This window comes from Streptomyces sp. NPDC040718 (assembly GCF_055593565.1).
On the sequence record NZ_JBVIXO010000006.1, the window covers coordinates 392620 to 503846 of the forward strand.

Genomic DNA, 111227 nt, shown 5'->3' on the forward strand with positions numbered 1-111227 from the left:
CGCCGCCGCTGCTGAACGGCCCGGCCGTGGTGCACCTGGTCAAGGACCCGGTGTCCGGGGCGGCGTTCGAGATCGGGCCGAAGGAGTACTTCCTGGTGTCGCGCCTCGACGGCTCGCGCAGCCTGGCGGAGATCGGCGAGTCGTACGGGCGGGCCTTCGGGCGCCGGCTGGGCGAACGGAACTGGCAGCAGCTGCTCGGGCTGCTCGGCACCCGGCGGCTGCTGGCGGGCGGCCCGGATCCGGAGGCACAGCGGGGTCCCGGGCCGCAGCGGACCGGGACACTGCTGCGCGGCACCCTGCGGCTGGTCGCCGACGCCGACGCCACGACCGCACGGCTGCACCGCGTCCTGCGGCCGGTCCTGCACCCGGCGGTGCTGGGCGCGCTGCTGCTCGTCCTCCTGGCCATGGAGGCGTGGCTCGCGGCATCGGCGGGCGTCCTGTCCGCCGATCTGTGGTGGCTGCTGACACGGCCGGCACCGCTGCTGGCCGTGGCCTCGCTGCTGTGGCTCAGCACGGCCCTGCACGAGTTCGCGCACGGGATCGCCGCCCGCCACGTGGGCGGCACCGTGGGCGAGATCGGGCTGCGCTGGCGGCTGCCGATGGTGATCATGTACTGCCGGGTCGACAACTACCGCTACCTGCCGCGCCGCCGCGACCAGCTGGCCGTGGCCGGCGCGGGCGCCTTCGCCAACCTGCTGTTCCTGCTGCCGTTCTGCGCCTGGTGGGCGGCGCTGCCCGCGGGCGACCCCACCGGCCGGGTGCTGGGCGCACTGCTGCTGCTCGGCAGCGGGCAGGCCCTGGTCAACCTCGTCCCGCTGCCGCCGCTCGACGGCTACACCCTGCTCGGGCACGCGCTGCGCGTGACCCGGCTGGCGCCCGCCAGCTCGGCGTACCTGCGGCTGCGGATGCGGGACAAGGCCGCGGCGGCCGCCTACCCGGTACGGGCCCGGCGGCTGTACCTCGGCTACGGGATCGGCTCGGCCGTGCTGGTCCTGCTCCTGGCCGGGTGCCTCGCGGCCGCCGTCGTGCTCGCCGCCGGCCCCTGAACCGTCTTCCGTCCCCCCACCCGATTCCGACACCGAGGGAACCGCAGCATGACTACTGACCGCACTCCGCCGCCCGACGCGCCCGTGGCCGTCGCCGTCCGGGAGGTCCGCAAGCGCTACGGCGGCCGCCAGGCCGTGGACGGGCTCTCCCTCGACGTGCGCCGCGGCGAGTTCTTCGGCCTGCTCGGCCCCAACGGGGCGGGCAAGACCACCTTCATCGAGATCGTCGAGGGCCTGCGCCAGGCCGACTCGGGCACCGTCGAGGTCCTGGGGCACAGCCCCTGGCCGCGCAACACGGCACTGCTGCCCCGGATCGGCGTACAGACGCAGGCCTCGGCGTTCTTCGTCCGGCAGACGGCGCGCGAACACCTCGCCACCGTCGCCGGGCTGTACCGCAAGGACGCGGCCGCCGCGGACCGTTCGCTGGCGCTGGTCGGGCTGACCGAGCAGCGCGACGTGCTCGTGGAGAACCTCTCCGGGGGCCAGAGGCAGCGGCTCGCCATCGCCTCCGCCCTGGTCCACGACCCCGAGCTGATCTTCCTCGACGAGCCGACCGCCGCGCTGGACCCGCAGGCCCGCCGCGACCTGTGGCAGGTGCTGCGCGCCCTCAAGGGCGAAGGCCGCACCATCGTCTACACCACCCACCACCTCGACGAGGCCGAGGCCCTGTGCGACCGGGTGGCCATCCTGGTCGACGGCCGCATCGCCGCGCTCGACTCCCCGCACCAGCTGATCACCGCCGCCGGCTCCCGGGCCAGGCTGCTGGTCCCCGAGGGGCGGATCGGCCGGGACGAGGCGGCAGCGCTGGAGGGCGTGGAGCGGGTCAGCGAACAGGGCGGCTCGCTGGTCCTGGAGACCTCGGTCCCCGGCAAGGTGCTCCAGGCCGTCGACGCGCTCACCGGGCTCGACGGGGTGATGACCCGTACGGCCACCCTGGAGGACGTCTACCTGGAGCTGACCGGCCGCACCGCGGCCGAAGCCCACTCCCCCGCACACACCCTGGAGTCCCGCGCATGAGCGCCTACACGGCACTGACCGCAGCCGGCTACCGGGCCCAGGTCCGGGACAAGGCCACGCTGTTCTTCACCTTCGCCTTCCCGCTGCTGTTCCTCGTGGTCTTCGGCCTGATCTTCAGCGGCCAGGACGTGGAGCAGAGCGGCCGCCCGTACATCTCGTACATCGCGCCCGGCGTGATGTCCTGGGGCGTCGCCAACGCCGCCGTCTTCGGGATCGCCTTCACCCTGATGCAGTGGCGCCGCGACGACCTGCTGCGGCTGATCCGGCTCAGCCCGACGCCGCTGACCACGGTGCTGGCCTCGCGCTACGTACTGGCCCTGGTGGTCGGCGTGGTGCAGGCGGCCGTGTTCGTCGCCGTCGCCATGCTGCCCGGGTTCGGGCTCGAACTGGACGGGCGCTGGCCGCTGGTGCTGCCCGCGCTGGTGCTCGGCATCACCGCCTTCATGGCCATCGGGGTGATCGTCGGCAACTACGCCAGGACGCCCGAGGCCGTCGCCGCCATCGCCAACTGCATGATGGTGCCGATGGCGTTCCTGTCGGGCTCCTTCCTGCCGCTCGACATGATGCCGTCCTGGCTGCGCACGGTCTCGCAGGTGCTGCCGCTGCGCTACCTCAACGACGCCGCCTCCGGGGCCCTCACCGGCTCCGGCTCCCTCGCCTCGATCGGCATCGGCTGCGCGGCCCTGGCCGGCTTCGCCCTCCTGTTCGGCGGGATCGGGCTGAAGACCTTCCGCTGGAGCAACCAGTCATGACCGGCACCGCAACGGAGACCGTGCGGGCGGCGGGTGCCCCCGACGGCACCGCGCTGGAAGCGGCCCGCCGGCAGCTGGACCGGGCCCTCGCCGCTGCCGCCGCCCCGGGTGCGGCGGCGCCGTACGTGGTCACGCTCGGGGTGCACGACGCCCTCGGGCCGCGGGCCGCCGACCCCTTCGCCGGGGTCCGCCCGGCCGCCACCGTCCACCTCGGTGCGCAGGCCGTGCTGCTGGGCCCCTGGGGCGGCGACGGCACCGCCCCCGCCTGCGGGCAGTGCCTCGCGATGCGCTGGCAGCGGCTGCGCAGCAAGAGCGAACGGGACGCGCTGGAGACCGGGACCGGGCCGCGCACCCCCGTCTCGGCGCGGTGGCCGCGGCTGTCGCCGTACGTCCTGGACGCGGCGGCGGCGCTGCACGCCGCCGTGGCCGGCGGCGAGGCGCGGGCCCCGGGCGCGGTGGCCGCCGACCGGGCCCTGCCGCAGGTGTCCCGGCTGGACCTGGAGACCCTCCAGGTGCGCACGTACCCGCTGGCCGCCGACCCGCTCTGCCCCGACTGCGGGCCGCGCGCCGAAGCCGCGCCGCGGCCCTTCGCCCCCGCCTCGCGGCCCAAGCCGGACCCGGGCGCGCAGCGGCTGCGGAAGGCGTCCTCGTACCCGGTGCCGCGGGAGGCACTGGCCAATCCGGTGACCGGGGTGCTCGGCGGGGGCACCTGGATCAACGTGACCTCTCCGACGACCGCTCCGGTCGCGGGCAGCGTCTTCATGCGCGGCTACGCGGGACTGACGGACGTCACCTGGAGCGGACAGGCCAACAGCTTCTCGGCCAGCCGGGACCTCGCCTTCCTGGAGGGGCTGGAGCGGTACGCGGGCACGCACCGGCGCACCGGCGGCGAAGCGCTCACCGCCTCCTACGCGGAGCTGGGCGAGCGGGCCCTGAACCCGGCGGAGTGCGGGTTCTACCCGCCCGAGACCTATCGGGACGACCCGCTCGTGTCGCCGTTCGACCCCGAGCGGCCCATCCCCTGGGTGTACGGGCATTCGCTGCGCGACGACCGGCCGGTGCTGGTGCCGGCCCGGCTGGCGTACTACAGCGCGGGGCTGGCGGCCGACAACTTCGTCTTCGAGTGCTCCAACGGCTGCGCCATCGGCGGCTGCCCGGAGGAGGCCCTGCTCGGCGCCCTGCTGGAGCTGATCGAGCGGGACGCGTTCCTGCTGGCCTGGTACGGCGGGCAGCGGCTGACGGAGATCGACCTGGACTCCGTACCGGGGCCGGCGGTGCGGATGATGGTGGACCGGGCGGCCCTCCAGGGGTACGACGTGCACGCCTTCGACAACCGCATCGACCTCGCGGTGCCCGTGGTGACGGGGCTGGCCGTGCGCCGCGACGGCGGGCCGGGGCTGTACTCCTTCGGGGCGGGCGCGGCGCTGGATCCGGCGTCGGCGGTGGAGGCGGCGCTGTCGGAGGTGCTCACCTACATCCCGCACCTGCCCCGGCAGGTGGCCGAACGGCAGGGCGAACTGGAGGCGATGACGCGGGACTTCGGGAAGGTCCTGCACCTGAAGGACCACGCCCAGCTGTACGGGCTGCCGGCGATGGCCCCGCACGCGCGGACCTACCGGGAGCCGCTCGGGGTGCGGTCGATGGCGGAGCTGTACGCGGGCTGGGAGGCCGGCGGGCGGCCGAGGACCGGCGACCTGCGGGACGACCTGCTGCTGTGCGTACGGGAGCTGACGGACGCCGGGCACGACGTGATCGTCGTCGACCAGACCACGCCGGAGCAGCGGCGGATGGGGCTGAGCACGGTGTGCGCGGTCGTGCCGGGGCTGCTGCCGATCGACTTCGGCTGGTCGCGCCAGCGGGCCCCGTACATGCCCCGGCTGCGGACGGCCGCGATGCGGGCGGGGCTGCGCGGGAGCCCGCTGACGGACGCGGAGGTCCGGCTGGTGCCGCATCCCTTCCCCTGACCGCGTCCGAGAGGGCCCCGGGGCTTCCCCGGGGCCCTCTCGGCGCGGCCGTGACGCCATGCCGGATGCCCCGGACCCCTTCCTGCGGGGTCCGGGGCATCCGGTGTCTGCGGCTGCGGCGCCGGGGTGTCAGGCGCTGCAGGAGGTGGTGCTGGTGGTCGAGGAACAGGTCGAGGTGGAGCTGCAGCTCGTGGAACCGGCGAGCACGACCTCGCTGGCGTCCGAGTAGTCCGAGATCTCGAAGGTCTCCGACTCCAGCTCGAGGATCTCGTCGGCGAGCGAGGCGAGCGGCGACTTCTCCATGGGACTCTCCTTCGTTGGGGGTGGGCCGGCCTCGTGTCGGCGTGGCCGGTTCGGGTGGTCCGGGTGGTCCGGGTGCGTCCTGTGGTCTCCGGCCCGTGTGTTCCGGCCGGTTCCCCCTGGCGCACTTCAAGGAGAACAAGTCGCGCCTTCACATCACCCGTTCATCTCCTGACACTCCTCTGACAGAAAGTGTCAGCGCCTTGACAGTCCCGCCCGGAGCCGGTGACCGAGCATGGTCGGCATGACCGCCTCCGCCACCGTGCTCACCGGACTCCCGCCGCTGCTGCGGCCGTTGACGACCCTGTACCTGGACCTGCACCGCCATCCCGAGCTCTCGGGCCGGGAGGAGCGCACTGCCGCCCGGTTCGCCGACTGGCTGGAGTCCGCCGGGTTCGAGACCGCGCGAGGGATCGGCGGGCACGGGGTGGCGGGGGTGCTGCGCCGGGGTGAGGGCCCGACGGTCATGCTGCGCGCCGAGCTGGACGCGCTGCCGGTGCGGGAGGCGACGGGGCTGCCGTACGCGAGCGAGGGCCCGGCGGCGCACGCCTGCGGGCACGACCTCCACCTCGCCGCGGCCGCCGGGACGGCCTCCCTGCTGGCGGGTGCCGGGCCCGGGGCATGGCGGGGCACGCTCGTGGTGGTGGGGCAGCCCGCGGAGGAGACCCTGGAGGGGGCGCGGGCGATGCTCGCCGACGGGCTGTACGAGCGCGTCGGCCGCCCGGACACGGTGCTCGCGCAGCACGCCGCCCCGCTGCCGGCCGGGATGGTCGCGCACGGGTACGGGCCGATGACCGCCGGGAGCGTGACGTTCCGGGTGGTGGTGCACGGGCGCGGAGGGCACGCGGGCGCCCCTCACCTGACCGTGGACCCGGTGGTGGCGGCGGCCCACGTGGTGGCCCGGCTGCAGACGGTGGTGGCCCGGGAGGCGGCGCCTTCGGAGCAGGTCGCGGTCACCGTGGGCCGGCTGTGGGCCGGCGAGCGGGCCAATGTCGTACCGGACCGGGCCGAGATGGGGATCACCGTACGGGCGGCCGGGGAGGCCGCGCTCGCCCGGGCGGCGGAGGCGGTCGAGCGGATCGTCCGCGCCGAGTGCGCCGCCTCGGGCTGTCCCCGGGAGCCGGAGGTCGTCCGCGAGGGCTCCTCGCCCGTCACCCACCCCGACCCGGCCACGACGGCCGCGGTGCGGGCGGCGCACACGGCGCGGCTGGGGGCGGAGCGGGTGGCGATGTGGCCGCCGTCCCTGGCCACGGAGGACTTCGGGCTGTTCGGCGACGCGGGTCTCCCGGTGCACGGCGCGCCGGGGGTGCGGCTCGCCTACTGGATGCTGGGGGTGATCGGGCCGGCCGCCTGGGCCGCGGCGCCCGGGGAGGGCGCGGCCGCGAAGCTGGCGGCCCTGCCCGCCAACCACGCCCCGGACTTCGCCCCGGACGTGCGCACGGCCCTGCCGGCGGGGGTGGAGGCGCTGGCGGCGGCGGCCCTGGCCTGCCTGGCGGCGCCGGCGGCCGGCGGGACGGCCGGGTGAACCGCGCACGTCCCGCCCGGCCCCGGAGGCGGATCAGAAGGGCCTGGTCGGCAGGTACTTGCCGTCGAGGGTGATGACGGCGCGCTCGCCGCCGTCGGGGTCGGCGACCTTCCGCACATCCAGCCTGAAGTTGATCGCGCTGATGATTCCGTCGCCGAACTGCTCGTGGACCAGGGCCTTGAGGGTGGTGCCGTAGACCTGGAGCATCTCGTGGAAGCGGTAGATGGTCGGGTCGGTGGGAACCGCGCCGGTTCCGGTGCCGCGCGTGGGGATGGTCCGGAGCCACATCGCGGCGTCGTCGTCCAGACCGAGGAGCTCGGCGACGGCCTGCGCGGCGGGCTCGGGCAGCGGGTGCTGGCCGAGGACGGCGGCGGTGACGAAGGCCACCGACAGGCCGGTGACGTCGGCGATCTGCTGCCAGGTGAGGTTCTTGCGGGTCTTGGCCTCTACCGCGTCTGCGGCGATCCGCTCGCGGACGGCGGGGGCGAACTGGGCGTGTGCCATGGGGAGTTCCTCCGGGTCGGTGGTGTCGGTGTCAGGCGGCGGGGGCGGGGGCGTCGAGTTCCTCGACGGATCCGGTGGGGATGTCGTAGACCCAGCCGCGCAGGACCAGGGCGCCCCGGGCGAGGCCGCGGGCCACCGAGGGGTGCGTGGCGAGGTTCGCCAGCTGGGCCCGTACGTTCTCCCGCACCAGGGAGTCCACTCCGCCGCCGGTCCCCGCCGCGCGGGCCAGCGAGGCGTCCGCGTGCCGGAGCCAGCCGGCGACGGCCGGGGCGGCGCTGAGGTCGTGGCGCTCGGCGAGGGCGGTCATCGCCCCGCAGCCGGAGTGCCCGCAGAGCACGATCTCGCCGACCCCGAGGACCGCCACGGCGTACTCGATGCCGGCGGCGACCGCGTCGGGGCCGGGCGTGTGGGCGGGGACCAGGTTGCCCGCGGTGCGGACGACGAACAGCTCGCCCGGCTCGCTCTGGGTGAACAGCTCCGGCACCACGCGGGCGTCGGAGCAGCCGATGAACAGCGTCGCGGGCCGATGGGTCCGGGCCAGGCGGGCGAACAGCTCCGCCTTGGCGGGGAAGACGTCGCGCCGGAAACGGCCGACGCCCTGGATGAGGTCGTGCACGGTCACTCCCGTTCTGGGATCCACCCCTGTGGGGCTGACGTGTTCCACCCTGCATGACCTGCACCCATAGTGTCCAAGAGTGGTCATCCATGAGACCCATCGATGCCATCTATAGTTGTCGCCATGGCTCTCGAACTGCGTCACCTGCGCTATCTGCTCGCGGTCGCCGAGCACCACAGCTTCACGCGCGCCGCGGAGGAGCTGCACATCTCCCAGCCCACCCTGTCGCAGCAGATCAAGCAGCTGGAGCGGACGGTGGGCGTGCTGCTGCTGGACCGGGGCGGGCGTACGGTGCGGCTCACCGACGCCGGGGAGGCGTACGCGCACCACGCGCGCCGCGCGCTGCGCGACCTGGCGGCCGCCGAGCGGGCCGTCCACGACGTCGGCGACCTCTCGCGCGGCCACCTGCGCCTGGCCCTGACCCCCACCTTCACGGCGTACCTGCTCGGCCCGCTGCTCGGCGCCCTCCACGAGGCGCACCCCGGCATCACGGTGGAGGTGCGGGAGATGACCCAGGACCGCATCGAGTCGGCGCTGCTGGCGGACGGCACCGACCTCGGGATCGCGTTCGGCGGACCGCACCCGCCGGGGATCGCGGCCACCGCGCTGTTCACCGAGACGCTCGGCCTGGTGGTGTCCTCGGGGCCGGGGGCCCCGGCGGGGCCGGTGCCGGCGGCCGGGCTGGCGGAACGTCCGCTGGCGCTGCTGAACGGGGACTTCGCGACCCGGCGGCACGTGGACGCGTACTGCGCGGCACAGGGGGTGCGGCCGCGCGTCGCGGTCGAGGCCGACTCCGTCCAGGCCCTGACGGAGCTGGTGCGGCGGACGGGGCTGGCCACCGTCCTGCCGGACGCCGTCGCCCGGGAGCAGCCCGGCCTGACCCGGATCCCCCTGGTCCCGGCCCCGCCCTCCCGCACGGTCACCCTGCTGCGCCGGGACACGGCCTACCAGAGCGCCGCCGCCCGCGCCTTCACGGAGCTGGCCCGGGAGTTCACGGCGGCGCGGGGCCCCGGCCCGGCGGAGCGGGGGGACTGAGCGTCCGTCGGGCCTAGCCGGCCACGGGCGAGGCGGTGGGTGTTCACCGGGTTCCTTCGACGGAGCAAACGGGCACCCCGTACACCATCGCAAAGTAAAGGTAAAGCCAAAAGGCGGCCCGGGGGCGCACGGCCCACCATGGACACATGAGCGTCCGACGGTACGAGCTGACGTTTCCCGGCGGCGACGGGACGGGCCAGGACACCGTGGTAGTGGAGCGCACCGAGGCGTCCGGCCCGGGAGGGCACCCGGTGTACGCCGACGCCACCGGCATCGTCCGCGCGGAGATCAGCGACCGGGACGAGGTCCGCATGCTCGCCTCCGGCGGCCGGCAGGCCCTCGCCCACCCCACCGGGGCGCGCCGGCTGCCCGAATCCTGACCGCCCCGCCGTGCGCCGACGGTGGGAACACGGCCCCCCGCCGCTCGCGCCTGCGCCCGTTCCGGCCGCCTTCCGTCCGATAGTCGCCAGGGTCACGACGAATCGGAGGAACGGGCGATGGACAGCGCAGGACTACCGCGCCGCAAGGCTCTGCTCGCGGGCGGCCTCGCGGCCGTCGCGGGCGCGCTCTCGGCGTGCACGGCCGCCGGCTCCCCGCAGGGCGCGGGTACGAAGGGACGGCCCGAGGCCGCCGCGCCGAACGCGGCGCCGACCACCCCGGACGCGGCCTTCGCCCGGCTGATGGAGGGCAACCAGCGCTGGGTGGACGGCTCGCTCCAGCACCCCGACCGGGACCCGACGAGACGTCAGCTGGTCGCCCAGAGCCAGGAGCCGTTCGGGGTGGTGCTCTCCTGCATCGACTCCCGGGTGCCGCCCGAACTGCTCTTCGACACCGGGCTCGGCGACCTGTACGTGCTGCGCACCGGCGGCCAGGCGGTCGGCCCGGTGGTCACCGGCTCCGTCGAGTTCGGGCCGGTGACCGGCGGCACCCCGCTGATCTTCGTGCTCGGGCACCAGCGCTGCGGCGCCATCGACGCCGCGTACAAGGCGATGCGCGACGGGAAGAACCTGCCGGGCGGCCTCCAGGCGGTCCAGCAGGCCCTGAAGCCGGCGTACGACCAGGTGGCCGAGGAGGGCGGCACCGGTGACCCGGTCGACCGGATGATCCGCGCCCAGATCAAGCTGACGGCGGACGACCTGCGCGCCAACGCCGATCTGGCCCCCATGGTCAAGAAGGGGTCGGTCGTGGTGGTCGGCGGCTACTACTCCCTCGACACCGGCAAGGTGGAGATCCTCACGGGCGCCCCCGCGGCGACACCGAGCCCTGCGGGCACCGGCGCCGCCACCCCCGGACCGTCCACGACCCCGGAACCCTCCGGCACCCCCGCCCCGATGGGCACCATGCCGATGGGAACGATGCCGATGGGCACCCCCTCCTGATTCCGCCGGGTACGCACGAGCTCCCCGCCGGGCCGCGGTGACGCGGCCCGGCGGGGGGCTCCGGGCAGGGCCCGCGGCCGGCGGCGGTCAGGCCGCCGCGGGCTCCGCGGGCGCGCTCGTGCCCGGCACCGGACGCGGACGCGGGTACACCGCCTCCTCCGGCAGCCTCGGCTCCAGCCGCAGTACGCCCAGGGCCGAGACCGTCGCGCCCGCCGCGAGGACCAGCCACATCGCCAGGGGCGACAGGGTGAGCAGGGCCGTCAGGACGGCAGGGGCCAGGGCGCTGGGGACCGCCCAGGAGAGCTGGTACACGGCCAGGTGCCGGCCCCGGGTCTCCTCGGGCGCCGCCTGCGCGCACAGGGCGGACGCCGTGGCGCCGTGCATCAGCTCGCCCGCGGTGAACAGGGCCGTCGCGGCGAAGATGCCGATCAGGATGACGGTCTTGTCCCCCACCGCGGCGAGTACGGCGAACGCCAGGAACGACGAGGCGAACACGGCCGCGCCCAGGGCCACCGCGCGGGAGCGGCGGTAGGCCACGAGGGCCCGGGTGACCGGGATCTGGAGCAGCGCGATCCCGACCGTGTTGACGGCGTACAGGACGCCCACCAGCGAGGTGGACGCGCCCAGGTCCTGGGTGACGTACGCCGGGAGGCCGATCGCGAGCACCGTGTAGCCGAACGCCGTCGGCACGTTGAGCAGGGTCAGGGCCAGGAAGGGCCGGTTGCGCGCCACCAGCCGGTAGCCGCCCTTGCGGGAGGTCCGGGCGGCCGGGGCGGCCGACTTCGCGATCGGGATCGAGCCGAAGCAGACGGCCGCGAGCAGGTACCCGGCGGCGGTACCGAACACGATCACGTAGTAGAACGCGTCGCTGCCGAGGGCCAGGACCCCGCCGGCGACCAGACCGCCCACGCCCAGACCGGCGTTGCGCAGGCTGCGCTGCGCGGCGAGCAGCTTGTCCCGCTCGGTGCCCTGGACGAACTCGGCGATGAACGACTGGATCGCGGGCGGGTACGAGGTGTCGCCGAGAGCGACCAGCAGGATCACGGCGAACATCGTGTAGCCGTTGTCCACCAGCGGGTACGTGCAGAAGCCCGCGGCCCGCAGCAGGTACCCGCCGGTGACGACGGCCTTGGCCCCGAACCGGTCGATGAGGACGCCCGCCGCCGGGTTGCTGACCAGGCCGATCACGGCGGCGGCCGTCATCAGGGTGCCCACCTGGGTGAGCGGCAGCCCCGTCACGTGGTGGAAGTAGAGCAGGGACAGGGGCAGGTACATGCCGGCGCCGGTGGCGTCGACGACCATGCCCAGCATGTACCGCGCCTTCGCCGACAGGCGGGCCCCGGTCACGACTCGTCGCCGATCACGCTGTGTTCGCGCACCCACTCGCCGAGCTCGCGCAGCCGGCGCTCGACCTCGGCGCGGGTCGGCCCGGTGCCCACGGCGGCCGCGAGGAAGTCCGAGGAGCCGGAGGCCGGGGCGATGACCTGGCCCTCCTCGGCGTAGAGCCAGAACCCGGCGAGCCAGTCGTGCCCGGGCACCGCCGGCAGCTCGCGCACCAGGCCGGGCCGCTTCATCATGAGCAGCTGCCCCGCCATGTGGCGCGGCTTCGGCAGTCCCGCGGAGTCACCGCCCCGGCGTACGGCGGGGTGGAGTTCGTGGCCCGCCTCGGCGCGCACGGCGTACCCGCCGAGGTGGACGCCGAACAGGCTGTGGAAGACCTCGCGGATCTTGGCGCCGCCGGGGCGGCAGGCGATCTCGCACATGACGAGCCGGTCGTCCGGGGTGTGGAAGACCTCCATGTGGAAGGTGTGGTCGCGCAGCCGGGATCCCTCGGGGGCCAGCGAGGCGAGGACCCGCTCGGCGAGGTCGAGCAGGCGCGGGGTGATCGGGTCGTCCTCGTCGAGGGTGAGGTCGATGCGCGGGCCCGGGTCGGAGGCGAAGGAGGACAGGTCGTACTGGTACTGCGAGGGCCAGGCCATCGCGACCCGGCCGTCGCGCACCACGCCGTCGACGTGGCACATGCGGCCGGGGACGAAGTCCTCCAGCAGGACGTCGTCGCGCTCGCCTTCGGCGTACACCTCCGTCAGGCACTCCTCGAAGGAGGCCTCGTCACGGAGGATGCGCAGGCCGACCGCGTTGAAGCCGCTGCGCTCCTTGAACACCACCGGGAAGCCCTCGGCCGCGGCGAACTCGCGGGCCTGGTCGGCGGTGCGGGCCTGGACCCAGGCCGCGACGTCGACGCCGGACGCCTGGGCGCGGGTCTTCATCAGGGCCTTGTCGCGGAACGGCACCACGTCGTCGTGCCAGGCGCCGCGCAGTCCGAAGCGCTCGCGCAGCCGCGCGGCGCGCAGCATGTCGGCCTCGTGCAGCGCGCTCACGCCGGTGATGCCGTGCTCGGCGATGAGTTCGACGGCGCGGGCGTCGACCTCCTCCGCGTCGAAGTCGTCGAAGATCTCCAGGCGGGTGTAGCCGAGGTCGCCGTCCGGCAGCTTCTCGCCCGCGAGTTCGATCTTGTCGCGGGCGGCGAGGACGACGATGTCACCGGTGTGGTCGGGCAGCCAGGAGCGGTACGGGAACGGCTCCAGCGGGTTGCGGTGCAGGATCAGCAGGTTCTCGCGCGGGGCGATCTCGGAAGGCTGCGCGAGGACGGTCTCCCCGTCCGGGCCGGCGAGGGTGATGCGGATGTGCTCGCGGATCACCCCGGCGCCGCGGCGGATCGCCGCCGAGGTGTCCTCGGCGGCGACGGCGATCAGGCCGAGCCGGTCCCAGTTGTCCTTCAGGACCCGCACCTCGTCGCCGGGCTTGGCGCTGGGGGTGACGGAGATGACGCCCTCGGCGGCGCGCGCCTCCTCGATCCCGGCGATGGACTCGACCCGGGTGCCGGGGGTGCCGATCAGGGCGCGGACGCTGGCGCCACCGTGCGCCTGCGGGCGGTCGGGGAGCTCCTCGACCAGGCCGAAGGGGGCGCCGACGGCGAGGGTGACCAGGTCGACGCCGAAGGCGCTGCGCACCAGTTCGGGGATGGAGTCGCCGCCGATCCGGTTGTGGCCCTCGATGACGCGCGGGCCCTTGGCGGTGAGGCGGACCTCGGTGTGGCAGACGCCGTCGCGCAGGCCCATCACGTCGAGGAACCCGCGTATGCCGGCGCGTATCGCCTCGTCGTCGGCGTCGGACAGCCTGGCCGGGACCGCGTGGCCGAGCTCGGCGAAGTGGCCGTCGGCGGTGAACTTCTCGGTGACGGTGACGATGACGTGGCGGCCGCCGAAGCTGAAGGACTCGACGCTGAACTCGGGTCCGTCCAGGAACTCCTCCATCAGGAAGTCCTTCAGGACGAACAGCGAGGAGACCCGGTCGGTGCGGGTGCCGGAGAGCCGGGTGACCTCGGCCCAGACCCGGTCGGCGTCCTCGGGCCCCTCGACGCGCATGACACCGATGCTCGCGGTGGCGTCGACGGGCTTGACGATGAAGGGGAAGCCGTACGAGGCCCCGAAGGCGTCCAGGTCCTCACGGGCCTTCAGGGACCGGGCGCCGACGGCGTGTTCCGGGTCGTGTTCGGCGACGTAGCGCCGCATGGCGGCCTTGTCCCGGATGCGGGCGGTGACCTCGTAGCCGGTCCCCCCGAGCCCGTACAGGTCGTTGATCCGGCCCGCGTTCTCCAGCCCCGGCTCGGTCAGGGAGACGGCCGCGGCGAAGCCGGGGCTCTCGTGCCAGGCCCGGACCAGGGGTTCGATCTGCTCCCACTCCGTGAAGTCCACGACCTCGACGGCCGCGGCGAGCCGGTTCTGCTCCTCGCTGACCTTGGTGGGGTGCTGGAGCAGCAGCACGCTCAGTCCCAGGTCGTGGGCCTTCCGCACGGTCTCGTCGGTCGCACCGACGAGCAGCAGGGTGCGCTCGGGGTTCATCAGCTCTCTTCTCCCCCTGCTGCCGCAGGGATTTCGGGCTCGTACTCGGGTGGGGACGGGGGGTGGGGTGGGGTGGAGCGGGATGGGGCGGGCGCCGGCTCACCCCCGGCCGGCGGTGTCCTCCTGCGGCCACCAGCTCAGGTAGCGTTCGCCGCTGTCGGGGAACACGGTCGCCACGACGGCGTCCGACAGGTCGTGGCGGCGGGCGAGTTCGAGGCAGCCGTACGCGGCGGCGCCCGCGGAGATCCCGACGAGGAGCCCGGAGCGGGCGGCGATGGCGCGCGTGGTGGCAGCCGCGTCGGCGTCCTGGACGGGGATCACCTCGTCGATGAGGTGGATGTCGGTGACGGGGCTGATGAAGCCGCCGTTGAGGCCGGGGATGGCGTGCGGGCCGGCCTGGCCGCCGGAGAGCAGCGCGGAGCCCGCCGGCTCGACGGCGACCACCTTCAGGTCGGGGTTGCGCTCGCGCAGGTAGCGGGCGGTGCCGGTGAGGGTGCCGCCGGTGCCGATCCCGCACACCAGGTAGTCGACGCGGCCGCCGGCGTCGTGCCAGATCTCGGGGCCGGTGGTCTCGTAGTGGGCGCGGACGTTGTCGGCGTTCTCGTGCTGGCGCGCGTACCAGGAGCCGGGCATGTCGGCGTGGAGCTTCTCGGCGTACTCGACGCAGGCGGCGAAGCCGAGGGTGTGGTCGGTGAACTCGACCTCGGCGCCCAGCATGCGCAGCGTCAGCACGCGTTCCCGGGAGGCGTTGGAGGGGAGCACGATCAGGCAGCGGTAGCCGCGGGCGGCGGCGAGGGCCGCCAGGGCGATTCCGGTGTTGCCGGAGGTGGACTCGATGACGGTGGCGCCTGGCTGGAGGGCTCCGGACTCCTCGGCGGCTCTCATCATGAAGAGGGCGGCCCGGTCCTTGACGCTGGACAACGGGTTGGCCGCTTCCAGTTTGGCGAGGACCCGGGCCGTTCCGGGCAGCCCGTCGAGCTGGAGCCGGAACAGCGGGGTGTTGCCGACGAGGTCCTCGAATGATGCCGCGATGCGGCGGGTGGTGCGCGCGTGGTTCACGTGCTACCCCTTTGGTGCTGGACGTGCGGTGGGTCTCTGCAAGGTAGCCAGACCCGGTAGCGCGCGATTGGTGCCCGGCTCGGGCCGGACTCGGGTACCGCTCGCGCGCCGCGTGCGTCCGTGCACCGGGCGGCTCACAGGGAGTTGAGGTCCACCGCCTCGGCCATCGCCCGGTAGCCCGCGTCGTTGAGGTGGAGGCGGTCGCCGAAGGCGAGTTCCGCTTTCAGCTTCTGCGGGTGTTCCGGGTCGGCGACCGCGCGGTCGAAGTCCACGACGCCGTCGTAGGACCCGCTGGTGCGGATCCAGGTGTTGACCTCGTTCCGTATGGCCTCCGCGCCCGGGTTCCAGTACTGGGCTTCGCCGTAGGGCGGAAGGGTGCCGCCGAGGATCCTGACACCGCGCCGGTGGGCCTCGCGGATCAGCTGCCGGTGGCCGGCGATGATCTCCTGCGCGGTCGCCCGGGGGCCGGCGGTGCAGCGGTCCTGGGGCATGTCGGGCTGGATGATGTCGTTGGTGCCCTGGAGGACGATCACGGTGCCGGTGTCCGGACGGCCGAGCGCGTCGCGGCGGAAGCGGTGCAGGGCGCTCTCCCCGAAGCAGGGCGAGTCTTGGAGGACCTTGTTCCCGGCGATTCCGGCGTTGAGGACGGCGCGCGGCCGGTCCTGTCCGGCGAGGCGGCCCGCGAGTGCGTCGGGGTAGCGGCGGTCGGTGCCGGGGGTCGCGCCGAAGCCGTCCGAGAGGGAGTCTCCGAAGGTGACGACCGTACGGCGGGCGGCGGCGTCCCGGGTGCCGTCCTTCACGTCGATCCCGGCCAGGTGGTACCACGACCAGCTCTGGTTGCCGGGGACCGTGAAGGCGTCGCCGGCGGTGTCGCGCAGGTGGTCGCCGTCGGCCCGGTAGGAGGTGCCCATGGCCACGTTGTGGAAGGTGGCGGGGCCGGTGGGGCCCTGGAACCAGAGGGTGACGGTGAGCTGTTCGAAGGCCTTGACGGGCAGGGCCACGGGGTCGCTGGCGAGCGTTCCGCCGGCCGGGACGGCCGCCGCGCCGGCGCCCCCGAACCGCAGGGTGCGTACGGATTCCGGCTGGACGGCGCCGCCGCCGGCGCTGCGGGCGACGGTCGCGCCGGTGATCCGCAGCGGGGTCTTCCCGTAGGCGTTGGTGAGCCGTACGCGGAGCTCCGAGCCCTCGGCGCCGGCCCGGACGACCTGGCGCACCGACTGGTTCCGGAAGCCCTCCTCGGACCAGTTGGGGAACCAGTCGGTGTGCGTGGGGGCCTGCGGCGAGGCACCCCAGGCGCTGTGCCAGGGGGTGGTGTGCGCCGCGGCGGGGGCGGCGGTGACGGTGGTGGTGCCGGCCACGGCCAGGAGGGCGGCGGCGAGCGGGACGGCGAGGGCTGTCGTGTGCGTGTTCACACCCCCCTGACCCGGCCCGCCCCGCGGTTGTGACGGGCGGGGCGGGTCCCGGCGTGTGGGGCCGGTCACACGGCGGGCGCGGCTCCTGCGGGGTCGAGCTCCCTGCGCCGCCGGGCGATGGAGTCGGGGTCCCATCCGGGGCGGGGCACGGAGGCCAGCAGCAGCCGGGTGTACGGGTGCCGGGGCGCCGTCAGCAGCTCCGCCACGGGCCGGTGTTCCATGGTCCGGCCCCGGTACATGACGAGGGCGTCGTCGCAGACGTAGCGGACGACCGCCAGGTCGTGGCTGACGAACACCAGGCCGATGCCGGTGTCGCGCCGGACGTCGGCGAGCAGGTTGAGCACCTGCGCCTGTACGGACACGTCCAGGGCGGAGACGGCCTCGTCGAGTACGAGTACGGCCGGCTCCACCGCCAGCGCCAGGGCGATGGCGGCGCGCTGGCGCTGGCCGCCGGAGAGCCGGCGGGGCAGGGCGGCGGCCTCGCGGTCGCCGAGGCCGACCTGGGCGAGCAGCTCCCGTACCCGGGCGGCGCGCGCCGCCGGTTCGCGGGAGCCGTGCAGTCTGAGCACCCGGTCGAGGGCGGCGCCGACGGGCAGCCGGGCGTCCAGGGAGAGGTAGGGGTCCTGGAAGACGATCTGGACGGCCTTGGCCCGGGCCAGCCGGGCCGCCCGGCCCCGGACGGACTCGGCGAGGGGGCTGCCCTGGACGAGGATCCGCCCGGCGTCGGGGCGTTCGAGGCCGACCAGCATCCGGGCGGTGGTGGTCTTGCCGGAACCGGACTCGCCGACGATGCCGAGGGCGCCGCCCGGCTCCAGCGCGAAGGACAGGCCGTCGACGGCGACGACCTCCGTCCCGCCGGTGCGGTACGTCTTGCGCAGCCCGGTGACTTCGAGCAGCGGGGTGGTCATCGGGCCTCCACGGGGGTGAGGGCGGCTTCGCCGATCCGGTGGCAGGCGGCGGCCGCGGCCGGGCCCCGTTCCCGCAGCGCCGGCGGGGACTGCTCGCAGCGGCCGGGGTCCACGAACCGGCAGCGGGGTGCGAAGGCGCAGCCGGGTGCGGCTTCGAGCAGGCCGAGGGGGGATCCGGGGACGGGGACGAGGCGCCGGGGCGGGGCGCCGTCGAGCGGCGGCGCGGAGCCGATCAGGCCGGCCGTGTAGGGGTGGCGGGGTGCGGTGAGGAGGTCGGCGGCGGGGGCGGTCTCGACGATGCGGCCCGCGTACATCACGTAGACGCGGTCTCCGACGGAGGCGGCGAGTTCGATGTCGTGGGTGATCAGGAGCAGGCCGAGGCCGCGTTCGCGCCGGAGCCGGCCCAGGAGGGCGAGGATCTCGGCCTGGGTGCTGACGTCGAGGGCGGTGGTGGGCTCGTCGCAGAGCAGCAGGCGGGGTTCGGCGGTGAGCGCGGCGGCGATCACGACGCGCTGGAGCATGCCGCCGGACAGTTCGTGCGGGTACTGGTCCAGGTGCCGGACCGGGTCCGGGAGGCCCACGGCGTCGAGGAGTTCGGCCGCCCGGGCGCGGGCCCGGGCCTTGGGCCAGGAGTGCACCAGGCGCAGGGACTCGGTGAGGAAGTCCCCCACGCGGCGGACGGGGTTGATGGCGGCCCTGGGGTCCTGGTAGATCATCGCGGCCTTGGCGGTGCGCACCTCGCGCAGGTCCTCCCGGTCGGCGCCGACCAGGTCGGTGCCGTCGACGGCGACCCGGCCCCGGACTTCGGCCCCCTGGGGGAACAGCCCGAGGGCGGCGCGGGCGGTGACGGACTTGCCGGAGCCGGATTCGCCGACGAGGACAACCGTTTCGCCGGGGTCCACGCCCAGGCTGATGCCGTCGAGGAGGGGGCGGGCCGTGCCCGGCAGGGTGATGCGCAGGTCTTCGTACCGGAGCAGTGTCATCGGGAGCCCCTTCCCGCGAGCCGGTCGCCGAGGTTCTCCCCGACGACGGTGAAGGCGACGACCACGACGACGACCGCCACGGCGGGGACGACGGCGGACAGCGGTTCGCCCTGGAGGACGGCGGCCTGGCCCTGGTTGATCATCGCTCCCCAGTCGGGGGTGGGCGGCTGGACGCCGAGGCCGAGGAAGGAGAGCGCGGCGAGGTCGAGGAGCGCGTACCCGAAGTTGACGGTGGACTGGGCGAGCAGGGTGGGGGCGATGTTGGGCAGCAGGGCGCGGACGGTGGTGAACAGGGCGGAGTGGCCCTGGACCCGGTAGGCGGCGATGTAGGGCCGGGCCTTCTCCTGGAGGGCGAGGCCGCGCACGAGGCGTGCCGTGTACGGCATGTAGGCGAGGGCCATGGCGATGACGGGGGCCGTCATCCCCTTGCCGAACAGGGCGACGGCGAGGATGGCCAGGAGCAGGGCCGGGAAGGCGAAGAGGATGTCGAGCACCCGGCCGGCGAGGCGGTCGGTCCGGCCGCCCCGCCAGGCGGTGAACAGGCCGACGGCCACGCCGAGGGCGGTGGAGGAGACGACCACGGCGAGCGGTCCGGCGAGGCTGGTGCGGGTGCCGGCGATCAGTGCGGACAGGGTGTCGTGGCCGCCCTGGCCGGTACCGAGCCAGTGGTCGGGGCCCGGGCCGAGCAGGGTGTCGCCGAGCCGGCCGAAGGTGGGGTCGTGGGGGGTGAGCCAGGGCGCGAGGAGTGCGACGAGCACGAACAGGGCGAGGAGCAGCGGGCAGGCCGCCCGCAGCGGGGCCTTCCTGAGGTTCACCGGGCGCTCCCCGCCGCGGCGGTCCGCGGGTCGATCAGCGGCTGGACGAGGTCGACGATCGCGTTGACCACGACGAACGCGGCCACGACGAGCAGCACGATGGCCTGGACGACCTGGAAGTCGAGCTGGTCCACGCACTGCACGAGCAGGGAGCCGATGCCGGACATCCCGAAGGCGGTCTCGACGATGGCGGTGCTGACCAGCATGCCGGAGACGAGCAGCGCGGAGACGGTGACGACGGGCCCGAGGGCGTTGCGCAGTACGTGGCGGCGGATGACGGCGGCGCGTGGGGTGCCCCGGCTGAGGGCGACTTCCACGTGTTCGCGGCGCAGTTCGTCGAGCATCGCCGAGCGGGTGACCCGGGTCACCAGGGCGGTGAAGGTCACGGACAGGGCGATGGCGGGCAGCAGGACGTGGTGGAGCCGGTCGAGCAGGCCGCTGCCGTTGCCGATGGTGGGGAACCAGCCGAGGCGGACGCCGAGCACGGAGCGCAGGAGCAGGGCGACGACGAAGGCGGGTGCGGCCGCCCCCACCGTGACCAGCAGCATCAGCGTCCGGTCGGTGCGGGTGCCGCGCCGCAGCGCCCCGAGGGCTCCGGCGGCGACGCCGACGGACGCGATCAGCAGCGCCGCGGTGGTGACGAGGAGGAGCGAGGAGGGCAGCCGGGACCACAGGAGGGTTCCGACGTCCTGGTGGAAGAGGTGGGAGCGGCCGAAGTCGCCCTGCAGGACCCCTTCGAGCCAGTTCCAGTACCGCAGCAGGAAGGGCTGGTCGAAGCCGTACTGGCGGCGGATCTCGGCGAGCTGTTCGGGGCTGGGGCTGCGGCCGCGTACGAGGAAGCTCGCCGGGTCGCCGGGGGCGAGGTAGAGGGAGGAGAACACCAGGAAGGAGGTGACCAGGAGGGTGGTGGCCATTCCCGCGAGCCGGCGCAGCACCCGGCCGGCCCGGGCGAGTGCCGCCGGGCGGGCCGCCGCGGCCGTCATCCTCTGGCTCCGATCTCGGCCGCCCACGGGTAGTAGAGGTAGGCGATGGACGGCTGCACGCCGGTGATGCGCTTGCCCAGGAAGACGCTCACGGGCTGGGTGTAGAGGGGCAGCCAGGGCAGTTCCCGCAGGGCGATGCGCTGGGCCTCGGCGTTGGCGGCGGCGTGCCCGGCGGGGTCCTGGGCGGCGCCGGCCCGTTCGACGGCGGCGTCGAAGCCGGGGTCGGACCAGCCGCCGTAGTTGCTGAAATTGCCGGTCTGGAGGGAGCCGTACATGTCCAGGGGGTCGGTGATGGAGGTGTACCAGAAGGTGAGGAAGAGGTCGATGCCCTCGCGGGCGGCGGGGTCGGTGAAGAGCGTGGAGTACTTCTCGGCTGAGAGGGTCTCGATCCTCGGCTTGAGTCCGATGGCGGTGGCGGCCTGGGCGACGGCCTGGGTGATGATCGTCGTCTGGGAGTCCACGGCGCTGGTGGCGAGGACGACCTCCTGCCCGGACACGCCCGCCTCGGCGGCGAGCGCCTTGGCCTTCGCGGGGTCGTAGGGGACCTTGGGCAGGTCCTTCAGGAGGGCCTCGCGGGTGGCGTCGGGGGCTGTGCTCCAGAGGTTGTCGGTGACCAGGGAGTGGGCGACCTCTCCGACTCCGCCCGCTCCGGCCTTGATGATGCCGGCGCGGTCGGTGGCCATCAGCAGGGCCTTGCGGACGCGGGCGTCGCCGAGGGGGCCCTTGAGGTCGGCGACGACCTCGTCGGCGACGGTGGTGTTGCGGCCGAAGTAGAGCGTGCCGGCCTGGCTGGAGCGCAGCTGTCCGTAGGCGCCGGCCGGGACCATCCAGCCGCCGTCGACCTCGCCGCTCTGGAAGGCGTTGACCCGGGTGGTGGGGTCGGCGAGGAAGACGAACTTCACCTCGCCCGACCTGGCCTTCAGCTCGGGGTTCCAGTAGCCGTCGAACCGCTTGAGGGTGAGGGACTGGCCGGAGGTCCAGGAGCCGAAGGAGAAGGGGCCGGTGCAGTTCACCCCGGTCCGCGGGTTCCCGTAGTCCTTGCCGGCCTTGGCGAGGGTGGCGGCGGACTCCACGGTGCCGGGGCCGGCGGCAAGGTACTGGTTGAAGGTGGAGTCGGGTTTGGCGAGGGTGACGGTCACCTCCATGTCCCCGGTCCGGTCGACGGACTTGACGTTGCGGAAGGTGGAGGCCCAGACGCTGGCGGTCCCCGGGTCGAGGTTGCGGCGCAGGGAGGCCACGACGTCGTCGGCGGTCAGGGGCGTGCCGTCGTGGAAGCGGACTCCGGGGCGGATCGTGTAGACCCAGGTGGTGGGGGTGGGGTTGGCGTACGAGGAGGCGAGGTTCGGAGAGGTCGTGAGGTCGGGGTTCCAGCGCAGCAGGCTCTCGCAGACGTTGGCGAGGATCTGGTTGGGCGGGAAGTCGAAGGAGTAGGCGTAGTCGATGCTGGTCGGCTCCGCGTACGTGGACCAGGTGAAGCTGTCCAGGTTCCCGGCGGCGGCGGGGGTCCGGTCGGTGAGCTCCGGGGTGCCGGGGGTCCCGGGGCGGGGGGCGGCGGTGCCGCTGCACGCGCCGGTGAGGAGTAGCGCGGCGGCCGTGAGGCCGGCGGCGAGGGTGTGCCGGGCGCGCCGGGCGCGTCCGCGGCCTGGGAGGGCGGCTCTCGTTCGGGGTGATGGCATCGTCTGCCTCCGTGAGGGGTGGGCGGGGGTCGGCCGGGGATTCTGCGGGGCGGGGTTCAGCCGGCGGCGGTGTGCACCGGTTCGCCGTCGACGTAGGTACGGATCACCCGTACGTCGCCGATCTCCCCGGCGGGCAGTGCGAAGGGGTCGCGGTCGAGTACGGCGAGGTCCGCGTACTTGCCCGGCTCGACGGTGCCGGTGACCTCGTCGAGGTGGTTCACCCAGGCGCTGCCGGCGGTGTAGGCGGTCAGGGCCTGGGAGAGGGTCAGGGCCTGCTCGGGGAAGAAGGGCTCGCGGACCTCGCCGGGGGCGGGGGCGTCGGCTTCGCCGGCGGGGACGGTGCGGTTGACGGCGACGTGGACGCCCCAGAGGGGGTTGGGGCTGCTGACCGACCAGTCGCTGCCGGCCACCAGGCGGGTGCCGGCGCGCTGGAGGTCGCCGAACGGGTACTGGAGGGCGGCACGCCGGGGTCCCAGGAAGGGGATGGTCAGCTCGTCCATCTGCGGCTCGTGGGCGGCCCACAGCGCCTGGATGTTCGCGGCGGCGCCCAGGCGGGCGAAGCGCCCGATGTCGTCGGGGTGGACGACCTGGAGGTGGGCGAGGTGGTGGCGGTTGTCGTTGGCGCCGTTGGCCGCGAGGGCGGCCTCCAGCGCGTCGAGGACCTCCCGGACGGCGCGGTCGCCGAGGGCGTGGAAGTGCAGCTGGAAGCCGGACCGGTCGAGGATCCGCACCGCTTCGGCGAGCAGGCCCGGCTCGACGAAGCTGAGCCCGGAGTTGGCGGTGGCGCAGCCGCAGCCGTCGAGGTAGGGCTCCAGCATGCCGGCCGTGAAGTTCTCGGCGATGCCGTCCTGCATGATCTTCACGCTGGTGGCGTTGAAGCGTCCGACGCGGCCCGTGCGGCGGCGCTCCTCGATCTCGGGGATCTGTTCCAGGCCGCGCTCGCGGTCCCACCACAGGGCTCCGACGACGCGGGCCTTCAGGGAGCCCTCTCGGGCGGCGCGCAGGTAGACGCCGTAGTTGTCGGGCTGGGCGGGGAAGGCGCCGATCATGGCGTCCTGCCAGGCGGTCACGCCGAGGGAGAAGAGGTGCCGCTGCGCTGCGAGCAGGCCGGCGTGCGCCTCTTCGGGGGTGGCGATGGGGACGTGGCGGGCGACCAGTTCCATGGCGCCCTCCTGGAGGGTGCCGGCCGGGGTGCCGTCGGGCTCGCGCTCGATCCGGCCGTCCGCCGGGTCGGGGGTGTCCCGGCCGACTCCGGCGCGTTCGAAGGCGCGGGTGTTGGCCCAGGCGCCGTGGCCGTCGCGGTTGGTCAGCAGGACGGGCCGGTCCGGGACCACCTCGTCGAGCATGGCCCGGGTGGGGGTGCCGCCGGGGAAGGCGTCCATGGACCAGCCGCCGCCGCGGATCCAGGCCGCCCCGGGGTGCTCGCGGGCGTAGGCGGCCACCACGGCCAGGTACTCACGGGCGGAGCGGGCCTCGCTCAGGTCGCAGCCGAGCATCTGGACCCCGGCCACGACCGGGTGGACGTGGGCGTCCTGGAAGCCGGGGAGCAGCAGGCCCCCGGCGAGGTCGACGACCTCGGTGGCGCGGTCCGCGAGGGGGCGTACGTCGCTCTCGTCGGCGACGGCGAGGATCTTCCCTCCCGCGACGGCGACGGCCGCCCGGACGGGGGCCCGGGAGGTCCCGGTGAAGACCTTCCCTCCCACGAAGACGGTGTCGGCCCGCTGACTGCTGCTGCCCATCGCGCATCCTCCGGCTCGGCGGGCGGGGCCCGCACGGCTTGCTGGTTGAGGAGGAGTGAACGGGAGCGCAACAGTGTTGTCAACGGTGTTGCGCCGACTGCGTGCCGGATCGATACACTGGCCGCACCATGCCGAAGCCACCCGACACCCCCGGCCGTTCCAAGCGGGCCGGCAGCCAGCTCACCCCCGAGGCGATCATCGACGCGAGCCTGCGCATCGCGGCGCGCGGGAGCGAGGACGCCTTCACGGTCCGCCGCCTCGGCGAGGAGCTCGGCGCCGACCCGACGGCGGTCTACCGCCACTTCCGCGACAAGGACGAGCTGCTGCTGTCCGTCGCCGACCGCACCCTCGGCGAGGCGCTCGCCGCCATCCCGGAAGGGCTCGGCTGGCAGGACCGGCTGCGGGCGCTGGCCGCCGGGTCGCTGGAGGTCGCCCTCAAGTACCCGGTGGTCGGCTCGACCATGGCCAGCCGGACCACCCGCCGGGCCAACGAGTTCCGGGTCGTCGAACTGATCCTCGGGGCGGTGCGGGAGGCCGGGCTGGAGGGGGCCGAGGCCGCGGCGCACTACCGGATGGTCGGCGACTCCATCCTCGCCTGGGTCGGCCAGCGCGCCGCCTACCTGCTGTTCCCGCCGGAGGTGCGGGAAGCGGACGAGGCCTCCTGGAGCCGCGAGTACCGGCTGGTCGACCCCGGCGGCTTCCCGAACATCACCCGGCTGAGCGGCGAACTCGCCGAGGTGACCGAGGAGGAGATCTTCCGGCTGCGGGTCGAGGCGCTGATCACCGCCATCGAGGAGCGGGCCCGCACGGCCAACGGAGCTTAGGCCGTTGTCAGTTGGTGTCGCTAGCCTGGACCGCATGGACGAGATCAACGGCGTGGAGGTCATCGCCTTCGCGGATGCCGGAGCCTTCGAGAGCTGGCTGGAGCGGCACCACGCCCGCGCCGAGGGCGTGTGGATCAAGGTGGCCAGGAAGAAGTCCGGCATCCCGTCGGTCACCGACGACGAGCTGGTGGACATCGGGCTCTGCTACGGCTGGATCTCCGGCCAGCGGCGTTCGCACGACGAGCGGCACTACCTCCAGAAGTACGTACCGCGCCGCCCGAGGATCGCAGGTCAACGTCGACAAGGTCGCGGCGCTGACGGCGGCCGGCCGGATGCGCGAACCGGGGCTCGCGGAGGTGCGCAGGGCGCAGGCCGACGGGCGGTGGGCGGCCGCGTACGCGTCCCAGCGCACGGCGGCGGTCCCGCCCGACCTGGCGGCCGCCCTGGAGGCGGACCCCCGGGCCCGGGCGGCGTTCGAGGCCCTCGACCGGAGCGCCCGCTACCAGCTGGCGCTGCCGCTGCTCCAGGCCCTGACCCCGGAGACCCGCCGGACCCGCCTCGACCGGGCCCTCGGCGCGCTGCGGCGCGCGGAGGAGCCCGGCCCCGGGCGGTGACGGTCCGTCAGCGGCGCAGGCCCGCCAGCTTGTCGGGGTTGACCTGGATGCGGATGTTGCGCATCAGGCCGCCCTCCAGGTCGTAGGTGAACGACCCGATCGGCTCGTCCCCGGCCAGGGCCAGGACGCCGAGCTCGCCGTTGATGAACGCCGGGACGACGGTGACCCCGGCCATGGCCGGCTTGGCCAGCACCCCGAGCAGGAAGCGGCCCACGTGGTCCGCGCCGTACAGCGGGCGGCGGGCGGCGGTGACCTTGCCGCCGCCGTCGGACCAGGCGGTGACGTCGGGGGCGAGCATCGCCAGGACGTCGTTCAGGTCTCCCCCGGAGCAGGCCTCCAGGAAGCGCCGCGTGATCCGCTCGCGCTCCGCGGTGCCGGAGTCGTAGCGGTGGCGGCGCTCCGCGACGTGCTTGCGGGCGCGGTGGGAGATCTGCCGGACCGAGGGCTCCGCGCGGTCCAGGAAGCCGGCGATCTCGGCGTGCGAGTAGCCGAAGACCTCGCGCAGCACGAACACGGCGCGCTCCACGGGGGCGAGCGTCTCCAGGACGACCAGCATCGCCGTGGAGACGCTCTCGGCGAGCTCCTGCTCCTGCGCCACGTCGGGCTCGGTGAGCAGGGGCTCCGGCAGCCAGGGCCCGACGTACTCCTCCCGCGTGGCGCGGGCGGAGGTGAGCCGGTTCAGGGACAGGTTGGTGACCGTGCGCACGAGGTACGCCTTGGGGTGGCGGACCTCCGAGCGGTCGGCCTTGTTCCAGGTCAGCCAGGCGTCCTGGACGATGTCCTCGGCGTCACTGACGGTCCCCAGCATGCGGTAGGCGGTGGCGAACAGCAGCCTTCGGTGTTCGTTGAAGGGGTCCGTTTCGGGTTCGGTCGTGATCACCGTTCGATTCTGCCGGGCGTGCGGCGGACCCCGCCACCCCTCCCCCGCCGGATGTCAGTTGGAGGTGCGCACCCGCTGGTCGTGGAGGTCCGGCCCACCGGCGGCTCGATCCCCACCGGTGATGCCGCGCATTCCCACGACGGCCACTGGCCCGTCGGTACGGATCACACAGGCCGGGGACTCCCTCAGCAGAACGGCGTCGTGACGGCCGAGTTCGGTGCGGGCGTCCGGGTGCCCCGGGCGGTGGAGGGCCGCCGGACCCTCCAGGGCCACGACCAGCAGGGTCTCGTCCGGCAGCGCGGCGAGGGCGAGTTCGCCCCGTACGACGGCGCTGCGGGCCCGGACCCGGTCCCGGTGGTACATCACGTTGAAGTTCACGACGGGGCCGCCCAGCAGCCGGCAGCCGGTCGTCAGGTCCCCGGGAAAGCGCCGGGGCGCGTACCGCTCGTCGACGAGCCGCCGTTCGCCGCCGACCATGAGGTCCATGCCCGCGCCCTCGGCCAGGGTGAGGATCCGGTCGACGCCGGGGAAGCACGAGAAGGGCCCGTCGGCCCCCACCTCGGCGAGGCTGACCCGCCACGCGAAGTCGTCCGTCCCGGCGCCCTCGGGCCAGGCCGCGATCTCGCGGGTGACCCCGCCGCCGTTCTTCCACGGTGCGGCCGTCCGGTCGGCGGCGCGCAGGATCCGGATCTCGGCGGGGCCGGGCATGGCGGTGTTTCCTTCCCTCGGGTCCGTACCGCTCGGGCCTGCGGTACGGACCCCGGCGGTGAGGGCTCCGAGCCTATCCGGGGGGTCTCAGCAGCCGCTGGTCCAGGTGTGGGAGCCGCCCTGGTCGTTGGCGCCCGCGTTGTGGCCGGCCTCCTGCCCGGGGCCCAGACGGAGCGTGACCCGGCCCGGCCGGGCGGAGGGCGGATCAGCGCAGGATGCCCGCCTGCCGGGCCGCGCGCAGCCAGGAGGGGAACTCCGACAGGAGGCGGTCGTACAGGTCCTGGTCCGAGACCTTGTCGATGTCGTCGACGGCGAAGAAGCCGACGTTGTCGACGCGCCGCCCGGGCATGGTGTCGAAGCGCTCCAGTACGCCGAAGCCGGCCCGGCCGAGTCCGACGAACTGCCAGAACACCGGCTCCTCCACGGCCGCGCGCAGCTCCCGCTCGATCTCGGCGTTGCGGTACACGCCGCCGTCGGAGAAGAACAGGACCAGGGTCGGGGCCGGCACCGGGTGGGAGCGTACGAAGTCCCGTACCTCGGCGATGACCTTCTGCTCCTCGTTCTGGAAGCCGACGTGCCGCATGTCGACCTGACCGGGGACCAGGCCCTTGGGCGGCTTCTTGCGGCCGAAGAGGCTCATCTGGCCGACGCGTACGTGCAGGCGCAGCCACTCGGGCAGGTCGCCGACGGCGAGGTCGGGCAGCCGGGCCGGGTTGGTGGCGAAGGTCCAGGCCTGCATCTCGCCGTCGTCGTCGAGCTGCACGGCGACGGCCACCATCCGCTCCACCACGCTCGCGACGGTGCCGCGCGCGTAGAGGGTGCTCATCGATCCGGAGGCGTCGAGGACGAGGACCACCCGGGCCGTGACCCCCTGGGCGCCGGCCTTGCTCAGGCTGACGGCGACCTGCTTCTTGCGCAGCGACAGGCGTCCCCGCATGTCCTCGGGGAGCCACTCCTCGCCCTTGACGAGCCGTACGACCGCCTCACCGGCGGCGGGCGCGGGGGCCGGGGCGGGCGCGGGGGCCGGGGCGGGCGCGGGGGCCGGCTCGGGGGCACGTACCGGGGCCCGGGCGGGCGGCGGGGCGTCGTCCACGGTGATGCCGTAGTCGGTCGCGAGTCCCGCGAGCCCGCTCGCGTACCCCTGGCCGACGGCCCGGAACTTCCACGCCCCGGCCCGCCGGTAGAGCTCGCCGCTCACGAAGGCGGTCTCCGGCCCGGCCTCCATGTCGAAGCGGGCCAGTTCGGCACCGGAGACGGCGTCGAGCAGGCACAGGTTCAGCCCCGGGACCCGGCCGAAGGTGCCGCCGTCGGCGGAGGCGCAGAGCACGACCCGCTCGATGTCCCCTTCCAGGGCGGCGAGGTCGACGTCGAGGGTGTCCGCGCCGGGCCGCTTGCCGAGATGGCGTACGGCTCCGGAGGCGTGGCGGGGCTGGTTGTAGAAGACGAAGTCCCCGTCGGAGCGGACCCGTCCGGTGCCGGCCAGGAGCAGCGCGGAGGCGTCCACGTCGGGCACTCCCGGCCCGGCGGACCAGCCGAGCACGGCTCTGACGGAGGTGGCGGCCACCGGGAGGTTGGCGCCTTTGCTCATTGTCGTCACGACGCACAGTCTGCCCGCTGGGCCCGTGCCCCGGGCCCGAATCGGCCCGAACGCACGGCGCCGGGGTCCGCACCCACTGGTGCGGACCCCGGCGCCGCGGGGAAGCCGGCCGGAGGCTCAGGCGGGCACGATGTTCTCGGCCTGCGGGCCCTTCTGGCCCTGGGTGACGTCGAAGTTCACCTTCTGGCCCTCCTGGAGCTCGCGGTAGCCCTGGGTGGCGATGTTCGAGTAGTGGGCGAACACGTCGGCGCCGCCGCCGTCCTGCTCGATGAAGCCGAAGCCCTTTTCCGCGTTGAACCACTTCACGGTGCCGGACGCCATATCGATTCTCCTTCGGGGCCGTACCCGGAACCGCACTGTGCGGACCCGGCGTCGCCGTGTTGATTGACCCCGTCCGAAGATCTCTGGGAATCACACCTGCAACTGCCAGGACCGTAGCACAGGGCCACTGCATAAATGCAGAGCGTTACGTCGATCGGGTGTACGGAAATCAGCCGCGGAACTCGGCCGTGCGGACGGGCGAGGCCTCGGCCAGGGCCCGGGTCACGGCCTCGACGCCGCCGCGCAGCCCGTAGACGGGGGTGTCGGGCTGCTGGCGCCAGGACTCGTCGAGGCCGCCCGCGTCGACGGTGTCGAATCCGAGCTCGTCGATGAGCGCGCGGACCGCCTTCTTGGCCTCCTCGTGGTCGCCGGCGACGGGGACGGCGATCCGCTCGGGGTGCCCGGCGGGCAGCGGCCGGTCGATGATGTCGGCCGCGTAGGTGCCGTTGAAGGCCTTGACCACCGGGTGCCCCAGATGGCGCTCGGTCCAGCGGCTCTCGGTCAGGCCCTCGTCCTCGACGCCGGCGATCCGGCCGTCGCGGTGCTTGGGGTAGTAGTTGCCGGTGTCGATGACGGCGAAGCCCTCGGCCGCCCCGTCGAAGAGCCCGGCGGGCAGGTCCGGGATGTTCTTGAAGGGGATGGTGACCACCACGATCTCGGCGCCGCGCGCCGCCTCGACGACGGTGACCGCGGCCGCCCCGGTCTCCTCGGCGAGGGCGGTCAGGGTCTGCGGCCCCCGGGAGTTCGCGACGGAGACCTGGTGTCCGAGCGAGGTGAGCCGGCGGGTGAGGTTGCCGCCGATGTTGCCGGCGCCGATGATGCCGATCTTCATGAGCCCTCCAGTGCGGAATCGGATGTCGCGTCCGTCGCAACCTCCGGCCGGGCCGCCGCATTCCGCCGCCGCGCGGACTCCGGGGACGGATCGCCCGTACGGGCGAAATCTCGCCATTTCCCGGACAAGTAGAACCGCCGGGCGGCCGGTGCCCGTCATCCAGGGCAGCCGGGAACCGTACCGGCACGTGATCCCGGGGAAAGGCACCGACCCATGTTCCAGCTCCCGACCAAGCGCGTCACGTCCATCGCCCTCGCCGCAACCGCGGGGGCGGCCGCCCTCTCCTTCGCCCTCGCCGCCGGCACCTCCGCCACCGCGGCCGCGCCGCCGTCCGTCTCCGGCAGCCCGGAGGGGGCGTTCACCCGGATCGCCGACTTCTACGGCTCGTACGTCGACGCGGTGTACGACGGGGACGGCGCGACGGCCGACCGGCTGCGCGCCTTCTACCTCTCCGAGCCCCTCCAGCGGGAGCTGAGGCAGTGGGAGGACGCCAACCACGCCGACGGGGTGCTGCGCGCGCAGAACGTACCGCTCAAGTGGAAGGTGACGTCGGTCGACAGCGGGATGGGCAAGACCAACGCCGCGGTCACCCTGACCTGGAGCGGCAACACCACCACCACGTTCCAGGTACAGGCCGACCTCGCGACCAGGAAGATCACCGCGATCCGGGACTGACCCCGGACACGCGTGTGGGGCCCGCCGGCGGCGGGCCCCACACGCGTCTCAGGCGCCGCTCGCGTCGAGCATCTCCCCGCGCTCCACGATCTTCACGCGCTCGCGGCCCTGCGGCTCGCCCAGCGCCTTCTCGGCGGCGTCCAGCTTGTACCAGCCGTCCCAGGTCGTGTAGCGGACCTGCCGCTCCGCGAGGAAGGCCTCGACCGCCTCCGGCTCGGGGGCGGCCGGGGTGAGCAGGCGCCCCTCGGCGTGGTCGGCCAGCAGGTTGGCGACCGTCTCGTTCGCGTCGCCCTTGGTGTGGCCGATCAGACCGATCGGGCCGCGCCGGATCCAGCCGGTGACGTACGTCGAGGCGAGGTGCTCGCCGTTCTCGATCACGCGGCCGCCCTCGTCCGGCACCGTGCCCGACTCCACGTCCCAGGGCAGCTTGGGCAGTTCGTCGGAGAGGTAGCCGACGGCCCGGTAGACGGACTGGACGTCCCAGGTGGTGAACCGGCCGGTGCCCTTGACGTTGCCGGTGCCGTCCAGCTCGGTGCGCTCGGTGCGCAGGCCGACGACCTTGCCGTCCTCGCCGAGGACCTCGGACGGGGACTCGAAGAAGTGCAGGAACAGCTTGTGGGGGCGGTCGCCGGTGTCGCGGATCGCCCAGTTCTCCAGGGTCTTGGCGACCATGTCGGTCTGCTTGTTCTTGCGCCGCTCGGCGATCGAGCCCTCGTCGTACTCGATGTCCTCGGGGTTGACGATGACCTCGATGTTGGGCGAGTGGTCGAGCTCGCGCAGCTCCATCGGGCTGAACTTCGCCTGGGCCGGGCCGCGGCGGCCGAAGACGTGGACCTCCAAGGCCTTGTTGGCCTTGAGGCCGTCGTAGACGTTCGGCGGGATCTCCGTCGGGAGCAGCTCGTCGGCGGTCTTGGCGAGGATGCGGGCGACGTCGAGGGCGACGTTGCCGACGCCGAGGACCGCGACCTTCTCGGCCTCCAGCGGCCAGGTGCGCGGTACGTCGGGGTGGCCGTCGTACCAGGAGACGAAGTCGGCCGCGCCGTAGGAGCCGTCGAGGTCCACGCCCGGGATGCTGAGCGCGCGGTCCGCGGTGGCGCCGGTGGAGAAGATGACGGCGTCGTAGAAGGCGTGCAGCTCGTCGAGCGAGATGTCGTTCGGGTAGTCCACGTTGCCGAAGAGGCGGACCTGCGGCTTGTCGAGCACCTGGTGCAGGGCGGTGATGATGCCCTTGATCCGCGGGTGGTCGGGGGCGACGCCGTAGCGGATCAGGCCGAAGGGCGCGGGCATCCGCTCGAAGAGGTCGATGGACACGCCGGGGTCGGCCGCAGCCTCGGACTTCAGCAGCGCGTCGGCCGCGTAAATACCGGCGGGACCGGTACCGACGATTGCTACCCGCAGAGAGCGAGGCATGACAGGGTTCCCTTCGACCGACAATCTGACTGATCAAGGAAACCCTAAACTAAGGCCTGCCTAACCCGGCACCCGCCCCCGGGTTATGGCCCCATAATCGGATCTTATGGCCTGCCAAAGTCCGGCTTTGGGGACGCTCAGCCCTCGTACTCGGTGAGGTCGATGCTGTGGAGGGTGAGCCGGGCCCCGGTCTCCGGGTCGGAGGCCTCTCCGTCGCTCTCCATGCCGAGCTTGCGGATCACGTTCCCGGACTCCTCGTTGCCGATCCGGTTGACGGCGACGACCCGGTCGAGGCCGCGGTCCTGGAGGGCGAACTCCAGGGTCGCCTGAGCCGCCTCGGAGGCGTAGCCCTGGCCCCAGAAGGCCCGGCCGAGGCGCCAGCTGATCTGCACCTGGTGGCGCGTCTCGGGCAGGTCGTCGGCGGCGGACAGCCCGACGGCGCCGATCAGCTCGCCGGAGGCGAGGAGCTCGACGGCGAACAGGCCGAAGCCCTCGTCGTCCCACTCTTCCTCCCAGGCCTCGATGGCCTCGGCGGTCTGCTCCAGGTCGAGCGCGGAGCCGTCGCCGATCCAGCGCATCACGTCCGGGTCTGCGTTGATCTCCGAAAGGGGGACGAGGTCGTCGTCGGTCCAGCGGCGGAGGAGGAGGCGGGGGGTGCGGATCTCGGTCATGCGCACATCCTGCCGAACGGGGTCCGACCAGGGGTAATCGGCCCCGCCCCGCACGGGCCGGGAGCCGCCCTCAGGGCACCGTGATGGCGTCGAGCTTCGCGCGCAGGTAGACGTGCGAGTCGACCGGCTCGTGGGCCACCCTGCCGACCGGGGCGGGCAGGGACTCGACCCGGGTGTGCGCGTCGCACTCGTAGAAGTAGACCAGCGAGATCAGCTCCTCGGCCGGGGCGTGCGCGGGCGGCGGCAGCACCCGGTGGCGGCCGGCCCGCCAGCGGTCGCCGGTCCAGCGGGCCAGCAGGTCGCCGATGTTGACGGTGAGGGCCCCCGGCTCCCAGGGGGCGTCCTGCCAGCCCCCTTCGTCGGTGTGGATCTGGAGGCCGCCCGCCCCCGGCTCGCGGTCCAGGACGGTCACCGTCCCGAAGTCGGTGTGCGGACCGATGCGGAACTGCCCGGGCAGCGGCTCGCCGGTCACCTCTGCGCCCGGGTACCAGTTGACGTTGAACCCCCAGGTGGGGTGGCCGGTGTGCCGGGTGAAGTGGTCCTCGGGCAGCGCCAGCGCCACCGCCAGCAGCTCCAGCAGTTCGTCCGAGAGGGCCCGCATCGCGGCCAGGTACTCGGCCACCAGCGGCCGCAGCCCCGGCACCTCGGCGGGCCAGGTGTTGGGGCGGAACCACTCGGCGTCCACCGAGGGAACCCCCGTCGGGTCCTCGGCCGCGCAGGACCAGGACTCCTTCAGGTCGGGCGGCGAGGCCGTCCCCTCCGCGTAGCTGTTGGCCTCCGCGCCGGGTCCGAGCCAGCCGCGCCCGCCGACGCTGACCGCGTACGGCTCCTTCGCCTCCGGCGGCAGCCTGAAGAACGCGCGGGCGGCCTCCCGGATCCGGGAGGGCAGCTCCGGATCCACCCCGTGTCCGGTGACCAGCAGGAAGCCGGCCGCCCGCAGCGCCTCGTCGACGCGGGCGGCGGTCCGGGCGCGGGCGGCGGGCTCGCCGGAGCGCCACGGCCCGAGGTCGATGACGGGAACCTGGGTACGGGGCATGGGACCTGCCTTCCGGGAAAGGGGGGCCGGGCGTACGGGGTCAGTCGGGCAGAGCGGTGCCGCAGCGGGAGCAGTAGCGCGCGGCGGCCTCGGTGGCCAGCCGGCCGCAGTCGGGGCAGACCCGGTGCAGCAGGCACGCCGTCTCCCCGCCCTCGGCGGCGCCGGCCGCCCGGCCGGGGGTGCCGATCCCGAGGCCGGGGCGCCGGGTGTGGACGGTGAGGTACGTCAGTCCCTGCGGACCGGCGGTCAGGGAGCGCCGGGCGCCGCGCGCGAGCCAGCAGGCGGTGTGCGGGCGCAGCCGGTGCGGGCCGTCCTCGGTGTCGATCCGGCCGCCGCCCTCCACGACGACGAGCAGGACGTCGAGGGCGGGCTCGGCGTGCTCCGCGATGGCCGCTCCGGGACGCAGCCGGACCAGGTTGGAGTCCAGGCCGCGCCCGGTTCCGGTCAGCCGCCACAGGGCGCCGGTCGCGTCGGCTGGGGCTTCGGCGATCAGCGCGTCGAGGTCCGTGAGGATCCCGGCGAGATGGGGGTGCGTCGTCATTGCTGGTCCTTCCCTGCCGCGAGCTCGTGCCTCCGCAGTCATACACGATCACGGCCGGCCGTTTCCGGCCGATCCGCTCTTTGTGCTCCGACTGCCTGCGGTTCCTCCCGCCGCACCCCGGCGGCCACCCCCGGATGCCCGGGCGATAGGGTCGTGTCCGGATTGCGCCGTCCTCACCCGGAACGGGCGCGAGGCCCGGCCGGCGGTCGATCACCGTCCAGGCACGGCCGCTCCTGCCTCCCCGCCCCGCCCGTACCGGAAGCCTGCCCCCGCATGCACCCCAGCACCACCGCCGCCAGTCCCGGAGCTCCGGCCCCCGCTCCCGTCCCCTCCCCGCGCAGGCGGCTGATCACCCCCCGGGCCCCCGCCCGGCCGAGCACGGCCGCCGCCGTCCACAGCGTCAGTGCCGCGACCACCGTGCTGCTGGGCCTCGTCGGGATCGGCGCGATGATCCACGAACCGGTCCTGATACCCCCGCTGGCCGCGAGCGCCGCACTGGTGCACAGCGCCCCCACCCTGCCGCTGGCCCAGCCGCGCGGGGTGGTCATCGGGCACCTGATCGGCGCGGCTGCCGGTTTCGCGGTCCTGGCCGTGGCGGGCAGCAGCGCCTGGGCCGCGGCCCTGGCGGCCGGGCTGACCCTGGCCCTGCTGACGCTGGCCCGCACCCCGCACTCCCCGGCGGTGGCCACCGCCGTGGTGATCGTGCTCCAGACCCCGGCGCCCGCCCGGTTCGTCCCGCTGCTCGTCGGGTCGGCCGTGCTGCTGGTCCTCACCGGTTACGCCGGTTCCCGCATCCGCCGCACCGCTCCGAGGTACCCCTCGTACTGGTGGTGACCCGCGGGCGCGCCTGCGGTGCGGTGAGGGGGCGCGGACGCTACTCCTTGTGGTGTGGAAATTTCTGCGAAGGACGTCTTCGGAGCCCCCTGCTGGGTGAGTCTGATGGCCCGCGACCTGGAGGCGTCCCAGCGCTTCTACGCGGCGGTCGTGGGGTGGAGCTTCCGCCGGGCCCGGCTGGGCTCGGCCTTCTCGGTGGCCGTGCTGGACGGCGTACCGGTCGCCGGGATCGGGGCGCTGGCCACGGACCTGGCGGTGGCGGTGGCCTGGACCCCGTACTTCGCGGTCGACGACGTGGACGTGGCGGCCTCCCGGATCCGCGAGCGCGTCGGCACGGTGGCCGTGGGCCCGGTCTCCTTCCCCGGGGGCGGGCGGGCCGCGCTGGTCGCCGACCCGGACGGCGCCGTCTTCGGGGTCTGGCAGGGGCCCGTCTCCTCGGGCTGGCGGGTGGGCGTGGGGCCGGCCCCGGCCTGGCTGGAGCTGCGGACCCGGAACGCCTTCGACGCCGCGCTGTTCTACGGCGAGGTGCTGGAGTGGGCCACGGGGCGCGAGGGGTGCTGCGAGGTCTCGTACGAGGAGGAGCGGGTCGTCCTGCGGCAGGGCGGGGAGCCGGTCGCCCGGCTGGACAGCGGCCCGGTGGAGCCGGGCGCCTACGCCCCGCACACCCGGCCCCGCTGGCACGTGCACTTCCGGGTGGCGGACCTGGACGCCGCCGTCGAGTCGGCCCTCGACCTCGGCGGGCGCACCGTGTCGGTGTTCACCTCGGACGGCGCCGAGCGCTCCATCCTGCTGCGGGACCCGGACGGCGCCCTGTTCACGCTCACGGAGCGGGTCGTCGCGCCCGGACCGGAGGACGGCGCGCGCTGACGGGTCCGCTCGCCGGTGCCCGGAGCCGCGGGGAGACTGGTGCTGTGGCCGGGAGGAGGTACGCCATGGACCCGGTGGCGGCACTGGACCGGATCGCGTTCCTGCTGGAGCGTGCGCAGGCACCGACCTACCGGGTGCGGGCCTTCCGTACGGCGGCGGCGGCCGTGGCCCACCTGGGCGAGCGGGAGACCGCCGAACGCGCCGCGGCCGGATCCCTGGAGGCGGTCAAGGGCATCGGCCCGAAGACCGCCAAGGTGGTGCGCGAGGCGGTGGCCGGCGGGATCCCCGAGTACCTGGGCGCCCTGGAGGAGGAGGCCGCGGCGATGCCGCAGGGCCCGCCCGCATCTCCCGCCGCCACCGCGCTGCGCGCCGCCCTGCGCGGGGACTGCCACCTGCACTCGGACTGGTCCGACGGCGGGAGCCCGATCGAGGCGATGGGGCGGGCCGCCGCCGGGCTGGGGCACGAGTGGGCGGTGCTGACGGACCATTCGCCGAGCCTGAAGGTCGCGCGGGGGCTGTCGCCGGAGCGGCTGCGCGAACAGCTGCGGGTGGTGGCGGAACTGAACGAGCAGTGGGCGCCGTTCCGGCTGCTCACCGGCATCGAGTGCGACATCCTCCTCGACGGCTCGCTCGACCAGGAGCCGGAGCTGCTGGAACGCCTCGACCTGGTGGTCGGGTCCGTCCACTCGAAGCTGCGGATGGAGTCGCCCGCCATGACGCGGCGGCTGCTCAAGGCCGTGCGCAACCCGTTGCTGGACGTCCTCGGGCACTGCACGGGGCGGCTGGTGACGGGCCGGACCCGCCCCGAGTCCGCGTTCGACGCCGAGGCGGTCTTCGCCGCGTGCGCGGATTCCGGCACGGCCGTGGAGATCAACAGCCGCCCCGAGCGCCTCGATCCGCCCCGGCGGCTGCTGCGGCTGGCCGTCGCGGCGGGCACCCTCTTCGCGGTCGACACCGACGCGCACGCCCCGGGCCAGCTGGACTGGCAGATCCTGGGCTGCGAACGGGCGGTGGAGTGCGGGGTGCCGGAGGAGAGGGTGGTCAACACCTGGACCGCCGACCGGCTGCTCGCCTGGACCGCGGCCTAGGTGTGTTGTCCGGACAGGCCGGTGCCCCGGCCGCGCGGTGTGCGGCCGGGGCACCGGTGGGTGGTCAGGGCGGGTCAGCCTCCCGTGCCGGCGGGCGGGCGGCGGTACTTCAGGCCAGGCCGGCCAGGACCGCACCGGCTCCGGCGCAGAGCACGACGGCGACCCCGGACCAGGCGTACGGGCCGCCGAGCGCGCCGTCGAGCGGGTCGAAGAACACCAGGCCGCCCACGATGTGCAGGGTGACCACGGCGAGCGAGGCCACCGCCGCCGTACGCCAGACCGCCGGGGTGTCGCGTACGGCCAGCAGGGCTCCGAGCGCCAGGCAGAGCAGGGACACCGCGAGCGGTGCCAGGGATTCGGGCGCCGGCGGCCGGGCCGGGTTGCCGGGGAGGTGGAGGACCCCGCACAGCAGCAGGGCGGCGGCGGTCGGCCAACGCAGTACGTGTCCCAGCGCGCCCGGCGCCGGGGCCGCGGCGGGCCGGGGCCGGTCCGTCTCGGCCGGCGCCCGGTCGGCCCCGGCCCGCTCCGGCGCGGCGACGGCCGCCGGCACCGGCGCGGCGGGGGCCCGCACCGGCTCCGCCGCGGGTGCCGCCGGCGGGTCCTGCGGCGGCGGGGGCAGGGCCGCCCGCGCGGGGGGCCGGTCCGTGCGGGGGGTGCCGTCGGGGCCGAGGATGCCGGCCAGCAGGGCCACGTCCTCGATGGGCCGGCCGACGGCCGCCGCCCGCAGGGTGATGTCGGCCTCGGCCTCCTCCAGGGGGTGCTCGCCCAGCAGGGCGACCATGTGGCGGACGTCGTCGACGGGCCGGGTGACGGCGGCGGCGCGGAGCGCGTCGTGCCCCGGGCTGTCGAGCCGGCCGCTCTCCTTCAGGAGGCTGACCAGCGCGGTGACTTCCTCGACGGGGCGGCAGGTGGCCGCCGTCTCCAGCAGGGTGCGGATCGGCTCGGGGTGCGGGTCGGGGCGGGTCTCGGGGCGGGGCCCGCGGTCCGGCTCGGCGGGGGCCGGGCCGGCGGACGGCAGGCCCGGGGCTGCGTCCGGGGCTGCGTCGGGGGTGGGGGGCACGGAGGTCGCGGGGCCGTCGGTGGGGTCCGGGGTGGCGGGGAGCCCGTCGCGGTCGCCGTTGTCCGTCGCCGCGAGGGTGCTGGGGTCATTCATGGAAAGCTCCGTTCGCCGACGCGCGGGTCTACACATCGCGCGCCGGTCATCGTGCGTCATGGGAATCGCACGCTTTGTTACATTCAGCGGCACCGGCCACGACTGCGCCATTCGGGGCGGGCAAACGGGGGGCTCCCCCGGCGTGTCCCCGCCCCGCGCCGGACACGCCGGGGCCGAGGGGGGCCCGGGGTGGCGGGGGCGCGCACAGTGGCCTGACCGACCCGTCGAGGAGGGACGCAGCCGTGCCGGATCCCCGTCTCGCCCGCAGCGGGCGCCTCCGGCGCGGGCTGCTGCCCGCGCTGGTCCTGCTCATGCTCTGCGCCGCCGGTTCGGGGCCGCCCGCCGCCGTGGCGATGGCCGGAGCCGGCGAGCGGCCGGTCGTACGGACCGCCGAGGGACCCGTACGGGGCCGCGCGCACGGGCCGTACGACACGTTCGAGGGAATCCCGTACGCGGCCGCGCCGACCGGGCCGCTGCGCTGGCGGCCGCCGCGGGCCGCGCCGCGGCGGGCGGGGGTCCTCGACGCCGGGGCGCCGGGGGCGCGCTGCGCTCAGCTGCCGGCGTTCGGGCCGGGCGGGCCGGGCGGCTCGGAGGACTGCCTGTTCCTGAACGTCACCGCCCCGGCGGGAGGGGGGCGGGCGCGGCCGGTGATGGTGTGGTTCCACGGCGGCGGCTTCCGCTTCGGCTCGGGGGACGAGTACCGGCCGGACCCGCTGGCGGTGGCGGGCGGGGCGGTGGTGGTCACGGTCAACTACCGGCTCGGCGTCTTCGGCTTCTTCGGCCACCCGGAGCTGGGCGGCGCACCGGACTTCGGGCTCGCCGACCAGCAGGCGGCGCTGCGCTGGGTACGGGCGAACGCGGCCGGCTTCGGGGGTGATCCGGGGCGGGTCACCGTCTTCGGCGAGTCGGCGGGCGGGCTCAGCGTCTGCGCCCACCTGGCCTCCCCCGCCTCGGCGGGCCTCTTCCACCGGGCGATCGTGCAGAGCGGCTCCTGCTCGACGACGATGCCGCCGTACGCCCTGCTGCCGGCGGTGGGGACCTACGAGCCCTTCGTGCCCGAGGAGCGCACGGTCGCGGCCGGCACGGCGGCGGCGGACGCCCTCGGATGCGGCGGCCGGCCGGCGGGCCGCGTACTGGACTGCCTGCGCGGGCTGGACACGGGCCGGCTGCTGACGGCGGAGCTGATGGAGCGGTTCTCGGGGGTCGCGTACGGCAACGCCCTGCTGCCGCTGGAGCCGGTCCGGGCGCTGGCGGCGGGGCGGTTCCACCGGGTGCCGGTGATGCAGGGCAGCAACCGCGACGAGATGCGGCTCTTCCTGTCGCAGGCTCTGACGGTGTATCCGGTGGACGGCGAGCAGGGTTACCGGGAGCGGCTGCGGAACTCGTTCGGCGCGGCGGCCCCCGCCGTGGCGGCGGCCTATCCGGCGGGTGCCTTCGCGACGCCCGCGCTGGCCTGGGCCGCGCTGCTCTCCGACGCCTCCTTCACCTGTCCGACGCTGCGGGACGGCCGGGCGCTGTCGCGGCACGTGCCGGTGTACGGCTACCTCTTCAGCGACGGCGGGGCGCCCAACTTCCTGGGGCTGCCCGAACTCGCGGGCTTCCCGTTCGGGGCGGCGCACGGCTTCGAACTGCCCTACCTGTTCACGACGGTCGGGCTGACGGAGCCGCAGCGGGCCCTGTCCGGGCGGATGACGGGCTACTGGACGCGTTTCGCCCGCACGGGGACACCGGATGCGCCGGGCGCCCCCGGCTGGCCCCGGTTCACGCCGGCGGCCCCCTCCGTGCTGGAGCTGGCTCCGGGCCCGGGAGGGATCCGCCCGGTCGATGCGGCGGCCGCGCACCACTGTGCCCTCTGGGACACCGTGACGTTCCCCAAGTCCCCTGCGCCGAAGGATGGTTCATGACGAGCGGGCTGCGCGAGGTGCTGCTGCCGCCGGTACGGGACGGCTCGCTGCCTGGGGCGGTGGCGCTGGTGGCGCGCGGGAACCGGGTCGAGGCCGAGGCGCTCGGCTCGGCCGGGGCGGACGGCGGCACTCCGATGGCCCCGGACTCCGTCTTCCGGATCGCTTCCCTCACCAAGCCGGTGGTCGCCGCGGCGGCGCTGGCCCTGGTCGACGACGGGCTGACGGCACTGGACGGCGAGGTCCGGCGCTGGCTGCCGGAGCTGGCGGCGCCGGTGGTCGTGCGCACCCCGGACGGGCCGGTGGACGACGTGGTCCCGGCGGCGCGGCCGGTCACGGTGGAGGACCTGCTGACCTTCCGGGCCGGGTACGGCTTCCCGTCGGACTTCTCGTACCCGGCGGTCAGGCTGCTGCTCGAGGAGCTGGGGCAGGGGCCGGCGCGGCCGCAGGAGGTCCCGGCGCCGGACGCGTGGCTGGCCGCGCTCTCCCGGATCCCGATGCTGCGCCAGCCGGGCGAGGCCTGGCTGTACAACACCTGCTCCGACATCCTGGGCGTGCTGGTCGCACGGGTTTCGGGGCGCGGCCTGCCCGAGTACCTGGCGGAGCGGATCCTCGGGCCGCTCGGCATGGCCGACACCGGCTTCCGGGTGCCCCGGGAGGCGCTGGGCCGGTTCACGTCCTGCTACCGCGCCGGGGCCGCCGGTGCTCCGCTCCGGCTGGTCGACGCCCCGGACGGGCAGTGGAGCCGGCCGCCGGCGTTCCCGTCCGGGGCGGGCGGGCTGGTCTCCACCGTCGGGGACCTGTACGCCTTCGGCCGGATGCTGCTCGCCGGAGGGCGGGCCGGCGACGGGCGGGCGGTGCTGTCGCCCGGGGCGGTCCGGCAGATGACCACCGACTGGCTGACGCCCGGTCAGCGGGCGGGAGCGGAACTGTTCCTGGAGGGCCAGGGCTGGGGTTTCGGCGGCTCCGTCGACGTGGAGCGGCGGGATCCGTGGAACGTGCCGGGCCGCTTCGGCTGGGTCGGTGGCACGGGCACGTCCTGGCACGTCGTCCCGGCCACCGGTGCCGTCTCCGTCCTGCTGACCCAGCTGGAGCTGGCCGGGCCCACCCCGCCGGCGGTGATGCGCGCCTTCTGGGGGTACGCGGCCTCGTTCTGAGGAGACCTCCGACGGGGCCCGGCCCGATCCACAAGACGCCCCCTAGAGCCGGACGTCCCAGGCCAGGGTGGAGGTCAGGGCGCGGGCGGTCTCGGGGTCGCGGACCGAAGGGGTGCGGTCCGTGACGCTCACCGACAGCCTGTGGCCGCGCAGGTCGAGCAGCCACAGCTCGGCCACCCGGACCTCGGTGCGTCCCGCGAGGCGCTTGAGTTCGCGGCCGTCGAGGTACCAGCGGACCTCCGGCTGCCGCCCGTCGGGCCCGTGGAGGGTGGGGACGGCGGCCCTGGCGGTGTGCCTCAGCCGCAGGGTGCGGTCGGTGGGGGTGAGCGGGGTGGCCAGGCGGGCGTGCCGGTGGAAGCCGGCGATCATCGCCTCGACCCCGGGGAGGTTGAAGGGCTTGCCGAGGACCCTCATCAGGGAGTTGTCGGTGGGCCGGTAGAGGCCGGTGACGTAGTAGCCGCCGCCCTCGTACGCGCCGACGGTGCCGCCGTCGGGGGAGGTCTCGCCGAGCCAGCGGTACCACTTGGCCCGCTCCGCCGCCATCCGGGTGGCGTCGAGGGTGGAGGTGTTGGTGTCGGCGGGCTCGGGGCCGGTGTACTTCTCGTAGCCGGGGACGCCCGGGTAGAAGTACTCGTCGGCGAGCTTGCCGAGCGAGTGGCCGGTCTCGTGGATGGCCACCTGCCCGGACTTGGGGTGGCCGGCGGAGGCGGTGGAGATGCCCTCGTAGCCGAGGGCCGCGCTGGGCTCGTTGTATCCCGCGCCGCCGTACTTGGCGCTGTTGGCCAGGACGATGACCAGGTCGGCGGCGGGCGCCTTCGCGACGTACGCGTCCACCTTGGGCTGGTCCACGCACAGCAGCCGCTCGATGGACTCGCACCAGAAGTAGGAGCCGAGCGCGGTGTCCCGGACGGTGTCCGGGCCCGGGTCGCCGGAGACCCCGGACTGCGCGGAGACCGCGTCCACGGTCCAGACGTTGAACAGGTCGCGGTAGGTGGTGTACGGCTCGACGGCGGTGACCTCGGCCCACTTGGCCCGGGCGTCGGAGTGGAAGCGGTCCAGTTCGCCCGCGGTGTAGCCGTCGCCGACGACGACCACGTCGAGCCGGTCCCCGGTGGAGCCGTTGTCGATCATCTTGGTGACCTGGCCGTCGGCGGCGCGCGCGGCCTCGGAGAGGCGGGGCGCGGCCTTGGCACGCCCCGCTGCCGGTACCAGGGCGTGGCCGGATCCGGCGTCGCCGCCGTGTTCCGGCCCGGGTATCTCGACCCGGACACCCGCCGGCCGGGGCGGGTCGGCGGCCGCGGGCGCGGTGGCGGCGGCCAGCAGCGCGGCGCACGCGCAGACCGCGGCGAGCGCCGTGCGCAGGGCCGGCCGGACGGTTCGCCTCATGAAGTCCTCCGTGGGGGAAAGGAGTCGAGCGGGACGTTAAGCGGTGGATTAAATCCGCTGAACAGGCTGCTTAAACTAGGCGGCGCGCCGGGTCGTGCGCAATGGTCGAATCCCCTTCGATACTGGGGAGTTGAGACATCCAGGGTGACAACAGGGGGAGTTCATGGACGAACCGGCCGAGATCGGACGCCGGGTGCAGCGACTGCGCGGCGAACGCGGTCTGACCCAGCGGCAGTTGGCGGAGCCCGCGTACACCCCGGCGTACGTGTCCACCCTGGAGGCGGGCAAGGTACGGCCCTCCGAGACCGCGCTGCGCTTCCTCGCCGGGCGGCTCGGCACCTCGTACGAGGAGCTCGCCACCGGGCGTCCGGCGCACTTGGCCACCGAGCTGCGGCTCGCCCTGACCGACGCCCAGCGCACCCTGGCCACCGGCTCCGCGCAGGAGGCGTCGGCGCACTTCCGGCGGCTGCTGGCCGAGGCCGAGCGGCTGGGCCTGGCCGACGAGCGGGCCGAGGCGCTGCTCGGGCTCGGCGACTGCGCGCTGGAGTCCGGGGAACTGGCCGGGGCCGCGGCGCACTTCGAGGCGGCGGAGCTGCTGCTGGCGGACGAGCCGCTGCCCCGCCGGGCCCGGCCGATCCGGGGCCGCGCGGTCGCCCACCTGCTGGCCGGGGAGCTGCGGTACGCCTGCTACCTGCTGGAGTCGGCGATCGACGCGCTGAACGCGGGCGGGCTCGGCGACCCGGAGGCCCTGGTGCTGCTGTACTCGGCGGTCATCGGCCCGTACATCGACATGGGCGCCCACGCCCGCGCCGCCCACGCGGCGGAGCTGGCGCTGGCACTGGCTCCGCAGGTCGGGGATCCGGCGCTGGTGGCGGGGATGCACCGGCAGGTGGCGCGGACCTTCCTGGCCGAGGGCCGGGTGGCCGATGCGGACGCCTCGCTCGCGAAGGCCCAGGCGGTCTACCGGCAGCTGCGGCTGCGGACCGATCTGGCGCACTGCCACTGGATGCGCGGCTACGTCCAGGCGCAGCACGGGGAACTGGGCGCGGCCGAGCGGGAGTTGCGGACCGCCCGGGAGATGCTGACGGCGCGGCGGGCGGCGCTGTTCACCGCGCAGGTGGAGGTGGAGCTGGCCGATGTGCTGCGGCGCCTGGGCCGGTACGAGGAGGCCGCCCAGCTGGTCTCGGGGCTGCTGGAGGAGGGTTCGGGGCCGGGCGCGGTGCACGCGGGCGGTGCGCACCGGCTGCTGGGGCTGATCGCGCAGGAGCGCGGGGACACCGAGGCGGCCGAGGAGCACTACGTACGGGCGCTGGCGCTGCTGGAGCGCAGCGGGGCGGGCGGGGACCTGGCCGACCTGTGCCGGCTGCTGGGAGACCTGCTGCGCCGGTCGGGGCGTACGGAGGCGGCGATGGACGCCTACCGAACCGGGCTCGGGTACCGGGCGGCGCCGGGCACGACCACCCTGGGCCCGGCTCCGGCGGCCCCGGCGCACCTGGCCCCGCTCCCGGCGCCGCCCCGCTGAGGGGGCCGCGCCGGGAGCGGGGGCCGGCGGGTCAGTGGTTCTCGGTGGGCTGGAGGTCGCGCGGGATCAGCGTCCAGGTGGTGGCCGCGGCGGCGACTGCCAGGGCTCCGGCCAACAGGAAGGCCGGGGTGATCGCCAGGGTGTAGGCGTGCGCGGCGGTCTCCAGGAGGGCCTGGCCGACCGCGCCGCCGAGCCGCTCGGCGGTGTGCGCCGCTTCGCCGACCGAGTCGCGTACGGCGCTCGCGGCGGGGCCGTCGAGGTCGAGCACCGGCAGGTTGCCCCGGTAGAGGGCGGCGGCGGTGCTGCCGAGGATGGCGACGCCCATCGCGGAGCCCAGTTCGTAGCAGGTCTCCTCGATGGCGGCCGCGCTGGAGACCTGGTCGGCCGGCGCTGCGGAGACCAGGGTGACGGAGGCCACCGTGGTCGCGACGCCGGCGCCCAGCCCCATCACGGTCAGGCCCGCCGCGAAGGCCGGGTAGCCGAGCTCGGTGAACTGCTGGACGGTCCAGGGCATCGCCATGCCGGCCGCGAGGACGACGAGTCCGGCGCCCAGTACGTGACGTATCGGGTAGCGGTGCATGAGCGCCGGCGCCACCATCGACGCGCAGATCAGCGCCAGCGGGGCGGGCAGCAGCCGCAGCCCGGCCTCCAGCGGGGTGTAGCCCTGGCCGTACTGGAACCACTGGGTGACGAGGAAGAGGATCGCGCCCATGCCGACCATCGGGAGGAAGATCGCGGTGGCGGCGACGCTGAAGGCGGGCTTGGCGAACAGCCGCACCTGGAGCAGCGGGTTGTCCAGGCGCAGCTGGCGGCGGACGAACACGGTGAGCGCGACGGCGGCGACGGCGAGCAGGGCCCAGGGCAGCGGGTCGGCGATGCCGCTCTTGCCGAGCTGCTTGATGCCGCCCGCGAGGGCGAGCATGCCGACGACGGACTGGGCGACGCCCCACCAGTCCCAGGCGCCGTCGCCGCGCGGGGCGCGCGATTCGGGGAGGTAGCGCAGGCCGGCCGCGACGATCAGGGCGGCGACGGGGAGGTTCAGGAGGAAGGCGGAGTGCCAGCCGTGGTCCTGGACGAGGAGGCCGCCGACGACGGGGCCGAAGGCCATGCCGCCGCCGAACACGGCGGCCCAGACGGCGAGGGCGAAGGCGCGCTCCCTGGCGTCGGTGAAGACGCTGCGCAGGATCGACAGGGTGGCGGGCATGATCGCCGCGCCGCCGACGCCGAGGAGGGCGCGGGCCGCGATCACGTGCCAGGCCTCGGTGGAGAACACGGCGATCAGCGAGGCGGCGGAGAAGATGCCGAAGCCCGCCATGAGCAGCCGCTTGCGACCCCATCGGTCGCCGAGGGCGCCGGCGGTGACGAGCAGTCCGGACAGGGCGAGGGCGTAGACGTCGATGATCCACAGCTGCTGCACGGCGCCGGGCTGGAGGTCGGCGACGAGCGAGGGGAAGGCCACGTTGAGGATCGTGGTGTCCATGGAGATGAGCAGGAGGCTGCCGGAGAGGATCGCGAGGACGATCCAGCGGCGGGGGTCCCGCGTGGGGGTGTGCATGGGATTCCGTTCGAGGGGGCGCCCGCGGCCGTGACGAGCAGGCATCTTGATGAGTCTCCGTCGCCTCGAATGATACAAAGATGTCTCACTCGAAGCAAAGCTGACTCATGCAGGGGTCGACTCGTCCAGGGGTCCGTCAGGGGATCGCGGGGATCCGCCCGCCTTCCGGGTTTCACCCGGCCGCCGTCGGGCACAAGCCCACTGCCGCCCCGCGCATTCGCGGGGCGGACCAGTTTCCGGGGGCTCGCTCAGTCCTCGCCCGCCGTGCGGGCGCGGGCCCCGGAGCGGGTGCGGGCCGCGGTGGGGGCGCGCTGCGGGTGGCGGCGCACGTACTCGTCCTCCAGCTCCTTCAGCCGCTGGGTGTGCGTGGCCAGCGCGTCGTCCGAGCCGTGCAGCAGTGTCTCGTGGCGCGTGCGGTGGATGGTCTCCAGCTCCTTGAGCAGCCGGCCGTCCTCCAGCTCCCGCGCCGCCGCACCGGCGGCGTGCTCTGCCATGGCAACCACCTCCACGTCCTACGGTAGACGCGCAGGGGGCGATCAGCCGTCCGGGCGGGGCTCCGGCTCGGGCTCCCGGTCCGGCCGCGGTTCGTCCCCCGGCTCGCCGGCCTCGGAGCGCAGGGCGCAGCGGACCGACCAGGCCACCGAGACCAGCGGGACGGCGACCACCGCGCCGACCACTCCCGCCGCGATGGCCCCCGCGATCACCGAGACCGCCACCACCAGCGGGTGCAGCCGCACGGCCCAGCTCATCACCAGGGGGTGCAGCAGGTGCCCCTCGATCTGCCCGATCACCACGATCAGCGCGATCACGACCGCCGCGATGACCGGCCCGCGCGCCGCCAGCGCCACCACCGCGGCGACCGCGAGGGCGACGGGGGATCCCACCAGGGGGACGAAGGCCGCGAAGAACTCCAGCAGGGCGAGCGGGAGGGCGAGCGGGACCCCGAGGAAGTACAGCGCCACCCCGACGAGCACCGCGTTTGTCGCCGCGACCAGCACGATCCCGTGCGTGTACCCGGTGAACGTACGCCAGGCCGCGATTCCGGCGAGGGCCGTGCGGCCGCGCGCCCGCTCGGGCAGCTGGGCGCAGAACCAGGCCCACTGGCGGCCGCCGCCGTGCAGGAAGAAGACCGAGGAGAACACCGCGAGCGCCAGTACGGTGAGCACCTGCACCACGTGGCCGGCTCCGCTCACCGCCGTGCTCAGCAGGGTCGAGCGGTGGGTGGAGAAGTACTCGCCGATCTTGGCCTGGAGGCCGGTGAGCGCCCCCGGGTCCAGCCGGAAGGGCGGCCGCTCCAGCCATTTCTCGATGCTGGCGAGGCCCTCGCGGAACTCCCGGACCAGGGTGGTGCTCTCCCCCGCCACCGCTTCGCCGACCAGCGCGAGGATTCCCAGCAGCAGGACGGTGCTCCCGATGAGGGTGACCGCGACGGCGGCGGGGCGGGGCAGGATCCGGGCCAGGCCGCGGGTGGGCGGCGACAGCAGGGCGGTGACGACGAGGCCGAGGAAGAGCGCCACGCCGATCTCGTGGAAGCGCCCGAGCAGCGAGAACACCGCGTAGACGGCGACGCCGACGACCAGCAGGCGCCATGCGTAGGCGGCGGCCGTACGCAGGAACGGGGACACCGGCGGCATGACCCATGGGTGCCACGGGCGGTGGCCGCTGCCACGCGCCGGGGGCCGATTTGACCCGTCCGGGGCGAAAATGCGTTGCCCGGGTGTCCGGCGGGCGCGCAGCATGGCCCCTCGTGAGCAAATCCCGTCTGTCCTCCGTACTGCCCGACCTGTCCCCCTGGCGTTCCGGCCGTGACTTCCGGCTGCTGTTCTTCCAGGGCACGGTCACCTTCTTCGGCTCCTTCATGGCGATGATCGCCCTGCCGCTCCAGATCAAGCACCTGACGGACTCGCCGCTGGCGGTCGGTGCCATGGGCGCGGTGGAGCTGGTCCCGCTGGTGGTCTGCGGGCTGTACGGCGGGGCGCTGGCCGACGCGGTGGACCGGCGGCGGCTGATCCTGCTGACGGAGGCGGGGCTCGGGGTGCTCGCGCTGGTGCTGCTGGTGAACTCGCTGCTGCCGGATCCGCTGCTGTGGCCGCTGTACGTGGTGGCGGCCGGGGTGTCGGCGCTGACGGGGCTCCAGCGTCCGGCGCTGGACTCGCTGATGGCGCGGATCGTGCCGCACGACCAGCTGAGCGCCGCCGCCGCGCTCAACGCGCTGCGCTACCAGTTCGGGGCGATCGCCGGTCCGGCGCTGGCCGGCGTGGTCGTGGCGTACGCCGGCTACGCGTCCGCGTACGCGGTGACCGTCGCGGGCTTCGCCGTCTCGGTGGTCCTGTGCGCGCGGCTCAGCCCGGCGCCGCCGGCCGGGGCCGCGGAGCGGCCCTCGCTGCGGGCCATCGCCGAGGGCGCCCGGTACGCGTGGAGCCGGCCGGTGCTGCTGGGCACGTACGCCGTCGACCTGGCGGCCATGTTCTTCGCGTTCCCGAACACGATCTTCCCGTTCCTGGCCGACGAGCTGGACGCCGTGTGGGCCCTGGGCCTGATGTACGCGGCGGGCGCGGTGGGCTCTCTGGTGCTGGGGCTGACCAGCGGCTGGGTGTCGGGGGTGCGCAAACACGGGCTGCTGGTGGTCTTCGGGGCCGCCGCCTGGGGCCTCGCGATCGCGGCGGCGGGCTGGTTCTCGAACATCTGGCTGGTGCTGCTCTGCCTCGCGGCGGCGGGCGCCGGCGACATGCTGAGCGCGCTCGGCCGGTCCACGATCTGGAACCAGACGATCCCGGAGGAGCTGCGGGGGCGGCTCGCGGGGATCGAGGTGCTCTCGTACAGCGTCGGGCCGCAGCTCGGACAGGTCCGGGCGGGCACCATGGCCGGCTGGACCGGGACGCGGCCGGCGTTCTGGAGCGGCGGGCTCGCGTGCGTGGCGTCCGTGGCCCTGCTGGCCGCGCTGCTGCCGAAGCTGGTCTCCTACGACGCGGACACCGACGAGGACGCGCTGCGTCGCAGGGCCGCCCGGGAGGCGCAGCCGCAGCCGGCGGACGCGAAGGCCTGACCCCGCCCTCCCCCGGGGCGCCCGAACGGCGGTCCTCACGGTGCGCGGCACGGCCGGGGCCGGGAGGGTGACGGCATGGGCGACTGGTGGTACCGCAACATCCAGGAGCCGGGGAAACTGCCCCTGCTCCTGGCACTGTCGGCGTTCGTCGTGACCTTCGCGGTGACCCGCGTCATCACCCGGATGATCCGGGCCGGCAAGGGGCCCTTCCGGAACGTCACCCCCGGCGGCCTGCACGTGCACCACTGCGTCCCCGGGGTGATCCTGATGACCGTCGGCGGCTTCACCGCGATCGCGGGCGGCCGGACGGGGTGGGGTTCCTGGGTGGCGGCCGTGCTGTTCGGGATGGGCACGGGCCTGGTCCTGGACGAGTTCGCGCTGATCCTGCACCTGAGCGACGTCTACTGGACCGAGGAGGGCACCCTCAGCATCGAGGTGGTGGTCATGACCTCCGCCCTGGCGGGGCTGCTGCTGTGCGGGTTCCTGCCGCTGGGCGTGGACGGCCTGACCGAGGACCAGCAGGCGAACCGTCTGTTCCTCGGCGCCACCGTGCTGTTCAACCTGCTGCTGACCGCCGTGGCGCTGTTCAAGGGCAAGCCCCGGCTCGCGGTGTTCGGGATGGTCGTCCCGATGATCGCCCTGTTCGCGGCGGTGCGGCTGGCCCGCCCGGCCTCGCCGTGGGCGCGCCGCTTCTACGGGCACCGCCCCAGGACCCGGGCCCGGACCATCAAGCGCGCCTACCGGCACGACCGGCGCTGGGGCGGGCTGGAGCGCCGCATCGGCTACCTGATCGGCGGCGCGCCCAGCCGGTAGCCGCCCGGCGGTCGGGCGCCCCGGGCGTCCGCGCTCACACGGAGGCGGGGACCCCGTCGAGCTCCCACGCGTGGCGCTTGAACTCCCGCTGGAAGTCGGCGTGGTCCTCCCACTGGCGGGCGATGCCGCGCAGCACGTCCCAGTGGTGCTCGACCGACTGGTCGATGACCTTGCGCAGGAGCGGCTCGGCGGTCTCCCGCGTCTCGATGAGCCCCTTGACGGCGGAGGCCTCCAGCACGCTGTTGCGCAGCGCGCGCAGGGCCCGGGAGGTGTCGTCCATCGCGAAGCCGCGCTCGCTGCCGGTCTCGGCGTCGAACAGGGGGGTCAGCCGGGCCTCGATGAACGCGGTGATCCGCTCGAAGTGCTGCACGTCCATCAGGTTTCTCCCGTTCGTTGCTGCTCAGAGGTGTTCAGGTGCAGGATACGAGGTCGCCGCGGAGGCGTTGGCAGACAGGCCTCAGGGGAGGGTGACGGCCAGCACGGGCGGGGCGGGGGACGTCCAGCGGTGGCCGCAGGGCTCGAAGACCAGGACGACCGGTTCGCCCGGGCGCTGGCGCCAGGAGATCCGCTCCGGCGCGTCCGCGCACCGCGGGCAGGCCGGCAGCGGGGAGGCCGGGCCCGGTTCGGTCCGGCACGTGGCCGCCGCGGCGCGTACCGGCGGCGCGGTGTGCGGATCACGCATGGGGGCTCCCTGGTCCGGCGGCTGTGCTCCTGGCACTGTGCCATGCGGGGAGCCCCCCGCGCACCGGCGGATCATCCAGTGTTCTGGCTGGTCAGGCGTGCGACTGCCAGGGGGATTCCGGGTGTCTGCGGGCACTTGGTGATCAAGCGCTCCTCCGCTCGGCCTCGACCAGCCCCGTCTCGTACGCGGCGATCACCGCTTGGGCCCGGTCCCGTACGCCCAGCTTCCCGAAGACGGCGGTGATGTGGTTCTTGACGGTCGAGACGCTGATCTCCAGCTCCTCGGCTATCGCGGCGTTGTCCAGGCCGCGGGCGAGCAGCCGCCAGATCTCCAGCTCGCGCGGGGTGAGTCCGTCGGGCGCCGCCGGGGCGGGCCGGGGCTCGCGCGGGGCGGTCCGTACGTAGGTGGAGATCAGCCGGGTCAGCAGCCTCGGCGCGACGGCGGCCTCGCCGGCGTGGACGGTGCGGACGGCCGCGATCAGCTCCTCCGGGGAGACGTCCTTGGGCAGGAAGCCGTAGGCGCCGGCGCGCAGGGCGGCGACCACGTACTCGTCCATGTCGAAGGTGCTCAGCGCGAGCACCCGGGACCCGGGCCGGACTTCGGCCAGCCGCGCGGTGGCGGCCACTCCGTCGAGCACCGGCATGCGGATGTCCATGACGACCACGTCGGGGCGCAGCTCCTGGGCGAGGGCCACGGCCTCGGCGCCGTCCGCGGCCTCGCCGACGACCTCGACGTGCGGGTCGGGGGCGAGGATCAGGGCCAGGCCCCGCCGTACCAGCGGCTGGTCGTCGGCGATCAGCACGCGGATCATCGGCGGTGTTCCTCTCGTTGCGGGTGGGGTTGGTGGTGCGCTTCGGGGGCTGCCGGTACGGGGAGCCGGACCGCGACCCGGAAGCCGCCCTCCTCGCGGGGTGCGGCCTCCAGGGCGCCGCCGTGCAGGGCGACGCGTTCCCGCATGCCGATCAGGCCGTACCCGCCGCCGCGGTACGGGCGCCGGGCGGAGCCGTCGGCGGGGCCCTCGTCGCAGACCTCCACGGCGATCTCGTCCGGACGGTACGTCAGCCTCACCCGGGCCGGGGCGTTCCCGGCGTGCTTGCGGGCGTTGGTCAGGGCTTCCTGGACGACCCGGAACACCGTCAGGCCGACGGTGGGCGGCAGCGGGCGGGCGGGGCCGCTCACGGTGAGTTCGGTGTCCATCCCGGCGGCCCGGGACTCCGTGACGATCCGTTCCAGGTCCCCGGCTCCGGGTTGCGGGGCCGGCACGGCGGTCTCCGGTTCCTCCCCGGCCCGCAGGACGTCGAGCAGCTGCCGCATCTCGCCGAGGGCCATCCGCCCGGAGTCCTCCAGGGTCACCAGGGCCTCGCGGGCGGCCCCGGGGTCGTGGGCGAGGTTGGCCCGGGCCCCGCCGGCCATGAGCTGCATGGTGGTGATGTGGTGGGCGACGATGTCGTGCAGCTCCCGCGCGATGCGGCGGCGTTCCTCGGCCACCGCCCGTTCGGCGAGCAGGGCCCGCTTGGCCTCGGTCTCCACCTGCCAGCGCCGGGCCACGAGGCCGGTGGTGACGACGAGCAGGGTCGCGGCCGTGTTGGCGAGGAGGCCGTAGCCGGGGTCGAGGAGCCGGCCGCCCTGTCCCAGGCTGGTCATCGGCGGTGTCACCAGGGCTGCGCACACCACCGCGGGCGTCCGGCAGGCCACGGCGACCGAGTACAGGGCGACGGCCGGGGTGAGTCCGAAGTGCGGGGAGACCGACGTGGCCAGGTTCACCACCGCACCGAGGACCAGTACGACCGCGAGCGTCACGACGGGGTGGCGGCGCCGGGCCAGCAGGGCCAGGGCGGAGGCCAGTACGAGGAACGCGGCGGTGACCCCCAGCGGAGCGCCCTCGAACTGGGTGTCGAGGGCGAAGCCCGTGAGGTCCACGGCCGCCGCGCCGACCGCCACCAGTGCGTCGTTGCGCGTCCACGTCAGCCTCTCGGCACGCGTGCCCATTCCTCGGCCCTTTCCCCACGGACCGCCGTGGGGCCGCCCTCGTGGATCCATTCTCCCATCGGGCCGGGTGGCGGACACCGGCCGAGGGGACCGGCCCGGACCAGGACCAGGGTCCTGGTCGGGCCCTGGTCCCGGACCGTGGTCCCGGCGGCGGGATCCTCCTCCGCCAGGACGTTTTCCGCTCCGGCCGCTGATGGTCTGGATACCGGCCGGCCGCGAGGGCCGGAATCCGCACGGAAAGACCGGAGGAGAACAGTGATCCGCGCCCTGACGGGATGCTCGACCAGGAACCCGTGGAAGGTGATCGCCCTGTGGGCGGTGCTCGGCATCGGGCTGGCCATCCTCGGCCAGGTGTTCGTCTTCCGCGCCACCCAGCCCGGCAACGACGGCTTCCTGCCCGCCTCGTACGATTCGGCGGCCGCACTGCGGATCTCCGAGGAGAGCTTCGGGGCCCGGCCGGACTCCGACCCGCTGACGGTCCTGGTGGCCCGTACGGACGGGGCGGCGCTCACCGCTCCCGACGAGCGCCGGATCGAGGAGGTGTCGCAGCGGCTGGCCCGCCAGAAGGTCGTCATGCCGAAGCAGGAGGAGGATGCGCCCTTCATGGAGGACCACTCCCAGACGCCGAGGATCGGCGCGGGGATGACGGCTCCGGACCGGTCCTTCCGGCTGCTGTCGGTGGAGCTGAAGGGCAATCCGCAGGACCCCGGGGTGCAGAGCACCTACAAGGCGTTCCGCGAGCAGGCGCGGGCGGCGTTCGGCGGGGCGGGCCTGCGGACCGGGTTCACGGGCGGGCTGGCCGCCACGGTGGACACCGCCGACGCCGAGAAGACCCGGTCGACGGTGGTCGGCGCGGTGGTGATGGGGCTGATCGTGCTGCTCCACGTACTGGTCTTCCGCAGTGTGCTCGCGGCGCTGCTGCCGCTGCTCGCGATGGCGGTCATCGGGGGCGCGGCGGCCGGGAGCGTGATCATGGCGTCGATGGCGAGCGGCATCCGGCTGGCCCCCTCCACCCCCGGGCTGATCAACGTGGTGCTCATGGGCATCGGGATCGACTACTTCCTCTTCCTGCTGTTCCGCTTCCGCGAGCAGCTGCGCCGGCACCCCGGGCAGAGCGGGCGCGAGGCGGCCGCGGAGGTCGCGGGCCGGGTGGGCACGGCCGTCACTTCGGCGGCGCTGACGATCGTGGCCGCCTTCGCCACCCTCGGGATCGCCTCCTTCGGCCAGTTCCGGGTGCTGGGCCCGGCGATCGCGGTGTCGGTGCTGGTGATGCTGCTGGGCAGCCTGACCCTGATGCCGGCGCTGCTGGCCGTGACCGGCCGGAAGATGTTCTGGCCCTCGCGCGCCCTGAAGCACGAACCCCGTGAGGGCGTGGCGGGCCGGCTCGGCCGGCTGACCGCCCGGCGTCCGGTGGTGCTGGTACTCGCCTCGCTGGCGCTGCTCGGCGCGCTGACGGCGGGTGTGGCCGGGATCCGCATGGACTACGGGCAGTCCGGCGCGGGCGGCGAGCGGACCGCGGCGGTGGAGACGGCCGGGGAGATCTCCCGCGCCCTGCCCGCCGGGGTCTCGGACCCGACGAGCGTGCTCGTCGCCGCGAAGGACGGCGCTCCGCTCGGCGCGGAGCGGGTGGCCGGGCTGGCCGGGGCGCTCGCCCGGGTCCCCGGGGTGGGCGGCGTCGCGCCGACGGTGCTGAGCGAGGACGGGAAGGCGGCCCGGATCGACCTGCTGCTGAACGTCGAATCCGGCGGGCAGCAGGCCCGCGACCTGGTTTCCGGGCCGGTGCGGGAGACGGTCCGGGCGAACCTGCCGGCCGGGACCGAGGCCCATGTCGGCGGAACCGCCTCGGTGTTCGCGGACATCGCGGTGGCCGTGGACAAGGACCTGAAGGTCATCTTCCCGGTGGCGGCGGTACTGATCGCGGTGATCCTGCTGGTGCTGCTGCGGAGCGTGCTCGCGCCGCTGGTGCTGATGCTCGCGGTCGGGCTCGGCTTCGCGGCCACGCTGGGGGCCTCGGCCCTGGTCTTCCAGCACGGTCTGGGGCGGCCGGGCGTGGACTTCACGCTGCCGCTGGTGCTGTTCCTGTTCGTGGTGGCGCTGGGCACCGACTACAACATCCTGATCAGCGACCGGCTCCGGGAGGAGATGGAACGCCCGGGACCGGCCCGCGCCGCGGTGGCCCGCGCCGTACGGCACACCGCGCCGGCGATCGCGACGGCCGGGCTGGTGCTCGCCGCGTCCTTCGGCAGCCTGGCCGTGAGCCCGCACGCCGGGACCCAGCAGACCGGTTTCGCGACGGCGGTCGGGATCCTGCTGTCCGCGTTCGTCCTGTCGGCCGTGCTGGTGCCGGCGCTGGCCGCGCTGCTGGGCCGCTCGCTGTGGTGGCCGCTGCGGCCGCGGGTGCGCGGCAGTGAGCCCCGGGCGGACCGGCCCGGAGACGATCGGGTGTTGGTGGGCTGAGCCGCGTACGCGCAGGCCGGGGCGCCCGGGACCAGGTGGTCCCGGGCGCCCCGGCGCGTGGTGCGTCAGGCGAGCGCGGCCACCTCCGGGTGGTCGGCGAGCCAGGCGCGGACGGCCTGCTGCTCCTTGCCCTTGCCCATCTCCTGGATCTTCGCCTCCAGGCCGGTGAGCTGGGCCTCGGTCAGCTTGAACGAGCGCAGCCAGGCGGCGATCTCGGGCTCGTCGGCGGCGAACCCCTTGCGGGTGAGGGTGTGGATGCCGTCGCCCTCGCCCCATACGCCCCTGGGGTCGGCCAGCTTGGTCAGCTCGTAGGTGGAGTACGCCCAGTGCGGGGACCACAGCACGGTCACCACGGGCTCTTCCTTCTCGTAGGCCCGCTTCAGCTCGGCGAGCATGCCGGGGGTGGACCCGTCGACGACCTGGTACTCCCCTTCGAGGCCGTACTCCTTGAGGACCTTCTCCTTCAGCACGGACATGGCGCCGGCGCTCGGCTCGATGCCGATGATCCGGCCCTTGAACCGGGCCCCCTTGCCCTTGAGGTCCTCCAGGGAGCGCACGTCCTTGACGTACGAGGGGACCGAGAGCTCGATGGAGGTGGGCCCGTACCAGGAGCCCAGGTCGTCCAGCTTGTTCCCGTACTTCTCCCAGTACCGGGCCTGGGTGACGGGGAGCCAGGCGTCGGTCTGGAAGTCGACCTGGCCGCCGGCGAGGCCGGTGAACAGCGCGCCGAGCTCCAGCTGCCGGGCGTCCACCTTGAAGCCCCGGCGTTCCAGCAGCTCCTTCCACAGGTAGGTGGAGGCGGTGCCCTCGTCCCAGGGGATGTAGCCGATGCTGACCTTCCGTCCCTCGCCGGTGTTCTGGGCGCCGGTCGCGGCGGCCGGGGAGCCGGAGCCGCCGAAGGTGCTCAGTCCGCCGGCGACGAGGGCGAGGACGACGGCCGCGGTAACGGCGTACGCGGGCTGCGGGCGGTGGTTCCACAGCCGGGCCGTGCCGCTCGCGGCGGACCGGGCCAGGGCCTGTGCCCGGCGGCCGACCGGGGAGACCTGGCGGCCCAGGGCCCCGGTCATCCGGTCCAGGTACATGGCGAGGACCACGATGGACAGGCCGGCCTCGAAGCCGAGGCCGATGTCGACGCTGCCGATGGCCCGGTAGACGGCACCGCCGAGTCCGCCGCCGCCGACCATGCCGGCGATGACCACCATGGACAGGCCGAGCATGATGACCTGGTTGACGCCCGCCATGATCGTGGGCAGGGCCAGCGGCAGCTGGACGCGTACGAGGGTGTCGCGCGGGGCGGTGCCGAAGGCTTCTGCGGCCTCGACCAGTTCGGTGTCCACCTGGCGGATCCCGAGTTCGGTCATCCGTACGCCCGGTGGCAGGGAGAAGACGATGGTGGCGATGATCCCGGGGACCACGCCCACGCCGAAGAAGATGATGCCGGGGATGAGGTACACCATGGCCGGCATGGTCTGCATGAAGTCCAGCACGGGCCGCAGGGCGGCGCTGACCCGGTCGGAGCGCGCGGCCCAGATGCCCAGCGGGAGGGCGAACGCCAGTGTGACGAGGGTGGCGACCAGGACCAGGGACAGTGTGGACATGGCCTCGTCCCACAGGGCCACGGAGTCCACGAGCGCGAAGGCCCCGAAGGCGAGCAGGCCCGCGAGGAGGCCGCGCAGCCACCAGGCGCCGAGGGCGAGGAGGCCGGCGAAGAGCAGCGGCGCGGGGGCGGACAGCACGGCGTTCGTGCCGTCGTAGAGGCCTCCGACCAGGGTGCTGACGGTGTCGAAGAGCCAGGACAGGTGGCGTTGGAGGAAGTCGACGGTGCTGTCGGCCCAGGCTCCGAGGTGCAGGCGGGGCATCAGGCGGCCACCTCCGCGCAGGCCATCGGGGGCCGTTGCTCGTCGCCGATGAAGGCGACGAGCCGGTCCTTGGGCACGGAGCCCACGACGGCGCCGTCCGCGCCGGCGACGGCGACCGGGTGGGGCACGCGGGCGCTGACGGAGCAGAGGTCGGCGAGCGGGGTGTCGGGGCTGACGGTGGGGCAGGCGCAGGCTCCGGCGTCCTCGGCGGGGACGTCCATGACGGCGTCGGCGGTCAGGACGCGGGAGCGGTCCACGTCCTGGACGAAGGAGGCGACGTAGTCGTCGGCGGGACGGGTGAGGATGTCCTCGGCCGTGCCCTGCTGGACGATCCGGCCGTCGCGCATGACGGCGACGCGGTCGCCGAGGCGCATGGCCTCGTTGAGGTCGTGGGTGATGAAGACGATGGTCTTCTTCAGGGAACGCTGGAGTTCGAGGAGCTGGTCCTGCATGTCGCGGCGGATCAGCGGGTCCAGGGCGCTGAAGGACTCGTCCATCAGGAGCAGGTCGGCGTCGGTGGCCAGGGCGCGGGCGAGGCCGACGCGCTGCTGCATGCCGCCGGAGAGCTCGTCGGGCCAGGAGTTCTCCCAGCCGCCGAGCCCGCACAGCGCGAGCGCCTCGGCGCCGCGGCGTTCGCGCTCGGCCCGGGGGACGCCCTGGACCTCCAGACCGTAGGCGGCGTTGGCCAGGACGTCGCGGTGCGGGAAGAGCGCGAAGTGCTGGAAGACCATGGAGACCCGGGTGGAGCGTACGCGGCGCAGCTCGCGCGGGGTCAGCGCGGTGAGGTCCTCGCCGTCGAAGAGGATGCGGCCGGAGGTGGGTTCCAGCAGTCCGTTGAGCATCCGCAGGAGGGTGGACTTGCCGGAGCCCGACAGGCCCATCACGACGAAGATCTGACCCGGCTCGACGCGGAACGAGGCGTCGATCACCGCCGCCGTGGTGCCGTCGGCGCGCAGTTCGTCGCGGTCGGCGCCGCGTTCGAGCGCGCGGACCGCGGCCGCCCGGCGGTCGGGTCGTCTGGCGAACACCTTGTAGACGTGCTCGGCCTGGAGCGTGGACACATACACCTCGCGGGTCGTACCGGGTCCGGCCCGCCGCCGGTGGCCGCGGGCCGGGGAGCGGGGCGGGATCGGCCCGCGCGGTCCGCGCCGCTCCGGCCCATCGGCCGGAGCATGCGGTTCCGCTCCAGCGGCCCGCATGCCCGGCCTTCACCGCCGCAAACGGTGAAGTGATCCAACTCACGCCGGGGTTGGGTGCCGAGGGGGGTCAGCGGCCGTGCCGCCCGGGACCCGTCTCGGCGTCGGCGAGCATGGAGGTGCGCAGGTGGGCGAGGAGCCGGGTGAGGAGCCGGGAGACCTGCATCTGGGAGATGCCGAGGGCGGCCCCCATCTGGGCCTGGGTCAGCTCTTCGCCGAAGCGCATCCGGAGCATGGTGCGTTCGCGGTCGCTGAGCCGTTCCAGCAGCGGGGCGAGGGTCTGGATGTCCTCCACGAGCTCCAGGGCCGGTTCCTCCTCGCCCAGCACCTCGGCGAGGGTGTGGCCCTCGGCGGGTCCGTCGCCGTGCTCGGCGTGCGGGGCGTCGAGGGAGCCGCTGGTGTGTCCGTTGGCGGCGACCAGACCCTCTATGACCTGCTCCTCGGTGAGGTCGAGGTACGCGGCGAGGTCGCGGACGGTCGGCGAGCGGTCGAGCCGGACCGTCAGCTCCTCCTTCGCCTTGGCTATGTCGATGCGCAGCTCCTGGAGACGGCGCGGGACGTGGACGGCCCAGGCGGTGTCGCGGAAGTGGCGCTTGATCTCACCCGTGATGTACGGCATGGCGAGGGTGGCGAACTCGTTCTCGCGGGCCGGGTCGAACCGGTCGATGGCCTTGATCAGGCCGATGGTGCCGACCTGGACGAGGTCGTCGACGTCGCCGGCGGAGCCTTCGGCGCGGCCGCGGAAGCGGCGGACGGCGTACTGGACGAGCGAGGCGTTCATCTCGATCAGGGTGTTGCGCACGTACTGGTACTCGGGGGTGCCCTCCTCCAGTTCGCGCAGCCGCCCGAAGAACACCTTCGACAGCTCCCGCGCGTCCGCCGGGGCCACCTCGCGGGGTTCGTCGATGCGGGGCAGACCGGCTGCGCGGGCGGCGGCCCGGCCGCTGTGGCGGGGGCCGGGGAGAAGGGGTCCGACGGTACGGGCCTCGGCGGGGTCGGCGGTATGGGAGGGGCGGGCGGGGACCGGCATGGGGTTCGCTCCTTGGGCTGGTCGGCTTGCGGCGCGGGACCTTGACTGCCCTCGACTCTGGACCGGATCCGCTCACACGTCAAGAAATACCGGAATTGCTTTTCACGTCTTGTATCACGTGAACCGAGTGTGCATCATGACCGCATGGGGAGCCCGACACGCAGAGAGAACTGGACATTTCTCACAAATCACGCCCGCGTCCTGGTGACTCTCGCCCGGGATCCCGAGGCGCGCGTGAGGGATGTCGCCCTCGTGTGCGCGCTCACCGAGCGCACGGTCCAGGCGATCGTGACCGACCTCGAATCGGACGGCTACCTGCGGCGCGTACGTGACGGGCGGCGCAACCGCTACGAGATCTCGGCGGGCGCCATGTTCCGGCACCCCGCCGAGGCGGGGGTGCAGGTGGCCGGCCTGCTCGCGCTGCTCACCGGGGCCCCCGGCGCCGCCGGAACCGCCGCGCCGCACGCCCCGGCCGTCCCGGAGTAGGCCGCGCCGCACGCCCCGTACGCGCCACCCGTACGTGTGCTACGTCACACGGAAGGCGATCGCCTCGGGCTCGCGGTGGAAGGTCAGCCGGTCCCAGTCGGTGAACGCCAGGTCCGTGACGGCCAGCAGCCGCCCGGAGCCGTCGTGCACGGTGCGGCGCACGGACAGCCCGCAGGCTGGCGCGGCTCCGGCCGGATGGGTGGTACGGGTCATCGTGATGGTCTCCGAGGTCCGGCCGCGCGCCGCGGCCCGCTCCAGCCAGCGGTGCAGCGGCCGCAGGTCCTCGGCCCGGGCCCCGTCCGGCCGGTCGAGGTAGGCCGCCAGCTCCGGGGTGCGGGCCACCGTGCGCGGGCAGAGGTACGTCACCGTGTGCCGGATCACGCGCCCGCCGGGCCCGTGCACGTGGCGGTGGTGCACCAGGGTGCGCTCCCCGCCGGCCATCCCGAGCAGGGCGGCGAGCGAGGGCGGCACGGTGACCAGGGTCAGCCGGGTCCGGGTGAGGCGGGGGCCGGGGCCGGCCTGCCGGGTCGGGGCGGGCCGGGAGCCGGGGCGCGCGGGGGGTGCGGCGTACCCGGCGCCGGGCAGGGCCGCGGCCCGGGTGCCCCGCCGGCCCGTGACGACCAGTCCGTCGGCCCGCAGCTCCTGGAGCGCGGCCCGGACCGTCTGCCGGTTGACCTCGTAGCGGGCGGCCAGGGTGCGTTCGGAGGGCAGTCTGCCGCCGGAGGTCCGGGCGGCGCGGTCGAGTTCGTCCCGCAGCTGTGCGGCGATCCGCTGGTACTTGGGCATGGCGGCCGGGCCGCCGCCCCGCGAAGGGGAGGGCATGGCTTCTCCTCTGACGGGTGGTCAAGGACTGCGCGGTCTGCCCGGCCAACCTAGCATTGGTCTATACCTTTCGGTACGGGGGTTCCGGCGGCCCGGCCCACCTTGGCCGAATCCCGCGCCCGTCCACCGCCCGCTCATTCCCCCCGCAGCGGGTTGGGCAGCGGCAGGTAGCGCGCGTCGGCGCCGTCCGCCCGGGTCCAGCGCAGCAGGAGGTTCGTCTTGGCCGGAAGCGCGGGGGCCGCGAGCAGCTCCGCGATCTCCGGCAGGCCGTACGCGGCGTCGTAGCGCAGCAGCTCCTCGCGGACCGCGGGCCACACCCCGCCGGCCGCCCCGGGGTGGTGCTCGGCCAGGGCTCCGCCCACCTCCGCGAGGTGGTTGACGACCAGGCAGTACACGAGCCGCTGCCAGGCGCCCTCGCGCGGCATGTCCCCGGGGAGTTTCACGCCCTCCGCGTCGCGGAAGAGGGCCTGCACCGGCATGCCCCGGCCGTCCACGGCGACCAGGCAGTTCTGGAGGTGGGCCTCCAGCACGATCCCGTGCCGGGCGAACAGGTCCAGGACCGGAGGCACGACATGGCGCAGGTACGCCCGCCACCAGGCGGCCGGGTCGGAGGCGGCCTCCAGCGGGCTGCCGGCGAACCCCTCGGCGAGGGCCGCGGACAGCAGCGGCACCGCGCCCGCCGCCACCCCGGTGCGCAGGCCGTCGCGGACCAGGACGGCCAGTTCCTCGAAGGCGAAGTCGGCGGTGCGGTACCCGCGGTCGCTCAGCCACACCGCGCCCGATCCGGTACGGCGGCGCAGATCGGCGAAGGCGGCCTCCACGGCGGAGTCGGTGCGGCGCAGCTTCAGCAGGTCGTGCCGCCACAGCCGGCGCACGTCGTTGGTGATCCGGACGTCGAGGCTGAACTTCGCGAACAGGTCGGCGTCCGGGCCTGGGGCGTACACGGTCCGCACGGAGGCGGTGGGCCACACCGGCAGCCGGGTCGGGCCCAGCCGCAGCAGACGCCCGTCGGCGAAGGCCTCGCGCACCTCCCGGCGGCCGCCGACCAGCTCCAGCTGCCAGGGGTGCGCGGGCAGCGCCCGGTATCCGGCGGGCGGGCGGGGGCCGTCGAGGATCCCGGCCAGTGCGTCGACCGCGTCGGCGGCGGCCGGACCGCCCTCCTCGGCCACCTGGTCCTCGCGCAGCCCGAGCACCACGAGGGGGAAGCGGGTGTGCGCCTCGGGGGCGTACGGCAGCCAGCTCGCGGCGGGCGCGCCGCCCCGGGCCTTGGGGGCGGGGTGGTGCGGATGGCCCATCACCAGCGCCTGTTCGGACCGGACGTACGGGTCCTCGGGCGCCTCGGCGGCCGCCCGGGCGGCCAGCAGCGCCGCGACCGCCTCGCGGCTGTCGTCGATCTCCCCGGGCAGTTCGTCGTTGGAGACGCCCGTGCAGCGGTGCAGTTCGTCGGAGACGAGCTTGACGAGCTCCGCGTGGCCGAGCCGGTGCCAGCCGTCCGCCGTGCGCAGCTCCGCGCCGGCCGGGCGGCGGCCTCCGGAGACCCGCAGCAGCCGGCCGCTGCCGCGCAGCCGGTGGACCTGCCCGCCTTCGGCCTCGCCCACCTCCCTGAGCAGGCAGTTCAGGAGCGGGGCGGCGCTGAGGGCGTCGGCGGCGGTGTTGAGGTCCACGGGTTCCATCCGGTCCGTCTGCGGGGTGCCGGCGGTGCGTGGGAAAGGACCACCGGCCGTGATCTTCAGTATCCGCGATGATGAAGTGATCATCGGCTTGACCGACCTGAGAGGACCGGACCCCTGGACCGCAGCAGGCACGTTTCCCCGCCCGACCCCGGGCACTCCCCCGCCACCCCAGCCGAGGAGGCCGTCGCCGTCGCGCTGGCCGGCGTACGGCCCGGGCTGGGGGCCGCGTACGAGGCCTCGCTGGAGGGGGCCCGCTCCGCCGTGCTGACCCGGCTGTGGCGGGCGCTTGCCTTCGAACCGCTGCCGTGGGTGGTGCGCCGGGAGCACGGGCCGGACTCGCTCAGCCTGCTGCTGGCCGGGGGCGGGCGGCTGGAGGGGCCGCCCGCCGACCCGTACGCGACGGGCTCGCGGGTCGGCGAGGTGCGCCTCGACGGGCGGCCCCACCGGCAGGCGGCCCGGCTGGTCCGGGCGCTGCGGGTGCCGCACGGCTCCGCCTTCGCCGCCGAGCTCGACGACAGCACCGCCTCCCTGGCGCTGTCCCGGGCCGGGCAGCCGGGCGGGGAGCAGCCGGAGCCGTCGGCCGGGTGGGAGTGGGAGCAGCGGGTGGTGGACGGGCACCCGTACCACCCCAACTGCCGCTCCCGGCCCGGTTTCACGGTGGCCGAGCAGCTGGCGTACGCCCCGGAACACCGGCCGGTGGTGGACCTCGGGCTGGTCCCCGTACGGGCCGCGGAGTGCCTGGTGGCCGGGGAGTGGCCGGAGCACCTGCGCGACGGGGACCGGGTCCTGGTGCCGGTCCACCCCTGGCAGGCCGAGCACGTCCTGAAGGGCGAGGAGGTCCTGCCGGGGTTCGGGGCGCATCCGCTGATGGCGCTGCGCACCCTCGCCCCGGCGGCGGGCGGCCCGCATGTGAAGACGGCGCTGAGCACCCGGCTGACCTCCTCCGTCCGGGACATCTCCGCGTACTCGGTGGAGACGGCCGCCGTGGTCTCCGCCTTCGCCCACGCGCTGACCGAACGGCTCGACGGACGGCTGCACATCACCCGGACCCTGGGCGCGGCCACCGCGTACAGCCCGGACCTGGCGGCGGTGCTCCGCGAGCCCCCGGAGGCGTACGCGGGGCCGGGCGAGCGGGTCGTGCCGGTTGCGGCGCTGGCGGGTACGGAGCCGGCGGGTTCGGCCGCCTGGCGGGCCGAGTTCGCGCGGCTGGCGCTGTCGGTGTGCCTGAGGGTGCTGGACCTCGGGGTGGCGCTGGAGGCCCACGGGCAGAACCTGCTGGTGGTGCTGGCGCCCGACGGGAGCCCGCTGCGGCTGGTCTACCGCGACCTGGCGGACATCCGGATCAGCCCGGCCCGCCTGGCCCGGCACGGGCTGCCGGTGCCGCCCCTGTCGGGCCGGCTGGTCACGGACGACGAGACGGTGCTGCGGCGCAAGCTGTTCGGCTCCCTGGCGGCCGGGGCACTCGCCTCGACGGCGGGCTCTGCCGGGGCGTTCGCCGACTGCCTCGCGGCCGGGCTGGACGGTACGGCGCCCACCGCCGACTCGGCGGCGCTGCGGAGCGGGCCGCTGCCGGTGAAGGCGCTCACGCTGATGCGGCTGAGTCCGGGGGTGCCGGGCGACCAGTGGGCGGAGCTGCCCTCGCCGCTCGCCGGAGGCTGACCGGGGCGGAACCTCCGGGGGATGAGGCGGCCGGTCGGGCGGCTACTGTTCAGGGGCATGACACAGACCTCGCGCCTCAGTGCCGTCCAGGCGTCCTACGACACCGTCGCGGTCGACCACGCCCGGCTGCTGAGCGGCGATCTGGAGGGCCGGCCCCTGGACCGGGCGGTGCTGAACGCCTTCGCCGAGTACGTGCTCGGCGGGGGCGGCGGGGCGGTGGCCGACCTGGGCTGCGGCACCGGCCGGGTGACGGCGTACCTGGACGGCCTCGGCGTACGGGCCTTCGGCGTCGACCTCTCCCCCGCGATGGTGGCGGTGGCCCGGCGCAGCCATCCGGGGCTCCGGTTCGAGGTGGGACGGATGGCCGGGCTGGACATTGCGGACGGGGTGCTGGGCGGGGTCCTGGCCTGGTACTCCACCGTCCACACCCCGCCGGAGGAACTGCCCTCCGTCTTCGTGGAGTTCGCCCGGGTGCTGGCGCCGGGGGGCCATGTGCTGGTCGCGTTCGAGGCGGGGGACGAGCGGCGCCGGCTGGAGCACGCCTACGGGCATCCGGTCGACCTCGACGTGTACGGGACCCCGCCGGAGCTGATCGCCTCGCTGCTGGCCGGGGCGGGGCTGGCGGAAGTGGCCCGGACGGTCCGGGAGCCGGGCGCGGACGAACAGGGCCCGCAGGGGTTCCTGCTGGCCCGCAAGGGCCTGCGGGATCCGGCCGCCTGAGGCGCGGCGGCGGGGCGGCCGCGGCGGCGACCGCGCCCGGCGCGCAGGCCTGGACCCCGATTGGCCCGCGCGCCGCGCGGTGGGGGGCCGGGCGGGCTCGCGGAGGTGCAGCGCCGCTACCCGCCCGGGGCTTTCGGGGAGGGCGTCAGCTCTGCCAGGCGGTCCAGCTGCCGCTGTTCAGACGGTGGCGGGACCAGCGGTCGCCGTCCATGCCCACGACGGAGACCGTGGGGTTCCAGGTGTTGTTGCCCTCGATCCGGACCCCGCTGCGGACCTCGCCGCCCATGGACTCCCAGCCGGACCAGCCGCCGCTCGCGTGGCTGTACCGGGTCCACACCGCGAAGTCGGTGCCGACGATGAAGACCTGCCGCTGCCCGTTCGGGAAGGTCTGCCACGCCTCCCCGTACTCGCAGATGTAGTCGCCGCCGAGGCCGGACACGTGACAGTAACCGGCGGCCGCCGCCGGGTTCTGGCCCGGCGCCGGGGCGGCCGAGGCCACACCGGTGAGGGCGACGCCCGCCAGGGCGAGGGTGGAGGCCGCGAGGGCCGAGGCACGGACGATGGACAAGGCCATGAAGCCGACTCCCTGTTTCCCACTCGTCTTCGGAGGATGCCGGCCGGCCCTCACGGCCCCCGCCCCCACGGGGATGGGAGGGCGGGCGCCGTGGTGCGGACCGCCCGGCGTGGAGAAGCCTTCCAGCGCCCGCAAACGCGGTCCTAACGCCGGGCTAACGGAGCGTCACCGATCCTTGCGCCACACGGCCGTTCCGGTGGCCGCTCGGGCGTTGCCGCAGGTACGGGCGGTGCGGGGTGGCGTGCAGGGGCCGCGGCGATTGGCCGGGACCCCCCTCAGGAACCGAAATACGGAGACATATGCTCGGCCGGGGAAAGCGAATGGAAGGGGCATGCATGGAGTTCCGCGTGCTGGGGACGGTCTCCTTGGTGGCCGAGTGCGGAAGGCCCGTGCAGCTGGGCCCCGCCAAGCGGCGCAGCCTGCTGGCGATGCTCCTGCTGCGGCCCAACGCGGCCGTCGGCGTGGACCGGCTGACCCGGGCACTGTGGGACGAGGACCCGCCGCGGCACTCCCGAACGGTACTGCAGGGCCACGTCTCGCGGCTGCGCGCCCTGTTCGCCGAGCACGGCGCGTCCGCCCACGGGGTCGAACTCCTCACCCAGGGAACGGCGTACGCGCTGCGGCTGCCCGAGTCCCTGGTGGACGCCCACCGCTTCGAACGGCTGCACCGGCTCGCCCGGGAGCAGCACGAACCGGCCCGGACGGTACGGCTGCTGCGGGAGGCGCTCGCACTGTGGGAGGGGCCCGCGCTGGGCGGGACCGTGGGCGGGCCCCTGCTGGAGGCCGCCGCCCACGGGCTGGACGAGCTGCGGCTGGCCGCCGTGGAGGAACTGGCCGGAGCGCACGCGCTGCTCGGCGAGCACGCCGCGGCGGCGGCCCTGCTGCGGGCGGAGGCCGTGCTGCACCCGCTGCGGGAGCCGCTGGTCGCGGCGCTGATGCTGGCGCTGGGGCGGTCGGGCCGGCAGTCGGACGCGCTGGACTGGTACCACCGCACGCGCGAGTTGCTCGCCGAGCAGCTGGGCGTCGATCCCGGAGCGGTGCTCTCGGACGCGTACACCGCTCTGCTGCGGGCCGGTGAACCCGCGCGGGCGGCCACGGCGCCCGCGGCGGTGACCGTCAGGACGGCCGGCACGGCCGCCGGGGCACCCGCCGTGGTGTCCGGGGAGCCCGCCGGGGAAGCCCGGCTGCGCGTCGTCGGCAGCGCCGACGGGCAGTCCGGGGCGGCCGGGGTGACCGGGGTGACCGGCGCGGGAATCGGCGGGACCGGCTCCGGCCCCGGTGTGGCCGTCGCTGCCGGAGCAGGGCACGCGGAGGCGCCACCGGCCGCCCGCGCCGTGACGGGACCCCAGCTGCTGCCGCGTCGGCCCGGCGGCTTCACGGGCCGCACCGGCGAACTGGCGGCGCTCGACCGGGAGGCGGCCGCGGACCCCGGCCCCGTCGTCATGCTCACCGGCAGCGCCGGCGTCGGGAAGACGGCGCTGGCCCTGCACTGGGCGCACCGGCACCGCGCGGAATTCCCCGACGGCCGGCTCTTCGCCGACCTCCACGGCTACAGCCCCATCCCGGCCAGGGACACCACCTCCGTGCTGCGCGAGTTCCTGCTCGCGCTCGGCCTCCCGGCCGAGCGGATGCCCGACTCCCCGCAGGCCCTCGGTGCCCGCTACCGGGAGCTGACCTCCGGGCGCCGGATGCTGGTCGTACTCGACAACGCCCGTGACTCCGAACAGGTGCGGCCGCTGCTGCCCGGCGGCGACGCCTGCGTCACGGTCATCACCAGCCGCAGCCGGCTCGGCGAGCTGGTGGTCTCCGACGCCGCCCGCCCCGTACCGGTGCGCGAGCTGCCCGCCGCGCAGTCCACCGAGCTGCTCGCCGCCGTCCTGGGCGCGGACCTGATCGCGGCCGAGCCGGAGGCCGCGGCGCACCTCGCGGGGCTGTGCGACGGCCTGCCGCTGGCCCTGCGCGTGGCGGCCGCCCGGCTCGCCACCCGCCCGCACCAGGGGCTCGCCGCCTTCGCCGGCGAACTCGCCGACGAGCACACCCGGCTGGACCTGCTGAACGTGGGGAACACCGGCGTCGCCGCCGCGCTCCACCTCACGGTGCAGCACCTGCCGGAGCCCGCCCGGCGGATGTTCCACCAGCTCGGACCGCACACCGGGGCCGCCCTCGACATCCGCACCGCCGCCGCGCTCGGCGGCTGCCTGCTCAGCCAGGCCGCCGCCGCCCTGGACCAGCTGGCCGCCGCCCAGCTGGTGGTGGAGGCGGGCCCGCAGTCCTACGTACTGCACGACCTGGTGCGGCTGTACGCCCGCAGCCTGTCGCCCGGTCACGACCCGGAGGGGCTGCTGCGGCTGCTCGACCACTGGCTGCGCACGCTCCTCGCGGCCTGCGCCGCCGCCGAACCGGGCAGCGAGCCCTGCTGCGCACTGCCCGCCGGGGCCCGGCCGACGGCTCCGGTGCGGCCGTTCGCCGACCGTGCGGACGCCCTGGCCTGGTTCTCCGCCGAACGGGAGGCGCTGCGCGGCGCGGTCGAATCGGCCGTCGCCGCCGGGCTGCACGACCGGGCCTGGCGGCTGGTGCTGCTCCAGTGGCCGCTGATCGTGTGGCAGGTCCGCGACGGCTGGGTGCCCCTGCTCGAACGGGCGCTGGCCTGCGCCGAAGCGGACGGCGACCCCGGCGCCCAGTCGCGCACCCGGGCGCTGCTGGGCTGGGTGCTGTCCGAGGAGGGCCGCCCGGAGGAGGCCCTCGCGCAGCTGGAGCTGGCGCCGGGCCTCGCGGCCCTGGCCGGCGACGCCAACGCGGAGGCCATCGCCCGGATCAACTTAGCCGTCGCCCTCGTGCGGGCGGGCGAACGGGCCCGGCCCGCGGAGCTGCTGGTCTCGGCGCTCGCCCTGGCGGAGCGGGCGGGACGCACCGACACGGCCGCCCTGGCCCACCAGCACCTCACGGAGCACCTGCTGACCGTGGGCGCGCCCGAGGAGGCCGCCGACCACGCGGTCCGCGGCCTGGCCCTCGCCGCCCCGCCCGCCGCGGCGCCCCGGCGGGTGGTGCTGCGCACCCTGTACGGCGAGGCGCTGGCGGCGACGGGCCGCAGGCGCGAAGCGGCGCGCCAGCTCGACGACGCCGTCCGGGAGGCGCGGGCCCACGCGTACGAGGAGGGCGAGAGCGCGGCCCGCGCGGCGCTGGCGGCGTTGGCGGAACGTTGAGGCCGGTGCCGGGCCGCCCGCCCGCCCGGCGTCGGCGCGGCCGTGGTCCGTTCGGGCGGGAAGCCGCGCCCGGCGGTCCCGCCTGCTCGGCGATCGGGCGCGGCGGTGGCAGGAAGGAGGGATGAGCCTTCCACGCCGCCGGGTCCTCGCGAGTACGGCAGCCGCCGTCGTCGCCGCCACCGGGGCGAGCGCGCGGGCGGACGGCGTACGGGGCGGCGGGACGCGACGGGGTGCGCGTACGGCGGCCGGGGCGGGGCCCGACTTCGGGGCGCTCGGCCGCTCGATGGACGGCCGGCTGGTCCTGCCGGGGGACGCGGACTACGCCGAGGCCCGGCAGCTGTTCCAGCCCCGCTACGACACTGTCGCGCCCGCGGCGGTGGCCTATCCCGCGCACGCCGGGGACGTGGCCGTCTGCCTCGACTTCGCCCGCCGCTCCGCCGCCGCGGTGGTGCCGCGCGGCGGCGGCCACAGCTACGCCGGGTGGTCGACGGCCGCCGGGGCACTGGTGGTGGACACCGGGGCGATGGCCTCGGTGGCGGTCCGGGGCGACGAGGTGCGGGTCGGCGCGGGCGCCCGGCTCGCCGACGTGCACGCCGCCCTCGCCGCGCGCGGCCTGGGCGTCCCCGCCGGGCTGTGCCCCTCCGTCGGCATCGCCGGGCTCGCCCTCGGCGGCGGGCTGGGGCTGGGCTCGCGGGCGTACGGGACCACTTCGGACCGGCTGTCCGGCGCCCGCGTGGTGACCCCGGACGGGGTGGTCCGCGAGGTGGGCGCCGACCGGGACCCCGGCCTGTACTGGGCGCTGCGCGGCGGCGGGGGCGGCAACTTCGGCGTGGTCACCGAGTTCCGGCTGCGCACCCATCCGGTCGGCGACGCCGCGTACGCCGAACTGCACTGGTCCGCCGGGGACTCCGCGGCGGTGGTACGCGGCTGGCAGCGCTGGCTGGCCGGGCTGCCGGACCCGTTCTGGAGCCAGGTGGAGTTCACCGTGGAGGCCGGCCGGGACGCCGTCCCCTCCTTCAGGGCGGTGTGCCTGGACGGGCGGGCGGAGCTGGAGCGGGAGCTGACCCGGCTGGCCGGCCTGGTGGGCCGGGAGGCGCGGGACGGCTGGACCGTCGTACGGGGATACGGGGACACCGTGCGGGCCATGGCCGGCTGCGCGGACCGCGGTCCCGAGCAGTGCAGGCTGCCGGGGCGGCTGCCCGGCCGGGATCCGCGGGGGCGTCTGGGGCGGGACTCGTACGCGGCCCGCTCCGACTTCTGGGGCGGGGACGGGCTGCCCGACGGCGCGGTGGCGGCGGTGCTGGCCGCGGTCCGGCGGTACGGGCGCGAGGTGCCGGGCGGCGGGTTCGGGGTGGTCCAGTTCGACGGGGTGTGCGGCGGGGCGGTGAACCGGGTGCCCGCGGCGGCCACCGCGTTCGTGCACCGGGACAGCGCCTTCCTGGCCCAGTACCTCGCGTACTGGCCGGAGTCGGCGACCGCCGCCGAGGTCTCCCGGCACCGGGGCTGGCTCGACGGGCTGTGGCGGGACCTGCGCCCGTGGGCGGGCGGCCGCGCCTACCAGAACTACGCCGATCCGGAACTCTCCGGCTGGCGCGAGGCCTACTACGGGTCCAACCTCCCCCGCCTGGAGGAGGTCAGGCGCGCCTACGACCCGGGCCGGCTGTTCCGTTTCCCCCAGGCCGTCTAGGACAGTCACGACAGGAGCGAGCGATGCGACGTTTGTTGACGGTGGCGACGGCGGCGGCCGCGGCGGCCGCCGCCCTGATGCTGCCGGGCGGGGCGCTGCCCGTCACGAGGACGGAGCGGGCCGAGGCGGCCTCCGAGCACTGGTCCGCGCGGGAGGCCACGGCCTTCTGGACGGAGGACCGGATGGCCTCCGCCCGGCCCGTACCCGAACCGGGGCCGGCCGCGGACCCGGTCCCGGCCGCCGACCCGGCCGCGGTGGTGGCCGGTCCGGCGACACCGGAGCCGCCCCCGCCGTCGGCCCCGTCCGCGCCCTCGGCTCCCGACCCGGCCCTACCGGCCCGGCCGGACGCGCCCGCCGCCCCCGACACCGCAGTGCCCGTGCCCGAAGCCCCCGACGCCGCCGTGCCCGGTCCGGCGGCCGCCACGCCCGCGCCGCCCGTACCGGCACCCGAACCGCCGGCCGAACCGCCGGCCGAGCCCGCCGTACCGGTGCCGGCACCCGCGACCGTACCCGTACCGAGCCCGCCCGCCAAGGCGGCCCTGCCGGCCACGAACGGCGTCGGGCAGGACTTCAACGGGGTCCCGGTCGTCGGCCGGATGTTCGTCATGCAGGGCAGCGGCGCCTACTTCTGCACCGCCAGCGTGGTCTCCTCCCCCAGCCGGGACATGGTGCTCAGCGCCGCGCACTGCCTGCTCGGCACGGACACCCGCCAGGTGGCCTTCGTCCCGCAGTACACGCGCGCGAAACCGCGCCCGTACGGGCTCTTCCCGGTGCTGCGCGACGCCGCGGGCCGCTCGAAGGTGTGGATCGCCCCCCGCTACCGCACCGACGGGCCCGACCGGGCGGCCACCCTCGACGTGGCCTTCGCCCAGGTCGGGCCGGGCGCCGACGGCCTGCCGGTGGAGGACGTCGTCGGCGGGAACCGGCTCGTCACCGGGGCCACCTTCAACCACCCCAAGGTGACCCTGATCGGCCACCCGGCGCCCGCCGCACGCCCGCGCGTGTGCGTGAACAAGACGACCAAGTTCACCAGCGGCGACCCGAAGAGCCCCGGTTCCTTCCTGAGGATCGACTGCACCGGCTATCCGGGCGGGACCAGCGGCGGCCCCTTCCTCGCCCGCTACGACGCGCAGACGATGACCGGCGACGTCGTCGGGGTGATCGGCGGCTGGAAGACGGGCGGGCCGACCGCGGACACTTCGTACAGCTCCTACTTCGGCGCGGAGATCAGGAAGCTGTACCAGACGGCGGTTGCCGGGGCACTGGCGCATTGACCACCCGCACCCAGCGGGTGCGGCGCGGGTTGCCGACCGTGCGCGGGGTCGCCGGGACGCCGTCGGCGGTCAGCGGGTCGGCCGGGGCGAGCGCGAGCTGGCGGCGCAGGTCCGCCAGGGCCGCGTGCACCGGCGCGAGGATCACCTCGGCGCGCGGGTGGATGTACGCGAGGGCGTGCGCGGTGGTCTCGATGGTCTCGGCGGCGTCCTCGGCGGCGCTCCGGCTCCACCCGCCGGGCCCCCCGCCGCTCCAGGGCGCGACGGCGTCGTAGAGGTGGCAGGCGGCATCGGCCGCGGCGTCGGCCCGTTCACCGACGCCCGGCCCGGCGATGGTCGGCAGCAGCTCCATGCCCGCTCAACGAGCGGGATGCGCCGGGGGAACGAGACGGCGGCGGATCCCGGGCGGCGGATCTCCCGCCCGGTCGGCGGGGCGTGCGCTTAGGCTGGCGGGATCATGAGCCTGAGAGTGCGCAAGCCGGCCGGTAGGGGAAAGACGGGCGCGAGGGGCCGGACGGCCGGGAGGACCCGGGAGCCCGGTGCGGCCGGTGCGGCCGGTGCGCCCGGCGCGTTCGCGCAGTTCGCCGTGGCGCTGCGGACGCCCGCGCGGACGGGCGAGCCGTTGCTGGCGCGGGCGCCCAGGGCGTGGCAGCGGATGACGCCCTTCGCCGTGATGGGCGTCTTCGTGGTGTCGCTGCTGCCGGTGACGATCGCGGTGCTGACCGACGACTACGGACTGGGCGGCGGTTGGGCCGGGGCCCTGGGCGTGGCGCAGACGGTGCCGCTGCTGCTGGCGGTGTCGCGCCCGCTGGCGGCCTGGGGCGTCGTGCTGGTCGCGGACGTCGTCGGGGCGGTGCTGCTGACCGGGGCGGACCGGGTGGCCGGGCACTCCTGGCCGTGGACGCCGATGGCGGTGGTCGGGTACCTGGCGCTGATGGTCTGCCTGGGGCTGCGCGAGCCGGTGCGGACGCTGGTGCGGGTGGGTCTGGCGACGGGCGGGGCCGGGGTGGTGCTCGGATTCTTCGCGCCGGCGGGGGTGACGAACACCGTGGCCCTGCTGTTCGTGCTCAGCGGCTGCGTGCTCGCCGTGACGGGCGCGCTGCGCGGGCTGGGTGACGCGCGGCAGCGCATCGCCGAGCAGGAGAGCATCAGCGGGGCGGAGCGGGCCCGGCGCACCCTGCTGGAGGAACGGGCGCGGATCGCGCGGGAGTTGCACGACGTGGTGGCCCACCACATGTCGGTGATCACGGTGCAGGCCGACTCCGCGCCGTACCGGCTGCCCGGCATGGAGGAGCCGGTGCGGGAGGAGTTCGCGGCGATCGCGGCCAGTGCGCGCGAGTCGCTGGGCGAGATGCGGCGTCTGCTGACGGTGCTGCGGGGCGACTCGGGCTCCGGCGGTGCGGACGGGGACCGGGCCCCGCAGCCGGGCATCGCGCGGATCCAGCAGCTGGTGGAGGCGACCGTGCGGGCCGGGCAGCCGGTGGAGTGCTCCCTGGCCGCGGAGCCGGCGGACGCGCCGGTGCCGCCGGCCGTGGACCTGTCGGCGTACCGCATCGTGCAGGAGGCCCTCGCCAACGTGGTGCGGCACGCCCCGGGCGCGGCGGCCCGCGTCTCGGTGACGCACTCCGCCGAGGACGGCGAGGTGCTGGTCCTGGTCGTCAACGGCCCGGCCCGGGACCCGGTGGTGGAGCTGGAGGGTTCCGGTACGGGGCACGGCCTGGTGGGGATGCGCGAGCGCGTACGGTTGACCGGCGGGACCCTGGACGCGGGCCCGCTGCCCGATGGCGGTTTCCGGGTGGCCGCCCGGCTCCCCCTCGACCCGCCCGATCCGCCCGATCCGCCCGAACCGCTCGACTCCGGTACCGAGGAGCCCAGTTGACCATCCGCGTGATCATCGTCGACGACCAGGCCATGGTGCGGGCGGGGTTCGCCGCGCTGCTGTCCGCGCAGGCCGACATCGACGTGGTGGGCGAGGCCCCCGACGGCCGCCAGGGGATCCTGGTCTCGCGCACGGTGCACCCCGACGTGGTGCTGATGGACGTACGGATGCCGGAGCTGGACGGCCTCTCGGCCGCCCGCGAGCTGCTGGACCCGCCGCCGGGGGTGACGCACCGGCCGAAGGTGCTGATGCTGACCACCTTCGACATCGACGACTACGTGTACGAGGCGCTGCGCGCGGGCGCGTCCGGGTTCCTGCTGAAGGACGCCCCGCCGGCTGACCTGATCGCGGCGGTCCGGGTGGTCGCCTCCGGCGAGGCGCTGCTGGCGCCGTCGGTGACCCGCCGGCTGATCGCGGACTTCGTGCGGCAGCGGCCGGCGCCGCGCAAGGATCCGGCGCTGCGGCTGAACGGGCTGACGCCGCGCGAGACGGAGGTGCTGGAGCTGATCGCGCGGGGCCTGTCGAACCAGGAGATCGCCGCCCACCTGGTCCTGGCGGAGCAGACGGTGAAGACGCACATCGGCCGGGTCCTGGGGAAGCTGGACCTCCGCGACCGGGCGCAGGCGGTGATCTTCGCGTACGAGGCGGGCCTCGTCCGCCCGGGCGACTCCGGCCCCGCCTAGGTGTCCGGATCCGCTCTGCGGATATGGGCGGATTGTCGGCGTTCGCGGCCATCGGCGGCGGGGGGGGTCCGGCGGTGCGGACCGCGTGGGGCCACCCGGCGCCGCGGCCCGCCCCGGCAGGGCGGTTAGGGTGGCCGGGTGAACCTTTCTTCCGCGCTTCCCCGTTCCTTCCGGCTGCTCGTCACTGGCGGGGGGACCGGTGGGCATACCTACCCCGCCCTGACCGCGATCCGCACCCTGCAGGGCCGCCTCGCGGCCGCCGGCGGCACCCTCGACGTGCTGTGGATCGGAACCGCCGACGGCCTGGAGGCCCGGGTCGCCCCCGCCGAGGGGATCGCGTTCAAGACCGTCGCCACCGGGAAGATCCGCCGTTCGGCGAACCCGCTGAAGATGCTGTCCGCGGCGAACATGAAGGACATGGCGAAGGTGCCGCTCGGCGTCGCCCAGGCCCGGACGATCGTGTCCGAGTTCGCCCCGGACGTGGTCCTCGCCACCGGCGGGTACGTCGCCGTGCCGGCCGGGCTCGCGGCGCGGATGTGCAAGCGCCCGCTGGTGCTGCACGAGCAGACCGTGCGGCTCGGGCTGGCCAACCGGAAGCTGGCCGGGTCGGCCACCCGGATCGCCGTGTCCTCGGAGTCCTCGCTGCCGCTGCTGCCGGCGGAGGTCCGCGAGCGCGCCGTCGTCACCGGCAACCCGGTCCGCCCGGAGGTGCTGTCCGGGCACCCCGACAAGGCCGTGCACGCGCTGAACCTCACCGGCTTCGACCGCCGGCTGCCGACCGTCTACGTCACCGGCGGCGCGCAGGGCGCCCAGCAGATCAACGGCGTGGTGCGCGAGGTGCTCCCCTGGCTGCTGAGCCACGCGAACGTGATCCACCAGTGCGGCCCGGCCAATGTGGACGAGCTGCGCTACGCGGCCTCCGGCCTGGACCCTGTCCTCGCGGGCCGCTACCACGTGACCGGCTTCGTCGGCCCGGAGCTGCCGGACGTACTGGCGCTCGCCGACGTGGTGCTGTCCCGGTCCGGGGCGGGCACGCTGGCCGAGCTCACCGCGCTGGGCAAGCCCGCGGTGTTCGTCCCGCTGGCGACCTCCGCCGGCAACGAGCAGGCGCACAACGCCCAGCACCTGGCCGACGCGGGCGCCGCCGTCGCCCTGCTCGGCGAGGTCACCGCCCAGAGCCTCGCCGACGCGATCGGCCCGCTGCTCACCGACCCCAGCCGCCGGGCCTACATGGCCGACCGCGCCCGCGCGTACGGCCGCCCGGACGCCGCGGAGCGCCTGGTGGACGTCCTGCTGGAGGCGGCGGCGGCCCGCTGACCGTCCCGCAGACCGGCCCCCGGGGGCACTCGTAGCGCATCCACCACGACACTGGACCGGATACGCCCACGGGTGCCCCCTCGGCGTATCCGGCCGCCGGTCTCCTCCACCCCCTACTGCGGTATGACATCCGGCTTGGCTCTCCGGTCCGACGTGCGGCCGGGTGACTCCTTCCTACCTTCCTCCTCGTCACGGGCCCGCCAGGGGTGCCGGTTCGAGGAGAGGGGGAAGGGGCATGCGCCGCTTCCGTAGGACGGTCGTCGCGGCAGCGCTGGCGGTGGCCGTCGTCGCGGGGACCGCCGGATGGGCCGCCGGGGAAAGCCGGCCGGCCGTCACCGGGCCGCCGCCCGGGAGCGCCGCCTGGCGGGCCGGCTCGGTGGGCGGGCGGGCGCTGCCCGACCCGGAGGGGGCCTCCCCGCACGAGGTGGCCCGGTTCTTCACCGGCCTCGACGGGGACGCGCGCCGGGAGCTGGTGCGGGCCCACCCGCTCGTGGTCGGCAATCTGGACGGGGCGCCGCTCCCCCTGCGGTACGAGGCCAACCGGCTGGCCGTCCTCGCCACGGGTGGGGCCCGCTACGCCCCCCTCGCCGGACCCGGCCGGCAGATCCTGGCCTTCGACCCGCGCGGGCGGGGGCAGGTCGCCGAGGTGTTCGGGGACCCGGAACACGCCGCGCACGTCTCGGTGGTCGTGCCCGGGTCGGACAACGACGCCGCCACGCACGACGCCGCACGGGCCCCGCACACCGGACCGGCCGGAATGGCCCGCGCGCTGCGGGCGGCCGCCGGCGACGGGACCGCGGTCATCGCGTGGACGGGCTACACCACCCCGGTGGGGGTGGGTCCGGACGCGGCGACCGGGCGGCTGGCCGAGGCGGGGGCGGTCCGGCTGGCCCGGTTCACCGCCGGGCTGGACGCGGTCGGGGCGCCCGACCCGGTGCTGTTCTGCCACAGCTACGGCTCGGTGGTCTGCGGGCTGGCGGCCCGTCACACGGACGCCGCCGACGTGGTGGTCCTCGGCTCCCCCGGCATGCGCGCGGACACCGCCGCCGGCCTGGGCACCCGGGCCCGCGTGTGGGCGGCCCGCGGGCCGTCCGACTGGATCGCCGACGTGCCGAACGTGGAGCTCGCGGGCCTCGGCCACGGCGCCGACCCGGTCTCCCCCGCCTTCGGCGCGCGCCCGGTGCCGGCCGGCGACGTCCGGGGCCACACCGGCTACTTCGCGCCCGGCACCCGCTCCCTGGAGGCGTTCGCGGCGATCGCGAAGGGGGAGGCACGATGAGCGCGCTGACCCTGCTGCGGGGTGCGGCGGACCGGATCGACCGGCAGACCCCCGCCCACCGGGACCGGGCCGTGGACGGCCTGCGGGCGCTGGCCCTGCTGGCGGTGCCCACGGGCCACTGGCTGCTCGGCGGTCTCACCCTCGACGCGGAGGGCGGCCTGCACAACGCGAGCCCCCTGTCGGCCTTCGGCGCTCTCGCCCCGGCGAGCTGGGTGCTCCAGATGCTCGGCATCTTCTTCCTGGTCGGCGGCTACGCCTCGGCGCTCTCCTTCCGCCGCCGCACCGGCTCGACCGGGGCGTGGCTGAAGGGGCGGATGGTCCGGCTGGGGCGGCCGGTGCTCGGGGTGACGGCGGTGTGGGCGCTGGCCGCGCCCGCGCTGCACGCGGCGGGCGTGCCGGAGGCCACCCTGCGGACGGGGGCCACGCTGGTGGTGCAGCCCCTGTGGTTCGTCGGGGTGTACGCGGTGGTGACGGCGCTGACCCCGTACTGCGTGCGGGCGGCGGACCGGCTCGGCGGGTGGGCGGCGGCGCCGCTGCTCGGGTCGGTCGCGGTGGTGGACTTCCTGCGGTACGGGCCGCTCTCCGGCTCGGTGCCGTCCTGGCTGTCGGTGCTGAACGTGCTGCCGGGCTGGCTGTTCGCGTACCAGCTGGGCGTGGCGTGGTACGGGCGGCGGATCGGGCGGCGCGGGGCGTGGCTGCTGCTGGCGGGCGGGGTGGGGCTGTTCGCGGCGCTGCTGCTGGTCTTCCACTACCCGGCGTCGATGGTCGGGGTGCCCGGCGAGGCGCGGACCAACTCGCACCCGCCGTCGCTGCTGGTGCCGGCGCTGGCGTCGGCGCAGTCGGGGGCGGCGATCCTGCTGCGGGAACGGCTGGCGGGGCTGCTGGCCCGGCCGGCTCTGTGGGCTCCGGTGGTGGTGGTCAACCTGTCCGCGATGACCATCCTGTGCTGGCATCAGACCGCGATGCTGGCGGCGGCCGTGCCCGGCGCGCTCGCGGGCGAGGTGGCCGGGCTGACGACGGCGCCCGACACCCTGGGCTGGATCGCGGCGCGGGCGGCGTGGATGCCGGTGTTCGCGGTGCTGCTGGTCGTCATCGCCCGGTACGCCCGCCGGTTCGAGGTCGCCCCCGTCCGGGGCCGCCGGGCCCCGGCGGTACGCCGTACCGTGGCGGGGCTGCTGGCGGCGGGCTTCGCGGTGTTCGCGCTGGGCCTGGCTTAGGCCGTTTCCTCTCGGAGCATCTGATCGTCCGCTGATGTGCGTCGTTGACTGACGCCCAGTGGGCCCGCATCGAGCCGTTGCTGCCGGAAGGGCGCCCACAGCAGGCTGCGGATGTGGGCGATCAACTGCACCTGGGACCGCGTCTTCGCCGCCCCGCTCGCCCGGGCGGACGCCGAAGGCGACCTGGACCGGGTCGTCGCGGTCGATTCCACGATCGTCCGTGCCCACCAGCACGCCGCCGGGGCCGTCAAAGGGGGCCCCGGCCGGGTGCCGTTGACGATCTGGAGGGCGGGCCGCCCTGGACGTCCCCCTGACCCGGACTTCCTTTCGTCCGACCGTCTCCCATGGTGCGACGCGAGGGGAGGAGGCCGGATTCCGGGGTTGTGCGGACGTCCGGGTCCGTCAGACGAGGTGGATCGTGAAGCGCCTCAGGACCTTCTCGGGAGGGGTTGTGGGGATCGTCTCGGAGTGGACCCAGCCGCGAGCCTTCTTGTACGCCCCGGTGCCGCCAGTGATCGCGGTGTCGAAGGGACCCTGGTCGAGGTAGTTGAAGTACACCCCCTGCGTGGTGAGCTGGCCGCCCGGGAGGGTGTAGGTCACGAGGCACTGCTCCGCTTCATCGGGGAGGCCCCGGGTGGTGGTGCAGGAGCCGTGGGTCTCGCCGATCTTGTGCGGCCGCTCGTAGAAGAGGTCCGAGCGGACGACGACCTGATCGCCCTGCGAGACGCTGCCGGGGGTGACGGGGAAGCGGTTCAGCTCCTGCACCTCGGCCAGGACCGTGATGGTCCGGCCCTTGTCCCTGGCCTGGGCGGAACCGGTGTCCGTCGCGGCGGCCGCGACGGGGGTGCAGGCGAGGAGGGTGACCAGCGTGGCCGTGCCGAGGCAGGCCGCCTTGATGGGGCGCATCATGCGACTCCTGAGGTTGATGTTCGGGAATGAACGGATGTCGAACTTCCATCCGATTCCATCCGATTCCGTTCGATACCCTTCTTAACCCCGACTCCGCCCCGCCGCGGAGCACCCCGGCACGAACCACCGGCACACCAGCCGGTCGGACCAAGGTCAGGCGGCGGCGGAGCTCAGCACGAAGGCGAACGGCAGCTCCCTCCCCCGCCCGGACTCCACCGCCGACGTCGGCGGCTTCGCCCAGCTGCGCCACACCCTGGACAAGCAGGGTCGCCTTCGGCGTCCGGTCCGGCAGCAACGGCCTGGGGGTGTCCCGGGACCCCGGGATCAGGCCGGGCCGGATCCGTCTCCGCGGAGTGCGGCGGCCGCCGGGCCCTCGCCGTGCACCTCCAGGCGGCCCGCCCTGAGGGCCTCTGCCACACCGAGCGCGCCCTCGCCGAGCTCCCGGCAGGTGTCGGCGTCGAGGACGAGGCGGGCGTCCGCCGCCCCGGCGGGCCCGTCGCCGTAGACGGGGCCGTCCCCGCCGGCCGGGCCGTCGCCGCCGAGGCGGACGTGGAACACGCCCTCGTCCAATACCACGTCGACCACGGCCGGGACCCCGGTCGCGGGGAGGCGGCGCAGCAGGGGCAGGGCGTACCAGTGCGCCCGCAACGCGTCGGTGGGGCGGCGTTCGGCGAGGTCGGGGGCGCCCCATTCGGCGAGTGCCGTGAGGACGGGCAGCAGTCCGGCGCCGCGCGCGGTCAGCTCGTACACGGTGGCGGCCGCCGGCGGCGGGAGCTTGCGTCGGGTCGCCAGGCCCTGCGCCTCCATGTCCTTGAGCCGGCCCGCCAGTACGTCCGTGGAGACGCCGGGCAGGTCGGCGTGGAGGTCGGTGTACCGGCGGGGGCCGGCCAGCAGCTCCCGGACGATCAGCAGGGTCCAGCGGTCCCCGACCGCGTCCAGGGCGCGGGCCGAGGCGCAGTACTGGTCGTAGCTTCGACGGCGTGGCTGACGAGGTGACATGCAGCGCAGTCTAGACAACATGTTGGACTTTCCAAGCTCTCACTTGGTAAAACCAAGCAGGAAGTCCGCGGTGCGGGATTCCCAGTACGGGAACAGCGGGAACAGCGGGAACAGGGAGGGCACGGCATGGAGTTCCGGCAGTCGAGCAAGCTCAGCGAGGTCTGCTACGAGATCCGGGGCCCGGTGATCGAGCACGCCAACGCGCTGGAGGAGGCGGGCCACAGCGTGCTGCGCCTCAACACCGGCAACCCGGCCGCCTTCGGCTTCGAGGCGCCGGAGGAGATCGTCCAGGACATGATCCGGATGCTCCCCAAGGCCCACGGGTACACCGACGCACGGGGCGTGCTCTCCGCCCGCCGCGCCGTCGTCCAGCGCTACCAGGCCATCGGCCTGACCGATGTGACGGTGGACGACGTCTTCCTCGGCAACGGCGTCTCCGAGCTGGTCTCCATGGCCGTCCAGGCGCTGCTGGAGGACGGGGACGAGGTCCTCATCCCCGCCCCGGACTTCCCGCTCTGGACCGCCGTGACCACCCTCGCGGGCGGCAAGGCCGTGCACTACGTCTGCGACGAGTCCGCCGACTGGTACCCGGACCTCGACGACATGGCGTCCAAGATCACGGACCGCACCAAGGCCGTGGTCATCATCAACCCGAACAACCCCACGGGCGCCGTCTACCCCCGGGAGGTCCTGAAGGGCATCCTCGAACTCGCCCGGCGCCACGGGCTGATGGTCTTCGCCGACGAGATCTACGACCAGATCCTGTACGACGACGAGGTCCACCACAGCGCCGCCGTCCTCGCCCCCGACCTGGTCGTCCTCACCTTCTGCGGGCTGTCGAAGACGTACCGGGTGGCGGGGTTCCGGTCCGGCTGGCTGGTGGTGAGCGGCCCCCGGCAGCACGCGCGCAGCTATCTGGAGGGGCTGACCATGCTCGCCTCCATGCGGCTGTGCGCCAACGCCCCGGCCCAGTACGCCATCCAGGCCGCGCTCGGCGGGCGCCAGTCCATCAAGGAGCTGACCGGCCCGGGCGGCCGCCTCCTCGAACAGCGCGATCGCGCCTGGGAGAAGCTGAACGAGATCCCCGGCGTCTCCTGCGTGAAGCCGAAGGGCGCGCTCTACGCGTTCCCCCGCATCGACCCCAAGGTGCACCCGATCCACGACGACGAGCGGTTCGTGCTCGACCTGCTGCTCCGGGAGAAGATCCAGGTCGTCCAGGGCACGGGCTTCAACTGGCCCCGCCCCGACCACTTCCGGATCCTGACCCTGCCGTACGCCGACGACCTGGACGCGGCGATCAGCCGGATCGGCCGCTTCCTGAGCGGGTACCGGCAGTAGGCGCGGCCCGCCGCGACGACGAGAGCGCCGCTCCCCGTGGGGAGCGGCGCTCTCGTCGTGCGGTCCGGGCGCCGGTCAGGCGATGGAGGCGGCCACGATGGCGGCGACCGCCAGGTTGCAGGAGGCGGTGACCCACACGGCCGGGTGCGGCTCGGGGTCGACGACGATGGCACCGAGCTTGCCCGGGGTCACCAGGTCCAGCACCAGGAAGGCCACGGCCATCAGGACCAGGCCGAGCACGCCGAAGGCGGCGGTGGACAGCAGGCCCTTGCCGAAGTCCGCGTAGGTCGTCCAGATCGAGGTGAAGACGATGCCGCCGATGCCGAGGAGCGCCGAGCTGAGCAGGAGGGCCGCGTTGCGGTTGCGCTCCTCCCAGATCTGCTTCGGGAGCTTCCCGGGCGTCAGCACGTCCACGAGGACGATGCCGAGGATCAGCAGCACCAGACCCAGGGCGCCGTAGGCGCTCGTACGGCCAAGTCCGTTGACGATGTCGCTCATTGAGAAGCCTGTCTCCGCGTGGGTGGGAAAGGATGGCCCAGGACGGCCGGGACGGTGCCGTGGGGAGGCCGAATCTATCGCACGGCCCCGCCCCGGACCATGGGGAGGTCAGGAAATGGCAAAGGTCAGGGCCGCGCGGTCCGGGGAGGCCGGGGCGCTGACGGCGCTGGTGATGCGGTCGAAGGCCCACTGGGGCTACGACGCCGCCTTCCTCGCCGCGTGCGCGCCGCAGCTGCGCGTACGGGAGGCCGAGCTGGCCGCCCGGAGGATCTCGGTGGCCGAAAACGCTCGGGGGGAGCTGCTGGGCCTCGCCTCCCTGGACGACGCCGGGGACACTTCCGCAGAGGGACCCGGAGGCGGACCGGGGGACGGGCCGGCGGGCCGGCTCGGGCTGCTCTTCGTGGAACCCTCGGCCATCGGGCTGGGCACCGGGCGGCTGCTGTACCGGGACGCGCTGCGCCGGGCCGCCGCCCTGGGCCTGCGCCGGCTGCTGATCGACGCCGATCCGCACGCGGCCGGCTTCTACCGTGCGATGGGCGCCGAGGAGCGGCCCGGCGCGGCCCCGGAGGGGCTCGTACGCTTCGAGGCCGCGCCCGTGCCGCTCGCGGACTGGGCGCGGGCCTGGACGGGCGGGGTCCCGGCGGTGCACGTGGGCAACGTCGCCGAGTTCAACGCGCAGTTCGCCGACGCCTCGCTCGACCGCGAGCAGCGCGCCGCGCACGACTACGCCTGCCTCGCCGCCTTCTACAGCCCCCGCCCGGCGGCCCTGGTGCTGCCCCGGGCGGTGTCCCCCGGCTGGGTCGCCCTGGTCGGCCGGCAGCTGGGCTGGGACCCGGACGTCGAGGTGTACGACGGGCTCGCGGAGCGGGGCCCCGGGCTGTCGGACGCCGTGTCGGCCCGGCCGGCGCTGGCCCGGCGGGTGACGGAGGGCGGGCTCCCCCTCGTACCGTGGGGGCTGACCGGGCCGTACGCCCGGCTCGCGGGCCTGCCGTGGCGGCCGGTGGGGCTGCGGTACGAGTCGAAGTCGGCGGCACACGCCCTGTTCGGGCGGATCCTGGCGGACGGGGGCCATCCGGGGATCACGCTCCCCGCGCAGTGGCGGGCGACCGGGCGGCGGGCGGCCGTCCGGCTGCTGGCGGCGCGGTCCCGGGCCGGCGAGAGCACCGTTCTCAAATCGGAGCACGGTGTCGGCGGCTCGGGCACCACGGTGGTCACCCCCGGGAAGGTACGGGCCGCCGGCGGGGCCCGGGCCGTTCTGCGGCGGCTGCCCCGCGGGCCGCTGCTGCTGGAGGAGTACGTGCGCGGCCCCGCGGACCCGCGCGTGCCGCGGGACCTGACCTACGACGGGTTCGTGGACGGCTCGGGCCGGCCGCACGAGGTCGGCGCGGCGGTGATGGACGTGGCCGGCGGCGGCTACCGCGGAGCGACGGTCGGCCCGGGGGTGGTTCCCGGCCGCCTCGCGGGGCCGCTGCTGGCGTTCGGGGCGGCGGTGGGCCGGGAGCTGGCGGCGTCCGGCTACCGGGGCTGGTTCGACGTGGACTTCGTCACCGACGCGGCGGGGCGGCTCGCACCGACCGAGGCCAACCTCCGGCTGACCGGCCCCTCGGCGGCCTTCATGGTGGCGGCCCGGCTGGACGAGCTGCGGGGCGCGGGGCACCTCGTACGGATCGCGGACCGGGTGGAGCTGGGCGCGCGGCTGCCCGACGCGCAGCTGGAGGCCCTGTGCGCGGACCTGGTACGGGGCTGCGCCGCGCTCGGGGCCGTGTTCGTGCCGGCGATCCCGACGGCGGCGTTCGACCCGGTGCCGTGGCTGGGCGTGCTGGTGGCCGCGCGCGGCGCGGCGGCGCTGGACGCGGCCGAGGCGCTGGTGCGGGAGCGGGCCCGCGCGGCCGGCGACGGCTTCGGGGCGGACTTCACCCCCGGCTCGGGCCCCGGCCCCGGCTCGGGCCCCGGCCCCGGCCCGCGTCCGGGGTCCGCCCCGCCGGCGGTCAGTCGTCGAAGTCGAAGGGGCTGAGCGGCTTCCGGGTCGCGTAGACGGCCACGACGAGGGCCGCGACCATGAGCGGGACGTTGAAGGCGTAGACCAGGGCGGCCTGGCGCGGCCAGTCCTGTTTGGCCGCCAGCCGGTAGAGGTTGTCCTGCGGCCACCAGGCGATCAGCAGGTACACGATCGCCAGGTGGGCGGCGGTGGTGATGCCGCGCCCCCGCCGCTGGGCCAGCATCGGCCCGCGTCCGGAGAAGAGGAACATCACCCCGGCCCCGAAGGCGAGGCTCTCGCACAGGTAGAGGATCCAGAAGAGCAGGGCCCACGGGCCGGGGACGCCGGTCAGGTCGGTGGAACCGGGCCAGATGACTCCGGTGAACCCCCGGGCGAGGAGGCCCAGCAGCGGCGCCCCGCAGCCGAGGGCGAAGGCGAGCGGCACCACCTCCGCGCTCCCGCCGGCGCCCGCCGCCCGGACTCCCCCGTACTTGCCCCCGCCCCGGCCCCCGGTCACGGGGGCCAGGAGCAGCGGCGGCTGAGGCACCTGGGTCCGGTCCTCGCGGCCGGCCCGGGTACGGGGCAGTGCCCGCATCCGGACCACGGCGCGCGGGGTCGCGCCGGCCGGCACCTTCCCCTTCAGGTACTCCCTCAGCAGGGCCGTGTCCGGCAGGGCGGCGGCGGGGGCGCCGGGCGGCGGGGAGACGTACGCGACGAGCCGGTGCCCGCCGCCGGTGACGGGGACGCGGGCGACCAGGGCGGCGCCCACTGCGGCGTGCCCGCGGATCTCGGACTCCAGCGGGTACGGGTCGATCCGGGTGCCGTCCTCCCCCTCCATCCGGTCGCCGGTCCTGCCGCCGAACTCCAGGAGCCCGTCGGGGCGCAGCACCCCGAGGTCCCCTGTGGTTATCGCCCCGCCACCGCCGGGCGGGTCCACGACGAGCTCACCGTCGAGCACCCGGACCACGCAGCCGGGGAAGGCCGTGCCGAGCAGGGAGATCCGCTCGGGCCCGTCCAGCGGGCGGGGCAGCTGCGGCAGTTCGAACCAGGCGCCGGTACCCGCGGCCTCGGTGAGGGCGTAGACGTTCAGCAAGCGGGCGCCGGGACGCAGCCGGTCCTGGAGGGCGCTGTGTTCGTCGAGGTAGAGGCGGTCCCCGCTGACGGCGAGCAGCCTCAGCGACCGGAGTTCGGCGTCCGCCTCCCGGCGGGCCCCGGGCCGGGCGGTTCCCGGCGCGGGGGCTGAGTCGTCGAGCAGCAGCTCCGCCGCGCCCGCCGGGTCGGTGTGGACCACGCCGGCCTCCGCCCTGCGGACGGCGCGGCGCACCTGCCCGGGCAGCCAGGTGGCGCCCTCGGGCAGCACGAGGGCGCCGCCTGAGCACAGGGCCCGGGTCCAGCCGGCGGCGAAGGGCGTGGTGTCCGGCCCGCCGGTGAACAGGTGCCGGTCGCCGGGGGTCAGCCGGGCCACCTCCGCCCATCCTTCGTAGGCGGCGAGCAGCAGCGCGTGGCCGACGGGCACGGGGCGCGGGGTGGGGGCGCCGGTGAACAGCACGGCCGCCCTGCCCGTACCGGCGGTACGCCCGGGCGGCCGGCCCGGGTCGGCGCCCGAGCCGGGGCCGGGGGCACGGTCGGGGTCGAGCGTGCGCAGCCCCTTGCCCGCGCCGAGGCGGGCCTCGTCGGCGGGGCGGGCGATCAGCAGGTCCGGCGCGAGGGCGGCGAGCTGCCGCCTGCCGCCGCGCGGGTCGGCGACGTCGAGGACCGCGTAGACCCCGCCTGCCTTGAGCACGGCGAGCAGGGCCGTGACCAGCTCGCGCTGCCGGGGCAGGGCGAGGGCGACCAGGCCGTTCGCGGGCAGGCCCCCGCCGGTCAGGTGCCGGGCCAGCCGGTCGGACTCCGCGTCGAGCACCGCGTACGGGACGGTCTCGTCCCCGGTGATGAGCGCGGGTGCCCGCGGGGTCCGGCGGGTCCACTCGCCGAAGCGGTCCAGTACGGTGTCGGCGCCCTGGCGGGCGGGGTGGTCCGGCTGCGATGACTGCGGTGGCTGCGTCATTCCCCGATGGTGCCACCGGGGAACGACAGCGCCCGGATGCGGCGAAGTTCCTTTGGCAAAACGTGAGTTGGCCCCCACCAGGGGGTGAGTCCACGCGGGTTGGTTGACCTGAAGTCCGCTTGAGGTCCTAGCGTAGGGGCATGGACATGGAAGTCACCGCCTGGCATTCGCTGCACAGCGCGATCAACGCCCAGCAGGACCGCCGCCCGCTCTCCCGGGCGAGCCTGCGCCGGATCGCCTCGTTCGCCCGCCCGCACCGTCGCGGGCTGACCCTCTTCCTGTTGCTGAGCGTGGCGGGAGCACTGCTGGCGGTGGCCACTCCGCTGCTGGCCAGCCGGATCGTGGACACCATCGTCGGGCACGGGGACGAGGGCGAGGTGGTCCGGCTGGCCCTGCTGATCGCGGTGATCGCCGTGGCCGAGGCCGGGCTGGGGCTGCTGACCCGCAAGCTGTCCGCCACCCTCGGCGAGGGGCTCATCCTCGACCTGCGCCGGGCGGTCTTCGACCACGTCCAGCGGATGCCGGTCGCCTTCTTCACCCGCACCCGGACGGGCGCCCTGGTCAGCCGGCTCAACAACGACGTGATCGGCGCCCAGCGGGCCTTCGCCAACACCCTCTCCGGGGTGGTCTCCAACATCGTGACCCTGCTGCTGACGCTGGGCGTGATGCTCACCATCTCCTGGCAGATCACCGTGCTGGCGCTGGTGCTGCTGCCGGTGTTCGTGCTGCCGGCCCGCCGGATGGGCGCGCGGATGGCCGGGATGCAGCGGGAGGCATCGGCGCTGAACGCGGCGATGGGCACACAGATGACGGAACGGTTCTCCGCACCCGGAGCGACCCTGGTGAAGCTCTTCGGGCGGCCCTCGGACGAGTCCGCCGAGTTCGCCGCCCGCGCGGCCCGGGTCCGCGACATCGGGATCCGGACGGCGATGGCCCAGTCGGCCTTCATCACCGCCCTGACCCTGGTCTCCGCGCTGGCCCTCGCCCTGGTGTACGGGCTGGGCGGGTACTTCGCCCTGCGCGGCACGCTGGAGGCCGGCTCCGTGGTCGCCCTCGCCCTGCTCCTGACCCGGCTGTACGCCCCGCTGACCGCGCTCGCCGGGGCCCGGGTCGAGGTGATGAGCGCCATGGTCAGCTTCGAGCGGGTCTTCGAGATCCTCGACCTGAAGCCGCTGATCGCCCAGAAGCCGGACGCCGTGGAGGTGCCCGACGGCCCGGTGTCCGTGGAGTTCGACCGGGTCTCCTTCGGCTACCCCTCCCCCGACAAGGTCTCCCTCGCCTCCCTGGAGGAGGTGGCCGTGCTCGACGCCCGGGGCGGCACCCGGGTCCTCCACGAGGTGTCCTTCAGCGCGGAGCCCGGCCAGATGATCGCCCTCGTCGGTTCCTCGGGCGCCGGCAAGTCGACCATCGCCCAGCTGCTGCCGAGGCTGTACGACGCCGACGCGGGCGCGGTCCGCCTGGGCGGCGTCGACGTGCGGGACCTCAGCGCCGACTCCATCCGCGACACCCTCGGCATGGTCACCCAGGACGGCCACCTCTTCCACGAGTCGGTACGGTCCAACCTGCTGCTGGCCCGGCCCGGGGCGGGCGAGGACGAGCTGTGGGAGGCCCTGCGCCGCTCCCGCCTGGACACCCTGGTCGCCTCGCTCCCGGACGGCCTGGACACCGTCGTCGGCGAGCGCGGCTACCGGCTGTCGGGCGGGGAGCGGCAGCGGCTGACCATCGCCCGGCTGCTGCTGGCCCGGCAGCGGGTGGTGATCCTCGACGAGGCCACCGCCCACCTGGACTCCACCTCGGAGGCGGCGGTGCAGGAGGCGCTGGCCGAAGCCCTCTCCGGCCGAACGGCCGTGGTGATCGCGCACCGGCTGTCCACGGTCCAGGCCGCCGACCTGATCCTGGTGGTGGAGGACGGCCGGATCGTCGAACGCGGCACGCACCCCGCGCTGCTGGAGGCGGACGGCCGGTACGCCGAGCTGTACCGCACCCAGTTCGCCACGCGCGGCGCGCCCGCCGCGGGGTAGGGAACGCAGCGGGGCGGGGAACGCCACGGGGCCGGCCGTCAGTCGTCCAGGAACACGATCCGGCGGCCCTGTCCGGAGGAGCCCTGGGCGGTGGTGGCCGCGAAGCGCCCGGCGGGGACGGCGCGTTCGCGGCCCCAGGCCCTGATCTCCTCGATCTGCTCCGGGTTGTTGCGGCTGAGCGGGACCGTGTTGGAGAAGGTGTCCTCCACGAAGTCCGGCCGCATCTGCTCGGTGCCGCCGCCCAGGTAGACCTCGGCGCCGACGTCGTGCAGGGCGGCCTCGAAGTCCGAGCCGGCGAAGCCGTCGGAGAGGTCCACGAGCCGGGCGAGCTGCTCGCGGCCGGGCTCGGTCCTCAGGTAGCGGCGGTAGTAGATCCCGATGATCTCCTCCCGGTCCCGGGGGTCGGGCAGGTCGACGAAGAACAGTTCGTCGAAGCGGCCCTTGCGCAGCAGCTCCGGCGGCAGGCTGCGGACGTCGTTGGCGGTGGCCACCACGAAGGCGCGGGACTGCGACTCCTGGAGCCAGAAGAGGAACTGGCCGATGATGCGCTGCGGCACCCCGGTGCCGTCGTTCACACCGGCCAGGCCCTTCTCGATCTCGTCGATCCACAGCACGCAGGGCGCGACCCGGTCGGCGGTCTCCAGCGCCTCCCGGAAGCGGCCCTCCGACTCGCCGAGGTACTTGCCGTGGATGGAGCCCGTGTCCAGCCGGTACAGCGGCAGCTGCCACTGGGCGGCGATCGCCTTCGCGGACAGCGACTTGCCGCAGCCCGGTACGCCCACCAGCAGCACTCCGCGCGGCGGCCGCAGGTCGGTGGCGCGCAGGTCGGCCTGGAGGAGGCGGCCGCGCCGGCTCAGCCAGTCGCGGAGGTTGCTCAGGCCGCCGACCGCGTAGTCGGAGGCCTTCAGGGGCACCTTCTGCAGCCCGGTCAGGTCGTTGAAGATGCGGTCCTTGGCCGGTGCGGGAATGCGCGAGGGCCCGGCCGGCGTCGAACTCGTCGCCGGCGGCGTCCAGGGCGGCGGTCAGCGCGGCCGCCCAGCCTCGCAGGCGGTCCAGGGCGTCGGTGAGCTCCCCGGAGAACCGGACCCAGGTCTCGGGGTGGAAGTCCTCCGGGCGCAGTGCGGGCAGCCGGGCGGCGGTCTCGGCGGTGGCGGCGCCGCCGTGCGCGCCCCAGTCGCGCAGGAACCGCGTCCAGGTCTGGTAGGGCGAGGAGGCGGTCGCGGACCTCGCCGAGGACCGGTCCGGCCATGCGGTGCCCGTCGAGGACGAGGACGGCCAGGTCGTCGGCGGTGAAGCCGAGGTGGCCGGCCGCGGGTGTCCCGGGGGCGGCGGTGAGCCGGCTCTCCCCGGGGAACCGGTCGGGAAGCCGTTCCCCCAGCAGCCGGGCGGCGAGCAGTGCGGCGCGCCGGGCGCCTTCGCCGGGGGCGGTGCGCAACGCGGTGAGGAGGAGGGCGAGTTGCCGTAGGGACGCGGGGTCCAGGCGGGGCCCCAGCGCGTCCCAGTCGGCGGCCGCGGCGGCCAGCCGGGCGTAGGGGTCGCTCATGCGGGGCGCCCGTCCGGTTGGGTGAGCAACTCCTCGATCAGGTCGGCGCGTTCGGGGCGGCGTACCAGGAGGTGGACGTCCCGGTCGCCGCCCCGGGCGAGTTCGGCCTCGACGGCGGCCCAGACGGCGGCGAGGCTGTCCGCGGGTGACAGTCCGCCGCGGCGCCCAGCAGGGGCAGGCGGACGGAGGTCCGGGCGGGGCCGTCGGCCAGCAGGGCGAAGACGCGGGTGACGGCGCGGGTGACGTCGGCCGGCAGGACGTCGTAGTCGTTGGTGCCGGGCCGGGGTACCGCCACCGCCGCGTGGTGGATGTGGCGGATGCCCTGCGCTTCGAGGGCTCCGGCGCCGGTGACGGCGACCGTGCCGGGCGCCACCGGGAGGCCGTGCGGGGCGTACCGGTCGGTCCAGGCGCGCAGTTCGTCCCGGATGCGGTCCTCGACGAGGCGGCCGGCCGGGTCCCGTACGGCGCCCGCGCGGCGCAGGGAGGCGGCGACGGAGGACTTGTACGGCTCGGGGAGGGCGAAGTGGGTGTTCGACGGGGAGACCACGGCGTCGATGTCGCGCAGCAGGTCGACGGGGTGCACGTGCAGGGTCAGCGTGTGCTCGCGGCCGCCGGCCCGGACGGTGATCCGGCGGTGGCTGGGGGCCAGCCGGCGGGCCGGGTTCGGGGGCTGCGGCGGGTCGGCGGCGCCGCCCTCGGGTGAGGGGACGCCGGCGGCGCGGCGGACGAGCTGCTCGGCCACCTGGCCGAGCACCATCAGCTCCTGGTGCTTGCGGAAGCGCTCCACGCTGACCCCGTACACCTGGGCGGCGCGTCTGCGGCGGTCGGCGGGGGGCCAGTCCCGGGTGCCGCGCGCGAGGCCGAGGCCGTACTCGGCGGCCTCCTGGAGGGTGCCCCCGCCCATGGCCCGGCGACGGCGCTGCGCAACAGCCGCTCGACGGCGGGGAAGTGCGGCTCTCCGGGGCCCCCCGCCCCCGGACCGGCCGACATGCCGGTGAGCAACGGGAGCCTGAGCTCACGCAGTCGGACGATACCGGCCCGCCGCACTTCCCTCACCTCCGCGAGGACCTCCCCGTAGTCCGGCAGTTGTGTGGGCGACATGGCGGAAGGATCGCACCGCCCGCGCGCCACGGACAAGCCGGAACCGGCCCTCTTCTCCATGGTGCGGGAGCGGGCCGGTCGCGGCCGGGGCGTCCGCGGGGCGCGGCGGGTCGGTTCCGGGTCGGATCCGGGTCGGACCCCGCTTCAGGGGGCGAGCACGTCGAGTTCTTCCAGGGCGCCGAGGGCGATCCGCCGGGTCAGGGCCTCGGCGGCGGCCGCGTCCCCTTCGCGCACCGCCTCGGCGACCCGTACGTGCAGGGTGACGGCGGCCGGGTCGGGGTCGTGGAACATCACGGCGTGCTGGGTGCGGCCGGTGAGGACCTCGGCGACGACGTCGCCGAGCCGGGCGAACATCTCGTTGCCGGAGGCGTCGAGGACGGTGCGGTGGAAGGCGACGTCGTGGTGGAGGTAGCCCTCCAGCTGATGGCCGCGTGAGGTGCGGACCATGCCGAGGGCCGCCTCGGTGAGGCGCGCGCACTGCTCGGGGGTGGCGCGGGAGGCCGCGAGTCCGGCGGCGACGGGTTCGACGGCCGAGCGCAGCACGGTCAGGGACCGCAGCTGGCGGGGGCGGTCGGCGCCGGCGAGGCGCCAGCGGATGACGCGCGGGTCGTAGACGTTCCACTCCTCGGCGGGGCGGACGGTGACCCCCACCCGGCGGCGGGACTCGACGAGCTGCATCGACTCCAGGACGCGGACCACCTCCCGGACGACGGTGCGGGAGGCGTCGAAGCGCCCGGCGATCTCGTCCGTGCGCAGGACGCTGCCGGGCGGGTGCTCCCCCGCCGTGATCGCGAGGCCGAGGGTGTCCAGCACCTGGGAGTGGAGTCCTTGGCCCGGACTGCCTTCGGTGGTCATGGCGTAAGCGTACGGTGACGCCCTCAGCCGTAAAAGATATGACGTTTTCCGGCTCGACCCTTGAACAAGTACTACTTAATAGGCTTCAGTGGTGCTCCCAGCGACGAGAACAGCGAGGTACGACGTGAGCTCCCAGCGCGTCATGGTGGTGATGGGCGTCGCCGGCACCGGCAAGACGACCGTGGGGCGGCTGCTCGCTGAGGCGCTCGGCCTCCCGTACGCGGAGGGCGACGCCTTCCATCCGGCGGCCAACGTGGCCAAGATGTCGGCCGGTACCCCGCTGGACGACGCCGACCGCCGGCCCTGGCTGGACGCCATCGGCGAGTGGATCCGCAACCGGGCCGCGCCGCAGGGCGGCGTGGTCGCCGCCTCCTGCCTCAAGCGCTCCTACCGCGACCGGCTGCGCGCGGCCGCCCCGGACGCCGTGTTCGTCCACCTCACGGGCGAGCGGCGGCTCATCGAGAAGCGGATGGCGGACCGCCGGGGCCATTTCATGCCCGCCTCCCTGCTGGACTCCCAGTTCGCCGTGCTCGAACCGCTCCGGGCGGACGAGCGCGGGATCGCCGTCGATGTCGCCGGCACGCCCGAGGAGATCACCGACCGGGCGCTCGCCGCCCTCCGAACGTTCGAGAGTTGAGGAACCCACCGTGACCGGTCTCAGCGTCGAGACTCTGGCGGCGGCCGCCCCCGGACCCATCACCTCGGCCGGCGACGCCCGGCTGGGGGTCGCCGTCCTGGCGGGCATCGCCGTCATCGTGCTGCTCATCACCCGCCTCAAGATGCACGCCTTCCTGGCCCTGACGGTCGGTTCGCTCGCCCTCGGCTCCTTCGCGGGCGCCCCGCTGAACAAGACGATCGCCAGCTTCACCGCGGGCCTCGGCGCCACGGTCGCGGGGGTCGGCGTCCTCATCGCGCTCGGCGCGATCCTCGGCAGGCTGCTGGCGGACTCTGGCGGGGCGGACGAGATCGTGGACACGATCCTGGCCCGCGCCCGGGGCCGGGCGATGCCGTGGGCGATGGTGCTGATCGCCTCGGCGATCGGGCTGCCGCTCTTCTTCGAGGTCGGCATCGTGCTGCTGATCCCGGTGGTGCTGCTGGTCGCCCGGCGCGGCGGCTACTCCCTGATGCGGATCGGCGTGCCCGCGCTGGCCGGCCTGTCGGTGATGCACGGGCTGATCCCGCCGCACCCCGGCCCGCTGGTCGCCGTCGACGCGCTGCACGCGAACCTGGGCGTCACCCTCGCCCTCGGGGTGCTCGTCGCGGTCCCGACGGTGGTCATCGCCGGGCCGCTGTTCTCCCGGTACGCGGCGCGCTGGGTGGACGTCCCGGCGCCCGGGCCCGGGGTCCCCGAGCGCCCGCCGGAGGAGCCCGCCCACCGCCCCCGGTTCGGGGCGACGGTCTTCACGGTGCTGCTGCCGGTGGCGCTGATGCTGGTCAAAGCACTGGTCGACATCGTTGTCGACGACCCGGCGCACACCGTGCAGAAGGTCGCGGACGTCGTCGGCTCCCCGCTGATCGCCCTCCTCGCCGCCGTCCTGGTCGGGATGTTCACCCTGGGACGGGCCGCCGGGTTCACCCGGGCGCGGCTGTCGTCCACCGTGGAGAAGTCACTCGCCCCGATCGCGGGGATCCTGCTGATCGTGGGCGCAGGCGGCGGCTTCAAGCAGACGCTGATCGACGCGGGCGTGGGGCAGATGATCCTGGACGTCTCCAAGGACTGGTCCGTTCCGGCCCTGCTGCTGGCCTGGCTGATCGCGGTCGCCATCCGGCTGGCGACGGGCTCGGCGACGGTCGCCACCATCTCGGCGGCCGGCCTGGTGGCACCGCTGGCGGCGGGCATGTCCACGACGGAGACAGCGCTGCTGGTCCTGGCGATCGGCGCGGGCTCGCTGTTCTTCAGCCATGTCAACGACGCCGGGTTCTGGCTGGTCAAGGAGTACTTCGGGATGAGCGTCGGACAGACCCTCAAGACCTGGTCGGTGATGGAGACCGTCATCTCGGTCACCGCCCTGGGCTTCGTCCTGCTGCTGTCGCTGGTCCTCTGACCCGGCCGGCGGCCGCCGGGGGTTCACTGGCGCGGTGGGTGCGGGCCCTCCAGCTGCGCCGCCGCGAGGGCGAGGCCGGAGGCGGCGCGGGCGCAGCGGTCGGCGAGGGCGGCGACCTCGGCGCGGTACGCGTCGGCCTCCCGGCCGCGCCACTCCAGGGCGGCCGCCCCCGCCCGGAGGCGCCGGGCGTGGGAGCGCAGGGCGGCGGAGTGGGTGCGCAGCCCGTCCGCCGGGGCGGGGCGGCTCGGCGGGGGGCAGTCGCTCACGGGCTCCTCCAGGGGTTCGCGGCCGCGGGCGCCGGTGCCGGCGGGCCGGGGCTGCGGGCGCAGAAGGCCCGCAGGGCGGCGCCGAGGCCCAGCAGGGGATCGGCGGGGACGGCCCGCCCGGTGGCCACCTGCCAGCCCGCGTGGTCGTTGAACGGGTTCTCGTCGGTCAGGGCGTGCCAGGCCAGGACGTCCGCGAACGCCGGGGTCAGCAGGGCGAAGGCCCGCGCGGCGCCCCGTTCGCGCAGCAGGGTGCGGAAGGCGCGGGCCGCGTCGGCCTGGCGGTCCTCCGCGACCGCCCGCAGCACGGCGGCGCAGTCCGGGTCGGCCAGCAGTTCGGGGCGGTCCACGGTCGCGGCGCGGATCCGCCCCTTGAGCCCGCAGACGGCGGTGCTGACGGCGAGGCTCTCGCGGCCGCCCAGGACCCCGGCGAGCCAGCCGGCCCGGGCCAGGCCCCGCCCGCGCGGGGCCCAGCCGAGTCCGGCCGGGTCGGTGAGGGTGCGCAGCAGGGTCCGCCAGGCCCGGCGGCGGCTCCCGCCGCGGCCGACGAGCGCCCCTGCCGTCAGGCGGGGCCCGAGGGCGAGTCCGGAGGCGTACCGGGCGGCCTCGCCCACGGCGTCCGCGGCCTCGGCCAGGTCCCGGCACAGGGCGTCGAGCGTGCCGGCGTCCGGCTCGGTTGCCAGGGCGGTCGCGGCGTCGGACATGGGTTCCTCGCGGTGGCTCCGTACGGTGACTTCGGCATCACCGTACGTCCGCCCCGCGGGCGGCGCGCGCGGGAGCGGACCCGAACGCGGCCTCGCGGAACGCGGCGCGCGGCGGGCCCGCGCCGTCGCTGCCGGGGCCGGGGACTAGCAGCGCCCAGCGGCTCTGGCGGGGGGAGATCCACACGGCCGGGCCGGAGCCGGACGGGGGGTGGTGGGTCCAGACCCCGGCCGGCGCGGGGTGCCAGAGCAGGCCGCGCGAGGGGGTGAGTTCGCCGGTGCGGATCCGCAGCGACTCGGCGGTCCAGGCGCGGGTGACGGGCCGGTCGGCGGTGTCGGCGGTGCCGGGGGTGTCCTCGACGGCGAGGAGGTGGCGCAGGAACCGGGCGAGGTCGGCCGGGCAGGTGCGCAGGGCGGCGCCGGCGAAACGGGTGCGGGTCATGCCGAGGGGCTGCCAGACCCGGGTGCGGGCGCAGTCGGCCAGCGGGGTGCCGGCGAGGTGTTCGGCGAGGCGGGTGAGGGCGTCGAGGGGGGCCGGGCCGTCGCCCCGGGTGAGCAGGTGGTGGGCGGTGGTGCCGCCGGGCAGCCCCGCCGGGGCGGCCGCCCCGTAGGCGGTGAGGGGGGTGTGCAGGGTCAGCTCGCCCCGGGCGACGAGGCCGCCGAGGACGGGCCAGAGGGCGAGCAGCGGGGTCAGCGCCCCGGCGTCGAGCGGGGCGTCCCAGTCTTCGTCCGGGGTGCCGGGGCGGGCTGCGTGGACGGCTTCCGCCGAGCCCACCGCCCAGAACGCGGCCGGGCCGGCGGCTCGTACGAGTGCCTCGATCTGCGGCGTCATGGTCCGCCACGCTACGTCGGCCCGCCGGACGGGCCGGGTACGCCGGCCGGGATGTCCCTGCGGAGGCGCCGCCCGCCACCCGAATGCCGGGGCGGCGGGCGGCCGCCGGTCAGGGCTGGTTCTTGTCGGGGCGGTCGGTCACCCGGAGGGTGTTGACCAGGGGCTTGCCGAAGCCGTTGTGCGTGACGAAGCGGAGGTTGAGCACCCCGTCGGTGACCTTGACCGTGTAGGTCCTGGTCAGGGCGGTGTAGGTGCCCGCCTCCAGGGAGATGTCCAGCGAGGGCAGGATCTGGCCGCCCTCGGCGAGGACGTCGAAGACGCGCTTGTCGGGCCGGGTGCCGGAGAGCTCGGCGAAGCCCAGCTCCACGGTGTAGGTGCCGTTCGGGACGTTGTCGAAGCGGTATTCGTACATGCCTTCGCGGGCGCTGCGGAAGAGCCGCTGCTCACCGGTGCCGGCGATGGTGCGGCCGGTGGAGTGGACGTTGGAGCTGCCCTGGTAGCCGTACGAGCCGGCGGTGTACTTGCGGTCCGGGGACCAGGCGTCGCCCGCCGCGTCCGTACCCGCCCCGTCGGAGCCGGCGTCCACGGCGGTCTGGTAGCGCGGTACGACGATCTTGACGGGGACGGTGAGCACGGGGGTGCGTCCGCTGGCCGAGGTGATCCGCAGCCCGGTGCTCAGCACCGTGCCAGGGGCCAGCCCGGCGGTGTCCGCCGTGAGGGCGAGCGGGGCCTTGCCGCCGGTCGGGAGGTTCCCCTCCGCCGGGGTCACCGTCAGCCAGGGTGCGTCTTCGGCGACCGTGTAGGCGGTGGTGAGGCCGGGGTTGGTGAGCTCCAGGGTGCGGGTGCGCCGCTGGCCGGCGGGGAGGACCAGCTCCACGGCGGGCGCGGCGGCGGTGACCCGGCCGGTGCGCAGCGACTGGCTGACCGCGGTGACGTCGGCCGGCTTGACGTCGGCGGTGGTGGTGGCGGTCTCGTAGGAGGGCGCGGCCAGGGTGACCGTACGGGCGCCCGAGGGGCTCTGGACCACGTACCCGCCGTCTGCGGCGGTGGTGGCGGAGACGGCCGAGTCCCCGCTGCCGACGGTCACGGTGGCGCCGGGGACGCCGTTGCCGTCGTTGGCGTCGAGCACCCGGCCGGTGACGACTCCGCTGCGGGTGGTGCGGAAGCCGATGGAGAGGCCGTCGGTGACGGCGGCGGTGTTGAAGGAGTACTTGAAGGCGTCGGTGCCGGCGGCGTTCTCCACGCCGACGGTGGCGGTGGAGCCGCCCTTGATGCCGGTGCCGCCCGTCCCCTTGTAGGAGTAGGTGATGTTGCCGTCCTCGCCGATGGCCGCCGAGAAGGAGAAGGTGTCGGTCTGCGCGGACCAGTGGGCGACCTGGCGCCACTCGATCACGTAACTGCGGTGCGGGGCGGTGCCCGTGACGGCGGTGAAGACGCCCGATCCGCTGTCGGCGGCGCCGACGACGAGGTCGTCCCAGAAGGGGTAGAGGGCCGCGTTGGGGGTGGCGGCGCTCGGGATGTCGCCGTTGACGTCGCCGGTGTGGTTCCCGCCGAGGCTGACCGTGCCGTTGGTGCCGATCCAGGCCTGCGCGTACGTCTTCCCGTAGAGCGGCAGCGGGAAGGGCAGGTCGACGCGCTCGGTGGTGTTGTCGCCGGTCAGGGCGAGCCGCCGGTCGCCGGCGGAGTACGGGCGGCCGCCGCCCGCGGCGCAGGCGTAGCCGTAGCCGTCGGTGCGCTCGGGGAGGGCGATGGCGACGGTGGTGTCGCCGGTGACGGTGGCCTTGGCCGTGCCGGCGGTCAGGCAGCGGGCGGGGTGGGCGGCGTTCACGTCGTAGGTGCCGTGGGGCAGGGTGACCTCGAAGCGGCCCTGCGCGTCGGTGGTCGCGGTCACCGGGGTGTCCGCGACGGTGACGGCCGCTCCGGCGGCGGGCCCGGCGGGCGAGGTGACGGTGCCGGTGAGCTTGGCACTGGCCGCCCGGGTCAGGGTGAGGTCGGCGGTGGCGGTGGCCTGCTCGGTGACGGTCGCCGTCGTGCCGCGCTGTCCGTAGCCGAACTTGGACGCCGTGATCTCGTAGGCGCCGGTGGACAGCACGCCGAAGCGGTAGGTGCCGTCGGCGGCGGTGGTGGCGGTCCGGTCGATCGGGCCGTGCGCGGTGACCTTGGCGCCGGCGACGGGCTGGCCGTCGTCACCGCGGACGGTGCCGGCGAGGGCGCCGACCGCGCCGCGCGGGGCGGAGTTGACGGCGGCCAGGGCGTCGAGGCGGCCCTCGCCGAAGACGTTGTTGTCGGCGGGGGTGCCGCCGCACTGGCCGTTGTCCGTGTCCTGGGCGGTGCCGTCCAGCAGGGCTTCCGTCTGCGCCACGTCGCCGGCGAGGGAGGGCGCGGCCGACCACAGCAGGGCCACGGTGGCGGCGGTGTGCGGCGAGGCCATGGAGGTGCCGGAGAAGGAGGAGTACTCGCCGCCGGGGACGGAGGAGCGGACGTTCACGCCGGGGGCGGCGATGTTCGGCTTGACGATGCCGCCGGGGCCGGCGCCGCGCGAGGAGAACGAGGCGATGGCACCGTCGCTGCCGAAGGCGCCGGAGCTGTAGGAGCGCGCGTAGTCGCCGGGCGAGCCGCTGGTCGCACAGCCGGGGCCGGCGTTCCCGTTGGAGAAGGCGGGGAAGATGCCGGCGGCGCGCCAGGTGTCGACGACCTGCTGGTACCAGTCGTCGTGCGCGGCACTGCCCCAGGAGTTGTTGACGACGTGCGGGGCGAGGTCGGGGCGCGGGTTCTGGCCGTTCAGGTCGGTCGGGGCGACGATCCACTGTCCGGAGGCGAGGAGGGAGGCCTCGGAGCAGGAGTTGGACTCGCAGCCCTTCGCGGCGATCCACTTGGCGCCGGGGGCGACGCCGATCTTGTTGGCGCCGCCGTCGTCGCCGACCATGGTGCCCATGGTGTGGGTGCCGTGGTCGTTGTTGTCGCAGGGCGCGGCGCCGGCGCAGACCCCGGCCGGGTCGAACCAGTTGTGGTTGTGGTCGTAGGTCCCGTCCGCGTTCCTGCCGCGGTACTGGTTGCTGACGGCGGGGTGGGTGTGGTCGACGCCGCTGTCGATGTTGGCGACGACGATGCCCTCGCCGCGTACGCCGAGCTGGTCCCAGACCTGGGGTGCCTTGATCCGGTCGATGTTCCATTCGACGGCGTCGGCGGCGGTCTTCTCCCGGGTGCCTGCGGCGGGCTTGGGGAGGCTGACCTTGTCGTCGGCGTCGATGCGGGCGACCTCGGGGCGCTCGGCGAGGGTACCGGCGAGTTTGCGGCTGCCGACGACGCGGACGGCGTTCACGATCCAGTACGAGGTGTACTCGGCCCCGGCGCCGTCCAGGGCCTTGCGCACCTCGGCCTGGGTGCGCGCGGCGTGGTCCTTCTTGGTGCGCAGAACCGTTTCGGCCTTGGCGGCGCGGGTCGGCTGCCGCCCCGCGGCGGTCAGGTCGGCGGCACTGTCGAGGTAGACCCAGAAGACGGCCTTCTCCGAGCCGTCGAACTGGGCGCGGAGGGCCGGTTCGAGCTTGCGCTCGGCCGGGGTGGGCGCGGGGCCGGGCTCGGGGGCGGCGGCGGCGACGCCCGCGCCGACCGGGAGGAGCAGGGCGGCGCTCAGAGCGGCGAGCGCCGCGCGTAAGGAACGTCGTCGGTGGCGTTGTGGCACGTGTCGTCTCCTCTTGCGCCGTCGGCGCGTGCAGATCGTGCGGGAAGGTCGTGCGGATCGTGCGGGAAGGTCGTGCGTGACGTGCGCGGGTCATGTTCTGGGAGGTGCCATGTGCATTACAAGAGGGCCTCGTGAGCCACGGACCGGACGGGTCCCCAGGGGTCGCCGCGCGCCCCGGAGCCCCGCCCGGTGGCCTTTCGGGCGCGGGCGCGTCAGCCTGGGGGGATGAGCTCGCTGCCCGGCGAACCCGTGCCCGGACCCGGCCCCTCACCCGCGTCCGGGCCCCGCCCCGCGCCCGCCCCGGAACCGGCGGTCGCGCTCGGCTCCGCGCGGGGGCGGTGGATCCTGGTCGCCACCGTGCTCGGGTCGGCGATGGCCCTGCTGGACTCGACCGTGGTCAACGTGGCCCTGCCCCGCATCGGGCGGGACCTCGGCGCGGACCTGGCGGTACTCCAGTGGACCGTGAACGCCTACCTGCTGACCCTGGCCGGTCTGATCCTGGTGGGCGGGGCGCTCGGCGACCGGTTCGGGCGGCGCCGGATCTTCGTGCTCGGCGTGGTGTGGTTCGCGGCGGGCTCGCTGCTGTGCGGGCTCGCGCCGAACGCCGCGATCCTGATCGCCGCCCGCGCCCTCCAGGGCATCGGCGGCGCACTGCTGACGCCCGGTTCCCTCGCACTGATCCAGGGCTCGATCCGGGCGGACGACCGGGCCCGCGCGGTGGGCCTGTGGTCGGGGTTCGGCGGCGTCGGCGCGGCCGTGGGGCCCTTCCTCGGCGGCTGGCTGGTGGACGGGCCGGGCTGGCGGTGGGTGTTCCTGCTGAACGTGCCGGTGGCCGCGCTGTGCGTGCCGGTGGCGCTTAAGCACGTACCGGAATCACGGGACCCGGGGGCGACCGGGCGGTTCGACGTGCTCGGCGCGGTACTGGGCGCGGCCTCGCTGGGCCTGCTGACGTACGCGCTGATCGAGGCCCGGTCCGCGGCGGCGCCGGTGATCGCCGCGGCGGTGGGCGGGGTGCTGCTGGCGGCCGTGTTCGTGTACGTCGAACGGCACCGGCCGGATCCGATGGTCCCGCCGGACATGTTCTCCTCCCGGCAGTTCACCGCGGTCAACCTCGTCACCCTGTTCGTGTACGCGGCCTTCGGCGGCTTCTTCTTCCTGGTCGTGCTCCAGCTCCAGGTGGTGTCCGGGTACTCCGCCCTCGGGGCCGGGGCCGCACTGCTGCCCACCACCGCCCTGATGCTGCTGCTGTCCTCGCGGGCGGGGGCGCTGGGGGAGCGGATCGGGCCCCGCGTGCCGCTCACCGTCGGACCGCTGCTGTGCGCGGCCGGGACGCTGCTCATGCTGCGCGTGGGCCCGGACGCCTCGTACGCAGGGGACGTACTGCCGGCCATAGTGGTGATGGGCGCGGGCATGACCCTGCTGGTGGCCCCGCTGACCGCGACCGTCCTGGCCTCGGTGCCGGCCGGCCGGGCGGGTCTGGCCAGCGGGATCAACAACGCCGCCGCGCGGGCCGCCGGACTGCTCGCGGTGGCCGCGCTGCCGCTGCTGGCGGGGATGGGCCCGGACGCGTACCTGTCCGCCGGGGCCTTCGACTCCGCCTTCGGGCGGGCCGTGCTCTGGTGCGCGGGGGCCCTGGTGGCGGGCGCCGCCACCGCGTGGGCGACCGTACGCTCCCCCGCGCCCGGGGTCTGCCACCCCGAGTGCCACACGCACTGCGCGATCGGCGCCCCACCACTGGAACACCCCTCGGCGCCGGATTCGGCGCAGGGCCCGCGCTGACGGGGAGGGCCCGCGTGTGCTGGAGCGCGGCGGCGGACCTGACGGCGGGCACCGCCGTGGCCGCCGTCGGGGTGGTGTGCCTGGCCCGCGTCCGGCGGGCCCGCGACCTGCCCGTCGCCGCGCTGCCGCTGCTGCTCGGCGCGCACCAGCTGGTCGAGGCCGCCGTCTGGCGCGCGGGCGGCGGCTGCGGCCCGGCCACCACGGCCTGGGCCGTGATCGCGCTGCCGCTGCTGCCGCTGTGGGTGCCGCTCGGGGTGCCGCTCGCCGCCGCGCCCGGGGGCCGGCGCCGGCTGTGGCGGCCGGCTGCCGCGGGACTCGCCACCGCCGCGGTGCTCGCGTACTGCCTGGCCGCGCGGCCGGTGGGCGCCGCGGTCCGGGGGCGGGTGATCGGCTACGGGGTCGACGTCCCCTGGGCCCCGCTGGCCCCGCTGGTCCTGGCGGGCTACCTGTACGCCACCCTCGGCGCCCTGCTGCTCGCCGGGGACCGGACGCTGCGGCTGCTGGGGGCGGTGCTGGCCGCCGGGGCGGTGGTCTGCGCGGCCCTGTGGCGGCTGGAGTTCGCCTCCACCTGGTGCGCCTTCGCGGCGACGGCCTCGGTGCTGGTCCTGGGCTGGGTACGGCGCCCGGACGGGGCACCGGCCCGCGGCCGGGACTACTGGTTCTGGCCGCCCAGGACGAAGAGCAGGTAGACGAAGAAGGCGAAGAGGTGGCCGACGAACAGGTACGCGACGAGCCTGATGACCAGACCGCGCGGGAACTTGGACTCGAACCGCTGGCGGATGGTCGGCGGCGCCTCCGGCTGCTGCTGCTCCGTAACGGCCTGCTCTGCGGTGGCGGGCATCTGGTCTCCTCGGGACTGGGGCTCGGGCTCGGAAACGGGCTCGGAAACGGATGTGCACACGGATTCGGAAACGGATTCGGACACGGCGGCGGCTCCCCCTAGTGCTGGTTCGTGGTCTTGGCGCCGAGGCACAGCCCGGCGAGGCTGCTCTGCAGCAGCGTGTGGACGAACAGCAGCTCGCACCCGCCCGGCCCCGCCGCGCCGATCCGGTGCGGGGTCAGCGAGTCGAAGTGCGCGCTGTCCCCCGGCTCCAGCAGGTGCTCGGCCTCCCCCAGGTGCAGCCGCAGCCGCCCGCTGAGCACGTACAGCCACTCCTCCCCGGGGTGTACGCGGACCAGCTCCCCCTGGCTGCGCCCGTGCGGGACGTGCACGCGCAGCGCCTGCATCCCCCGCCCGGAGCCGCCGGCCTGCCAGTACGTCCACCCGTCGGCCTCGCGGGCCCCCGGTCCGCCGGCCCGTACGATGGGATCGGCTACGGCGGGGGTCTCGCCGAGCAGCTCGGAGACGGTCGTACCGTAGGTGCGGGCGAGCCCGAGCAGCAGCGGCAGCGAGGGCTGGCGCCGTCCGGTCTCCAGCCGGGACAGGTGCGCGGGCGAGAGCCTGGCCCGCGCGGCGGCGGCCTCCAGCGTGAGCCCGGCGCGCCTGCGCAGTTCGCGCAGCTGCGGGGCGACGGCGGGCAGCCCGTCGGCGACGGCGTCCTCGGGGCCTGCGCCGCCGGTGCCGTCTGGTTCCTCGGAACGGGGCGTCATAACCCGATTGAGCCAGAAGCTTGCCTTCCTGGCAATCTCCCTTGCCTCTGAGGCAAATCCCCGCCCACGACCTCCCTCAGCCGTCCCGGCGGCCCTGTTCCAGCACCGTCTCCACCGTGTCGGCCTCCCCCGCCGCCTTGTCCGGGCGGTGCCGCAGGACCCGGGCGAACCGCAGGGCCACCCCGGCCGGGTAGCGCGGGGAGCGCTGGAGGCCGTCGTAGGCGATCTCCACCACCAGCTCGGGCCGCACCCGGACGGTGAACCCGTCGTCCTCCACCGCCAGCTCGCGCAGCCGCCCGGTCTGCCAGCGCAGCATCTCGTCCGTCAGCCCCTTGAAGGTCTTGCCGAGCATCGCGTAGCCGCCGTCGCCGGACCTCGCCCCCAGGTGCAGGTTGGACAGCAGCCCGGTGCGGCGGCCGTGACCCCACTCGGCGGCCAGCACCACCAGGTCGAGGGTGTGCACCGGTTTCACCTTGAGCCACTGCTTTCCGCGCCGGCCCGCCGCGTACGGGGAGTCGAGGGCCTTCACCATGACCCCCTCGTGGCCCCGGCGCAGGGTCTGCGTCCAGAACTCCTCGGCCCCGGCCGCCTGCGCCCCGGCCTCCTCCACCACCAGCCGCCGGACCCGGGCCGAGTCGGGGACCAGGGCCGCCAGGGCCGCGTACCGCTCGCGGACCGGGAGGTCGAGCAGGACCTCGTCGCCGAGGGCCAGCACGTCGAAGAAGTACGCGGTCACCGGGAGGGCCTCGCGCGCCGCCGCCACGTCCACCCGGGAGCCGACCCGGGCCGCGATCTCCTGGAAGGGCACCGGGCGCCCGTCGGCCCCCTGCCCGATGACCTCCCCGTCGAGGACGAACCGCTCGGCGGGCAGACTCCGGGCCAGTTCGGCCACCTCCGGCAGCCGGCCGGTGATCTCGTCGAGGGAGCGGGTGTGGATCCGCACCTCGTCCCCGTCCCGGTGCACCTGCACGCGGATCCCGTCGAGCTTCTCCTCCACCGCGCAGGGGGCGAGCGCCGTCAGGGCGTCCGCCAGGGAGCGCGCGGTCCCGGCCAGCATGGGCTGTACGGGCTGCCCGATGCGCAGGGTCACCCCGCGCAGCGCCCCCGCACCCCCGGCCAGCACGGCCGCCGCCATGCGGGGCAGCGAGCCGTCCAGCATCACGGCCCGGCGCAGCTCGGCGGCCGGCACCCCGGCGGCCTTGGCCACCCCTTCCAGGGCGACGGCGTCCAGCGCGCCCTGGCGCACCTCCCCGGACAGCAGGCTGCGCAGGAAGCGCTGTTCGTCCCCGGTGGCGGCGCCGAGCAGGCCGGCGACGATCCGGCGGCGTTCGGCCTGCGCCCCCGGCCCGGCCACGGCGGCCAGCTCGGCCACGGCGGCGTCGACGGCCGTCACGGTGAGCGTCGGCTCCGCGGCGGGGGCGGTGTCCTGGGCCAGGGTGCGCCAGCCGACTCCGGGTCTGCCCTGCGGGAGACGCCCGGAGAGGTAGGCGATGACCAGGCCGGCCTCCTCGGCGGGGGCGGCCGCGAAGAGCTCCGCCAGCAGGGCGGTCTTCCGGGACCGGGCGGAGGCCGCGGCGACCTCCCGGGACACGCGCGCGACCTCGGCCAGCAGCATGCCGTCCATCCTCCCGCCGACCGCGCCCCGGCGCAGGCCGGGAGGCCACCGCGGGCGGGACCGCCGGGGCACGGGGCGCGGTCTACTGCGGCTGCGGTACGCCCGTCCGCGCGGGTACTACCGGAGAAGGGGCGGGGCTCCCCCTGAGGGAGCTCGGGGAAGGCGATCTCGGGCTTTAGGGTGCCCGTATGAAGCTACGACTGCCCCGGCGGCGCCGGGACCGCCTGCTCGCCGGCGCGGCCGCCCTCGCGGTGCTGGCGGGCGCCGGCTCCTGGACGGCCGCCGCGTCGTCCGGGGAGGAGCCGGCCGTGCACCGCGAGGACCGGTTCGTGCGGGTACCCGGGCTGGAGGCGCCGGCTCCGGGCGCGGCGGGCACCGGGATCGACACCTCCTTCTTCACGGCCGGCGACCCGGCCGTGAAGCGTCCCGCCGTGCTCCTCGGCCACGGCTTCGGCGGCAGCAAGGACGACGTCCGCGCCCAGGCCGAGCGCCTCGCCCGCGACGGCTACGCCGTCATGACCTGGTCGGCCCGCGGCTTCGGCCGCTCTGGCGGGAAGATCGGGCTGAACGACCCCGAGCACGAGGTCAAGGACGTCTCCGCGCTCGTCGACGCGCTGGCCCGGCGGCCCGAGGTGCGGCTCGACGCGGACGGCGACCCGCGCGTGGGCGTGGCCGGGGCCTCGTACGGCGGGGCCGCGGCCCTGCTGGCGGCCGGGTACGACCGGCGGGTGGACGCGATCGCCCCGCAGATCACGTACTGGAACCTCGCCGACTCCCTCTTCCCCCAGGGCGTGTTCAAGAAGCTCTGGGCCGGGATCTTCTTCACCACCGGCGCGGCGGGCGGCGGCCAGCCCGCGCAGCCCGCCGCGGGCGCCGGTGCCCCGGGACCGGCGGGCGCGCCCGGCTGCGGCCGGTTCGAGCCGCAGCTGTGCGCCATGTACGAGCGCGTCGCGGTGGCCGGGACGCCCGACGCCGAGGCCCGCGAGCTGCTGGAGCGGCGCAGCCCCTCGGCCGTGGCCGGCCGGATCAGGGTGCCGGCGCTGATCGTGCAGGGGCAGGAGGACTCCCTCTTCCCGCTGGACCAGGCCGACGCCATGGCGAGGGCCATCGCCGCGAACGGGGCTCCGGTCGCCGTGGACTGGGCGGCCGGCGGGCACGACGGCGGCATGCGCGAGGCGGCCCGGGTCGAGGCCCGGGTGGCGGCCTGGTTCGACCGCTACCTGAAGGACGACGCGGCGGCGGACACCGGCCCGGCGTTCCGGGTGTCGCGCTCCGGCGGGTTCGACTCCACCGACGGGCGGCTCACCCTGCGCGGCGCGAGCGCGGAGCGGTACCCGGGGCTGGCCTCCGCTCCGCGCGCTTTCGCCCTCTCGGGGCCGGAGCAGACCTTCGCCAACCCCGCGGGCGGGGCGCCGCCCGCGCTGTCCTCGCTGCCCGGCGTCGGCGGACAGCTCGCCTCCCTCGGGACCGGGCTCTCCCTGGACTTCCCCGGGCAGAACGCCCGCTTCGAGTCGGAGCCGCTGGCCGGGGCGGTACGGGTCACCGGGGCGCCGACCGTCACCCTGAAGGTGAGGTCGACGGCTGCCGACGGCTCGGCCGTGCTGTTCGGCAAGGTCTACGACGTGGGGCCGGACGGGCGGCAGCAGGTGCTGCCGTCCCAGCTGGTCGCACCCGTGCGGGTGGCGGACGCCGGGCAGGGCCGGAACGTGGAGCTGCGGCTCCCGGCGATCGACCACGCCGTCCAGGCCGGGCACCGGCTGCGGCTGGTGGTCGCCGCCACCGACCTCGGCTACGCCTCCCCGGCAGCGCCGGCCGCCTACACGGTCTCGGCGGAGGGCCCGCTGCGGGTGCCCGTCGCGGACGGGGTGCGGACGGCCGACGCCGGCCTGCCCGCCTGGACGTGGGGGCTGCCGCTGGGCGCGCTGGCGCTGGCCGCGGGGCTCCTCGGGATCCGGCGGCCCGGCAGGGGCCGCGCGGGGACCCGGGCGCGGGAAGCGCAGCCCGAACCCGCGCTGGCCGACGTACCGCTGGACATCACCGGGCTGACGAAGCGCTACGCGAGGGCGCAGGACCGCTACGCGGTGCGGGACCTGTCCTTCCGGGTGGAGAAGGGCCAGGTGCTGGGCCTGCTCGGACCCAACGGAGCCGGGAAGACCACGACCCTGCGGATGCTGATGGGCCTGATCTCGCCGGACGCCGGGGAGATCAGGGTGTTCGGCCACCCGATCCGGCCCGGCGCCCCGGTGCTGTCGCGGGTCGGGGCGTTCGTGGAGGGCGCCGGCTTCCTGCCGCACCTGACGGGGCGGACCAACCTGGAGCTGTACTGGCGGGCCACGGGCCGTCCCGACGGGGACGCGCACCTGGCGGAGGCCCTGGAGATCGCCGGGCTCGGCGACGCCCTGGACCGGGCGGTGCGCACGTACTCGCAGGGCATGCGCCAGCGGCTCGCGATCGCGCAGGCCATGCTGGGGATGCCGGACCTGCTGATCCTCGACGAGCCGACGAACGGTCTGGACCCGCCGCAGATCCGGGAGATGCGGGACGTGATGATCCGCTACGCCGCCGGCGGGCGGACGGTCATCGTCTCCAGCCACCTGCTGTCGGAGGTGGAGCAGTCCTGCACGCACCTGGTGGTCATGGACCGCGGGCGGCTCGTGCGGGCGGGCGAGGTCGCCGAGATCACCGGCGGCGGGGACACCCTGCTGGTGACGCTGGCGGAGCCGGTGGACGAGGTGGCCGTGGGGAAGGTCGCCGCGCTGGAAGGGGTGGCCTCGGCGGTGCGCTGCGACGAGGGGCTGCTCGTCCGGCTCGACGGCGCGTCGCCCGCGGCCCTGATCGGCGAACTCGTACGGCTGGAGCTGCCGGTGGCGGCGGTGGGGCCGCACCGGCGGCTGGAGGACGCCTTCCTCACCCTGATCGGAGGTACGGCATGAGCGCCGTGGAGGAGACCCGGGTACGGGAGACCGCGCCGGGCTACCGGGCGGGGCGGACGCTGCCGCTGCGCGTGGAGGCGCTGCGGCAGTGGCGCAGGCGGCGGACGCTGGTGATGGGCGGGGTGCTGGCCGCACTGCCGTTCGTGATGATCATCGCGTTCGCGGTGGGCGGCGGCCCGGACGACGGGCGCGGCGGCGGCAACGGCCGGATCAGCCTGATCGACACGGCGACGGCCTCCGGCGCGAACTTCGCGGTGACCTGCCTGTTCGTGTCGGCCGGGTTCCTGCTGGTGGTGCCGGTGGCGCTGTTCTGCGGGGACACGGTGGCCTCGGAGGCGAGCTGGTCCTCGCTGCGGTACCTGCTGGCCTCGCCGGTGCCGAGGGCCCGGCTGCTGTGGAGCAAGCTGGTGGTGGCGCTGGGGTTCAGCCTGGCGGCGATCGTGCTGCTGCCGGTGGTGGCGCTGGCGGCGGGCACGGCCGCGTACGGCTGGGGGCCGCTCCGGCTCCCGGCGGGCGGGGCGCTGCCCGCCGGTGACTCGGTGCCGCGGCTGGCGCTGGCGGTGGCGTTCGTGTTCGTGTCGCAGCTGGTGACGGCGGGGCTGGCGTTCTGGCTGTCGACGCGGACGGACGCTCCGCTCGGGGCGGTGGGCGGGGCGGTGGGCCTGACGATCGTGGGGAACGTGCTCGACGCGGTGACGGCCCTCGGGTCGTGGCGCGAGTTCCTGCCCGCCCACTGGCAGTTCGCCTGGGCGGACGCCCTCCAGCCGCAGCTGGAGTGGGGCGGGATGGTCAAGGGCGTGGTGGTGTCGGTGTCGTACGCCGTGGTGCTGTTCGCGCTCGCGTTCCGGGGTTTCTCCCGCAAGGACATCACGTCCTGACGGGAGGGACCCCCGGGTCGGGCCGTACGCCCGCTCGCGGTCGGGCGTGGGCCGTCCGCGGTCAGGCGTGGGCCCGAGCGACCTCGTCGATCTCGGCCAGCAGCTCCGCCTCCAGCGGGCTGCCGCCCGCGGCCGCGTTGGCGCGCACCTGCTCGGGCGAGGTGGCTCCGGCGATGACGGAGGAGCAGCCGGGCTGGGCGGAGAGCCAGCCGATGGCCAGCTCCAGGACGCTGCGGTCGTGCTTGCCGGCGATCGCGGCCAGGGCCTCCACGGTGTCGAGGCGCTCCTCGGTGAGGTAGGCGTCGCGTCCTTCGAGGCGGGAGCCGGCCGGGACGGCCGCACCGCGGCGGACCTTGCCGGTGAGGAGCCCGTTGGCCAGCGGGAAGTACGGGAGGACGCCGAGGCCGTAGTGGCGGGCGGCGGGGACCAGTTCCCGCTCGGCGGAGCGCTGGAGCAGCGACCACTCGTTCTGCGCGGAGACGAAGGGCGCGGCGCCCGTCTCGCGGGCCGTGTGGGCGGCTTCGGCGAGCTGCCAGCCGCTGAGGTTGGAGTGCCCGATGTAGCGGATCTTGCCCTCGGCGACGAGCTCGGTGAGGGCCGCGAGGGTTTCCGCGACGGGGGTGGCCGGGTCGGGGCTGTGCAGCTGGTAGAGGTCGATGTGGTCGGTGTCCAGGCGGCGGAGGGACTCCTCGACGGCGCGCCGGATGTAGGCGCGGCCGCCGCGGGATCCGGCGGCGGGGCCGTACCCCATGTCGACGCCGTCGTAGCCGAACTTGGTGGCGAGGACCACCTGGTCGCGGCGGCCCTTGAGGGCCTGGCCGAGGTGGGTCTCGGAGCCGCCCCGGCCGCCGTAGATGTCGGCGGTGTCGAGCAGGGTGATCCCCGAGTCGAGGGCTGCGTCGACGACGGCGCGGGTGGCCCGGGCGTCGAGGCGGCCGCCGAAGTTGTTGCAGCCGAGGCCGACGGCGGAGACCATCAGCCCTGAGGCGCCCAGGGGGAGATAGCGCATGCGGTTCTTCCTCCGTGCTCGTGCGGTGGGTGCGGTCCGTGCCGTTCACCCGGGTCCGTCCGGTAGGCGGCCGGCCAAGTCGCAGTCTAGGCATACCGTTTGGTCTGTCACACCGGGCCGCCGCCGCCGGGTGTGAACGGTGCGTGCCGGCGGCGCCCGAACGGCGCCCACATGGCGCGAAACGGGTGGACCGTACCGGGGCGGGCTGTTTAGGATCAACCCGGCGGCATCGCGTGCCGGTCACCGACCGGGTGAGGCATGGAGGTGCCGTGACTGCCTTATCGGAGGCATTCACACATGTCGGTCCAGTTGAACCACACGATCGTCCACTCCCTCGACAACAAGGAGTCCGCCGCTTTCCTCGCGGACGTCCTCGGTCTCGAAGTCGGCCCCGAATGGGGCCCGTTCGTCCCGGTGTCCACCGCCAACGGCGTGACACTGGACTTCGCGACCGTCCCGGCCGAGACCATCACGCCGCAGCACTACGCGTTCCTGATCTCGGAGGAGGAGTTCGACTCCGCCTTCGAGAAGATCCGGGCCTCGGGGGTCGAGTACTTCGCCGACCCGTACCGCAAGCACCCGGGCGAGATCAACCACAACGACGGGGGCCGCGGGGTGTACTTCATCGACCCGTCCGGGCACGCGATGGAGATCATCACCCGCCCGTACGGCGGCTAGCGCGGGTCGTCCCCGTCGGCCGGGGCCCGGCGCCGGTGCGCGCCCCCGCCCCCCGTGACGGGGGCGTGCACCGGCGTCCCGCCCGGCCGGGCCGGGCGGCTCAGCCGAACAGGTCCGCGAGCAGCTCCGGGCCGATCGCGATCGGCGCGGGGCGGTGGGCAGGGGGCTGCGCGCCCATCAGCTCACGGACCAGGAAGTCCCAGCAGCGCGTGCGGACGTAGGCCAGGTGGTCGATGAACGTGTGCTCGGCACCGGGCACGATGAACAGCTCGAAGTCCTTGCCGGCGGCGATGAGGCGGTCGGCCAGGCGGAGGGTCTGGTCCGGGTGGACCTGGTCGTCCATTTCGCCGTGGATCAGCAGGAGCTTGCCCGCCAGGCGGTCGGCGAGGTCCACGTTGGAGGTGCGGGCCCAGGCCTCGGGGTTGTCCGCGCCGTCGTAGCACTCCACGAAGCCGGCGTTGAAGTGGCGGGCTTCGTGCGAGCCGGAGAGGGCGACTCCGGTCTTGAAGACCTCGGGGAAGTCCAGCATCGCGCGGGCCGCGGCGAACCCGCCTCCGGAGTGGCCGAACACGCCCACCCGGTCCAGGTCCATCCACGGGCGGTCCTCGGCCAGCTGCCGCAGCGCCGCGACGTGGTCGGCCAGATTGCCCGCGTCGGCCAGGCGGCCGTAGGAGGCGTCGTGGAACGACTTGCTCCGTCCCGGGGTGCCCCGCCCGTCCAGGGCCATCACGGCGAAGCCCAGCGCCGCGAGGGGTTCGGCGTCGAGGCCCATCCCGCCGGGGTCGAAGGACGGGGTCACCCGCGTGACCTGCGGGCCGGGGTAGACGTTGTCCACCACCGGGTAGCGCCGGGCGGGGTCGAACCCGCGCGGGTGGTACAGCACGCCGTAGAGGTCGGTCACCCCGTCGGCCGCCTTGACCCGGAACCGCTCCGGCGGCGTCCAGCCGGTGGCGGTGAGCTTGCCGACGTCGGCGCGCTCCAGCTCGACCAGCACCCGCCCGCTCCAGTCGCGGACCGTGGACACCGGCGGGGTGTCGACCGTGGACGCGGAGTCGAGGAAGTACTCCTGACCGCCCGGGACGGTGACGACGTGGTCCAGGGCGTCGTCCGTGACCTTGGCGAAGCCTGAGCCGTCCAGGCCGGCCCGGCACACCGTGCGCCGGTACGGGTCCTCCTCGACCAGGCCGGAGGCGGTGAAGTACACCACCCGCTCCGCCTCGTCGACGCGCAGGATCCGGCGCACCGCCCACGGCCCCGACGTGACCTGCCCGAGCAGCTCGCCGGTGCGCAGGTCGTACCGGTACAGGTGGCCCCAGCCGTCCCGCTGCGAGTACCACAGCACCTCTTCGGCCAGCACCCGCACGATCGGCGGCTCGTACGCCCACTGGTTGGGCTCCACCCGGGTGGCCCCGGTCTCGCTGAGCACCTCGGTGACCGCGCCGGTGGCCGGGTCCAGCCGGTACAGGGTGAGCGTGCGCTGGTCGCGGGGCCGGCCGAGGTAGTAGACCGCCGAGCCGTCCGGAGCCCACCACGCCCACTGGGCCGCGATCGGCGACATCACCGGCATGAGCAGCGGCTCGGCCTGGGCGCGGACGACGGTGCCCGTGGCGACGTCCAGTACGACCAGTTCGGCCTGCGGGACGTGCTCGTCCCCGGGGGCGGCGAACCGCTGGGTGTGCAGCACCGGTGCCCCGCCGTCGGCGGGTCTGGCCTCCAGCAGATGGGTCTGCCGGACCTCGCGCTCGTCGGTGCGGTGCGCCAGCACCTTCGTCGAGTCGGGCGACCAGGCCACTGCGGGCGGCAGGTACGGCAGGCCGATCTTGCGCAGCAGGGTGCCGTTCGCCGTGCACTCCGGGCCGGTGCCGTACTGGTGGCCGGGCGCGCCGTCGGTGGTCAGCGCCCGGTCGCGGCCGTCGGACAGCGAGCGCGCCCACAGGTCGTGGCCGTGGCGGTAGACGGTGGTCTTCCCGTCGGGCGACGGCACTTCGAGGGGGTTGCCGGGCGGCGTGAACTCGGCCCGCTCGCAGGTGTACTCGGACAGGTCGCAGCGCCAGTACTCGCCGAACGCGTCGAACTCGACGGCGTTGCCGAGCAGTGCGATGCCCATGGCGGGCAGTGCGTCGGGGTCGACCTGCTGCCCGGAGGCGGCGGCCAGCGCGGACGCGAGCCGGGCGTGGTCGAAGGCCGGCTCCCGGGTCCCCGCGGCCGGGTCTACCAGCACGAACCGCTTGCCGGTGCCGTTGCTCACCGCGTACCAGAAACGGGTACCGCCGTCGATCCACTGCGGCCTGATCTTGTCGCCGATGACCAGCTCGCCGGGGCGGGCGACCCTGCGGAGGAGCTGCTCCGCGGCCTGGTAGTCCTGCGTGGTGCTCATTGTTCGCGTTCCTTCGTCGATTCGGGTTCCGGGGACGGCTGCGTCAGAGGCTGCGGGCGGTGATGTCGCCGTAGGCGGTGGTCGCGTGGATCTTCAGGTCGGCGGCACCGTCGGCGTTGGCGAGCGAGTTGTGGATCCGGCCGCGGCCGGTGCCGGCGTCCAGGGAGGCGGAGACCCCGTGGGCGGCGCCGACGTGGATCTCGCCGTGCTCGGTGCTCAGGGTGACGGTGCCGGTCACGGCCTCGGCGATACGGATGTCGCCCTTCTGGGTGCTGATGTGGGCGGAGCCGCCCAGTCGGCCGACCGAGACGTCGCCGGCCTGGAGCACGAGGCGGGCGCCCGCGGTCTCGGCGAGCTCGACGGTGCCCTGTGCGCCCTCGAAGGCGACGTCACCGAGCCGTCCGACGCCCTGGAACTCGGCGGCGGCCGCCTTCGCCTCGATGCGGGAGCCGGCGGGCAGCTGGACGGTCACCTCGACGGTTCCGGAGTCGCCGAGGATCTGGTTCTTCGCCGCGGGGGCCGTGATCCGCAGGACGTCGTCTCCGTATTCGACCGTGGTCCGCTCCGCCGCCTGCACGTCGCGGCCCTTCGAGGGGTCCGCGGGCAGGACCTCCACGGTGGTGTCGGCCCGGTCGGCGGCGATGAACCGGATGCGTCCCGCGGGGACGTCCAGGACGGCGGCGATCGTGCCGGGGGTGTCGAACTTCTGCATGGTGCTCTCCTCGAGCTCGTTGTTGCCGTTGGTGGTGGGCGGATGTCAGGCGGACCCGGCCGCGATCACCGGCTACGTGCGTCCGGGGCGCCGGCCGGCGGCACCCATTCGGTGA

The 111227-nt window shown here is 75.0% G+C and carries 95 protein-coding genes and 3 pseudogenes (2 of these 98 only partly in view); 42 read left to right on the forward strand and 56 right to left on the reverse strand.

All coding sequences use genetic code 11. From position 1 onward, the window contains the following. The 4 genes in view from ACZ597_RS18690 to ACZ597_RS18705 are tightly spaced (at most 48 nt apart) and all read left to right on the forward strand, a layout consistent with a single transcriptional unit that may run on beyond the window. Window positions 1–1046, forward strand: partial view of a peptidase M50 gene (locus ACZ597_RS18690; protein WP_471331349.1) — the 3' portion only. Its footprint begins 43 nt before the window's first position; only the last 1046 of its 1089 coding nucleotides appear in the window; its start codon lies beyond the left edge, outside the window; it ends in the stop codon at window positions 1044–1046. Between the two features lie 48 nt (window positions 1047–1094). Next, window positions 1095–2063, forward strand: a complete 969-nt coding sequence (locus ACZ597_RS18695; protein ID WP_471331054.1) for an ABC transporter ATP-binding protein — start codon at window positions 1095–1097, stop codon at window positions 2061–2063. Then, on the forward strand, window positions 2060–2815 hold the full coding sequence (locus tag ACZ597_RS18700; protein ID WP_471331057.1) for an ABC transporter permease: 756 nt from the start codon (window positions 2060–2062) through the stop codon (window positions 2813–2815). Before ACZ597_RS18695 ends, ACZ597_RS18700 begins: the two co-directional genes overlap by 4 nt. Then, the gene (locus ACZ597_RS18705; protein WP_471331059.1) at window positions 2812–4779 is read left to right on the forward strand and encodes a TOMM precursor leader peptide-binding protein; all 1968 of its coding nucleotides are present in this window, start codon (window positions 2812–2814) and stop codon (window positions 4777–4779) included. Before ACZ597_RS18700 ends, ACZ597_RS18705 begins: the two co-directional genes overlap by 4 nt. A gap of 129 nt (window positions 4780–4908) precedes the next feature. Here the strand turns inward: ACZ597_RS18705 and ACZ597_RS18710 are convergent, their stop codons facing one another. Beyond that, on the reverse strand, window positions 4909–5082 hold the full coding sequence (locus ACZ597_RS18710; RefSeq protein ID WP_007268044.1) for a thiazolylpeptide-type bacteriocin: 174 nt from the start codon (window positions 5080–5082) through the stop codon (window positions 4909–4911). Between the two features lie 241 nt (window positions 5083–5323). On the opposite strand from ACZ597_RS18710, the gene ACZ597_RS18715 reads away from it, so the two are divergent. Then, window positions 5324–6604: an amidohydrolase gene (locus ACZ597_RS18715; protein WP_471331062.1), complete on the forward strand. Its 1281-nt coding sequence runs from the start codon at window positions 5324–5326 to the stop codon at window positions 6602–6604. Between the two features lie 33 nt (window positions 6605–6637). Here ACZ597_RS18715 and cynS read toward each other — a convergent pair whose 3' ends face one another. Beyond that, a complete protein-coding gene (gene cynS, locus ACZ597_RS18720) occupies window positions 6638–7108 on the reverse strand; it encodes a cyanase (protein WP_471331064.1) in 471 nt (156 codons plus the stop codon). A 31-nt stretch (window positions 7109–7139) separates the two neighbouring features. Further along, a complete protein-coding gene (locus ACZ597_RS18725) occupies window positions 7140–7724 on the reverse strand; it encodes a carbonic anhydrase (RefSeq protein ID WP_471331067.1) in 585 nt (194 codons plus the stop codon). 123 nt (window positions 7725–7847) lie between these two features. On the opposite strand from ACZ597_RS18725, the gene cynR reads away from it, so the two are divergent. From cynR to ACZ597_RS18740, 3 genes are all read left to right on the forward strand, one after another. Continuing rightward, complete coding sequence (gene cynR / locus ACZ597_RS18730; protein ID WP_471331070.1) at window positions 7848–8759, forward strand: transcriptional regulator CynR; 912 nt, start codon at window positions 7848–7850, stop codon at window positions 8757–8759. 146 nt (window positions 8760–8905) lie between these two features. Next, window positions 8906–9139, forward strand: a complete 234-nt coding sequence (locus ACZ597_RS18735) for a DUF6296 family protein (RefSeq protein WP_471331071.1) — start codon at window positions 8906–8908, stop codon at window positions 9137–9139. Between the two features lie 117 nt (window positions 9140–9256). Next, on the forward strand, window positions 9257–10138 hold the full coding sequence (locus ACZ597_RS18740) for a carbonic anhydrase (RefSeq protein WP_471331074.1): 882 nt from the start codon (window positions 9257–9259) through the stop codon (window positions 10136–10138). An 87-nt stretch (window positions 10139–10225) separates the two neighbouring features. Here ACZ597_RS18740 and ACZ597_RS18745 read toward each other — a convergent pair whose 3' ends face one another. The 10 genes from ACZ597_RS18745 to ACZ597_RS18790 all read right to left on the reverse strand — a co-directional run bounded on the left by ACZ597_RS18745 (window position 10226) and on the right by ACZ597_RS18790 (window position 23615). Then, complete coding sequence (locus ACZ597_RS18745; protein ID WP_471331077.1) at window positions 10226–11485, reverse strand: MFS transporter; 1260 nt, start codon at window positions 11483–11485, stop codon at window positions 10226–10228. Continuing rightward, a complete protein-coding gene (locus tag ACZ597_RS18750) occupies window positions 11482–14040 on the reverse strand; it encodes an ATP-grasp domain-containing protein (RefSeq protein WP_471331080.1) in 2559 nt (852 codons plus the stop codon). Before ACZ597_RS18750 ends, ACZ597_RS18745 begins: the two co-directional genes overlap by 4 nt. Before the next feature lie 99 nt (window positions 14041–14139). Next, a complete protein-coding gene (locus ACZ597_RS18755) occupies window positions 14140–15099 on the reverse strand; it encodes a PLP-dependent cysteine synthase family protein (protein ID WP_471331082.1) in 960 nt (319 codons plus the stop codon). 134 nt (window positions 15100–15233) lie between these two features. Further along, a complete protein-coding gene (locus ACZ597_RS18760; RefSeq protein ID WP_471331085.1) occupies window positions 15234–16511 on the reverse strand; it encodes an SGNH/GDSL hydrolase family protein in 1278 nt (425 codons plus the stop codon). 65 nt (window positions 16512–16576) lie between these two features. Next, window positions 16577–17419 carry an ATP-binding cassette domain-containing protein gene (locus tag ACZ597_RS18765; RefSeq protein ID WP_471331087.1) on the reverse strand — a complete coding sequence of 281 codons (843 nt, stop codon included), beginning with the start codon at window positions 17417–17419 and terminating at the stop codon, window positions 16577–16579. Then, a complete protein-coding gene (locus ACZ597_RS18770; protein ID WP_471331090.1) occupies window positions 17416–18402 on the reverse strand; it encodes an ABC transporter ATP-binding protein in 987 nt (328 codons plus the stop codon). Before ACZ597_RS18770 ends, ACZ597_RS18765 begins: the two co-directional genes overlap by 4 nt. After that, entirely contained in the window at window positions 18399–19217 is an 819-nt protein-coding gene (locus ACZ597_RS18775) for an ABC transporter permease (RefSeq protein WP_471331093.1), read from the reverse strand. Before ACZ597_RS18775 ends, ACZ597_RS18770 begins: the two co-directional genes overlap by 4 nt. Then, window positions 19214–20200 (reverse strand): ABC transporter permease, encoded by a 987-nt coding sequence (locus ACZ597_RS18780; protein ID WP_471331095.1) that lies wholly within the window; start codon window positions 20198–20200, stop codon window positions 19214–19216. The genes ACZ597_RS18775 and ACZ597_RS18780 overlap by 4 nt, the downstream gene beginning before the upstream one ends. Beyond that, a complete protein-coding gene (locus ACZ597_RS18785) occupies window positions 20197–21876 on the reverse strand; it encodes an ABC transporter substrate-binding protein (RefSeq protein WP_471331098.1) in 1680 nt (559 codons plus the stop codon). The genes ACZ597_RS18780 and ACZ597_RS18785 overlap by 4 nt, the downstream gene beginning before the upstream one ends. Before the next feature lie 56 nt (window positions 21877–21932). Then, window positions 21933–23615, reverse strand: coding sequence for an amidohydrolase (locus ACZ597_RS18790; RefSeq protein WP_471331100.1), 1683 nt, complete (start codon window positions 23613–23615; stop codon window positions 21933–21935). Window positions 23616–23743: 128 nt separating this feature from the next. Here ACZ597_RS18790 and ACZ597_RS18795 point away from each other — a divergent pair, with 128 nt between their 5' ends. Together ACZ597_RS18795 and ACZ597_RS18800 are read left to right on the forward strand one after the other, a co-directional pair. Beyond that, window positions 23744–24439 carry a TetR/AcrR family transcriptional regulator gene (locus ACZ597_RS18795; protein WP_471331102.1) on the forward strand — a complete coding sequence of 232 codons (696 nt, stop codon included), beginning with the start codon at window positions 23744–23746 and terminating at the stop codon, window positions 24437–24439. A gap of 34 nt (window positions 24440–24473) precedes the next feature. Then, window positions 24474–25053, forward strand: a pseudogene (locus tag ACZ597_RS18800) (YdeI/OmpD-associated family protein). Window positions 25054–25060: 7 nt separating this feature from the next. Here ACZ597_RS18800 and ACZ597_RS18805 read toward each other — a convergent pair. From ACZ597_RS18805 to ACZ597_RS18825, 5 genes are all read right to left on the reverse strand, one after another. Continuing rightward, window positions 25061–25933 carry an RNA polymerase sigma-70 factor gene (locus ACZ597_RS18805; RefSeq protein WP_471331105.1) on the reverse strand — a complete coding sequence of 291 codons (873 nt, stop codon included), beginning with the start codon at window positions 25931–25933 and terminating at the stop codon, window positions 25061–25063. A gap of 54 nt (window positions 25934–25987) precedes the next feature. After that, the gene (locus ACZ597_RS18810; RefSeq protein ID WP_471331108.1) at window positions 25988–26641 is read right to left on the reverse strand and encodes a HutD/Ves family protein; all 654 of its coding nucleotides are present in this window, start codon (window positions 26639–26641) and stop codon (window positions 25988–25990) included. A 205-nt stretch (window positions 26642–26846) separates the two neighbouring features. Beyond that, complete coding sequence (locus ACZ597_RS18815; RefSeq protein WP_471331351.1) at window positions 26847–28229, reverse strand: VWA domain-containing protein; 1383 nt, start codon at window positions 28227–28229, stop codon at window positions 26847–26849. A 126-nt stretch (window positions 28230–28355) separates the two neighbouring features. After that, window positions 28356–28559, reverse strand: coding sequence for a cold-shock protein (locus ACZ597_RS18820; protein ID WP_007268031.1), 204 nt, complete (start codon window positions 28557–28559; stop codon window positions 28356–28358). Between the two features lie 169 nt (window positions 28560–28728). After that, entirely contained in the window at window positions 28729–29391 is a 663-nt protein-coding gene (locus ACZ597_RS18825; RefSeq protein ID WP_471331109.1) for an NADPH-dependent F420 reductase, read from the reverse strand. A gap of 213 nt (window positions 29392–29604) precedes the next feature. On the opposite strand from ACZ597_RS18825, the gene ACZ597_RS18830 reads away from it, so the two are divergent. Beyond that, window positions 29605–30066 carry a hypothetical protein gene (locus ACZ597_RS18830; RefSeq protein ID WP_471331112.1) on the forward strand — a complete coding sequence of 154 codons (462 nt, stop codon included), beginning with the start codon at window positions 29605–29607 and terminating at the stop codon, window positions 30064–30066. Window positions 30067–30114: 48 nt separating this feature from the next. Here the strand turns inward: ACZ597_RS18830 and ACZ597_RS18835 are convergent, their stop codons facing one another. The 4 genes from ACZ597_RS18835 to ACZ597_RS18850 all read right to left on the reverse strand — a co-directional run bounded on the left by ACZ597_RS18835 (window position 30115) and on the right by ACZ597_RS18850 (window position 33724). Continuing rightward, the gene (locus ACZ597_RS18835) at window positions 30115–31476 is read right to left on the reverse strand and encodes an FAD-dependent oxidoreductase (RefSeq protein WP_471331115.1); all 1362 of its coding nucleotides are present in this window, start codon (window positions 31474–31476) and stop codon (window positions 30115–30117) included. Window positions 31477–31613: 137 nt separating this feature from the next. Next, window positions 31614–32147 (reverse strand): GNAT family N-acetyltransferase, encoded by a 534-nt coding sequence (locus tag ACZ597_RS18840; protein WP_471331118.1) that lies wholly within the window; start codon window positions 32145–32147, stop codon window positions 31614–31616. A gap of 70 nt (window positions 32148–32217) precedes the next feature. Further along, a complete protein-coding gene (locus ACZ597_RS18845; protein WP_471331121.1) occupies window positions 32218–33183 on the reverse strand; it encodes an isopenicillin N synthase family dioxygenase in 966 nt (321 codons plus the stop codon). A 40-nt stretch (window positions 33184–33223) separates the two neighbouring features. Further along, window positions 33224–33724 carry a cupin domain-containing protein gene (locus ACZ597_RS18850; protein ID WP_471331124.1) on the reverse strand — a complete coding sequence of 167 codons (501 nt, stop codon included), beginning with the start codon at window positions 33722–33724 and terminating at the stop codon, window positions 33224–33226. 273 nt (window positions 33725–33997) lie between these two features. Between ACZ597_RS18850 and ACZ597_RS18855 the strand changes: the two genes are divergently transcribed. From ACZ597_RS18855 to ACZ597_RS18865, 3 genes are all read left to right on the forward strand, one after another. Beyond that, window positions 33998–34558, forward strand: coding sequence for an HPP family protein (locus tag ACZ597_RS18855; RefSeq protein WP_471331127.1), 561 nt, complete (start codon window positions 33998–34000; stop codon window positions 34556–34558). 105 nt (window positions 34559–34663) lie between these two features. After that, window positions 34664–35425 (forward strand): VOC family protein, encoded by a 762-nt coding sequence (locus tag ACZ597_RS18860; protein ID WP_471331354.1) that lies wholly within the window; start codon window positions 34664–34666, stop codon window positions 35423–35425. A gap of 65 nt (window positions 35426–35490) precedes the next feature. Further along, window positions 35491–36513: a PHP domain-containing protein gene (locus tag ACZ597_RS18865; RefSeq protein WP_471331129.1), complete on the forward strand. Its 1023-nt coding sequence runs from the start codon at window positions 35491–35493 to the stop codon at window positions 36511–36513. Between the two features lie 109 nt (window positions 36514–36622). Here ACZ597_RS18865 and ACZ597_RS18870 read toward each other — a convergent pair whose 3' ends face one another. Further along, window positions 36623–37666: a hypothetical protein gene (locus tag ACZ597_RS18870; protein ID WP_471331132.1), complete on the reverse strand. Its 1044-nt coding sequence runs from the start codon at window positions 37664–37666 to the stop codon at window positions 36623–36625. Between the two features lie 242 nt (window positions 37667–37908). On the opposite strand from ACZ597_RS18870, the gene ACZ597_RS18875 reads away from it, so the two are divergent. Continuing rightward, a complete protein-coding gene (locus ACZ597_RS18875) occupies window positions 37909–39570 on the forward strand; it encodes a carboxylesterase/lipase family protein (protein ID WP_471331135.1) in 1662 nt (553 codons plus the stop codon). Then, a complete protein-coding gene (locus tag ACZ597_RS18880; protein ID WP_471331138.1) occupies window positions 39567–40724 on the forward strand; it encodes a serine hydrolase domain-containing protein in 1158 nt (385 codons plus the stop codon). The genes ACZ597_RS18875 and ACZ597_RS18880 overlap by 4 nt, the downstream gene beginning before the upstream one ends. A gap of 42 nt (window positions 40725–40766) precedes the next feature. On the opposite strand, the gene ACZ597_RS18885 is transcribed toward ACZ597_RS18880, so the two are convergent. After that, window positions 40767–42110, reverse strand: coding sequence for a M64 family metallopeptidase (locus tag ACZ597_RS18885; protein WP_471331141.1), 1344 nt, complete (start codon window positions 42108–42110; stop codon window positions 40767–40769). A gap of 163 nt (window positions 42111–42273) precedes the next feature. Between ACZ597_RS18885 and ACZ597_RS18890 the strand changes: the two genes are divergently transcribed. Next, a complete protein-coding gene (locus ACZ597_RS18890; RefSeq protein ID WP_471331144.1) occupies window positions 42274–43632 on the forward strand; it encodes a tetratricopeptide repeat protein in 1359 nt (452 codons plus the stop codon). Window positions 43633–43663: 31 nt separating this feature from the next. On the opposite strand, the gene ACZ597_RS18895 is transcribed toward ACZ597_RS18890, so the two are convergent. The 3 genes from ACZ597_RS18895 to ACZ597_RS18905 all read right to left on the reverse strand — a co-directional run bounded on the left by ACZ597_RS18895 (window position 43664) and on the right by ACZ597_RS18905 (window position 46821). Beyond that, complete coding sequence (locus ACZ597_RS18895) at window positions 43664–45187, reverse strand: MFS transporter (RefSeq protein ID WP_471331146.1); 1524 nt, start codon at window positions 45185–45187, stop codon at window positions 43664–43666. A 248-nt stretch (window positions 45188–45435) separates the two neighbouring features. Continuing rightward, the gene (locus tag ACZ597_RS18900) at window positions 45436–45681 is read right to left on the reverse strand and encodes a DUF6158 family protein (protein WP_469112029.1); all 246 of its coding nucleotides are present in this window, start codon (window positions 45679–45681) and stop codon (window positions 45436–45438) included. 42 nt (window positions 45682–45723) lie between these two features. Then, window positions 45724–46821 carry an AI-2E family transporter gene (locus ACZ597_RS18905; protein WP_471331149.1) on the reverse strand — a complete coding sequence of 366 codons (1098 nt, stop codon included), beginning with the start codon at window positions 46819–46821 and terminating at the stop codon, window positions 45724–45726. Between the two features lie 113 nt (window positions 46822–46934). On the opposite strand from ACZ597_RS18905, the gene ACZ597_RS18910 reads away from it, so the two are divergent. Both ACZ597_RS18910 and ACZ597_RS18915 read left to right on the forward strand, forming a co-directional pair. Continuing rightward, window positions 46935–48233 (forward strand): MFS transporter, encoded by a 1299-nt coding sequence (locus ACZ597_RS18910; protein WP_471331151.1) that lies wholly within the window; start codon window positions 46935–46937, stop codon window positions 48231–48233. Window positions 48234–48308: 75 nt separating this feature from the next. Next, a complete protein-coding gene (locus ACZ597_RS18915) occupies window positions 48309–49046 on the forward strand; it encodes a hypothetical protein (protein WP_471331154.1) in 738 nt (245 codons plus the stop codon). A gap of 34 nt (window positions 49047–49080) precedes the next feature. On the opposite strand, the gene ACZ597_RS18920 is transcribed toward ACZ597_RS18915, so the two are convergent. The 4 genes from ACZ597_RS18920 to ACZ597_RS18935 form a co-directional block, all read right to left on the reverse strand. Then, window positions 49081–49422: a hypothetical protein gene (locus ACZ597_RS18920; protein ID WP_471331156.1), complete on the reverse strand. Its 342-nt coding sequence runs from the start codon at window positions 49420–49422 to the stop codon at window positions 49081–49083. A gap of 81 nt (window positions 49423–49503) precedes the next feature. Beyond that, on the reverse strand, window positions 49504–49728 hold the full coding sequence (locus tag ACZ597_RS18925) for a hypothetical protein (RefSeq protein WP_471331158.1): 225 nt from the start codon (window positions 49726–49728) through the stop codon (window positions 49504–49506). Window positions 49729–49870: 142 nt separating this feature from the next. Continuing rightward, window positions 49871–50539: a response regulator gene (locus ACZ597_RS18930; protein ID WP_471331159.1), complete on the reverse strand. Its 669-nt coding sequence runs from the start codon at window positions 50537–50539 to the stop codon at window positions 49871–49873. Further along, window positions 50536–51717: a sensor histidine kinase gene (locus tag ACZ597_RS18935; protein ID WP_471331162.1), complete on the reverse strand. Its 1182-nt coding sequence runs from the start codon at window positions 51715–51717 to the stop codon at window positions 50536–50538. The genes ACZ597_RS18930 and ACZ597_RS18935 overlap by 4 nt, the downstream gene beginning before the upstream one ends. A gap of 255 nt (window positions 51718–51972) precedes the next feature. Here ACZ597_RS18935 and ACZ597_RS18940 point away from each other — a divergent pair, with 255 nt between their 5' ends. Further along, a complete protein-coding gene (locus ACZ597_RS18940) occupies window positions 51973–54174 on the forward strand; it encodes an MMPL family transporter (protein ID WP_471331164.1) in 2202 nt (733 codons plus the stop codon). Between the two features lie 65 nt (window positions 54175–54239). Here the strand turns inward: ACZ597_RS18940 and ACZ597_RS18945 are convergent, their stop codons facing one another. From ACZ597_RS18945 to ACZ597_RS18955, 3 genes are all read right to left on the reverse strand, one after another. Further along, window positions 54240–56033: an ABC transporter permease/substrate binding protein gene (locus tag ACZ597_RS18945; protein WP_471331167.1), complete on the reverse strand. Its 1794-nt coding sequence runs from the start codon at window positions 56031–56033 to the stop codon at window positions 54240–54242. Next, complete coding sequence (locus ACZ597_RS18950; protein WP_471331357.1) at window positions 56033–57094, reverse strand: quaternary amine ABC transporter ATP-binding protein; 1062 nt, start codon at window positions 57092–57094, stop codon at window positions 56033–56035. Before ACZ597_RS18950 ends, ACZ597_RS18945 begins: the two co-directional genes overlap by 1 nt. Before the next feature lie 205 nt (window positions 57095–57299). Then, complete coding sequence (locus tag ACZ597_RS18955) at window positions 57300–58259, reverse strand: SigB/SigF/SigG family RNA polymerase sigma factor (protein WP_471331169.1); 960 nt, start codon at window positions 58257–58259, stop codon at window positions 57300–57302. 144 nt (window positions 58260–58403) lie between these two features. Between ACZ597_RS18955 and ACZ597_RS18960 the strand changes: the two genes are divergently transcribed. Next, complete coding sequence (locus ACZ597_RS18960) at window positions 58404–58745, forward strand: MarR family transcriptional regulator (RefSeq protein ID WP_471331172.1); 342 nt, start codon at window positions 58404–58406, stop codon at window positions 58743–58745. 39 nt (window positions 58746–58784) lie between these two features. Here the strand turns inward: ACZ597_RS18960 and ACZ597_RS18965 are convergent, their stop codons facing one another. Both ACZ597_RS18965 and ACZ597_RS18970 read right to left on the reverse strand, forming a co-directional pair. Continuing rightward, window positions 58785–59567: a GntR family transcriptional regulator gene (locus tag ACZ597_RS18965; RefSeq protein ID WP_471331175.1), complete on the reverse strand. Its 783-nt coding sequence runs from the start codon at window positions 59565–59567 to the stop codon at window positions 58785–58787. Window positions 59568–59701: 134 nt separating this feature from the next. Beyond that, complete coding sequence (locus tag ACZ597_RS18970) at window positions 59702–61240, reverse strand: IucA/IucC family protein (RefSeq protein WP_471331177.1); 1539 nt, start codon at window positions 61238–61240, stop codon at window positions 59702–59704. 114 nt (window positions 61241–61354) lie between these two features. Between ACZ597_RS18970 and ACZ597_RS18975 the strand changes: the two genes are divergently transcribed. Continuing rightward, window positions 61355–62899: an IucA/IucC family protein gene (locus ACZ597_RS18975; RefSeq protein ID WP_471331360.1), complete on the forward strand. Its 1545-nt coding sequence runs from the start codon at window positions 61355–61357 to the stop codon at window positions 62897–62899. Between the two features lie 57 nt (window positions 62900–62956). After that, window positions 62957–63619: a class I SAM-dependent methyltransferase gene (locus tag ACZ597_RS18980; protein WP_471331180.1), complete on the forward strand. Its 663-nt coding sequence runs from the start codon at window positions 62957–62959 to the stop codon at window positions 63617–63619. Window positions 63620–63764: 145 nt separating this feature from the next. On the opposite strand, the gene ACZ597_RS18985 is transcribed toward ACZ597_RS18980, so the two are convergent. After that, on the reverse strand, window positions 63765–64193 hold the full coding sequence (locus ACZ597_RS18985) for a DUF8189 domain-containing protein (RefSeq protein ID WP_471331183.1): 429 nt from the start codon (window positions 64191–64193) through the stop codon (window positions 63765–63767). 335 nt (window positions 64194–64528) lie between these two features. Between ACZ597_RS18985 and ACZ597_RS18990 the strand changes: the two genes are divergently transcribed. The 3 genes from ACZ597_RS18990 to ACZ597_RS19000 all read left to right on the forward strand — a co-directional run bounded on the left by ACZ597_RS18990 (window position 64529) and on the right by ACZ597_RS19000 (window position 70357). Beyond that, complete coding sequence (locus ACZ597_RS18990; protein WP_471331185.1) at window positions 64529–67396, forward strand: AfsR/SARP family transcriptional regulator; 2868 nt, start codon at window positions 64529–64531, stop codon at window positions 67394–67396. A gap of 121 nt (window positions 67397–67517) precedes the next feature. Continuing rightward, window positions 67518–69083, forward strand: a complete 1566-nt coding sequence (locus tag ACZ597_RS18995) for an FAD-binding oxidoreductase (RefSeq protein ID WP_471331188.1) — start codon at window positions 67518–67520, stop codon at window positions 69081–69083. A gap of 23 nt (window positions 69084–69106) precedes the next feature. After that, the gene (locus ACZ597_RS19000) at window positions 69107–70357 is read left to right on the forward strand and encodes a hypothetical protein (protein WP_471331190.1); all 1251 of its coding nucleotides are present in this window, start codon (window positions 69107–69109) and stop codon (window positions 70355–70357) included. Here ACZ597_RS19000 and ACZ597_RS19005 read toward each other — a convergent pair. After that, window positions 70311–70706, reverse strand: coding sequence for a hypothetical protein (locus ACZ597_RS19005; protein ID WP_471331193.1), 396 nt, complete (start codon window positions 70704–70706; stop codon window positions 70311–70313). The genes ACZ597_RS19000 and ACZ597_RS19005 overlap by 47 nt on opposite strands. Window positions 70707–70811: 105 nt before the next feature. Between ACZ597_RS19005 and ACZ597_RS19010 the strand changes: the two genes are divergently transcribed. From ACZ597_RS19010 to ACZ597_RS19035, 6 genes and pseudogenes are all read left to right on the forward strand, one after another. After that, window positions 70812–72233, forward strand: a complete 1422-nt coding sequence (locus ACZ597_RS19010; RefSeq protein ID WP_471331195.1) for a sensor histidine kinase — start codon at window positions 70812–70814, stop codon at window positions 72231–72233. Then, window positions 72230–72916, forward strand: coding sequence for a response regulator (locus ACZ597_RS19015; RefSeq protein ID WP_471331198.1), 687 nt, complete (start codon window positions 72230–72232; stop codon window positions 72914–72916). The genes ACZ597_RS19010 and ACZ597_RS19015 overlap by 4 nt, the downstream gene beginning before the upstream one ends. A gap of 138 nt (window positions 72917–73054) precedes the next feature. After that, window positions 73055–74233 (forward strand): UDP-N-acetylglucosamine--N-acetylmuramyl-(pentapeptide) pyrophosphoryl-undecaprenol N-acetylglucosamine transferase, encoded by a 1179-nt coding sequence (locus ACZ597_RS19020; RefSeq protein ID WP_471331201.1) that lies wholly within the window; start codon window positions 73055–73057, stop codon window positions 74231–74233. Between the two features lie 235 nt (window positions 74234–74468). Next, complete coding sequence (locus ACZ597_RS19025) at window positions 74469–75512, forward strand: alpha/beta hydrolase (RefSeq protein ID WP_471331204.1); 1044 nt, start codon at window positions 74469–74471, stop codon at window positions 75510–75512. Continuing rightward, window positions 75509–76729, forward strand: coding sequence for an acyltransferase family protein (locus ACZ597_RS19030; RefSeq protein WP_471331206.1), 1221 nt, complete (start codon window positions 75509–75511; stop codon window positions 76727–76729). Before ACZ597_RS19025 ends, ACZ597_RS19030 begins: the two co-directional genes overlap by 4 nt. A 93-nt stretch (window positions 76730–76822) precedes the next feature. Continuing rightward, window positions 76823–76987 (forward strand): annotated as a pseudogene (locus ACZ597_RS19035) (IS5/IS1182 family transposase); the annotation flags it as partial. 144 nt (window positions 76988–77131) lie between these two features. Here the strand turns inward: ACZ597_RS19035 and ACZ597_RS19040 are convergent. Next, window positions 77132–77635: an allene oxide cyclase barrel-like domain-containing protein gene (locus ACZ597_RS19040; RefSeq protein ID WP_471331207.1), complete on the reverse strand. Its 504-nt coding sequence runs from the start codon at window positions 77633–77635 to the stop codon at window positions 77132–77134. A 327-nt stretch (window positions 77636–77962) separates the two neighbouring features. After that, entirely contained in the window at window positions 77963–78637 is a 675-nt protein-coding gene (locus ACZ597_RS19045; RefSeq protein ID WP_471331209.1) for a winged helix-turn-helix transcriptional regulator, read from the reverse strand. 126 nt (window positions 78638–78763) lie between these two features. Between ACZ597_RS19045 and ACZ597_RS19050 the strand changes: the two genes are divergently transcribed. Beyond that, window positions 78764–79975 carry a pyridoxal phosphate-dependent aminotransferase gene (locus ACZ597_RS19050; protein ID WP_471331211.1) on the forward strand — a complete coding sequence of 404 codons (1212 nt, stop codon included), beginning with the start codon at window positions 78764–78766 and terminating at the stop codon, window positions 79973–79975. A gap of 75 nt (window positions 79976–80050) precedes the next feature. Here the strand turns inward: ACZ597_RS19050 and ACZ597_RS19055 are convergent, their stop codons facing one another. Next, window positions 80051–80473, reverse strand: a complete 423-nt coding sequence (locus tag ACZ597_RS19055) for a DUF350 domain-containing protein (protein ID WP_471331213.1) — start codon at window positions 80471–80473, stop codon at window positions 80051–80053. Between the two features lie 115 nt (window positions 80474–80588). On the opposite strand from ACZ597_RS19055, the gene ACZ597_RS19060 reads away from it, so the two are divergent. After that, entirely contained in the window at window positions 80589–82487 is a 1899-nt protein-coding gene (locus ACZ597_RS19060) for a GNAT family N-acetyltransferase (protein WP_471331215.1), read from the forward strand. Here the strand turns inward: ACZ597_RS19060 and ACZ597_RS19065 are convergent. After that, on the reverse strand, window positions 82462–84498 hold the full coding sequence (locus ACZ597_RS19065) for an AMP-binding protein (protein WP_471331217.1): 2037 nt from the start codon (window positions 84496–84498) through the stop codon (window positions 82462–82464). The two genes, ACZ597_RS19060 and ACZ597_RS19065, sit on opposite strands and share 26 nt — an antisense overlap. 140 nt (window positions 84499–84638) lie before the next feature. On the opposite strand from ACZ597_RS19065, the gene ACZ597_RS19070 reads away from it, so the two are divergent. After that, complete coding sequence (locus ACZ597_RS19070; RefSeq protein WP_471331219.1) at window positions 84639–86519, forward strand: ABC transporter ATP-binding protein; 1881 nt, start codon at window positions 84639–84641, stop codon at window positions 86517–86519. Window positions 86520–86557: 38 nt separating this feature from the next. On the opposite strand, the pseudogene ACZ597_RS19075 reads toward ACZ597_RS19070, so the two are convergent. The 3 genes and pseudogenes from ACZ597_RS19075 to ACZ597_RS19085 form a co-directional block, all read right to left on the reverse strand. Further along, a pseudogene (locus ACZ597_RS19075) lies at window positions 86558–87481 on the reverse strand (AAA family ATPase); the annotation flags it as partial. Window positions 87482–88099: 618 nt separating this feature from the next. Further along, window positions 88100–88966 (reverse strand): hypothetical protein, encoded by an 867-nt coding sequence (locus tag ACZ597_RS19080; RefSeq protein WP_471331222.1) that lies wholly within the window; start codon window positions 88964–88966, stop codon window positions 88100–88102. A gap of 341 nt (window positions 88967–89307) precedes the next feature. After that, entirely contained in the window at window positions 89308–90018 is a 711-nt protein-coding gene (locus ACZ597_RS19085; RefSeq protein ID WP_471331225.1) for a FadR/GntR family transcriptional regulator, read from the reverse strand. 142 nt (window positions 90019–90160) lie between these two features. On the opposite strand from ACZ597_RS19085, the gene ACZ597_RS19090 reads away from it, so the two are divergent. Next, window positions 90161–90655: a gluconokinase gene (locus ACZ597_RS19090; RefSeq protein WP_471331363.1), complete on the forward strand. Its 495-nt coding sequence runs from the start codon at window positions 90161–90163 to the stop codon at window positions 90653–90655. Window positions 90656–90665: 10 nt separating this feature from the next. Continuing rightward, window positions 90666–92063, forward strand: a complete 1398-nt coding sequence (locus ACZ597_RS19095; RefSeq protein WP_471331228.1) for a GntT/GntP/DsdX family permease — start codon at window positions 90666–90668, stop codon at window positions 92061–92063. Window positions 92064–92086: 23 nt separating this feature from the next. Here the strand turns inward: ACZ597_RS19095 and ACZ597_RS19100 are convergent, their stop codons facing one another. The 4 genes from ACZ597_RS19100 to ACZ597_RS19115 all read right to left on the reverse strand — a co-directional run bounded on the left by ACZ597_RS19100 (window position 92087) and on the right by ACZ597_RS19115 (window position 97541). Beyond that, complete coding sequence (locus ACZ597_RS19100) at window positions 92087–92329, reverse strand: hypothetical protein (protein ID WP_471331230.1); 243 nt, start codon at window positions 92327–92329, stop codon at window positions 92087–92089. Continuing rightward, window positions 92326–93030 carry a hypothetical protein gene (locus ACZ597_RS19105; protein WP_471331233.1) on the reverse strand — a complete coding sequence of 235 codons (705 nt, stop codon included), beginning with the start codon at window positions 93028–93030 and terminating at the stop codon, window positions 92326–92328. The genes ACZ597_RS19100 and ACZ597_RS19105 overlap by 4 nt, the downstream gene beginning before the upstream one ends. A gap of 37 nt (window positions 93031–93067) precedes the next feature. Further along, window positions 93068–93859 carry a serine hydrolase domain-containing protein gene (locus ACZ597_RS19110; RefSeq protein ID WP_471331236.1) on the reverse strand — a complete coding sequence of 264 codons (792 nt, stop codon included), beginning with the start codon at window positions 93857–93859 and terminating at the stop codon, window positions 93068–93070. 109 nt (window positions 93860–93968) lie between these two features. Next, the gene (locus ACZ597_RS19115; RefSeq protein ID WP_471331238.1) at window positions 93969–97541 is read right to left on the reverse strand and encodes a S8 family serine peptidase; all 3573 of its coding nucleotides are present in this window, start codon (window positions 97539–97541) and stop codon (window positions 93969–93971) included. A 225-nt stretch (window positions 97542–97766) separates the two neighbouring features. Here ACZ597_RS19115 and ACZ597_RS19120 point away from each other — a divergent pair, with 225 nt between their 5' ends. Together ACZ597_RS19120 and ACZ597_RS19125 are read left to right on the forward strand one after the other, a co-directional pair. Further along, window positions 97767–99320, forward strand: a complete 1554-nt coding sequence (locus ACZ597_RS19120) for a DHA2 family efflux MFS transporter permease subunit (protein ID WP_471331241.1) — start codon at window positions 97767–97769, stop codon at window positions 99318–99320. Window positions 99321–99334: 14 nt separating this feature from the next. Continuing rightward, window positions 99335–100009 (forward strand): DUF6629 family protein, encoded by a 675-nt coding sequence (locus tag ACZ597_RS19125; protein WP_471331243.1) that lies wholly within the window; start codon window positions 99335–99337, stop codon window positions 100007–100009. Here ACZ597_RS19125 and ACZ597_RS19130 read toward each other — a convergent pair. The 3 genes from ACZ597_RS19130 to ACZ597_RS19140 all read right to left on the reverse strand — a co-directional run bounded on the left by ACZ597_RS19130 (window position 99973) and on the right by ACZ597_RS19140 (window position 102525). Further along, entirely contained in the window at window positions 99973–100161 is a 189-nt protein-coding gene (locus ACZ597_RS19130; RefSeq protein ID WP_471331246.1) for a DUF6126 family protein, read from the reverse strand. The genes ACZ597_RS19125 and ACZ597_RS19130 overlap by 37 nt on opposite strands. A 98-nt stretch (window positions 100162–100259) precedes the next feature. Next, window positions 100260–100910, reverse strand: a complete 651-nt coding sequence (locus ACZ597_RS19135) for a helix-turn-helix domain-containing protein (protein WP_471331249.1) — start codon at window positions 100908–100910, stop codon at window positions 100260–100262. Window positions 100911–100986: 76 nt separating this feature from the next. Next, window positions 100987–102525, reverse strand: a complete 1539-nt coding sequence (locus ACZ597_RS19140) for an ATP-dependent DNA ligase (RefSeq protein ID WP_471331252.1) — start codon at window positions 102523–102525, stop codon at window positions 100987–100989. Between the two features lie 188 nt (window positions 102526–102713). Between ACZ597_RS19140 and ACZ597_RS19145 the strand changes: the two genes are divergently transcribed. Together ACZ597_RS19145 and ACZ597_RS19150 are read left to right on the forward strand one after the other, a co-directional pair. Next, a complete protein-coding gene (locus tag ACZ597_RS19145) occupies window positions 102714–105458 on the forward strand; it encodes an alpha/beta fold hydrolase (RefSeq protein ID WP_471331255.1) in 2745 nt (914 codons plus the stop codon). Then, complete coding sequence (locus ACZ597_RS19150; RefSeq protein WP_471331257.1) at window positions 105455–106336, forward strand: ABC transporter permease; 882 nt, start codon at window positions 105455–105457, stop codon at window positions 106334–106336. The genes ACZ597_RS19145 and ACZ597_RS19150 overlap by 4 nt, the downstream gene beginning before the upstream one ends. 61 nt (window positions 106337–106397) lie before the next feature. Here the strand turns inward: ACZ597_RS19150 and ACZ597_RS19155 are convergent, their stop codons facing one another. Further along, the gene (locus ACZ597_RS19155; RefSeq protein ID WP_471331260.1) at window positions 106398–107345 is read right to left on the reverse strand and encodes an aldo/keto reductase; all 948 of its coding nucleotides are present in this window, start codon (window positions 107343–107345) and stop codon (window positions 106398–106400) included. Window positions 107346–107642: 297 nt separating this feature from the next. On the opposite strand from ACZ597_RS19155, the gene ACZ597_RS19160 reads away from it, so the two are divergent. Then, the gene (locus ACZ597_RS19160) at window positions 107643–108023 is read left to right on the forward strand and encodes a VOC family protein (RefSeq protein ID WP_471331262.1); all 381 of its coding nucleotides are present in this window, start codon (window positions 107643–107645) and stop codon (window positions 108021–108023) included. Between the two features lie 100 nt (window positions 108024–108123). On the opposite strand, the gene ACZ597_RS19165 is transcribed toward ACZ597_RS19160, so the two are convergent. From ACZ597_RS19165 to ACZ597_RS19175, 3 genes are all read right to left on the reverse strand, one after another. Next, a complete protein-coding gene (locus ACZ597_RS19165; RefSeq protein WP_471331265.1) occupies window positions 108124–110400 on the reverse strand; it encodes a S9 family peptidase in 2277 nt (758 codons plus the stop codon). A 43-nt stretch (window positions 110401–110443) separates the two neighbouring features. Continuing rightward, entirely contained in the window at window positions 110444–111112 is a 669-nt protein-coding gene (locus ACZ597_RS19170; protein ID WP_471331268.1) for a DUF4097 family beta strand repeat-containing protein, read from the reverse strand. A gap of 65 nt (window positions 111113–111177) precedes the next feature. After that, on the reverse strand, window positions 111178–111227 hold the end of the coding sequence (locus ACZ597_RS19175; protein ID WP_471331271.1) for a VOC family protein. 358 nt of this gene lie beyond the right edge of the window; 50 of the gene's 408 nt are visible here — the last part of the coding sequence; the start codon falls outside the window, past its right edge; the stop codon is at window positions 111178–111180.

Bases quoted from the DNA above. Each gene is read 5' to 3' on its own strand.
- ACZ597_RS18695 (WP_471331054.1), top strand. From the start codon at position 1,095: ATGACTACTGACCGCACTCCGCCGCCCGACGCGCCCGTGGCCGTCGCC.
- ACZ597_RS18700 (WP_471331057.1), top strand. From the start codon at position 2,060: ATGAGCGCCTACACGGCACTGACCGCAGCCGGCTACCGGGCCCAGGTC.
- ACZ597_RS18705 (WP_471331059.1), top strand. From the start codon at position 2,812: ATGACCGGCACCGCAACGGAGACCGTGCGGGCGGCGGGTGCCCCCGAC.
- ACZ597_RS18710 (WP_007268044.1), bottom strand. From the start codon at position 5,082: ATGGAGAAGTCGCCGCTCGCCTCGCTCGCCGACGAGATCCTCGAGCTG.
- ACZ597_RS18715 (WP_471331062.1), top strand. From the start codon at position 5,324: ATGACCGCCTCCGCCACCGTGCTCACCGGACTCCCGCCGCTGCTGCGG.
- cynS (WP_471331064.1), bottom strand. From the start codon at position 7,108: ATGGCACACGCCCAGTTCGCCCCCGCCGTCCGCGAGCGGATCGCCGCA.
- cynR (WP_471331070.1), top strand. From the start codon at position 7,848: ATGGCTCTCGAACTGCGTCACCTGCGCTATCTGCTCGCGGTCGCCGAG.
- ACZ597_RS18735 (WP_471331071.1), top strand. From the start codon at position 8,906: ATGAGCGTCCGACGGTACGAGCTGACGTTTCCCGGCGGCGACGGGACG.
- ACZ597_RS18740 (WP_471331074.1), top strand. From the start codon at position 9,257: ATGGACAGCGCAGGACTACCGCGCCGCAAGGCTCTGCTCGCGGGCGGC.
- ACZ597_RS18750 (WP_471331080.1), bottom strand. From the start codon at position 14,040: ATGAACCCCGAGCGCACCCTGCTGCTCGTCGGTGCGACCGACGAGACC.
- ACZ597_RS18765 (WP_471331087.1), bottom strand. From the start codon at position 17,419: ATGACCACCCCGCTGCTCGAAGTCACCGGGCTGCGCAAGACGTACCGC.
- ACZ597_RS18770 (WP_471331090.1), bottom strand. From the start codon at position 18,402: ATGACACTGCTCCGGTACGAAGACCTGCGCATCACCCTGCCGGGCACG.
- ACZ597_RS18780 (WP_471331095.1), bottom strand. From the start codon at position 20,200: ATGACGGCCGCGGCGGCCCGCCCGGCGGCACTCGCCCGGGCCGGCCGG.
- ACZ597_RS18785 (WP_471331098.1), bottom strand. From the start codon at position 21,876: ATGCCATCACCCCGAACGAGAGCCGCCCTCCCAGGCCGCGGACGCGCC.
- ACZ597_RS18790 (WP_471331100.1), bottom strand. From the start codon at position 23,615: ATGGGCAGCAGCAGTCAGCGGGCCGACACCGTCTTCGTGGGAGGGAAG.
- ACZ597_RS18795 (WP_471331102.1), top strand. From the start codon at position 23,744: ATGCCGAAGCCACCCGACACCCCCGGCCGTTCCAAGCGGGCCGGCAGC.
- ACZ597_RS18810 (WP_471331108.1), bottom strand. From the start codon at position 26,641: ATGCCCGGCCCCGCCGAGATCCGGATCCTGCGCGCCGCCGACCGGACG.
- ACZ597_RS18815 (WP_471331351.1), bottom strand. From the start codon at position 28,229: ATGAGCAAAGGCGCCAACCTCCCGGTGGCCGCCACCTCCGTCAGAGCC.
- ACZ597_RS18820 (WP_007268031.1), bottom strand. From the start codon at position 28,559: ATGGCGTCCGGCACCGTGAAGTGGTTCAACGCGGAAAAGGGCTTCGGC.
- ACZ597_RS18825 (WP_471331109.1), bottom strand. From the start codon at position 29,391: ATGAAGATCGGCATCATCGGCGCCGGCAACATCGGCGGCAACCTCACC.
- ACZ597_RS18830 (WP_471331112.1), top strand. From the start codon at position 29,605: ATGTTCCAGCTCCCGACCAAGCGCGTCACGTCCATCGCCCTCGCCGCA.
- ACZ597_RS18835 (WP_471331115.1), bottom strand. From the start codon at position 31,476: ATGCCTCGCTCTCTGCGGGTAGCAATCGTCGGTACCGGTCCCGCCGGT.
- ACZ597_RS18840 (WP_471331118.1), bottom strand. From the start codon at position 32,147: ATGACCGAGATCCGCACCCCCCGCCTCCTCCTCCGCCGCTGGACCGAC.
- ACZ597_RS18845 (WP_471331121.1), bottom strand. From the start codon at position 33,183: ATGCCCCGTACCCAGGTTCCCGTCATCGACCTCGGGCCGTGGCGCTCC.
- ACZ597_RS18850 (WP_471331124.1), bottom strand. From the start codon at position 33,724: ATGACGACGCACCCCCATCTCGCCGGGATCCTCACGGACCTCGACGCG.
- ACZ597_RS18855 (WP_471331127.1), top strand. From the start codon at position 33,998: ATGCACCCCAGCACCACCGCCGCCAGTCCCGGAGCTCCGGCCCCCGCT.
- ACZ597_RS18860 (WP_471331354.1), top strand. From the start codon at position 34,664: ATGGCCCGCGACCTGGAGGCGTCCCAGCGCTTCTACGCGGCGGTCGTG.
- ACZ597_RS18865 (WP_471331129.1), top strand. From the start codon at position 35,491: ATGGACCCGGTGGCGGCACTGGACCGGATCGCGTTCCTGCTGGAGCGT.
- ACZ597_RS18870 (WP_471331132.1), bottom strand. From the start codon at position 37,666: ATGAATGACCCCAGCACCCTCGCGGCGACGGACAACGGCGACCGCGAC.
- ACZ597_RS18880 (WP_471331138.1), top strand. From the start codon at position 39,567: ATGACGAGCGGGCTGCGCGAGGTGCTGCTGCCGCCGGTACGGGACGGC.
- ACZ597_RS18885 (WP_471331141.1), bottom strand. From the start codon at position 42,110: ATGAGGCGAACCGTCCGGCCGGCCCTGCGCACGGCGCTCGCCGCGGTC.
- ACZ597_RS18890 (WP_471331144.1), top strand. From the start codon at position 42,274: ATGGACGAACCGGCCGAGATCGGACGCCGGGTGCAGCGACTGCGCGGC.
- ACZ597_RS18895 (WP_471331146.1), bottom strand. From the start codon at position 45,187: ATGCACACCCCCACGCGGGACCCCCGCCGCTGGATCGTCCTCGCGATC.
- ACZ597_RS18900 (WP_469112029.1), bottom strand. From the start codon at position 45,681: ATGGCAGAGCACGCCGCCGGTGCGGCGGCGCGGGAGCTGGAGGACGGC.
- ACZ597_RS18905 (WP_471331149.1), bottom strand. From the start codon at position 46,821: ATGCCGCCGGTGTCCCCGTTCCTGCGTACGGCCGCCGCCTACGCATGG.
- ACZ597_RS18915 (WP_471331154.1), top strand. From the start codon at position 48,309: ATGGGCGACTGGTGGTACCGCAACATCCAGGAGCCGGGGAAACTGCCC.
- ACZ597_RS18920 (WP_471331156.1), bottom strand. From the start codon at position 49,422: ATGGACGTGCAGCACTTCGAGCGGATCACCGCGTTCATCGAGGCCCGG.
- ACZ597_RS18925 (WP_471331158.1), bottom strand. From the start codon at position 49,728: ATGCGTGATCCGCACACCGCGCCGCCGGTACGCGCCGCGGCGGCCACG.
- ACZ597_RS18930 (WP_471331159.1), bottom strand. From the start codon at position 50,539: ATGATCCGCGTGCTGATCGCCGACGACCAGCCGCTGGTACGGCGGGGC.
- ACZ597_RS18935 (WP_471331162.1), bottom strand. From the start codon at position 51,717: ATGGGCACGCGTGCCGAGAGGCTGACGTGGACGCGCAACGACGCACTG.
- ACZ597_RS18945 (WP_471331167.1), bottom strand. From the start codon at position 56,033: ATGCCCCGCCTGCACCTCGGAGCCTGGGCCGACAGCACCGTCGACTTC.
- ACZ597_RS18955 (WP_471331169.1), bottom strand. From the start codon at position 58,259: ATGCCGGTCCCCGCCCGCCCCTCCCATACCGCCGACCCCGCCGAGGCC.
- ACZ597_RS18960 (WP_471331172.1), top strand. From the start codon at position 58,404: ATGGGGAGCCCGACACGCAGAGAGAACTGGACATTTCTCACAAATCAC.
- ACZ597_RS18965 (WP_471331175.1), bottom strand. From the start codon at position 59,567: ATGCCCTCCCCTTCGCGGGGCGGCGGCCCGGCCGCCATGCCCAAGTAC.
- ACZ597_RS18970 (WP_471331177.1), bottom strand. From the start codon at position 61,240: ATGGAACCCGTGGACCTCAACACCGCCGCCGACGCCCTCAGCGCCGCC.
- ACZ597_RS18980 (WP_471331180.1), top strand. From the start codon at position 62,957: ATGACACAGACCTCGCGCCTCAGTGCCGTCCAGGCGTCCTACGACACC.
- ACZ597_RS18985 (WP_471331183.1), bottom strand. From the start codon at position 64,193: ATGGCCTTGTCCATCGTCCGTGCCTCGGCCCTCGCGGCCTCCACCCTC.
- ACZ597_RS18990 (WP_471331185.1), top strand. From the start codon at position 64,529: ATGGAGTTCCGCGTGCTGGGGACGGTCTCCTTGGTGGCCGAGTGCGGA.
- ACZ597_RS18995 (WP_471331188.1), top strand. From the start codon at position 67,518: ATGAGCCTTCCACGCCGCCGGGTCCTCGCGAGTACGGCAGCCGCCGTC.
- ACZ597_RS19000 (WP_471331190.1), top strand. From the start codon at position 69,107: ATGCGACGTTTGTTGACGGTGGCGACGGCGGCGGCCGCGGCGGCCGCC.
- ACZ597_RS19005 (WP_471331193.1), bottom strand. From the start codon at position 70,706: ATGGAGCTGCTGCCGACCATCGCCGGGCCGGGCGTCGGTGAACGGGCC.
- ACZ597_RS19010 (WP_471331195.1), top strand. From the start codon at position 70,812: ATGAGCCTGAGAGTGCGCAAGCCGGCCGGTAGGGGAAAGACGGGCGCG.
- ACZ597_RS19025 (WP_471331204.1), top strand. From the start codon at position 74,469: ATGCGCCGCTTCCGTAGGACGGTCGTCGCGGCAGCGCTGGCGGTGGCC.
- ACZ597_RS19030 (WP_471331206.1), top strand. From the start codon at position 75,509: ATGAGCGCGCTGACCCTGCTGCGGGGTGCGGCGGACCGGATCGACCGG.
- ACZ597_RS19040 (WP_471331207.1), bottom strand. From the start codon at position 77,635: ATGCGCCCCATCAAGGCGGCCTGCCTCGGCACGGCCACGCTGGTCACC.
- ACZ597_RS19045 (WP_471331209.1), bottom strand. From the start codon at position 78,637: ATGTCACCTCGTCAGCCACGCCGTCGAAGCTACGACCAGTACTGCGCC.
- ACZ597_RS19050 (WP_471331211.1), top strand. From the start codon at position 78,764: ATGGAGTTCCGGCAGTCGAGCAAGCTCAGCGAGGTCTGCTACGAGATC.
- ACZ597_RS19055 (WP_471331213.1), bottom strand. From the start codon at position 80,473: ATGAGCGACATCGTCAACGGACTTGGCCGTACGAGCGCCTACGGCGCC.
- ACZ597_RS19060 (WP_471331215.1), top strand. From the start codon at position 80,589: ATGGCAAAGGTCAGGGCCGCGCGGTCCGGGGAGGCCGGGGCGCTGACG.
- ACZ597_RS19065 (WP_471331217.1), bottom strand. From the start codon at position 84,498: ATGACGCAGCCACCGCAGTCATCGCAGCCGGACCACCCCGCCCGCCAG.
- ACZ597_RS19070 (WP_471331219.1), top strand. From the start codon at position 84,639: ATGGACATGGAAGTCACCGCCTGGCATTCGCTGCACAGCGCGATCAAC.
- ACZ597_RS19080 (WP_471331222.1), bottom strand. From the start codon at position 88,966: ATGGGCGGGGGCACCCTCCAGGAGGCCGCCGAGTACGGCCTCGGCCTC.
- ACZ597_RS19085 (WP_471331225.1), bottom strand. From the start codon at position 90,018: ATGACCACCGAAGGCAGTCCGGGCCAAGGACTCCACTCCCAGGTGCTG.
- ACZ597_RS19090 (WP_471331363.1), top strand. From the start codon at position 90,161: ATGGTGGTGATGGGCGTCGCCGGCACCGGCAAGACGACCGTGGGGCGG.
- ACZ597_RS19105 (WP_471331233.1), bottom strand. From the start codon at position 93,030: ATGTCCGACGCCGCGACCGCCCTGGCAACCGAGCCGGACGCCGGCACG.
- ACZ597_RS19110 (WP_471331236.1), bottom strand. From the start codon at position 93,859: ATGACGCCGCAGATCGAGGCACTCGTACGAGCCGCCGGCCCGGCCGCG.
- ACZ597_RS19120 (WP_471331241.1), top strand. From the start codon at position 97,767: ATGAGCTCGCTGCCCGGCGAACCCGTGCCCGGACCCGGCCCCTCACCC.
- ACZ597_RS19130 (WP_471331246.1), bottom strand. From the start codon at position 100,161: ATGCCCGCCACCGCAGAGCAGGCCGTTACGGAGCAGCAGCAGCCGGAG.
- ACZ597_RS19135 (WP_471331249.1), bottom strand. From the start codon at position 100,910: ATGACGCCCCGTTCCGAGGAACCAGACGGCACCGGCGGCGCAGGCCCC.
- ACZ597_RS19140 (WP_471331252.1), bottom strand. From the start codon at position 102,525: ATGCTGCTGGCCGAGGTCGCGCGCGTGTCCCGGGAGGTCGCCGCGGCC.
- ACZ597_RS19145 (WP_471331255.1), top strand. From the start codon at position 102,714: ATGAAGCTACGACTGCCCCGGCGGCGCCGGGACCGCCTGCTCGCCGGC.
- ACZ597_RS19150 (WP_471331257.1), top strand. From the start codon at position 105,455: ATGAGCGCCGTGGAGGAGACCCGGGTACGGGAGACCGCGCCGGGCTAC.
- ACZ597_RS19155 (WP_471331260.1), bottom strand. From the start codon at position 107,345: ATGCGCTATCTCCCCCTGGGCGCCTCAGGGCTGATGGTCTCCGCCGTC.
- ACZ597_RS19160 (WP_471331262.1), top strand. From the start codon at position 107,643: ATGTCGGTCCAGTTGAACCACACGATCGTCCACTCCCTCGACAACAAG.
- ACZ597_RS19165 (WP_471331265.1), bottom strand. From the start codon at position 110,400: ATGAGCACCACGCAGGACTACCAGGCCGCGGAGCAGCTCCTCCGCAGG.
- ACZ597_RS19170 (WP_471331268.1), bottom strand. From the start codon at position 111,112: ATGCAGAAGTTCGACACCCCCGGCACGATCGCCGCCGTCCTGGACGTC.